Origin of the sequence: Arthrobacter oryzae (assembly GCF_037911235.1) — a bacterium.
Taxonomy (GTDB): domain Bacteria; phylum Actinomycetota; class Actinomycetes; order Actinomycetales; family Micrococcaceae; genus Arthrobacter; species Arthrobacter oryzae_E.
In genome coordinates this window covers 1-110,314 of the sequence record NZ_JBBLYW010000067.1, presented here as the reverse complement: position 1 = coordinate 110,314, position 110,314 = coordinate 1, and the positions used below count along the sequence as shown (strand labels likewise).

The following is a 110,314-nucleotide window of genomic DNA, read 5'->3' as shown; positions in this document are numbered from 1 at the left end:
GCTCAGACATCAGACCAAGTCTAGTGCCTCACCGCAGTGTGACGATCAGGGGTCAAATTCGCGGTGCTTCCACTGCGCAACTCGCGGCCTCTCGTGCTAGTTTCACAAGTGATGCATTTCGTCGATCCGTCCCGAGAAGTCCTGGCCGAAACCCTGCTGGCGGCCGGTCCTGACTCCCCCACGCTCTGCAGGGGCTGGCACACGCGCGACCTCGCCGCGCACCTCTACCTGCGCGAACGCAAGGCCGGTGTGGGGCTTGGCCTGATCATCAAGAGCCTGGCGAAGGCCTCTGACGAAGCCACCGCAAAGCTGGCCGCCAAACTCAAGACTCCCGAGGACTACGCCCGGCTGGTGAATACCTTCCGCGGCGGTCCCCCGGCGCTATCGCCGCTGAGGATCAAGGCCCTGGCCGAGAGTTCCAACCTCATCGAGTACTTCGTGCACACCGAGGACGTCCGCCGTGCCGTCGACCGCTGGGCACCGCGCGCCCTGGATGAGGAATACTCCGACGCCCTCTGGGACGAACTCATCAAGCGTGCGGCCATCCTGTACCGGGGAGTGGACCTGGGAATCGTGCTGGTGCGCCCCTCCGGTCCGCGCCATGTCGCCAAACGAGCGCCCGTATCGGTGGCCATCGTGGGCGAACCCGGCGAACTGCTGATGCACGCCCACGGGCGTACCCGCCATGCGCTGGTGACCTTCGAAGGCCAGCCGGACGCCGTCGCCCTCCTCCAGTCAGCCGAAGTCGGGCTCTAGACCAGCCGCAGGCCGGTCGGGAGCTCCGCTTAGCGGACTTCGAAGCCCGCCTCACGGATCGCCGTCTTGACCTGCGAAATCATGTCCAGCGGTCCAAAGTGGAAGATCGACGCCGCCAGGACGGCATCCGCCCCGGCCGCGACGGCGGGCGGAAAGTGTTCTGGCCTGCCGGCCCCGCCGGAGGCGATGATGGGCACCTTGACGGCGGCGCGGACCAGGCGGATCAGTTCGATGTCGAAACCGTCCTTGGTACCGTCGGCATCAATGGAGTTGAGAAGAATCTCGCCGACGCCGCGGTCCGCGGCTTCGCGTGCCCACTCGATGGCGTCAATCCCGGTCCCCTGCCGGCCGCCGTGCGTGGTGACTTCAAAACCTGAGGCCGTGGGCTCGGAACCGGGCCGGGTGCGCCGGGCATCAACGGACAGTACCAGGACCTGGGAACCGAAGTGCCGGGTGATTTCGTCGATGACGTCGGGCCGGGCCACGGCCGCCGTGTTGATGGAAGCCTTATCCGCCCCGTAACGCAGCAGCTTGTCCACCTCGGCCACGCCGCGCACGCCGCCGCCGACGGTGAGCGGAATGAAGACTTCCTCGGCGGTGCGGCGGACCACGTCGAAGGTGGTCTCCCGGTTGCCCGAGGACGCCGTCACATCCAGGAAGGTCAGTTCGTCTGCCCCGCCGTTGTCGTAGCGGTGCGCCAGTTCCACGGGGTCTCCGGCGTCCCGGAGGCCTTCGAAGTTGATGCCCTTGACCACGCGGCCGGCGTCAACGTCCAGGCACGGAATGACGCGCACTGCTACAGCCATGATTTCTCCTGAGGATTCGCTGGTGGGAGATTCGGCGGGGTCCGCTGACGCGGGCCGCGCTCATACGGGCCCGGGTCAGATCCGGCAGGCGTGGATGCTGCTGACCAGGATGGCGCGGGCGCCCAGATCGTACAACTCGTCCATGATCCGGTTGGTTTCCCTCTTGGGCACCATCGACCGGACGGCAACCCACTCCGAGTCGCGCAGCGGCGAGACCGTGGGTGATTCCAGGCCGGGCGTCAGCGCCGCGGCCTGCTCCACCAGTTCCTTGCGGATGTCATAGTCCATCAGGACGTACTGCCGGGCAACGAGGACGCCCTGCAGGCGGCGGATCAGGACCTCGATTTCCTTGGCCGTGCCGTTCGCAGCGCCTTCCTGGCCAACACGGCGGATCAGCACCGCTTCCGACTTCAGGATCGGCTCGCCGAAGATTTCCATCCCGGCCGCCTTGAGCGTGTTCCCGGTTTCGACGACGTCGGCAATCGCGTCCGCGACGCCGAGCCGCACCGACGATTCAACGGCGCCGTCCAGGCGGACCACCTTGGCGTTGATGCCGCGTTCGGCCAAGTAGCCCCGCAGGAGGCCGTCATAGCTGGTGGCAAGGCGCTTGCCTTCGAGCTCTTCCACTTTGGTAAAGTCACCCACCGGCCCGGCGAAACGGAACGTCGAGGCAGCAAAGCCCAGCGGCAGGAGTTCCTCGGCCTCCACCTCGGCGTCGAGGAGCAGGTCGCGGCCGGTGATGCCGACGTCGAGCGTTCCCCGGCCGACGTAAACGGCGATGTCGCGCGGGCGGAGGAAGAAGAATTCAATGTCGTTGTCCGGGTCCACCATGACCAGTTCGCGGGTATCGCGGCGCTGGCGGTAGCCGGCTTCGGACAGCATGGCCGAAGCCGCTTCGGACAGGGATCCCTTGTTGGGGACGGCAACTCGCAGCATGAGGGGTCTTTCTGGGTTAGGAAGTCTTGGTTACAGGCAATCGGCCACGCTCAGCATGGCTACAGATGCTTGTAGACGTCTTTCAGGGTCAGGCCTTTGGCGAGCATCAGAACCTGCAGGTGGTACAGGAGCTGGGAGATTTCCTCGGCTGCGGCCTCATCGGATTCGTATTCGGCGGCCATCCACACTTCGGCGGCTTCCTCCACGACCTTCTTGCCGATGCCGTGGACTCCGGACTCCAATTCTGCGACGGTGCGGGAGCCGGCCGGACGGGTGGCTGCCTTCTCACTCAGTTCTGCGAACAGCGTCTCGAAATTCTTCACGCCCTCCAGCCTACTTGCTCCGGGCCTGACCCCGCCTGTCGGGCAGTTCCATGACGGCGCCGATGTGAGGCAATACACAGCAAACACGGCACCGGAGCAAGCAAGGGACGGGCTACCGGTACTGCTTCAGGGTCACCGCGGTGGCCAGCGCAGCCGTGACGGCCTCGTGGCCCTTGTCCTCCTTGGAGCCGGGCAGGCCCGCTCGGTCCAGTCCCTGCTGCTCGGTGTCGCACGTGAGCACGCCGAAGCCGACGGGAACGCCCGTGTTGACGCTGACGTCCGTCAGTCCCATGGTGGCCGCCTCGCAGACGTAGTCGAAGTGCGGCGTCCCGCCGCGGATCACGACGCCGAGCGCCACCACGGCATCGAAGTGCTTGGCTAGCCGGGCGGCCGCCACGGGGAGCTCGAAGCTGCCCGGCACCCGGAGTACGGTCGGTTCGCTGATGCCGGCGTCCTTCGCGGCGCGGAGGGCTCCGTCCAGGAGCCCGTCCATGATCTGGGTGTGCCAGCTGGCGGCCACAATGGCCAGCTTCAGCTGCGACGTCTCCGCCGGGTTGAGGGTTGTGAGGTCAATCTCCGGTGCGCCGTGTCCACTCATCTAAAAGTCTCCTGGTTCGTTCCTGTTGGGGGTCAGTCTTGTTCGTGCTGGAAGGGGCCCTGGCCGGCGGCCGGCAGTGCCGTCACCGGTTCCCCGCCCTGGAGGTCCAGGGTGAGCCGGTGGTCCATCCGGTCCTTCTTGGTCTGCAGGTAACGGATGTTCTGTTCGCGCGAGGGAACTTCGGTGGGAACCATTTCGACGACCGTGACGCCGGCCTCCGCCAGCCGGTTCTGCTTGTCCGGATTGTTGCTCAGCAGGCGTACTTCGTGCAGTCCGAGCTCGGCCAGGATCTGCGCGGCGGCGTTGTAGCAGCGGGCATCCACGGGAAGGCCTAGCTGCTCGTTGGCTTCGACGGTGTCGAAGCCGGCTTCCTGCAGGGCGTAGGCCTTGATCTTGTTGGCCAGGCCAATGCCGCGGCCCTCCTGTCCGCGCAGGTACAGCAGCGTGCCGCCTTCCTCGCTGATCTTTTCCAGGGCGTAGGCCAGCTGTTCGCCGCAGTCGCACCGATAAGACCCGAAAACGTCGCCTGTCAGGCACTCCGAGTGCAGCCGCACCAGCGGAGCCTGGCCGTCCACGGGGGGAATCGGGGAGCTGACCGCGAGGTGCTCGGCACCCGTCACCAGGTCGGTCCAGGCCTGGGCCACAAAAGTCCCGAATTCACTGGGCAGCTGTACGACGGGTCCGCCGCTGACCGGGTGCGGCCGGGGTCCGGCCGTCATGTCTTTTTGTGCCTTTGAAGCCGTCATCACATCTCCTCATTCCCCGCCGGGACCGGCGCCTGTCCACCGGGCCGTGCTGCGTCCAGGTATGCCACCAGATCCTCGATCGAGATCAGCGGGCATCCATGTTCGGCAGCGAAGCCGCGAAGTCCGTCCAGGCGCATCATCTCTCCGTTGTCGTACACCACCTCGGCGATCACGCCCACGGGTTCCAGTCCGGCAAGCCGGCACAGGTCCACGGCCGCTTCGGTGTGGCCCGGACGTTCACGCACTCCACCGTTAACGGCCCGCAGCGGAAAAACATGCCCGGGACGGGTGATCGATTCCGGGCGGCTTGCCGGATCAGCCAGCACCCGGGCGGTGAGGGCCCGGTCCGTCGCGGAAATCCCCGTACTGACGCCGACTGCCGCATCGCAGGAGACCGTGTAGGCGGTGCCCTTGGCGTCTTCGTTGACCTGTACCATCGGCGGCAGCAGCAGGGCGTCCGCCCGGTCCCCGTCGAGCGGCACACAAATCACGCCGGAGCTGTAACGGACGGTCCAGCCCATCAGCTCGGGGGTGGCGTGCTGGGCGGCGAAAATGATGTCGCCTTCGTTTTCACGGTCCTCGTTGTCCACTACCAGGACGGGACGGCCGGCAGCCATGGCCCGGACGGCGTCTTCGATCGGGTCCAGGACCCGGTCTGCAGCCACCCGCAGCGCGGGCGTGTTCTTGACCTGACTCACTTGGATTCCCCCGTTCCGGCTGCGACACTGCCGGCGCCTTCGGCGGTGGAGGCGCCGCCGGCAAAGGCGAGCAGGCGTTCGGTGTACTTGGCCAGCACATCAACTTCAAGGTTCACCCGGCTGCCGAGGTTCTTGGCACCCAGGCCGGTTTCGGCCAGCGTCGTGGGGATAAGGCCCACTTCGAACCACGGGGCCGCTTCTGAGGAGTCGCTGACTGCCGTGACAGTGAGGGAGACGCCGTCGACGGCGATGGAGCCCTTTTCAGCGATGTAGCGGGCGAGCCGGAGTGGCACTCCGAACCGCAGGCGGTCCCAGTTGCCCAGCGCCTCGCGCTCGAGGAGTTCCCCCACGCCGTCCACGTGCCCCTGGACAACATGCCCGTCCAGGCGTCCGCCGGCAGGAACGCAGCGTTCCAGGTTCACGGTGTCGCCCGCGTCGAGCTCGCCGATGGTGCTGCGGACCAGCGTCTCGCCCATGACGTCGACGCTGAAGTCCTTGCCGTCAATGGCGGTGGCGGTCAGGCATACGCCGTTGACGGCCACAGAGCCGCCCAGGGCCAGCCCCTCGGTACTGCCGGGTGCATGGAGTCGGACCGTGGCACTGACGTCGCCATTGCGTTCGACGGACAGGACCTTGCCCTGTTCGGCAATAATTCCGGTAAACATCAGTTGCCTCCTGTGGCGGTGCCCGCGCCGGTGCGGTGCGGTAAGGATTCGGGTGAGCTGGTGAGGGATGAAAAGAGTTCGGGAAGGGCCGCATCGGCATGCCCCGGGAAGAGGTGGAGCCTCAGGTCCCGGCCGAGGGTCTGCACGGATCCCCCGGATGCCTGGTCCCAGTCCCAGGCCTGCGCATCGGCCAGGGTCGTGATGCCGAGGTCGCCGAGGGCTGCCGTCCCGGCGCCAAGCAGGGTGGGCGCCAGATAGACAATGAGCTCGTCCACAAGACCGGCGGCGAGGAAGGCGCTCAGGATGCTGGAACCGCCTTCCACCATGACGTGGCGGACACCGGCCGTGAAGAGCTGTACCAGCGCCTCGTGCGGATCCCGGGTGGCCAAGTGCAGCACACGGCCGTCGTCCCCGTGGATGGCGGCGTCGTCGGGAATTCCCCGGAGCCCCATGACCGCCCGCAGCGGCTGGGTGCCGGCCGCCTTGCCCGACGAATCCCGTGCGGTGAGCCGCGGATTGTCCACCAGGAGCGTTTGCGTGCCCACCAGGATGGCGTCGACCCGGCCGCGGAGCCCGTGATTGTCAGCGAGCGATTCCGGGCTGGAAATCCACTGGCTGGTGCCGTCAGCCGCGGCGATGCGGCTGTCCAGGGTCTGGGCGATGTGAAGGGTGACGAAGGGGCGCTGGCCGAGAACGGCTTCAAACCAGCGGCGGTTCAGCTCGAATGCGGCGCGGGCGGCCAACCCTGAACGTACACTGACGCCTGCGGCCCGCAGCGTCGCGGCTCCGCCGGCAGCGGGATCATGGGGATCATCCACGGCGTACACCACTGACGTGATGCCGGCGTCGATGATGGCCTGGGCACAGGGTCCGGTCCGTCCGCAGTGGTTGCATGGTTCAAGCGTGACCACCATGGTGGAGCCGGCCAGATCGATGCCCTTCATGCCGGCCTGGGCGATGGCGTCAGCTTCTGCGTGTGCCGTCCCTGCGCCGCGGTGGTACCCCGTCACCAGTTGCCGGCCGTCGGGTCCGACGACGACGGCGCCCACCAGCGGGTTTGCCCCGCGGGGGCCGAGGAGTGCAGAATCGAGGGCTGCCTCCATGGCATCGATCTCGGCTGCACTGAACATGGCTGTTGTCTGCGGCGTCAAAGCGTTCGTCGTTCCTTCCCTCGAGAACCGCGTTGGCTCCGGGGGTATACGACAGCGCAATACCGCACCGCCCAAGGGGCAGTGCAGTAACAGCTGTACGTGCTTCTCTCATCCAGACTTTAACTGTCGGTACCGGAATTTCACCGGTTCAACCGTCCGCCGGACCAGCTCCTGGAGAGGATCTGTGCCGGCTCGCGGGTCGCGGACTGTCACCGCCGGTTCGGACTTACACCGACCCCGGAGCACGTAGTGTGTGTTGTTATTCTGTCACAACTGACTGGTTGGTCCTGCTATTCCCGTCAGACGCCGTCATGATTCCGAAACAGAGCCCGTTCCGGCTGAAACGGGGCGGGACCCGGCTGCCCGGAGGCGGTCGATCGCCGTCGCCGGGTCCTCCGCGCCATAGACGGCGGAGCCGGCAACAAAGACGTTGGCTCCCGCTTCTGCCGCCCGGACAATGGTCTCCTCGGTGATGCCGCCGTCCACCTGGAGCGCCACCCCGGTGCCGGAACCGTCGATCGCTGCCCGGGCGCGCCTGATCTTGGGGAGCGTCAGGTCGAGGAACGACTGGCCGCCGAAGCCGGGTTCCACGGTCATGATCAGCAGGAGGTCCAGTTCCGACAACATGTCCAGGTAGGGCTCCACCGGGGTGCCGGGGCGCAGTGCCATTCCGGCTTTGGCCCCGCGTGCGCGGAGTTCCCGTGCCAGTTTGATGGGCGCGATCGAGGCTTCAACATGGAACGTCACGGAGGCGAGGCCCGCGTCGGCGTAGGCAGGGGCCCAGCGGTCGGCGTCGGCGATCATGAGGTGCGCGTCCAGCGGCACCGGGCTCACGGCCTGGATGCGCTGGACCACGGGCAGGCCGAGGGTCAGGTTCGGCACAAAGTGGTTGTCCATGACGTCAACGTGGACGGCATCGGCGTTGCTGATTCTGCGCAGCTCCGCCTCCAAATTGACGAAGTCTGCGGAGAGGATGCTGGGGTTGATGCAGCACTGAGCCATGTGGGCTCCTTTCACGTAAGGCCGGGCGATCAGGGTTTCTTGTGGATGAGGGCCAGGAACATGGCGTCCGTCCGGTGGACGTGGGGCCACAGCTGGGCCGTCAGTTCATGACCGGCGTCAAGGTGTCCGGGCAGGCTGACTTTGTCCAGGGCCGCGCCGGCGTCGAGCAGTTCGAGGTCGTCGCGCTTGCGCAGCGCATCAGTGACGACGGCGGTGGTCTCGGCCGGGTGCGGCGAGCAGGTCACATAAGCCACCACACCGCCGGGCCGGACAGCGTCCAGCGCCGACTTAAGCAGTTCGCGCTGGAGCGGGCCGAGGTCCGCAAGGTCCTTGGGCGTCCGCCGCCACCTGGATTCCGGCCTGCGCCGCAGTGCACCGAGTCCGCTGCAGGGGACGTCGACGAGCACGCGGTCGAAGGTCCCCGCCATCTCAGTACCTACATCGCGGCCGTCCCCGGTCCGGACATGCCAGACCTCATGCGGGACGGCGGACAGTGCCTGCCGCACCAGCTTGGCGCGGTGCGGTGCGGGTTCATTGGCCAGGAGGGTGGCGCCCTGCTGGCGGGCAAGGGCGCCCAGCAGGGCAGCCTTGCCGCCCGGTCCGGCGCACAGGTCCAGCCATTTCTCGCCGCCCCGGCCTGCGGACTGCGCATCCGCGTTGTCCCGCTCCCCCGGGACCCGCTCCCCCGGGTCCGCGCCGGCCAGGACCGCACGGTTGAGGTCCACAGCGGCCATGGCACGGGCCACCAGTTGGGAGCCGACATCCTGCACCCTGGTGCTGCCTTCACGCACTGACGCCAGGCGGCCCAGGTCTCCTCCGCTGGAGAGGGCCGAGCCTTCCACGAGCTCACCGGCGGTGGCGCCGCTTTCCAGGGCGTCGTCCAGGGTCCCCAGCCCGGGGAGTGCCACGAGGTTGACCACGGGTGCGGCGTTGTCCGCCTCGAGGAGTTCGTTGATTTCGGTGACCGGGCGGCCGTGGGCCACGAGTGACTGCCGTAGGGCGCGGACAATCCATTCGGGGTGGGCGTAGCGGATGGAGGCGACGCGCGTTTCGTCGTGCTCATCGCTGAGGAGCAGCTCCAGCCACTCCTCAAGGGTGTGGGCGGAGACTTTCCGCAGGACCGCATTGATCAGGGCGGACGGCCCGGCGCCAATGACGGCCCGGGCAAGTCCCACGGTCTGGTCCAGTGCCGCGTGGGCGGGTACGCGCATGGCCAGCAGCTGGTGGGCGCCGATCCGCAGGGCATCGAGGATGGCGGGATCCAGCTGGTCCAGCGGCCGGTCAACGCAGCGGGCCAGAACGGCGTCATAGGTCCCCTGGCCGCGCAGCGCCCCGTAGCTCAGCTCGGTGGCGAACCCGGCGTCCCGCTTGTCCAGCCCGTGGTGGCGGATCCGGGCCGGCAGGACCAGGTTTGCGTAGGCGTCTTCCGATGCGACCGCTCGCAGCACCTCAAAAGCCACCAGGCGGGCGGGATCGGCGCGCCGCGTGCGCTGGGAAGGGGCGTTCTCGCTGAAGTTCCGCTTCGGGCCGCGGTTACGCTCCCGGCCCTGGGCGTCCCGCTGGCTGCCACTGCCTCGCTGGGGATTGTTGCCGCGGCCCCTGCCGCTTGTGCCGGACTCACTCATTCGAATACCACGCCTTCCAGTGCTGCCTGTCCGCGCGCCCAGTCGGCGGCGGCCATCATCTTCTTGCCCGAGGGCTGTATCCGCGTCAGCTCAACGGCGTGGGATCCCGTACCCACAAACACTTTCTTCCCGTCGAGCAGGACCTGTCCCGGCGGCAGTGCCGGGGCGTCGGTCCTGAGCACAACAGGTTCGAGCTTCACCCGTTGTCCGTCCAGTGTGGTCCACGCGCCGGGTTCGGGTGTGACGCCGCGCGCCCGTCGCCCGATGGCGAGGGCCGGTTCGTGCCAGTTGATCCGGCCGTCGTCGATGCCCAGCTTGGGCGCCAGGGAGACGTCCCCCGACTGCGGAACAGTGACCGCGCGACCTGCCTCGATTGCCGAGAGTGTCTGGGCGAGCAGCACCGCGCCGCTGTGCGACAGGCGCTCCAGGAGTTCACCGGATGTGTCGTCCGGACGGACTGCCTCGGTGAGGGTGCCGAACACAGGACCGGTATCCAGCCCTTCTTCGAGGAGGAACGTCACGGCTCCGGTGATGTCGTCGCCGGCGATGACGGCGCGCTGCACGGGTGCGGCACCGCGCCAGGCAGGCAGCAGGGAGAAATGCAGGTTGATCCAGCCGTGCCGGGGAATGTCCAGCGCCGCGCGCGGAATGAGGCCCCCGTAGGCCACAATGGCCGCGGCATCCGGCGCGGCGGCCGCGATCCTCGCCGTGACGTCCGCGTCCACCTTGGCGGCATGGATCACCTCAATGCCCAGTTCAGCGGCGCGGGCGGCAACGGGCGACGGCGTGAGCACGCGTTTGCGTCCGATCGGCGCGTCCGGCCGGGTCAGGACTGCGACGACGTCAAAGCCTGCCTGCACCAATGCATCCAGGGAGGGCACTGCGACAGCGGGAGTGCCGGCAAAGAGAACCCTCACTCGGCAGCGCCAAAGCTGCCGGCGCCGAAGCTGCCGCCCCCGAAACTGGACCCCACAGTCTTTGCCCGCTTCGACGTCGTCCGTTCGGTGATGGCGTCATAGTTGGCGTTGCGGATGGAACGCAGGGCGGCCTTGCGGTCTTCGCCGTCGAGCCTGTCGGTGAAGAGAATGCCGTCGAGGTGGTCTGTTTCGTGCTGGAAGCAGCGGGCCAGCATGCCCTCGCCGTCCACGGTGACGGGATTTCCGTGCAGGTCCACGCCGGTGACCCGGGTGGCCCGGCGCCGGCGGACGGGGAAGCCAAGGCCCGGGATGGAAAGGCAGCCCTCCACTTCATCGGGCTGGAAGTCCTCGCTGTTTTCGAGCACGGGGTTAATGATGTGGCCTTCCACTCCGCCGATGCGGTACGTGAAGACCCTCTTGCTGACGCCGACCTGGGGCGCGGCCAGGCCTGCGCCGTCCACATCCTCCATGGTCTCGGTCATGTCTGCAACGAGTTTCGCGAGTTCCGGCCCGAATTCCGTCACGGGATCGGCAACTGTGCGGAGCACAGGGTCGCCGATGATGCGGATATTCAAAATGGCCATGTGCAATCTGTCCTTCGGTGAGCTCTACGGAATAGGCGGGACGGGGGTCCAGTCCAGTTTAGTTGGCCGGCTACCTGCCGGGCACAGCCTGAAGTGCGGGCGCCGGTGCAAAGCCCGACGATGCAGGCATCGGTGGCGGCGCCACCGGGAGCAGCGCTGTTCCTGCACTGACGGTGTCGGCTGACATTTCCCAGACCCGCCGGAGGGCGCAGAACTTCCACCAGTGGTGCTTGAGCACCTCCGGGTTGGCCCGCATCGGCCGGACCTCTGTCTGCCCGATGGCGACCGCCAGCAGGATGGGTGATTCCCCGTGCTGCCAGGGCTCCCACTCCCCCGCGACGGGATCCACCAGGCTTTCTTCGGCCTTCATCCCCGCCACCAGCTGCATCACCACTTTGTCGTCCAGCGGTTTGACGGTCCCGTCCCGGGTGGTGCCCTTGGTCTTGTAGTCGATGATGCAGGTCCTGCCGTTGATCCTGGCAACAAGGTCAAGGGTGCCCGCGTAGCCTACTGTCTTGTTCCAGACAGTGACTTCCGGAGCCACGGGCTCCACGCCAAAAAGTTCCCACCACTCATCGAAGCGCGCCGCGAAGGCTTCCTCGCCGTTGGCTGCCAGCGCCTCCCGCATTTCCTTCATCTGATGGGGGCGGCCGAGTGCCCTGAGCGCAACCTGTTCGCAGTAGCTGTGCACCCGGTCGCCGCGCTTGGCGGCGTCGTCGCGGTACGCCTCCGCGGCTTTGGCTGCACGGCTGACCGCCTGCCGCACCTTGGCAGGGCTTCCCAGGATTCCGGGGAGCAGCGGATCGCTGGCCAGGCTGTTGGCCCCCATGTACCCGAACCAGCCATCGAGGCCGTGCGGCTGCTGGCCGATCACCGTGGTGATGGACGGAACGGAAAATGACTCGGATGTTGAACGTGCATACATCCGCCCGTATTCCGTGGCGTGGGCAAGGAGTGGATCAGTCATGCAAACACTCTTTCATGAAGGGCTGACAGGATTGCGGCCTGCGCTGAGACGGCCGGAAAAGCGAAATGGCCCGTCCCGCTGAGTCAGCGGAACGGGCCATTCATTGGTGGGCGATACTGGGTTCGAACCAGTGACCTCTTCGGTGTGAACGAAGCGCGCTACCACTGCGCCAATCGCCCCAATGCCATTGAATGCTAGCCCACCCTGGCGCCATTTGGAAATCGAAGGACCCGGCACCGAAACGAACCGCCGAATTACAGCCCTGTAATTAGAAAATTCCCCTAGATCTCAAGGAAGCACGGCCATGGGGGGCCCGTGACGACCCCCCGATTTGTAAGTTACCGGAACCTCCTATAGAGTTCTTACTCGTTGGAACGCGAGGAAATGCCGAATACGGCACGGAAATGCTGACAATAATGCGGACGTAGCTCAGCTGGTAGAGCACCACCTTGCCAAGGTGGATGTCGCGAGTTCGAATCTCGTCGTCCGCTCGCAGGACACTGTCATGGCAAAGGTTCCCAGGAACCTGGCTTACACGGTGGGTTGGCCGAGAGGCGAGGCAGCGGCCTGCAAAGCCGTATACACGGGTTCGAATCCCGTACCCACCTCGGTGAAAACCTTGGTATCCGGTTCATCCCGGAGAACATTTGGGCGATTGGCGCAGCGGTAGCGCGCTTCCCTGACACGGAAGAGGTCACTGGTTCGATCCCAGTATCGCCCACCAGAGCAAGGAAACTTGCTTGTTGTTGAACGGCCGGTCCCGCCGGTACGTGCTTCATGTGCGGACGTAGCTCAGCTGGTAGAGCACCACCTTGCCAAGGTGGATGTCGCGAGTTCGAATCTCGTCGTCCGCTCTCTTTTCTTTAATCCCGCAATCCCGGCTACGCCGGACAGTTCCCGCCGGATGGTTCCCGGATCCGGGCGATTGGCGCAGCGGTAGCGCGCTTCCCTGACACGGAAGAGGTCACTGGTTCGATCCCAGTATCGCCCACCACAAAGCAGCTCTCCGGAGCTGCTTTTTTGTTGCCCCGATCCGGTGCATTCACCCGCAATAGGGCATCAGGACCCTAGACAACTCCCGGTGCGTGCCCTTGGCACGCCCAGGCACTCGGGCTAGGATCGATAGCGGAGGAGCGATCTGGCTCCGCGACAGAAGGGAGGTGCCCGTGGGTATTCTTGACGATCTAAAGGGCAAGGCTCAGCGACTGGTTGGTGGCAACGAACAGGCCATCAAGGACGGCATCGGCAAAGCCGGTGATTTCATCGACTCGAAGACCGGCGGAAAGTACGCCGGAAAGATCGATACCGTCCAGAAAGGCGCAGCCGGCCTCGTGGACAAGGTCGACAACAGGCCGAAAACGGCACCCGTCGAAGAACCTCCCGTCGCCGGAGAGCCCCCTGTAACCGGTGAACCCCGGCAGCAGGGCCTCTAACCCAGGAACGTCAGCGAGGTGCCGGTCCCGCCGTGAGGCGGCGCCGGCACCTTTGGCGTTTAAGGGCGGTGCTCAAAGACTACGACGGCTCGTGGTTCTGCCCTTCGCGGGCGAGCGCCGTCAGCCGGGACACCGCCCGGTAGTACTTCTTGGTGTAGCCGCCCGTCATCATTTCATCGGTGAAGAGCTGGTCGAACGGAACGCCGCTGGCGAGGATGGGCACGTCCTTGTCATACAGCCGGTCTGCCAGCACCACGAACCGGAGCGCCACTGCCTGCTCGGTGATGGTTTCAACATCACGCCACACCACGCCTTCGATGCCGGCCAGGAGTTGCCGGTACCGGCTGGGGTGGACGCCTGCGAGGTGGTTGATGAGGGTCTTGAAATCATCCCGGGCCACCGTTTTGCCGTGGAACTCCGCCTGCATGTGGTGCGTCAGCTCGTCATTCTTCAGCGGGGCCGGCGCTGCCGGGAGTCCGCGGTGGCGGAAATCCTCGCCGTCGATCCTCACCACGTCGAACTGGTCTGCCAGCACCTGGATCTCACGCTGGAAGTCGACGGCGGCGAACCGCCCGTCGCCCAGCGAACCCGGGAGGGTGTTGGAGGTGGCAGCCAGCTTGACCCCTGCGTCGGCCAGTTCCCGCATCAGCCGGGACATCAGCACCGTGTCGCCCGGGTCATCGAGTTCGAACTCGTCTATGCACACGAGCTTGTAGCTGCTCAGCGCCTCCACGGTCTTGCGGAAGGAGAGCGCACCCACCAGGTTGGTGTACTCGACGAAGGTGCCGAACGCCTTGGGACCGGGGGCCGCGTGCCACAGCGAGGCCAGCAGGTGGGTCTTTCCCACGCCGAAGCCGCCGTCCAGATAAATGCCGGCCCGCGAATCGTCCTTCTTCGCAAACAGCTTCTTGAACAGTCCGGAGCTTCCATTGGATCCCACGCCGGTCGCGAACGATTCAAGCGCGGTCACCGCGCCCGACTGACTCGGCTGTGAAGGATCGGGCCGGTAGCTGGAAAAGGACACCCCACCGAAGCGCGGTGAGGGATAAAAACCCTTGAGGAGTTCATCCACGGATACCGAGGGTGTCCGCGCGGAGAGCTGTTCGATCTGTACCAAGGTGGTCCGTTCTGCTGGTCTCGTGTCCCCAGAAAGGATACCGGCAATGCGGCATCGGCCTATTAACGCGGTGATTGCACGTGACCAAGCCCATATTTCCCCCTGTGAACGCAGTGGCGCATTACCGCCGCGGCGTGGCTAGTGTTGGAACTGGCCCGGCCGCAGCGATGCTCCCCCGGCGGCAAGGCGCCCCTGACCGTTTCAGTTTGACCGTTTCAGTGAAAGGCCATTCCCATGTCCTACCCAGTTGAAGAGAACGAAAAGTTCGCAGCGTACGCGCACCCGGAACGCCTCGTTTCCACCGAATGGCTCGCAGAGGCCATTGAAAACGGCGACCTCGCCGACGGCAAACTCGTGGTGGTGGAGTCGGATGAAGATGTCCTCCTCTACGAAACCGGCCACATCCCGGGCGCCGTCAAGATCGACTGGCATACCGACCTGAACGACGAGGTCACCCGCGACTACGTTGACGGCAAGGCATTCGCGGCACTCGCCGCAGCCAAGGGGATCTCCCGCGACTCCACCGTGGTCATCTACGGCGACAAGTCCAACTGGTGGGCAGCGTACGCCCTGTGGGTCTTCACCCTCTTCGGGCACGAAGACGTCCGCCTGCTTGACGGCGGCCGCGACAAGTGGATCGCCGAGGGCCACAAGCTGACCACCGACGTCACCGTCCCGTCCCCCGCCGAATACCCGGAGGTGGAGCGCAACGATGCCCCCATCCGTGCGTTCAAGGAAGACGTGCTGGCGCACTTCGGCAAGCCGCTGATCGACGTCCGCTCCCCCGAGGAATACACCGGCCAGCGCACCCACATGCCCGCCTACCCTGAGGAAGGCGCCCTGCGCGGCGGCCACATCCCGACGGCTGCCTCGATCCCCTGGGCACGCGCGGCGGCAGGCGACGGCACCTACCGCAACCGCGCAGAGCTCGAGGCCCTCTACCTGGGCGAGGCCGGTCTCACCGAGGGCGACGACGTGGTGGCCTACTGCCGCATCGGCGAGCGTTCCAGCCACACCTGGTTCGCCCTCAAGTACCTCCTGGGCTTCGAGACCGTGCGCAACTACGACGGTTCCTGGACCGAGTGGGGCAACGCCGTCCGCGTGCCCATCACCAAGGGCGCCGAGCGCGGCACGGTACCGGCGTAAACTGGACGTGATGAATACCCAAGCCCTTCCCACCGCGCTGGCGGAAATAGTTGACGACTTCCAGGCCCTGACCGAACCCGAGCGGCTGCAACTGCTGCTGGAGTTCTCCCAGGGGCTCCCCGAGCTTCCGGACCGGTTGAAGGACCACCCGGAACTCCTTGAGCAGGTCGTCGAGTGCCAGTCGCCGCTGTTCCTGACCATCGAGACGGAAAAGCACGACGCCGGTTCGCCGGACAGCGTGCGGCTCTACTTCAAGGCGCCGGCTGAAGCACCCACCACCCGGGGATTCGCAGGTGTCCTGCACGAGGGTCTCGACGGCCTGACGGCACCGGAGATTCTTGCCGTCCCGGATGACATGCCCGAACTCCTGGGCCTCACGCGGGCCATCACTCCCCTGCGCATGCGGGGCATGACTGCCATGCTGGGGCGCATCAAGCGCAAGGTCGCCGCCTCCGCCGCAGTGCAGGCCTAGGGCCCGAAGGTCCGGGCAATCCATGGCGCGCAAGCAGGCTTCCCAGGGAACGCCGGCCACAGCAGCACTCGCTGCGGCCGGCGTTCCTTTTGTGTTGCATCCGTACAGCCACGATCCCACGGCTGCCAGCTTCGGCATGGAAGCCGCCGAAGTATTGGGAGTGGATCCGGCGAGGGTCTTCAAGACCCTCATGGTGGATGTCGACGGCAGGCTCGCGGTGGGGATTGTCCCCGTCCACGGAAACCTCGACCTGAAAGCAATCGCGGCTGCGCTGGGTGCCAAGAAGGCCGCCATGGCGGATCCCGCCGCGGCCCAGCGCAGGACCGGGTATGTCCTCGGCGGAATATCACCGCTGGGGCAGCGCCAGCCGTCCCCCACAGTCCTGGATGAGAGTGCTCTGGGCCAGGAAAGCATCCTGGTCTCCGGCGGCAGGCGGGGCCTCGACATCGAGCTGGCGCCGGGCCACCTGGTCCGGCTTACCGGCGCCATCACCGCCCGCATCGGGACCGGCCCGAGGGCTACTCCGGAGCGTTAGCCGCAGGACCGGTGGCGGCGCGTTTCCGGGACCGGGCGCCCGGCTTGAACCGCGGCGCAAGCTGCCGCCGCAGCCATGCGGTGACCAGCGCCTCCCAGCGCTCCGGGTCGACGTTCCACTCCTTGGTGTGCCGGGCCCCCTGGAAGGTCTCGAAGGTGACCACCTCGGGGTTTTTCTCGGCGATGCTGGCCGAAGGCCCGTACGGCACGTATTCGTCGTCGACGCTGTGCAGGATCAGGGTCGGAGTCCTGAGTTCAACGGCCCGGGAGACCCAGTCCATTGACTTCAGGTCAACGGGCGCCGCCAGCCCCGTCAGGCGCCGGCCCACAGGGTGTCCCATCATCAGCTGCCCGTAGCGTCCCACGGCGGACGGGATGCGGTTGAGCTGGGCGTGGTGCGCCAGCACGTTCACCCAGTCGATGACCGGCGCGTCCAGCACCATCGCGCGGATCAGGTTGTGGTGCCGTGAAAGATCCGCCGTCTGCAGGCAGATCGCCCCGCCCATGGACCAGCCGAACAACACGACTTCCTTGGCGCCGTGGGCGACGGCGTAACTAATGGCTGCTTCGACGTCGCGCCATTCAGTGGAGCCGAGGCCGTAGCGTCCGTCGGGCGCCGAGGGTGCCAGCCCGTCATTGCGGTAGGAAATCACCAGGCTGGTCATTCCGAGCTCCTGTGCCGGCCGCAGGGCCCGCAGGCATTCCTGCCGGCTCGCGCCGCGGCCGTGGACCATGATGGCCCAGATCTTAGAGCGCCCCGGAGTCCGTACCAGCCACGCCGGCGCGACCCCGCCCTCAACTTCAATGTCCACGTCCTCGGCTGACAGGCCGATGGAGGCCGCGTCCGGATGGGTGGCTCCGCTCCAGTAGCCGCGGCGGGCCGTGGTGAGGTCGCCCGAATAGACGGCTTCCACCTCACGAAGGACAGTGCGTTCCGCGGGTGAGTAGGAAATGATCCGGCCGATCCGCGCGTGGCCCCGGCCGCCGTCGAAGAACAGCCCGTAAGTACCTTCGACAGTGGCGTCGTCGGTGGCGGCCAGGATGACCTGGAGACCGCCCGCGGAACGGATCACGGCCAGTACTTCCTGGTTCTCGTCCCGGACCCGCACCGGCGTGATGACCCGCCGGGCAAAATAGAGGGCGAGGGCTGACGATCCTGCGCCCAGCAGGCCGGCGGCGGCCCCTCCGGCAATGACGCCCCCGACAGCCCACTTGGCGCTGGAGGACATGCCGGCGTCTGTGGTGCCTTGGATCCCGTCCAGGGCACGGTGCGGATTCGTTGTGGTGGCCGGGCGCAGCCCCGGAATTAATGCCATGGGTCCATTCTTACTGCTGCGTGCCGTCCCGGACGAAATCCGTGCGGGACAGTCGGCCCGGGACTAGGCTGGGGGCATGAGCGATCCAATCGTCATTCTGACAGAAGAGCCGCTGGGTGCGGACGACCGCGTTAACATCGAACGCCTGGTGGACGGGGGTGACGCGCCCCTCGTTGTGCTGGTTCCGGCCAACACGGAACGGCATCTGCTGGTGGACTTCCTCGAAAACCTGTCCCTCCTCGACGTCGCCAAGGCATTCCGTGAACTGACGTCCCACGCTCCGGACCCTGCCTCCGAGCGCGCCGCCGCCGCCGAAACGCTTGCGGTGTCGCTCAACGCGCTGGCCGGAATCGGCGGCGGAGTCACCGGCGAGGTGGTGGACGGCGGCGCCGTGCAGGGCCTCGTGGCCAAGGTCAAGGAACTCGGCGCCGGCCAGGCGGTGGTCATTACCCGCCCCCACGCCATTGCCGACACGTTCCATACCGACTGGGCCAACAAGGCACAGGACCAGTTGGGGCTTCCGGTGCTGCACCTGTACGCGGGCTCGGGATTTATCGGGGACTCCTGAGCGTTGATCATGCTATGAACCTCTTTAGCAACAAGCCCAAGGTCACGCCTGTCCAGGCCCCGGAGGACGGATATGCCGGGGAAGCCGCCACCCCGCGGGTCGAAAAGACCGACGAGCAATGGAGGCAGGAACTGACGCCCGCGGAGTACCGGGTGCTCCGGCAGGCCGGGACCGAGCGGCCGTACACCGGCGAATACTGGGATACCCACACGGCGGGCGTGTACAAGTGCCGCGCCTGTGGTGCGGAACTGTTCACCAGCAAGGAAAAGTTTGATTCCCACTGCGGCTGGCCGTCATTCTGGGCGCCGCTGGCCGACGGCACCGTCCGGTACATCCATGACCGCACCATGGGCATGGACCGGGTGGAGGTCCGGTGCGGAAGCTGCGATTCCCACCTTGGCCATGTGTTTGAGGGCGAAGGCTATGGCACCCCCACGGACCAGCGCTTCTGTATCAACTCCGTCTCGCTGACCCTGGTTTCAGCGGACGACGCCGGATAGTCCCCCTCCCCTTCCCACCCGGCGAACGCCTGGCAGCTGCTGCACAGCCCCGCCCCAGCTATGGCTGGGGCGGTTTGGCCGATCCACTTGCACAAGTCTTTCTTATGCTCAGGCTTATTTTGCATTAGGAAATCTGATTGCTTGCTACGCTCACCGTAGAAGCTCCAAGCAACCAGAAAGGCGATCGCCGACGATGACTACGACCGCTCTCACCGCACCCGCCCAGCTCACCGGCAACCACCCGGAGTGGCTGCGGCTCAAGGCTGCCGCCACGGCAATCCAGGCCCTCCAGGCCCAGGACGGCTCCGTACCCGCTGCCAGTGACCACGACGCCGCCGCCGCGCATGTCCGCGCCATCTGCGAGGCTGTGGAAGCACTCGCCCCGGCGTTCCCGCACGATGCCCGGTACCTCGAACTCCTGGTCAGCGACTTCGGCCGGTGGGCCGACGGAGGCTTCGGCGTTCCGGATTTCCTGGACTCCCTGCTCGCGTTCCAGCCGCAGCAGCACCGCATCAACGGACTGCAGCACCTGGTGGTCTTCCCCATGTACACCCAGAACGGCAGCAGCAACCGCTTCGTGGAGGCCGTCCTGATCGAGGTCATCTGGCCGGAGTTCATTGCCGGCCTGGAGGAGGGCGAGTACTCCAACAAGCTCTTCGTGCCCATCCGCTTCCTCGACTTCACCCCCGGCTACAACACCAACTCAGCCGTCCTGTTCCCGGAAACCGTCGCGGTCCGTGAGACGCCGACCTTCACGTGGGGTGCCATCTTCGCCGACCGGGAAGCCGCCCGCTTCCGCCGGGTCCTCGGAGCCGCGGCCGGGATCACCCGCCTGGAGCTCCCCGCCGAAGCCGCGGAGTTCCTGAAGAACCAGGAACTCACGCAGGAAACATTCGTGATGTGGGACCTGATCCATGACCGCACCCACATGCGCGGGGACCTGCCCTTTGATCCCTTCATGATCAAACAGCGCATGCCGTTCTTCCTGTATTCGCTGGAGGAACTCCGCTGCGACCTGACGGCCTTCCGCGAATCCGTGAAGATCGAAAAGGACGAAGAGGCCGACCCCCAGGCACGCCGGCATGCCAAGCTGGTCCAGTACGCCGTCATCTTCGACCGGATCTTCCGCTTCGCCATCACCGGAAGCCGCGTCCGCAACTACGACGGCCTCGGCGGACAGCTGCTCTTCGCCTGGATGCACCAGCACCGGGTCCTGCACTGGACCGACAGCAAGCTCAGCATTGACTGGGACGAAGTTGCCGACGTCGTGGTTGAACTCGGCGCCCGGATCGAGGAGCTCTACTGGCGCTCGATCGACCGGCCCAAGGCAGCCCACTGGCTGGCCGCGTACCAGCTGATCTCCGGGACCGTCACCCCCAACCCGGCATCCGTCTGGGCCAAGGGTCCGGACGCGCTGCCGCTCGCCGGACCGCCGCGCGGCCTGACCGACCAGGTGCTCGACGACGAATTCCCGCTGTCCATGTTCTATGAAGCCCTCGAGAAGAAGATGCGTCCCGTCATCGAGTCCACGGCCGGCATCACCGGGTCGTCGGACCTCTCGGCAGGCGGCACCGCCGTCAATACGACGGCCCTGAACGCCGGATGAGCGCCGGACGCCCACTGAACGTAGTGGTCGCAGGCGGCAGTAGTCCGTCCGGGATTGCCACGGCCCGCGCGCTGCGCGAAGCGGGTCACAAGGTATTCACAGTCGGCTCGGACGGTTCCCGGATCAAAGCCGCCGCGGCGGAAGCGGGCGACGGCGTCACTCCGCTCGTCTGCGACCTCGCCAGCCTCGCCGGTGTCCGGGCGCTGCACGCCGCCATTTCCGGCACAGCCGGAAGGGTCGACGGAGTCATCCACCTGGTGGGTGGCTGGCGCGGCGCCAAAGGCATCACGGACCAGAGCGACGAGGACTGGGACTTCCTGGAACGGGGCGCCATCACCACTCTGAGGAACGTGACGCGGGTGTTCTATGACGACCTCGCGGCGTCGGAGACCGGCCGTTTCGCCATGGTGACCTCCACCGCGGCCGGAACCCCGACAGCGGCCGGCGCAAGTTACGTGGCGGCCAAGGCAGCCGCTGAAGCGTGGACCCTCGCAGTTGCCGAGGGCTTCAGCCAGGGGTCCCACAGCGCGGCGGTCATCTTCGTGGTGAAGGGCCTCGTGGATGCCGGGATGCGCGAGCGGTCTCCCGGCCGCAGCTTTCCCGGCTTCACCGACGTTGAGGACCTGGCGGCTGCCGCCGTCGGACTTTTCACCGCCCCCGCAGCGGAACTGAACGGCCGGCGGCTGCTCCTTACCCGTTAATCGCGGACATCCCTAGACTGAAAGCGTGACCAAAGCGATGACAACCACAGTTGAAACTGCCCCTGCCGCCACCGCGGCCCGGCTCCACGACCCCGCCGTCCGGGGGTTTGCCTCCGACAACTACTCAGGCGTCCACCCGGAAGTCCTTGCCGCCCTGGCAGCGGCCAACGAGGGCCACCAGGTGTCCTATGGCGAAGACGATTACACCGCGCGCCTGCAAGTACTCATGGAGGAGCACTTCGGCCCCGGCATCGAATGCTTCCCCGTTTTCAACGGGACCGGGGCCAACGTCCTTTCGCTGCAGTCCCTGCTCCCCCGCTGGGGCGCAGTGATCTGTGCCTCAACGGCACACATCAACATGGATGAGAACGGCGCCCCCGAGCGGATCGGCGGCATCAAACTGCTCCAGGTCCCCACCACCGACGGCAAGCTCACTCCGGAACTGATCGACAGGGAAGCGTGGGGCTGGGGCGACGAACACCGCGCCCAGCCGCTGGCCGTGTCCATCACCCAGACCACCGAGCTGGGCACGTGCTACACCCCGGGCGAGGTGCGCGCCATCGCCGAGCACGTCCACGCCAAAGGCATGAAGCTCCACATGGACGGCGCCCGGCTGGCCAACGCCGCAGCCCACCTTGACGTGCCGCTCCGGGCATTTACGCGCGACGCCGGCGTGGACATCCTCTCCTTCGGCGGCACCAAGAACGGACTCCTGTTCGGCGAGGTGGTGGTGGCACTGAACCCCGCGGCAGCGCACGGCCTGGTGTACCTCCGCAAAATGAACATGCAACTTGCTTCCAAGATGAGGTTCATGTCCGCGCAGTTCATCGCCCTGCTCGAGGGCGACCTGTGGCTGCGGTCGGCCAGGCACGCCAACGCGATGGCGTCCCGGTTGCGCGCAGCCGTTGAGGGGATCGACGGCGTGGAGCCCACCCAGAAGACGGAATCCAACGGAGTGTTCGCCATCCTGCCCGAAGGTGTTGCGGACCGACTGCGGGAATCCTTCCGCTTCTATGACTGGGACGAAGCCTCCAGGGAGGTCCGCTGGATGTGCTCCTTCGACACGAGCGAAGAAGACGTGGATTCGTTCGTCGCCGCCATCAAGCGGGAGCTGGCGGCACGGTGAGCGGGCGCACGGGGCGGCGAGCCTGCCGGGATCGGCGCCATCCTTTGCGTAACCTGCGAATGTGAACGCACTCGCCCAGGTTCCCGCGGAGTTCCTTGCCGCTTTGGGATCCCTTCGAAAAGCACGGTGCCGCAGTGAGCTGCACCTGGACGAGATCCCCGCGCCCTCCCGGCTGGCGCCCTTCGCAGTAGCCCTCGGCGCGGAGGTCATCGGCCCGGTCCCGGGACCGGCCCCCGCCGCTGTGCACGGACCCGTTTCCGCCGCGCTGGTCCGGGCCTCGGGAACTGTTGACGACGACGCCGAGGAACTCGCCACGGGCCGGTTCATCCTGCTCTACGACCCCGACGGCTCGGCGGTGTGGGACGGGGAGTTCCGGATCGTCACCTATATCCGCGCCCAGTTGGAGGCGGAGATGGGCAACGACGAAATGCTGGGCTCGGTGGCGTGGACCTGGCTCGTTGAGGCGCTGGAAAACCACAAGGCACCGTACCGCGCCGCGGGCGGAACAGCCACCAGGATCCTGTCCGAGAGCTTCGGGACCCTCGCTGACCGGCCGGGTTCCATCGACATCGAACTGCGGGCGTCCTGGACGCCTGAGGGGCCGGATATCAGGACCCACCTGGAGGCGTGGTCGGACATGGTCTGCACCTTCGCCGGGCTCCCTCCGCTGCCGGAGGGCGTCTCCGCACTCCCCCGCAGGCGGCGCAACTGACCATGGCTGGCCACGGCGGGACGCCCTCCAGCGCGATGTCGGTAAACTGAAGGCATCATGACCCCTCAAAATCCGGAACACACCACAGCCGGCGTCCCGGCTGCTGACATAACTCCCCACATCACGGTGGAAGGCTTCGACAGCCTGGTCCCCGAGGTCATCGACCTTGACTCCCCGCGTGACGGAGTACCGCTAGTCATTGAAACTCCCGCAGGACTGGAACGCTGCGCCGCCGCCATTGCCGCCGGGACGGGTCCGGCCGGGGTGGACGCGGAGCGCGCTTCGGGTTTCCGCTACGGGCAACGGGCCTTCCTGGTCCAGATCCGGCGCGAGGGCTCGGGAACATGGCTCATCGACCCGGAACCCTTCGGGGACCTGCAGATCATCAACGACGCCTTGGAAGGCGTTGAATGGATCCTGCACGCGGCGAGCCAGGACCTTCCCTGCCTGTCCGAGCTGGGTATGTGGCCGCACAAGCTGTTCGACACCGAACTGGCCGCGCGGCTGGCCGGGCTGCCGCGGGTGGGGCTGGCCGCCGTCATCGAGCAGTTGCTCGGATTCGGCCTGGCGAAGGAACATTCCGCTGCCGACTGGTCCACCCGCCCGCTGCCTGAACCCTGGCTCCGGTATGCGGCCCTGGACGTCGAGGTCCTCACCGAGCTCCGCGAAGAACTCATCGAGCTGCTCCAGGCCGACGGAAAGCTTGAGTACGCCGAGCAGGAATTCGCTGCCATCCTTGCAGCCGGGCTCGCCCCGCCCCGTGTGGATCCCTGGCGCAAGACCTCCGGCCTGCACCAGATCCGGGACCGCCGCCAGCTCGCCGCGGTCCGGGAACTGTGGCTGGAACGCGATTCCCTGGCCCGGAAGCGCGATGTCGCCCCGGGCCGGCTCATCCCCGACTCTTCCCTGGTGGCGGCCGCCAAGGCCATGCCCTCCACCGTGCCGCAACTGCTGGGCACCAAAGGTTTTCACGGCCGTGCCGCGCAGCGCGAGGCTCCGCGCTGGCTGCGGTGCATCGCGACCGCCCGGACCATGGAGGAACTCCCGCCGCTGCACCTGCCCACCAACGCGCCTCCGCCGCCGCGCGTCTGGGCGGACCGGGACCCTGCTGCAGCCGAGCGGCTTGCGACTGCGAGGCCGCTGCTCCAGAACAAAGCAGACGAACTGAACCTTCCGGTCGAAAACCTGCTCACGCCCGACTTCCTCCGCCGGGTGGCTTGGCGTCCGCCCGCGGAGCTCAGCGAGGAAGCGATCGGCGAAGAGCTCAGCGAACTCGGCGCCCGGCCGTGGCAGATTGAGCTCACGGCGCCCCTGATCACCGCAGCGTTCCTCAATCCACAGCCCCTGCCCCCCAAGGAATCCAAAGAGCCCAAGGCCGTTCCCGCTACGGAGGGCTAAGCTTCCCGCAACCGGTTCCACAATGCCCGCAGGGTCCTTGCCAGCTAAGTTACTCACGAGTAACATTGGGATTAATGCCGCCCGGATCGCCGCCGCCACTGGCGTGCGTCCGGCACCCATGTCTCGATGAGGAGTATCACGTGAGCCAACCCCGTTCCAGCGGAAAGAACAGCACCGGCCGCGACGTCGTTTTTGTGGACGGTGTCCGCACCCCGTTCGGCCGGGCAGGTGAGAAGGGCATTTACGCCGGAACCCGTGCCGATGACCTCGTGGTCAAGTGCATCCGTGAACTGATGCGCCGCAACCCCACGCTCCCCGCGGACCGCATTGACGAGGTGGCTGTTGCCGCCACCACCCAGACCGGCGACCAGGGCCTCACCATCGGCCGAACCGCCGCCCTGCTGGCCGGGCTCCCCCGCACCGTCCCCGGCTTTGCCGTAGACCGCATGTGCGCCGGCGCCATGACCGCCGTGACCACCACCGCCAGCGGCATTGCCTTCGGGGCCTACGACGTGGTCATCGCCGGCGGAGTGGAGCACATGGGCAACCACCCGATGGGCGAGGGCGCGGACCCCAATCCGCGGTTCATGTCCGAGCGGCTGGTGGACCCGGCCGCGCTGAACATGGGCAATACCGCGGAGAACCTGCACGACCGGTTCCCTGCCATCACGAAGGACCGCACGGACGCCTACGCCGTGGCGTCCCAGGACAAGCTGGCAGCAGCCTACGGCAAGGGCCAGATCCAGCCGGACCTCGTGCCGGTGGCCACCATGAAGCCGGGGCAGGGCTGGACGGTCAACACCGTTGACGAACCGCCCCGCCCGGGCACCTCCCTCGAGGACCTCGCCGCGCTCCGCACACCTTTCCGACCCCATGGCCGCGTGACTGCCGGCAATGCCGCCGGCCTGAACGACGGCGCGACGGCGGCCCTGCTCGCCTCGTCGGAGGCGGCCGCTGAACTCGGGCTGCCGGTGAAAATGCGCCTGGTCAGCTACGCCTTTGCCGGCGTGGAGCCCGAGGTCATGGGCATCGGGCCGGTCCCCGCAACGGAGAAGGCGTTGAAGAACGCCGGACTCGAGATCACGGACATCGGGCTGTTCGAGATCAATGAGGCGTTCGCCGTCCAGGTGTTGAGCTTCCTGGACCACTTCGGCATTTCCGACGACGATCCCCGCGTCAACCGCTACGGCGGCGCGATCGCAGTCGGGCATCCGCTGGCCTCGTCCGGAGTACGGCTGATGAACCAGCTGGCCCGCCAGTTCCAGGAAGACCCTTCGGTCCGCTACGGCATGACCACCATGTGCATCGGCCTGGGCATGGGGGCCACCGTCATCTGGGAAAACCCGCGTCACTCGGAATACACAGGCTACAGCGGCACCGTTGCGTCGCTGCAGGATTCCGACACCACCGAGACTGCACCCACCACCGAGACTGAAGGAGCCGCAGCATGAGCGCCGCAGATTTCCGCAAGCTTGCCGATCTCTTCCCCGATGAGACGGTCACGCATTCCTACGTGCAGGACATCCAGCTCCCGGCTACAGGCGGGAAGCCCAGCGCAGGAACCTTCGCGCTGATCACCTTGGACAACGGCCTGGACCATTCCAAGCCCACCACCCTGGGCCCGAACACCCTGGTGGAACTGGGCACCGTCCTCGAGGGGCTCAAAGAGCGTGCTGCCCGCGGCGAAATCGTGGGCGTCGGCGTGACGGGCAAACCCTACTTCCTGGTGGCGGGCGCGGACCTGTCCGCCGTCAAGTCCCTCAACAACCGGGACCACGGCCTGTGGATGGCGCAGCTCGGCCACGAGGTGTACGCCACCCTGGCCAACCTGGGAGTACCCAGTTTCGCCTTCATCAACGGTGTGGCGTTGGGCGGGGGGCTGGAAATCGCCCTGCAGTCCACCTACCGCACAGTCTCCACCGGTGCCGGTGCGCTGGCTCTTCCCGAAGCCTTTATCGGGCTGGTGCCCGGCTGGGGCGGCGTCTACATCCTGCCACGGCTGGTCGGACCCGAGAATGCCGTCAAGGTCATGATCGAGAATCCGCTCAGCAACAACCGGACGCTCACAGGTCCGCAGGCCTTCGGCCTGGGCATTGCCGATGCCATGTTTGAACCGGCCGACTTCGTGGAACAGTCCCTTGCCTGGGCCGCAGGCGTCATCTCCGGCGAGACGGCCCCGGAACGCCGCAACGCCGTCGACCCGTCCGACCCCGCGGTTGCCGAACGCTGGGCGGCGGCCGTTGCCGCCGGGCGGACCTTCGTGGAGTCCAAGACGTCCAACGCTTCCCCCGCCCCGGCCAAGGTGCTGGACATCATGGAGGCCAACCGGACCATGACCCAGGCAGAGTCGGCGGAGCTCGAGTGCGAGACGCTGGCCGGGCTCATGCAGACCGACGAGTTCCGCTCCACGGTATACGCGTTCCTGGACCTCGTGCAGAAGCGCTCCAAGCGTCCGGCCGGCGCACCGGACCGCAAGCTGGCACGGCCCGTCACCAAGATCGGTGTGGTTGGAGCGGGTCTCATGGCCAGCCAGCTGGCACTGCTCTTCGCCCGGCAGCTCAAGGTGCCGGTCGTGATGACGGACATCGACCAGGCCCGCGTGGACAAGGGTGTGGGCTACGTCCACGCCGAGGTGGACAAGATGCTGGCGAAGAAGCGGATCAGCGCCGACGCCGCCAACCGGACGAAGGCGCTGGTGACAGGCTCCGTGTCCAAGGAAGCGTTCGCCGACGCGGATTTCGTCATCGAGGCCGTGTTCGAGGAACTGAACGTCAAGAAGCAGGTGTTCGCTGAGGTGGAGGCGATTGTCTCCCCCGAGTGCATCCTTGCAACGAACACGTCCTCGCTGTCCGTGACTGCCATGGCTGAGGACCTGGAACACCCGGAGCGCCTGGTGGGCTTCCACTTCTTCAACCCGGTGGCCGTGATGCCGCTGCTGGAGATCGTCCGGGCGCCCAGGACCGACGACGCCGTGCTGGCCACCGCATTCGAGCTTGCCAAGGGACTAAAGAAGACTGCGGTCCTGGTCAAGGATGCAGCCGCATTTGTGGTCAACCGCATCCTGCTTCGCTTGATGGGCGAAGTGACGGCCGCCTTCGATGAGGGCACTCCGGCCGAGGTGGCGGACAACGCCCTGCGGCCCATGGGACTGCCCATGACGCCGTTCACGCTCGGCGCGATGGTGGGGCTGCCGGTGGCGCAGCATGTCCAGGAATCCCTGCATGCTGCGTTCGGGGACCGGTTCACCGTCTCGCAAAACCTGCAGAAATTGATCGACAACGGCATCAAGTCCCTGTGGGCTGTGCAGAACGGCACTCCGGAGAAGGGCCCGGACGGCACACCGTTCATTCCGGCTGAGACCCTGGCGCTCCTCTCCTTCGGCACTTCCCCGTCCACGGCCGAGGAGGTGCTGCGGCGCACGCAGGACGCACTGGCTGAGGAGATCGGGCTCATGCTGGACGAGGGCGTGGTGGCCGGACCCGAGGACATCGACCTGTGCATGATCCTCGGCGCAGGCTGGCCGATGTTCCTGGGCGGCATCACGCCGTACCTGGACCGCGTGGGGGCCTCCGAACGGGTCAACGGCAAGAAGTTCCTGGCACCGGGAGTAGCCTCCGCGGCGGTTCCCGCCTAGGGCCGCCCGGCCGCACCCTGGCCGCCCGCACCCCTGCGCCGCCGCCTGCACCGTCATTCGGTGCGGACGGCGGCGCAGCTGCGTCCGTGCCCCGGTAGCGGTCAGGCTTCCCGCAGCCGGCCGTCCTTCAGCTCCAGGACCCGGTGGGCCATGGCCTTGGCGTAGGCCAGATCGTGGGTGACCATGACGACGGCAGCGCCGCGCTCCACTGCGGCACCAATGGCGTCGTCGAGACGGTCGAGGCCGTGGCGGTCCAGCCCCACCGTCGGCTCGTCCAGGGCGATGAGGTCCGGTTGGCGTGCCAGTACCGTGGCGAGGGCCAGCAGCCGCTGCCGGGAAGCCGGAAGCTCCTGCGGATGGATGTGCAACTGGTCCGCGAACCCCACGGCGTCCAGCGCTGCCCGTGCCTTGGCCTCCGCCGACGGCCCGAACGTCCGTTCCAGGCCAAAAAGCACTTCGCGCAGCACGGTCCGCTCAAAAAGCTGGTCCCTCGGATGCTGGAAAAGCAGGCCCACCCGGTCCGCCACGCGGCCCGTGGGAATGCCGGCGATATCCGCGCCGCGGATCCGTACGGCCCCCTCGTCCGGGCGCAGCAGGCCGTTGAAATGCCGGAGCAGGGTGGACTTGCCAGCACCGTTCGGGCCGGTCAGGGCTACGATCTCTCCCGCTCCCACCGTGAGGCTAACGTCGCCAAGGACCGTCGGCCTCGTTTTCCGGCGTCCGGCCGGATAGCCGAAGCTGATGCGCTCCAGCTCCAGGACAGTTTCCGCAGTGGCAGTTCCCGCCCGGCGGGGCGGGCTGACACTATGGCCCGCCCCGCCGGGAAACACGACGCCGGTGTGCAGCAGCCCGGGGCTGCCCGCCAGCCCGGCCGGGGTGCCGCGGACCGTGACGGTTCCGCCGTCGAGCACCAGCCACCGGGCAGCTGAGAGGGCCAGCTCATCGGCGGCCTGGCTCAGGACGATGACGGCGGTGCCGGAGTCCAGGAGACGGCTGACCAGCCTGCGGACCGAGGCGGCGCCGGCGTCATCCAGCGACCCGAGCGGCTCATCCAGTATCAGCACACTTGGCCGCGTTATGGCAGAACTGGCCACGGCCAGGCGCCGCAGTTCACCCCCGGAGAGGGTGGCGGGGTCACGTTCCAGCAGGTCTGTCAGGCCCGCCGCCTCGGCCGCGTGCGCCACCTCCGTTCGCATCAAGTGCCTTTCCATGCCCCGGTTCTCGAGGCCGAACGCCAGTTCCTCGGCCACCGTGGACGCCACAGTGGACAAGAGCGACGCCGCATCCTGCGGAACGAAGCCCACGTGCTCCGACCACAGGGCGGGATTGATGCGGGGGTCGTCCGGAGTGCCGCGGAACTCGAGGGGTGCGCTGTCTTCCGGCGCCGCTCCTCCGGACGCGGCGCGCAGGTGCAGGCTGCCGGTGAACCTGCCCGCGTGGCCGCCGGACAACCAGCCGGCCAGCAGCCTGCCGAGGGTGGACTTGCCACTGCCTGAACCGCCGAGCACGGCAGTCAGTGTGCCTGGCGCCGCGGCAATTTGGACGTCGTCGAGGACGGCGCCGTCCTCACCGTGGTAGCTGAAAGACGCAATCCGGGCGTCCAGCACAGGCGCAGTCCTCATGCCGGTGCTCCCCACAGCATGTCGGGCCACTGTCCTTCGGGCCACTGTGCTTCGGGCCACTGCCCGGAGATCCGCAGCGCCACGGCGGCCGCGGCCAGCAGCAGGGCAACGGCCCGGAACACCCGCTGGGCCGCACTATCCGTCACTTCCCGGTAGCTGGTGCGGGCCCCGGCATCGCTGAACCCCCGGGAGTCAAGGGCCTGCGCCCTTTCACCGGCATCCTGGATGAGCGAGAGCACCAGCGGAATCATCTGCAGCCGTGCCGCCGCCAGCCGTGCCAGCGGCCCGCCGCCGAGCACAAGTCCCCGGGATTCCTGGGCATTCCGGATCCGCGCCAGCCGGCCGCTGATGGCCGGGGCCAGGGTCAGGGTGGATGCCAGGACATAGCCGAACTGCGGAGGCACCCGCCGGGCTGACATGACAGCCACCAGGTCCGGCACACGGACCGTGAACGAAAAGAGCAGGAACACCATGACGTAGGCGGCTGTCCGGGCACCCATGTCCAGCGCGAAACCAAGACCCTCCGCGGTGACCCGGGCCGCACCCCACTGCGCCAGCACCGTCCGGCCCTCGGGAAAGAACAGTCCGTGCATGATCAGCAGCGACAGCCAAAAGGGCGCCAGGATCACGGCGGCGGCCGGCACCAGCCGGCCGGCCACGCCAGCCCGCCCTGCCAGCACGGCGCAGCCGAGGGCAACGGCGAGGGAAAAAGCCCAACCGGACACCGCCGTCGTCATCGCCGCAGCCGCTACGGCCGCAGCCAGGGCGGTCAGGGGGTTCAGCGCGGCAGGCATGTTCAGGCGGGCAGGCACGGAATCAGGCGTCCGGCGATTCCCGTTTCTGGCCGGCAAGCACGTTGAAGCGCCGCACGAAGGCGAACTGCAGCGTGGTCCGGCGCGGCAGGGCGTAGACCAGCATGGCGACTATGGCGAAGACGATGGCCTTGTCCATGGGGTCCGAAATGAGTGCCTGCTTGGTGATGGCGGCCAGGAGGGTATCGCCCATGGCCCGGAAGGCACCGACAATTGCGCCGGTACCGACGCCGGATGTGCCGCCGAAAACGAAGGCAGCAATGGGAGCGGAGACGACTCCGGCCAGGATGCCCGTTACGAAACCCGCCACCGGGGCCAGGTAGAAGCGGCGGAACAGTCCGGAGCGGGCAGCCAGGCCCGCGAGGAAGCCGATGAGCGCCGCCCCGGCTGCGAAGGGCAGCACCGTGGGGTTGATGAAGGACCAGACGACGCTGCTGAGGGCGCCCGTTGCGGCCCCGGCCGCCGGACCCGCAAGAACCGCAATGAGTACGGTGCCGATCGCGTCAAAGTAGAACGGCAGGCCGGTGGATCCCATGATCTGCCCGAGTGCAATATTGAGGACGAGGGCCACCGGGATCAGCACCAGCGTGGACGTGGGAAGGGTGGGCAGCACTCCGACGATCAGGAGGATGGCTCCCAGCAGGAACCCGCCAAGCGCCACCAGTGTGGAACCGCTCGCCAGTCCGTTGGTGATGTCGGCGGGCTGCGTCAGGACGAGGAAAACGAAGGTGGCCGCAATGGATACCGCGCCGAGGACTTCGAGCAGGCGACGGCTGCGGACCGCCGCCTGTCCAGGGGCGGCAAGGGTCCGGGATTGCTGTGACATGGCTGTTCCTTTTGGCTGTGGCTGCGGGTGCGTTCCGTGGGTACACGGACTGCGTTCCACGGGTACACGGACTTGGGTACGCCGGTACCGGGGTCGGCAAACGTGCGCCTATGTCACCTCGGCGCAGCTACCATCTTAGGCCAGCTGCCTGGCCAGCGCCCCCACCGAACCGATGAGCTCATCAAAGCACTCTTTCGGGTTGTTTGACGTGACAATACGGGCGTTCGGCGGCAGGCCCCACAGTCCGCGGTAGTCGGCCACAGTGGTGCCCATCAGCAGCGGAGAACGGGTTTCGACATCCACCGTTGCCAGTGCCGTGGCCACATCCGTGCGCCCCACGGCCACACAGGCAGCGAAGGCGTCGTGAACGTGGGCCACGAAGCCCTGGTCATAGAGCCGGTGAAACTCCATGTAGAAGCGGATGGCGTCGGACAGGCACGCCACCAGCTTGTTGCCGGACCGGCTGCGAAGACCCTCGGGCTGCTCCGGAAGCACAAGTTCCGGTCCGGAGCCCGCCGCTTCAGCCAGGCGCTGCAGGTGTTCGGGGCGCATCTCAATCAGCTCGGTGGTCTCCAGCGCGCACACCACCGGCAGCTTGTCCTCCGGGAGGCCCCGGTAGGCAGCAAACACTTCCTTGGCTGCATGCGGGTCAACCGAGACGTTCCATTCCGCCGTCGGGGTGGTGTTGCCCTGGTAGTAGAAACAGCCGCCCATGATCACCAGGCCCTTGAGCATGCGGGGAAGTTCCGGTTCCCGGCGCAGGGCTAGGGCGAAGTTGGTCAGCGGTCCGGTGATGAGACCGGTAATCTCGCCTGGGCGCTTTCGGACCTCGTCCACCCACACATCCACGGCGTGCCGATGCGAAATTTCTTGCGCTGGCGGCGGAAGTTCGGCGTAGCCGATTCCCTGCGGCCCGTGGGTTTCCTCCGTGGTGACCAGCGGGATCTCCAGCGGCACCTCGGCTCCGATGGCCACCTCGATTCCGGGTTTGCCGCACAGCTCCAGGAGGGCAAGGTTGTTCAGCGCCACCTGCCGCGCGCCCACATTTCCGGCGGTGCAGGTGATCGCCTGCACCCGCGCATCGGGGCGGGACAGGAGGTACACCAGGGCCAGCGCGTCGTCGATCCCGGTGTCGACGTCCATCAGGACCGAATGCATCAGAAGAGTGCCACCTTGGGCGTGCGGGGGAAGATCGCGTCCAGCTCGGCACGTTCTTCAGCGCTGGGCACCCAGGCCGCAGCGGCGGCGTTTTCGCGGACCTGTTCGGGCCTCGTGGCGCCGGCGATGACACTGCTGACGGACGGCTGGGCCGCCAGCCAGGAGAACGCCACCTGGATTTCGCTGAGGTTGCGCTCCGCGGCGAACGCACTGAACTTGTCCAGCTGGTCCCAGTCGGCGTCGTTGACCAGGTTGGTCCGGGTGTGGCTGAGGCGGGAGCCCGCCGGAGCCTTGCCCGGCGCGTACTTGCCGGTCAGCAGGCCGTTGGCCAGCGGGAAATACGGCAGCACGCCCAGGCCGTAGGCTTCGGCGGCGGGCGTGACTTCGAGCTCGGCACGCCGGTCCAGCAGGTTGTAGTGGTTCTGGGTGGAGATAAAGCGCGACCCGCCACGGGCGCGGGCCACGAATTCGGCCTCGGCAATCTGCCAGCCGGCCCGGTTGGAGTGGCCGAGGTAGCGGACCTTCCCGCTGGTCACAAGATCATCCAGGGCGGCCAGGGTCTCGTCGATGGGGGTCAGCGGATCCGGAGTGTGGAACTGGTAGAGGTCGATCCAGTCAGTTCCGAGCCGCCGCAGGGAAGCCTCGGCGGCCTGAACGATGTAGCGGCGTGATCCGCGGGCGCCGAAGTCGTTGCCGTTGGCTCCGTGCATGTCCATGCCGAACTTCGTGGCGACGATGGCGTCCCCGCGCCGGCCGCCAAGGGCCCTGCCCAGCATGGTTTCGCTGAGTCCGGGTTCCCTGCCGTAGGTGTCCGCGACGTCAAAAAGCGTAATGCCCGCGTCCAGGGCGGCATGCACGACGGCGTCGGTCCCCTCCTGCGACTCCGTCACCGTATTGGCCCGGCCCAGGTTGTTGCAGCCGAGTCCCACAACGGAGACAGTCAATCCGGAATTTCCCACACGGCGGTATTCAGTCATGAATTCAGCCTATAACGGCCGCGCCTACGGCCCGGACGCGGCCCCTTCGGACAGCGTCAGGGCCTGCGTACGGGCCTGCGCTCGGTCCGAGACCTGAGTCTCCGGAGCGCCTGTCAGGTCGCGGGGAACTCGAGTCCGTTCTCGTCCATGGCATCCTCGAGCTGGGCCATGGTTTTGACGCCCATTCCGTGCAACTTAAGCAGTTCCCGCTTACCGAACTGGACCACCTGTTCCAGGGTTTCCAATCCTGCGTGGGCCATGGCCCGGCGGGCAGGCGCGCCGATTCCGCGGGGAATCGGGGTGTGGCCTGGTTGAACGGATTTACGCGTCATAGCGGATGCCTCCCAGAAAGTCGGTTTCCCCCTCTTAGAGGGTAAAGCCCGAAGCAGGTTTCGGCGAGTGCTTGAGCTTAAACGCCTCCGGGTCTCCGAACGGCGCCGCCGCGATGCTGAGTTTGGTGAAGTCCAGGTCCTCGCCGCGGATGCAGACTTTTATGGCATTGACGGCTTTGTTGACGTCCGGGCAAAGGCAGAAGATGTTGAGCTTGGCGTCGCCGAATTCCGACCGTTCCACGGTGCCCAGTCCGCGCCAGGCAAGATGGCTGATGAGGGCGTCCTTGGCTTTTTCCTCCAGGTAGCGGTCACGGTCCGTGCCGTCTTTGGTTTTCAGGGCGTATTGGGCCACCACCCAGAACTGTTCCTCGTCGGGAATCTCCGCATAGCCGTCCTCCGCGCACTGCACCGCGAAGGCGTCCATCAGGCCCTCGGCGGCCGCGGCGTCGGCGACGTCGGTTTCGTCCGTCTTGCTCTGGTGCCCCACGGCGCCATGGTTCATCACGAACTGGCTGTAGTCCTCATCGAACCAGGCTTCCCGAAAGAGCAGGACCCCTTCGTCGTCGCGTTTGTAGACCCTGATAATTCCGCTCATGCCCGTCCTCTCCTGAACCACTCGGCGTCTGTGCCGTCGAACGGTGCGTGCTGTGCCTTGACGGCCTGATAAAGCTGTTCTGTTTCCTCGAGCATGCGGTCCACGAGGTCCCGCGGATACTCCATGCTCACCTGGTGATCGGCGAACTCGTCTTCGTCGTCGATGTAGACGCCCCGGGTTACGGACCGGATCACGTCCAGGTCCATGTCGATCACGTGGAACTCCAGCGTGCCGGGCCGGATGCCGTTCCAGCCGTGGCCAACGGCGAGGTCCACGTACACCCGGAAGTCCCCGGGGTAGGTGTCGTCATAGAACGTGGCCACGTAGTCGCCGATCCGCGGGACGAGCAGGACGGCATCCGACCTGGCATGGAAAGCAGCGCCGGGCCGTGAGATGAATGATCCCTGCGGCTGGAAGATCCACCAGCCGTGGCGGTCCTCGCCGAGGTAGTTGCCTGGCACCACCCAGTGGGCGCCGCCGTCCCATTTCCGGTTCCGCGCCACCACCAGGTCTCCCGGTTTGAGGCTCTCGGGAGGTGTGGCCTCGTGCGGAATCACAGTTTCGGCAGGCTGCCCGTAGTCGGGTGCTCCTGGCCGGGCAGGGGACGCGCGAAAGGCACCTTGGTCCCCAAAACCTGCGCAACGACGTCGTGCGTGATCTGGCGGGCCGTCAATCCGACACGTTCCAGCACCTGCGCGCGCGTGCCGTGGTCCAGGAACTCCACCGGAAGCCCCACCTCGTTGAGTGCGGTGTCCACCCCGGCGGCGCGCATTTCCTGGCGGATGCGTGAGCCCACGCCGCCGGCGCGGACGCCGTCTTCGATGCAGATGACCAGGCGGTGGCGGGCTGCCAGCGCGATGATGGACTTCCGGACCGGCAGCAGCCAGCGGGGGTCCACCACGGTGGAGCTGATGCCCTGCGCGCCGAGGCGGTTCGAGACGTCCAGGGCGAGTTCGGACATGGCGCCGACGCTCACGATCAGGACGTCGTTTTCGCTGGAGCCTGACGGGCGGCGGGCCAGGACATCGACGCCGTCGCCCAGCCGTTCCAGGGCTTCCACTTCGGCGCCCACGTTCCCCTTGGAATATCTGACAACACTGGGGGCGTCCTTGATGGCCACGGCCTCGCGGAGTTCCTCCCGAAGCCTGGTGGCGTCGCGGGGCGCTGCAAGATGGAGGCCCGGCACGATCTGCACCATCGCCATGTCCCACATGCCGTGATGGCTGGCGCCGTCGGGGCCGGTGACGCCGGCACGGTCCAGCACAATGGTGACCCCTGCCTTGTGCAGGGCAACGTCCATCAGCAACTGGTCGAAGGCACGGTTCAGGAAGGTTGCATACACGGCAACCACGGGGTGGAGCCCGCCGAAGGCCATGCCGGCCGCCGAGGTCAGTGCGTGCTGCTCGGCAATCCCGACGTCGAAGACACGTTCCGGGTGCCGCGCGGCAAACTTGTGCAGGCCCACGGGAATGAGCATGGCACCGGTAATGCCCACGATGTCCTTGCGCTCATCGGCAATCGCTGCGATTTCATCGGCGAAGACCGAAGTCCAGGACTTGGCGCCTCCCACCTCGGTGGGCTCCCCGGTCTCAGGATCGATAATGCCGACTGCGTGGAACTGGTCGGCCTCGTGGGCGCGCGCCGGCGCATAGCCGTGGCCCTTCTCGGTCATCGCGTGCACAATCACCGGGCCGGCGTAGTTCTTGGCAGTCGAGAGGGCGTGCTCCATGGCCTGGAGGTTGTGGCCGTCCACGGGGCCGATGTACTTCATGCCGAGGTCCTCGAACATGCCCTGCGGCGCCCACCAGTCCTTGATGCCCTTCTTCATGGCATGCAGGCTCCGGTAGGTGAACTGGCCCACGGGACCGCCGTTTTGAAGCTTCCGTTTCCACCAGTCCAGGGTGCCCTCGTATGCCGGTGCGGCCCGGAAGGAATCGATGGTGGGACGCAATGACGCGAGGTAGTCGGCGAAGCCGCCCACCGTGGCTGCATAGGAACGGCCGTTGTCGTTGACGACGATGACCACGCGTCGGCGCTTGTCCGCCGCTATGTTGTTGATCGCTTCCCAGGCCATGCCGCCAGTCAGGGCGCCGTCGCCCACCACGGCAATCACGTAGCGGTCGCCGTCGCCGGTCAGCTGCCGGGCGCGGGAGATGCCGTCTGCCCAAGACAGTGAGGAGGAGGCGTGGGAGCTTTCCACGATGTCGTGCTCGGATTCGGCCCGGTCCGGGTAGCCGGACATGCCGCCTTCCTGGCGGAGGGTGCTGAAGTCCTGGCGTCCGGTGAGGAGTTTGTGGACGTACGACTGGTGCCCGGTGTCAAAGACGATGCTGTCCCGGGGGGAATCGAAAATACGGTGTACGGCCATGGTCAGTTCCACGACGCCGAGGTTCGGTCCGAGGTGGCCACCCGTTTGCGACACGTTGCCGATCAGGAAACTCCTGACCTCCGCAGCCAGCTGGGACAGCTGTTCTTCGGTCAACTTGCTCAGGTCCTGTGGATTCCGGATGGTGTCCAAGATTCCCAACGGGGCCTCCTTCGGGTGGTAGACATGCCTTTTAACTCTAACGCCTCCGGGCAGGTGCGGACGCAGGGGCTGGCCGGGGCACTTGCACCGCCGCAACGCAAAAGCCCCGGCCCGTCAGTGACGGACCGGGGCATTCGCTTGTGCCGGTGTGGAGCCCTGCCGTTAGTTGGCGGAGATCTGGCGCAGCACGTACTGCAGGATGCCGCCGTTGCGGTAGTAGTCCGCTTCGCCCGGGGTATCGATGCGGAGGACCGCATCGAAGGACTTGGCGGAGCCGTCTTCAGCCGTAGCGGTGACCTTGAGGGTCTTCGGGGTAGTGCCTTCATTGAGGGCGGTAACGCCCTCAACCGCGAAGGTTTCCGTGCCGGTCAGGCCCAGGGTTGCGGCTGATTCGCCGGCCGGGAACTGCAGCGGCAGGACGCCCATGCCGATCAGGTTGGAGCGGTGGATGCGCTCGTAGCTTTCGGCCACGACTGCCTTGACGCCCAGGAGCGCGGTGCCCTTGGCGGCCCAGTCACGGGACGAGCCCGAGCCGTATTCCTTGCCTGCCAGGACAACCAGCGGGGTGCCGGCTGCCTGGTAGTTCTGGGCGGCATCGTAGACGTACGCCTGGGGACCGTCCGCCTGCGTGAAGTCGCGGGTGAAGCCGCCCTCGACGCCGTCGAGCAGCTGGTTCTTGATGCGGATGTTCGCGAACGTGCCGCGGATCATCACTTCGTGGTTGCCACGGCGCGAGCCGTAGGAGTTGAAGTCCTTACGCTCCACACCGTTGGCCAGCAGGTACTGGCCGGCAGGGGTGTCCGACTTGAAGGAACCGGCCGGGGAGATGTGGTCGGTGGTGACGGAATCGCCGAGCTTGAGCAGCACGCGGGCGCCGGTGATGTCCGTGACGGGCTCCGGCTTTGCCTTCATGCCTTCGAAGTACGGGGGCTTCCGGACGTACGTGGACTTCTCATCCCAGGCGAAGGTGTCGCCCGCCGGGGTGTCGAGGGCCTTCCAGCGGTCGTCGCCGTCGAAGACGCCCTCGTAGCCGCGGGCGAACATTTCCTTGTCGATCGAGGAATCGATGACCTGCTGGACCTCGACCGGGTTCGGCCAGATGTCCTTCAGGAAGACGTCGTTTCCGGCCTTGTCCTGTCCGAGGGCGTCGGTGTCGAAGTCGAAGTCCATGGTTCCGGCCAGGGCGTAGGCGATGACCAGCGGCGGGGAGGCCAGGTAGTTCATCTTCACGTCCGGGTTGATGCGGCCTTCGAAGTTGCGGTTACCGGAGAGCACTGCGGTGACGGAAAGGTCGTTGGCCTGGATGGCCTCGGAGATTTCGGCGTCGAGCGGACCGGAGTTGCCGATGCAGGTGGCGCAGCCGTAGCCCACGATGTAGAAGCCGAGCTTCTCCAGGTACGGGGTGAGGCCCGACTTCTCGTAGTAGTCGGTGACCACCTTGGAGCCGGGCGCCACGGAGGTCTTGACCCACGGCTTTGAGGCCAGGCCCTTGTCCACGGCGTTGCGGGCCAGCAGTGCGGCAGCCAGCATCACGGACGGGTTGGACGTGTTGGTGCAGGACGTGATCGAGGCGATGGACACCGCACCGTGGTCCAGCTCGAACTCGCGGCCGTCCGCGGTGACAACGTGCACCGGGACCGACGGACGTCCCTCGGCCCCGTTGGCCGCAGATTCAACGCGCGCGGTTTCCGTGGTGTGGGAATCAGCGTGCGTGAAGGAGGGCGGATCGGAGGCCGGGAAGGACTCTTCCAGGGACTCGTCCACGCTGCCGTCTTCGATGCTCACGTAGTTGTGGATGTCCTTGCGGAACTGCTCCTTGGCATCCGTGAGCTCGATGCGGTCCTGGGGACGCTTCGGGCCGGAGATGGAGGGAACAACCGTGGACAGGTCCAGCTCGAGGTACTCGGAGAACTTGATCTCCTTGGAAGGATCGTGCCAGAGGCCCTGTTCCTTCGCGTAGGACTCCACGAGGGCCACGTTCTCTTCGGACCGGCCGGTGAGGCGCAGGTAGTCGAGGGTGACGTCGTCGATCGGGAACATGGCGGCCGTGGAGCCGAACTCCGGGCTCATGTTGCCGATGGTGGCGCGGTTGGCCAGCGGCACTGCTGCCACACCTTCGCCGTAGAATTCCACGAACTTGCCCACCACACCGTGCTTGCGCAGCTGCTCGGTGATGGTGAGGACGACGTCGGTGGCGGTGGCGCCGGCCGGGATGGACCCGGTCAGCTTGAAGCCCACGACGCGCGGGATCAGCATGGACACGGGCTGGCCCAGCATTGCAGCCTCGGCTTCAATGCCGCCAACGCCCCAGCCCAGCACGCCCAGGCCGTTGACCATGGTGGTGTGCGAGTCGGTGCCGACGCAGGTGTCCGGGTAAGCCCGGACCACTCCGTCAACTTCGCGGGTCATCACGGTGCGGGCCAAGTACTCGATGTTGACCTGGTGCACGATGCCGGTTCCCGGCGGGACAACCTTGAAGTCGTCAAACGCGGTCTGGCCCCAGCGGAGGAACTGGTAACGCTCCCCGTTCCGCTGGTATTCGATCTCCATGTTGCGCTCCAGTGCGCCGGAGTTGCCGAATGCGTCGATCTGCACCGAGTGGTCGATCACCATTTCAGCGGCTGCCAGCGGGTTGACCCGCTTGGGGTCTCCGCCGAGCTCCTTGACGGCCTCACGCATGGTGGCGAGGTCCACAACGCAGGGCACGCCAGTGAAGTCCTGCATGATCACGCGCGCCGGCGTGAACTGGATTTCAGTGTCGGGCTGGGCGTTGGGATCCCAGCCGGCCAGTGCTCGGACGTGATCGGCCGTGATGTTCGCGCCGTCCTCGGTCCTCAATAGGTTTTCAAGCAATACCTTGAGGCTGAACGGAAGGTTTTCTGCACCTTCAACGGAGTTCAACCGGAAAATTTCGTATTCGGTACCGGCTACATTAAGTTTGCCTTTTGAACCGAAGCTGTCCACAATGCTCATCGCAGGACTCCTCTCGCAACAGTTTCATCTTTGTCGCGCGGTAGACCGCTTGCTAGTTAGGTCATCCTAATTAGTACAAGGTCATACAAAAGAGCATGGGGTCAGCCGGGAATTCGGCGCGCGACGTGGGACTACTACGCCCATCCTAGTCACATCAGGCCGGGGGCGTCAGCAACGCCACCGTCTCCATGTGGTGCGTGTGCGGGTACAGATCAAACGCCCGGAGCCCCGAGAGCGACCAGCCGCCCTCCCGGAAGTACCCCACGTCCCTGGCGAACGACGCCGGATCGCAGGAAACGTAGGCAATGGCGCGGGGGCCTGCTGCCATCAGCTGGCTGACCACCGCCTTGCCCGCCCCTGCACGCGGCGGATCAAGCACCACTGCATCGAAGTTGCGGGGTTTCTGCCGCAGGACGCGCTCCACCCGCCCCTGCATGATCTCCACCTGTGACGCCCCGTGCAGGTTCTTCCGCGCGTCCCTGCTGGCGCCCGGAGCACCCTCAACGGACAGTACGGAGCCGGTCACACCGACGGCGTCAGCGAGTGCGGCGGTAAACAGGCCCGCCCCGGCGTACAGGTCGGCCACCACAGCGCCCGGTTCCAGGTACCCGCCGTCGTGCAGGAAACCTTTGACCGCCCCGACAAGGGTGTCCGGCGCGTCACGGTGGATCTGCCAAAAGCCCTCCCCCGTGACCCGGTACTCGTGTCCGGCGGCGGACTCCTGGACCCACGTCCGGCCCCGCAGCTGCAGGACCTCGCCCTTGAGCGGATCGAAGCTGGCCACCGAGACCTCTTCGGGCAGCTGCGCGAGGATCGCGCCGAGTCGCTTGGCCCGGGTGCCCGCGGCCGGAGCCAGCAGTACCAGCGGGCGCGATCCGTTGGCGGGGGCCGCCACTTCCACGCGCTCAATGCCCTGCAGGTCGATGTCCCACAGCCTGAGCTCATTGATGCCGGCCACAGCCAGCGGCATTTCGCGGATGGCGATGACGTGGTCGGAGCGGTGTGCGTGCATGCCCAGCCCGCCGGCGGGCGTCACGGCGAAGCTTGCCCGCGTGCGCCAGCCCAGTCCTGCGTCCCTGCCGGTGGCGGCGGCGCCGGCGGCGCTTCCCCCCACGGTTTCCACCCCGGTGACGCGTTCGACGCCGGCGAGCCGCTTCAGCTGTTCCGCCAGGACGTCAGCCTTGAGGCTTCGCTGGCGTTTCAGTGACACGTGGCCCAGTTCCGCACCGCCCACGGGAGGGTGGCCGTGGGACCACGCCCGCAGGGAGTCCGCCAGGTGCCAGAAATGGGGCACGCGGTCCGGAGACGCTTCAAGCACTTCCACCACGTCGGCACGCCAGAACTTGGATCCCTCGCCGGCATCGGTCAGGCGGATCCGGACCTTCTCGCCGGGAATGGCGTGGCGGACAAACACCACGCGGCCTTCGTGGCGGGCAACGCAGTGCCCGCCGTGGGCGATGGGCCCGACATCCACCACGAGCTCGGCGTCCGTGCGGGTCTGGGTCTCGGGGTTCATTGGATATCCTGCATTTTCTTGGCTTCTTCGGACGATTTGAGCTGCCACGGCACGCTGGCCACCATGACTCCCGGCTCGAAATGGAGACGGGTCTTAATTCGCAGCGCGGTCTGGTTGTGGACCAGTTGTTCCCACCATTTGCCCACCACGTACTCGGGGATGTAGACCACGATGAGGTCACGGGGCGAGTCCCGACGCATGTTCTTCACGTATTCCATGATGGGAGTCACGGTTTCCCGGTAGGGGCTGGCGAGGACGGTCAGCGGCACCGGAATTTCCAGTTTCTCCCAGTCGGCCAGGGTGTGCGCGGTTTCCTCGGAGTTGATGTCCACGGTGATGGCGTCGAGCCGCGAGGGCCTCGACGCGCGGGCGTACGCCAGTGCCCTCAGTACGGGCTTGCGGACATGGGAAACCAGCAGCACTGCGTGCACCCGGGACGGAAGGGCCCGGGGCGAGGAGTCCTCGTCCACAGCCAGCTCTTTGGCCACGTTGTCGTAGTGGGCGTGGATGCTCCACATGATGAGGTAGAGCACGAACATCGCCAGCAGGGCGATCCAGGCGCCCTGCTCGAACTTGGTGATCAGCACAATGGTCAGCACCAGTGCGGTCATCCCGAAGCCGATCATGTTGATGCTGCGTGACTTGAGCATCCGGAGGCGAACGGCCTTGTCCCGTGCCAGCTTCAGTTCGCGGCCCCAGTGCCTCACCATTCCCAGCTGGCTGGCGGTGAAGGAAATGAAGACGCCAACGATGTACAGCTGGATGAGCTTGGTGACGTCGGCGTTGAACGACAGGATGAGCACCAGGGCGCCCGCGGCGAGGGCCAGCACTCCGTTGCTGAAGGCCAGGCGGTCGCCGCGCGTACGGAGCTGGCGCGGAAGATAGCCGTCCTGCGCCAGGATGGATCCGAGGACCGGGAAGCCGTTGAAGGCCGTGTTGGAGGCAAAGACCAGGATGACGCCGGTTGCTGCAACCACGATGTAGAACAGCACCGAGCCGGGACCGAAGATGGTCTGGGCGATCTGGCTGATGGCCGGGCTTTGGATGTAGTCTTCCGGTAGCGGCTGCCCGTTGACCAGGAACTCCGTGGCTGGGTCCAGGACGATGTGCACTTTGGTGGCGTTGGCCAGGTAGATGATGCCGGCAAGCATGGAGGACGCGATCAGCCCCAGCAGGAGGAGCGTGGTTGCCGCGTTCTTGCTCTTGGGCTTCCGGAAGTTGGGCACGCCGTTGCTGATTGCTTCCACACCGGTCAGGGCCGCTGCGCCGGAGGAGAACGCCCGGAGCAGCAGGAAGGCGCCGGCCAGACCGACCAGCCCTTCATCGAACCCGGCCGCCGGAACAATCGTGAAGTTCGCGGACGGGGCCTCGCCCAGCTGTCCCGTCACCGCCTGGAAGATGCCGACGGCAGTCATGCCGAGGATGGACGCCATGAAGATGTACGTGGGAACGGCGAAAACGCTGCCGGCCTCCTTGATGCCGCGAAGGTTCACCAGCGCGAGGATGACCACGCCCACGGTAGCTATCATGGCCTGCTGGCCGTGCAGCGCGGGCACAGCGGCGGTGAGGTATGTTGCTGCCGAGGACATCGAGACGGCGACTGTGAGCACGTAGTCCACCAGCAGCGCCGACGCGACCGTCAGTCCCGCATGCTTGCCGAGGTTGACGTTGGCTATTTCGTAGTCGCCGCCGCCGGACGGGTAGGCGTGCACGTTCTGGCGGTAGGATGCCACCACTGTGAGCAACACCACCATGACGGCGAGGCCCACCCAGGGGGAAAACGCCACCGCACTCACACCCGCCAGTGCCAGGGTCAGGAGGATTTCATCGGGCGCATACGCCACTGAGGACAGGGCGTCCGAGGCGAAGACCGGAAGCGCGATCCGCTTTGGCAACAGGGTGTGGGCCAGCCGGTCGTTCCGGAAGGGCCTCCCCACCAGCACCCGCTTCGCGGCATTCAATATAGTCAGCACTCCACAAAGCTAGTCTGATTCGGACGCGATGTCATGACGGCTTGTTGCTGTTCCCTCCGGGGCCCCTACGCTGTGCCCGGACGGCCGGTAGAGTCTTACGGAGCAACAGGAAAAAGACTGAGGAGGCACGGGTGGCGCACTTCGTGATCATGGGTTGTGGACGCGTGGGAGCCACGCTGGCGCACACCCTCGAGGATGCGGGCCATTCGGTGGCCATCATCGACCAGGACGACCGTGCCTTCCGCAGGCTCCGCACCGGTTTTTCGGGCCGCAAGGTCACGGGAGTCGGGTTCGACCGGGAAACCCTTAAACAGGCCGGCGTCAGTGAGGCCTATGCCTTCGCCGCCGTGTCCAGCGGCGACAACTCCAACATCCTGGCCACACGGGTTGCCCGCGAAACCTTCCACGTCCCCCACGTCGTGGCCAGGATCTATGACCCCGGCCGCGCCGAGATCTACCAGCGCCTGGGCATTCCCACGGTGGCCGCCGTGCGCTGGAGCGCGGACCAGGTACTCCGCCGGATCCTGCCCGAACAACACCTTGCAGGTGACTTTCGTGAACCGTCCGGACGGCTGGTCCTGGCCGAAATCGACCTCGACCCGTCCTGGATCGGCCACTCCGTGGCTGAGATCGAGAAGGCGGCCGGAATCCGGATTGCCTACCTGACCAGGTTCGGTGAAGGGATGCTGCCCGCCGCCGCCACGTCGTACCAGGAAGGCGACACCGTCCACGCCATGCTGCGCGTGGACCGCAGCGCCGAAGTAGGCCACATTCTTGCCAAAGAACCCCCCAAGGAGCAGTAAGTGAAAGTCGTCATCGTCGGGGCGGGCAGCGTCGGTTCCTCGATTGCCCGTGAGCTCCTTGCCCACAAACACGAGATCCTGCTCATCGACCTGAAGCCGGAAGTCATTGGCCGCAGCGGGCTACGGGGCGCGCACTGGCTGGTAGGTGACGCCTGCGAGCTGAGCACTCTCCAGGACGCCAAGCTCGAAGACGCCGAGGTGGTGGTTTCAGCCACGGGAGACGACAAGGTCAACCTTGTGGTCTCGCTGCTGGCGAAGACGGAGTTTGGCGTCGGCCGCACCGTGGGCCGGGTGAACAACCCCAAGAATGACTGGATGTTCAACGACTCCTGGGGGGTCGACGTCGCCGTGAACACCCCGCAGCTCATGACCGCCCTGGTCGAGGAAGCGGTGGAAATCGGCGACCTTGTCCGGCTGCTCACCCTGCAGACCGGTGTCTCGTCCCTGGTCGAGTTCACCGTGCCGCATGACTCGCACGTCATCGGCCTCACCGTGGGCGGCATTGACTGGCCCGAGGACTCCACGCTGGTTGCGATCCTCCGGGACCAGGCCCCCATCACGCCCAGCCGGGACGACGTGCTCGACGGCGGGGACGAACTGTTTTTCGTCACCACCATTGCTGCCGAAGACGAACTCAGGGCGCTGCTCTCTCCTGAACAGCAGCCGGACCGGGACACGGAGCACCAGGAACCTCAGGACGGCGGACGGCAGGACGAATCCCGGCAACCGGAGCAGCAGGCTCCCGAGGACGACGGCTTCGACGGCTAGCGCCGAAGCACCCCGGGCAGCGGCGGCTAAGGCTGCGACGGACCCCCGGACTGCGACGGAGCCGGCCGCCCGGCCGCGGGCACAGCAGGCCTGGTGATCAGCCAGGCCACCCACACACCCAGGATGTACAGCGGAGTACCCATGAGGAGCCGCGTGGTGGCGAGGGCGGCCAGGCCTTGCTCACCCATGAAGTACAACGGCACCTGGACCAGCAGCCGCAGCGCCAGGACGCCCACGATCACCCAGGTCCCCAGTCGGTAGGCCCTGACGCGGGCCGGGTCCTTTCGCCAGTCCAGGCCCTCGTTCCTGATGAAGCCGAACAGCAGGCCCGCGATGGGCCAGCGGAGCGCTATGGACAGCACCATCCCGGCAATGTACGCCGCATTGGTGAAGAATCCCGGGACGTAGAAGTCCTCCGCCTTTCCGGTGGTATGCGCCAGCCAAGCTGAAATTCCGACGCCGACAATTCCGGCCAGCGCCTGGGTCAGGGGCCGCCGCTGGACCAGCCGGACCACCGTGAAGGCGGCAGCCGCAGTCAGGGCGCCCACCAGGGACAGGGTGAGCTCGCGGGTGATGGTGAAGGTCACGAGGAACACGAGTCCGGGGACGATGGTCTCCGCGATGCCTTGGACGCCGCCGGCACTCTTCAGCACGTCGATGTTGCCGTCCTTCGACCGGTGCAGGCCGGCCTTCGCAGCGTAGCCTTCCGCGAGGTTGGCCACTGACGGCGTTTCCGGCGTGGGCGGTGCTTTGCCCGGTTCGGACGCGGCCGGTCCGGCAGCGTGATCCGGGTTCTCGGACGGCGTCATTCGTTCTCCTGGCGGGACAGTATTTCGTAGCGGGGATTGAACATGGTGGGAAGGCCGTCGCGCAACGTCAGCATGCCTTGGAGCCTGAGTTCACTTCCCGGTTCCACGCCGGGAACCCGCCACCGGCCGAGCCACACGACCCGCAGCCGGTCCCGCCGGCCCGGTCCCCCGGGCCTCCGGGCCGATGCCGGTTCCGCGGCGACCGGGGCAGAGCCGGCCTTCTTGCGCGGGAGGTCGTGGTCGGTGACGATGGCGGTGAAGGTGGCAATCTGGGTGGCCGGCACGTAGGTTACGGACTCGATAAAGCCACGGCACAGCACGCGTCCACGGTCCGGCAATCCACTGATGGAAAGTTCGGGCTGCGGATACTCGCCGGCCGGATCAGCCAATCTGGGTGATCTCCGGTCCGCGCTCCGGCTGCTCGAATTCGGGTGCGCCCTGCTGCGGCGCCGGAGCGGAATCCTTCGGCAGGCGAAGCTGCAGCAGGTCACGCGGCGGCATCGGGCTTTCGCCCCGGACCACCACGATCTGGCGGAACAGGGATTCAAGGTTCGCGGCGGCATCGCGGTCCAGGGCAGCCTCGCCGCCCAGGACGCCGCGCAGGAACCAGCGGGGACCGTCGACGCCGATGAAGCGCGCCACCCGGTAGCCGCCCGAGCCGTCGGCCGTTCCGGCCGGAAGCTTAGCGATCAGTTCGGTGCCGAAGACTCCGGGGACCTCTTCGACCTGGCCGCCCTGGCTTCCCACGGACTGCCCGATCTGTTCCCGGATCTCGTCCCAAAGTCCCTCGGTGCGCGGCGCGGCGAAGGCCTGGAGCTGGAGGCTTGACCCTTCGAGGTCCATGGTGACCGCCACAACCCGCTGCGTGGCTTCCTCAATCTCGAGCCGAAGCTGGAGACCTTCACGGGGTGCAATCAGGAGCGCGCCGAGGTCCACGTAACCGTCGGTGCTGTCGATTTCCGAGACGTCAAAGGGCCCGGTGGCTTTCCGGCCGGTATCTTCCCCGGCAGCGGAGTCCGCAGTCTCCGGGGTTTCCCCGGGCTCTACTGCCTGGTCCTTCTTGGCCTTCTTGCCACGCCCAAAAACCATCGGGTTGTCTCCTTAGTTGTGATCTTGTCCGCCGTGCCGCCTGGACCGCGGTAAATCCGGCAGAGCCGGGCAGCGCCCGGGGCTAGGCCTGCGGTATCGCGAAACCGCCGGTGGAACCGAATCCGCCGTCACCGCGGACTGAGTCGCTCAATTCCGCAACGGCCACGAACTGCGCGTACTCCACGCGCTGAATGACCATCTGTGCAATTCTATCGCCGCGCCGCAGTTCAATGGCTTTCTCCCGGTCCGTGTTCAGCAGGGTCACGGCGATCTCGCCGCGGTATCCCGCGTCGACCGTTCCCGGGGCGTTGACGACGGTCAGTCCGTGCTTGGTGGCCAGTCCCGAACGCGGGTGGATGAGGGCCACGTAGCCGTTCGGCAAGGCGATCGAGACTCCGGTAGGCACCAACCGGCGTTCACCCGGCTCGAGGACGACGTCCTCGCGGGCACGGAGGTCTGCCCCGGCGTCGCCGGGGTGGGCATAGGACGGGGCTTCGAGTCCGGCGTCGAGCATTTTCAGCTGGACCGACAGGGTGGGCGATCCGTAGGCCGCGGCGGTGCCTTCCGGGGAGGTCGGCGGCAAAGTACTCACGGCTGCAGTTTCTTCAGTCACAGTCATTCACTCTAACGGCAGCGGCGCATCCGGGCCTAGCCGCCGAGGAAGCCCGACGGTGCCGGGCCAAGGTGAAATACCCCGGGAAAGGTGGAAAGCTGGGGTTATGCCGGAATCTAGTGCAGCTGTGCCTGCCTCCAACAGCACGCCCCGCGGAACCACCGTCCTTTACAGCGAGAAGCTGCACCCGAACCTGTGGATCTGGCTGGTGGCGGCAGGGCTCTCCGGCGCCGGCATCCTCGTTTTTGCCCCGATCAGCCTGGCGGCCGGCATCACGGCGGCACTGGTGCTTTTCACCATCATTGCGGTGCTGCTGGTCCTGTCCACACCCTCCATCACGGTGACCACAGACACCCTCCAGGTGGGGCGGGCCACCATCGAGCGGCGCTATATAGGAACCGTGACACCGTTCAGCGGCAAGGAGGCGACGGCGGAACGCGGCCCGCGGCTGAACGGGCTGGCCTACCTCTGCATCCGCGGCTGGGTGGACCCGGTGGTCAGGATCGACATCACGGATCCGTCCGATCCCACGCCGTACTGGCTCACTTCCACGCGGCACCCGGCACAACTGACGGCTGCCCTCTCCGGCGACTAGAAGCGCCGGGCCGCAAGCCGCCTGCAAGCGCGTGGTCAGCCTTCGCAGTCCTTGCAGAACAGCAACCCGTTCTTTTCACGGGCGATCTGCGAGCGGTGACGGACCAGGAAGCAGGACGAGCAGGTGAATTCATCCGCCTGGGCCGGCAGGACCCGGACCAGGAGTTCCTCACCGGACAGATCGGCACCCGGGAGTTCATAGCCTTCGGCAAGGTCGGACTCGTCCTCATCCACCACTGCCGTGGGCTTGTCCGCGCGCCGGGTCTTCAGTTCCTCGATGGAATCTTCGTTCAGTTCCTCTGCTGATTTCCGCGGCGCATCGTAGTCTGTCGCCATTATGTGCTGGTCACACTCCGCTTTCTTCGGTTGGATCGCCGGATCCCCGGTTCACCGATGTAAACGCAGATAGGCCTGGTTTTGTGCCCGGCCCGGGCGCCCGTTTTTGGCCTGGGACGCAGCGGCGCCCGGAAAGTCGTGGAATATCGCGGCGCGCCCTCTCCCCTCCCCGGAAATGTGACTGCCGGGTGGCAGAGTTTCGAATGTCAGTAATGCCAGGGTGGAGGATTTGTATGCAGGATCTACGGCTTGTAGGCGTCCACGACGACGGGGAGCATCTCCTGTTGAGCGGCACCGGCGGCGAGATGTTCCAGCTGCCGATCGACGAAGCTCTCCGGCTCGCGGCCAGCCGCTCTCCGGCGAAGGTTGCCGCTAAAGCCGCGCCCGTTGCCATGTCCCCGCGGGACATCCAGGCGCGCATCAGAAGCGGGGCCACGGCCGCCGAAGTATCAGAACTCTCCGGGATTCCCCTCGCCAAAGTCCAGCGCTATGAGGGACCCGTACTCGCGGAACGCGACTACGTGGCACAGCAGGCCCGCAAAATCGAGGTGGCATCCCCTGCGCCGGGCCATGATGTTTACCGCTCCGCCTTCGGGGACAACCCGGCCACCCTGGGTGACATGGTGGCCCACCGGCTCAACGCCCACGGCATCGAATCCTCAACGGTGGAATGGGACTCCTGGCGGCGCCCGGACGGCACCTGGACCGTGGTTGCCCGCTTCGAGACCAATCCCGGCGGCCATGCCAGCATCGGCGAGGAACCGCCTGCCATGTGGACCTTCAGTCCGGCCCGGAAATCGCTGCAGAACGCCAACCGCTGGGCGCAGCAGCTGAGCGAACTGGAACCGCTCGACGGTCCCATACCGGCACGACGCCTTGCGGCAGTCTCCGACCGCCCGTTTGACTTCGAGACAGATGCGGACGCGGCCGCCGCCCGGACGGCATCCGGCCAACCCGGCAAGGATGCGGACGGGCTGCTCGACATGCTGCGGTCACGCCGCGGCCAGCGGCTCGGCGTGGACGAGGACGCGGACGACGCCTTGGCGCTGCTGCTCACCAACGGTGTTCCCGCGGCCCACCCCCGCCCCTCCGAGGTGGTGGCCGAGCCCGAGCCCGACGGCGGCGGAACGGGTGCTGAGAACGGCGAAGAAGACGCTGCACCGGCTGCCAAGGGAGATTCGTTCACCCGCAAGCGCGAGGGCCGGGCTTCCATGCTTTCGCGCCTAAGCCTCGCTCCGCGGCACACCGGCGATGAAGACCAACGACTAAAACTTCACGACGGCGTCAGCACGGAAACCCGGGAAATCACCATTGTGGCGTCCCCGCTGCGCCCGGTAACCGAGCCGGAGGAAGCACCGCCGGAAGAGTCCGGCAGTTCGACGGCGGCTCTCGACGCCGGCCCGCATCGCGATGCCGCTGCCGGCGTGGAATCAGCTCCCGCCAAAGAGACGGCCCCCGGCCGGCAGTCCGGCTGGAACCGCGAATCCGCACCGAACGTCGGCCTGGATGAACTGCTGGGCGGCGGGAGCCCGCGCCGAAAGCGGGACGATGCTCCGGCGGGTTCGAGGAGCGAGCGGGAAACCGAGCAGCCCGAACGGCAGCCGTCCAAACCCAAGCGGTCCAGCGTCCCCAGCTGGGATGAAATAGTCTTCGGCCCCCGCGGCGACTGAGGCCCCGCCCCAAGCCAGGGCCAGCAGGCCGCGGCTTAGCCGCGCCGGGTTTCCCCGGAACCGTGCCACAGGCAGGCGTCCACCTCGAACGGCAGCAACTGGTCCTGCTGGGCCATGACGTTGGCGCCGTGGGCCGTGACCCTCCGCATGAAGTGCCGCCGGCACAACGTCTCGTAGCCCACCACGGGTTCGTGCTCCGCAGCGCCGGCGGAGGACGGGTCCCCGGCCATGTCGACGTCGCCCACCACCACCTGCGCACCTTCGGTCACCATGACGCCGTCAATCGTGCGGGCATTGTGGGTGGCCCGGCGGCCGCACCAGCACAGCGCCTCGACCTGCAGGACCTGGACGCGGTCCGCGAGTTCGATGAGCCGCTGCGATCCCGGGAAGAGCCGTGTGCGGAAGTCCGCGCTGATGCCAAACGCAAACACGTCGACGTCGATCTCGTCAACAATCCGGGCCAGCTGTTCCACCTGCAATGGCGAGTAGAACTGCGCTTCGTCACAGATGAGGTAGTCCACCCGCAGGCCGCGTGTGCGGCGCTCAATGACCTCGTCCCAGAAGTCCGTATTGTCCAGGACCTCCACGCAGTCGGTCTCCAGTCCGAGCCGGCTGGAGATCCTGGCACCGCCGGCGCGGTCGTTGCGGCTGAACCGGACGCCGCCGCGTCCCCGGGCCCGGTGGTTATGGTCCATCTGCAGGGCAAGGGTGGATTTTCCGCAGTCCATGGTCCCTGAGAAGAACACGAGTTCAGCCACGCGCTCCCTTTCTGCCTTGAGCCGTGAAACAGAGCAGCGGAACTTCGCGTTCCGCTTTGGTCAGCGATCCGTGCTGCCCGACGACCTCCAGGGCCGCGGGGCGTACGCGGCGTGTGTCGTAGAACGCCAGGGCGTCCCTCGCGGCCACCAGAACGTCCCCGATGCGCGGGACGACCTCCGGCCTGACGTCGCCGAACAGTCCGGCGGTCACGGCCTCGTCGCGGCTGAATGCCCAGATCCTGTCGCCGAAGCGTTCCCGCCACGATCCAATCAGCCTGGCGCGGTCCTGTTCCCCCGCGCCGGGCTCAAGGTACAGGTGGACCATGCGGGGCTCCCCCGCCGTGTGCCGGACACCGGCGATCAGGGCAGGTTCCGCCGAGTAGTCGAAGCGCTGTGATTCAGGGACGTCCAGCATGCCGTGGTCCGCCGTCAACAGGATCGTGGTTCCGGGCGGAAGGGTGGCGTTGAGCCGCCGGACTGTGGCGTCGAGCTCCTCCAGCTGGTGCTCCCACTGGGCAGACTGGCAGCCGTAACGGTGGCCGGCCTTGTCCAGGTCGTTCACGTAGAAGTACATCAGCGAGCTTTCCGCGGCAAGCATGGCGTCCGCCGCGGCGGCCGTCCTGGCGTGCGGGGTGCCTGCGGCGATGAAACGTCCGCCCCGCAACGCCGCCTGCGTCATAGGCGAGTCGCCGAATTGCGGGAGGCTGATGGTGGTGACGTCCGTGTGGGCGGAGGCGCGCTCGAACACCGTGGGAAACGGCTGCCACTCACGGGGGTCCACACCGGCATCCCAGTTGCCCAGCATGTTGACCACTTTGTCCTGCCGTGGATCGAGGACGTCGTAGCCCACCAATCCGTGCTGGCCGGCCGGGAGCCCCGTGCCGAAGCTGGCGAGGGAGGACGCGGTGGTGGAGGGGAAAGCCGAGTCCAGGGCCACCGGCACCGCTCCCTGGCCCTGCTGCATCACGGACCGCAGGAAGGGGGTATGCGCGGACTTTTGCTTCAGCAGGCTACGGCCCAGGCCATCGGCGAGGACAACGCACACCCGCCGGGCCGCCGGCAAGTTCAGCCGGTTCTCGAAGCCCTCGATTCCGAGGCTGGCTGCGGCGCTGGTGAGGACTTCCGCGATGGAGCGCTGGCCGTAGGCCGGCGCCGGGGGCATCGGCGAAGGTGCGGGGGCACCCTCGGCGACGGCGACGGCGGACGGTTCAGATTTGTTCCCTGGCGTCATCTCAGCGCTGGTGCCCGCGGCTGAGGCGGTTTCCAAAGACGCCCGTGCGGGGGCGCGGCGCGGACACAGGGCTGTGCGGCACGGGCGCGGGCGAACCCGTGTTCACAGCCCGCAGCGCCCGGGCGAACAGCTTGGCGTCCTGGACCGCCTGCAGGCCGTCAGCTTCCGCGCTGATGCGGAGCACGATGTCCTCCTGGGCGATCGTGCCGCTGTAGCCGTGGTCCGCCTCGCACTGCGGATCACCGCAGCTGGCCGGGCCCATGTCCAGCCGCTGGCCGCCGGACCAGGCGATGGAAAGGGTGAGTTCCCGGACGGGGTCGGAGGGCTTGTAGTTTTGCGGCTGGGCGTACATGTAGCTCAGCACCACGGAACGGATCTGCGCTACGGGCACGGACTCCGTGGAGATCTGGGCGACGATCTGCTCTCCGGCCTCGTCCAGCTGCTGGTCGTCCACGTGGGCGATCACCAGCATGTCGTCCGTCAGCACCAGGACGGTGATGTGCCGGCGTACCTCGGCGCGGTCGAAGTGGGTCTCAAGGTGCACCAGGTGCGCCATGCAGTCGCGGCCGTCCAGTGCGTCGTCAACAACGTCGGCTACCAGCCGGGGATAGAAGCCTGCCTGCTGGAGGGCACCTTCAAGGCTTTGGCCCTGGGCACCGTGGTCGTGCGCGCCGTGGCTGTGTGAGGCCTGGTGACCGGATCGGTGTGCTTGTGGCTTCGACGTGGGAGGCTGGGGGCTCATTCCCCCATTTTCACAGATCGACTGGGCACTTGCTAACTGTGAGCCCGGGTCCGCTAGCTCCGCATGGCCCGGCGCGCGCTGTCTGTCCGCTGGGCGGCGTTCGCTATCCGGACATCGGCGGCCAGGATTGATACCCCCCGGGGGCCGGCCAGCACGGGGTTGAACTGGACCAGCGCTATCTCGGGGTGGTTGTCCTTCAGCCAGGTCAGCCGCGCGGCCAGGTCCTCCAGCGCTGCCACATCCACCGCCGGCAGCCCCTGGTAGCCGAACAGTTTCCGGGCCGCCCGCGGTGCCCGGATGAAGTCGTGCACATCGGCTCCGGACAGCGGCGGAACCCGGTGCGCCCAGTCCTCCAGCAGGTTCACCGCGTCGCCGGCCAGTCCGAAGGAAATCACCGGACCCAGCAGGGGGTCCTCGATAGCCCGGAACGTGCAGGCCTGCCCCACCGGCGCCATGGTCTGGACTTCCATGGACGGTGATCCGTACGGTGCCAGGGCGCGGCGCATTTCGACGATGTTCCGCCGCAGCGAATCCGCGTCCTGGATGTCCAGCCGCACGCCGCCAAGGTCCAGCCGGTGGCGCAGGGCGGGATCGGTGGTCTTGAGCACCACCGGCCAGCCCAGCCGTTCTGCGGCCGCGACGGCCTCGTCCGGCGTGTCGAAACCCGCGGAGGGCACCACGTGGATGCCGTAGTGGGACAGCAGCGTGGCCGCCTTCACCGGGTCGAGCTGCACCAGCTGCTCACCGGGGACGTCATGGAGCAGTTCCTCCAGCTCGGTCCTGACACTTTCCGGGTCGCAGCCATCAGGTTCCACGAACAGGCCCTTGTCGCGGTCCACCCATTCGGCGTACTTGACCACGGCGGCGAGCGCAGCGACCGCGGCGCCGGGGTTGGAGTAGCACGGCACTGATCCGCTTGCGGGTTCATCCTCTACGGAGTGGACCGACACAGACTCCGCCCCCACCATGCCCTCGACATAGACGGACGGGTCCAGGATCCCGGTGAAGGCGGCGACTACCGGCTTCCCGGCCGCTGCGGAGCACTCCGCCAGGACACCGGCAATTTTCTCCACGGTGAGGCCGCGTGCCGGCAGCAGCGCAACCACCACGGCATGGATGGTGTCAGCGGCGAGTATCCCGGTCAGGCTCTGGCGGAGGGCAGGCAGCGCCAGTGACATCCCGGCGTCGAGATCCACGTCGGTGACGATCCGCTCAACGCCCAGCCCGTTGGCGGCGGCACTGTCCGCCACCACTTTGCCGAGCGCGCGGGAGTTGCTGAAAACGGCGATGTCCGCCCCGGCAGGGAGCGGCTGGCGGGCCACGATCTGTGCCACGTCCATGAGCTGTTCAATGGTCTCCACGCGGATCACGCCGGACTGGCGCATCATCGCGTCCAGGGCACCCGGCGGCGCCTGCGTCGTCCGTACCGCATGTCCCGGGGGGAGCTGGAGGCCCATCGAGTCCGATTTCGCCACAATGACGGGCTTGGTGCGGGCAAGGCGCCGCGCCAGCCGGGAAAACTTGCGCGGGTTGCCGATGGATTCGAGGTAGAGCCCCACCGCGGCGGTGTCCGCGTCGTCTTCCCAGAACTGCATCATGTCGTTGCCGGAGACGTCCGCACGGTTGCCGGCCGAAAGGAAGGTGGAGAGGCCCAGCCGGCGCCGGCTGGAAGCGGCATACAAAGCCACTCCGATGGCGGCGGACTGGCTGAACAGGCCAAGGCCGCCCCGGCGCGGCAGGCTCGGCGCCATGGACGCGTTCAGGGACACGGCCGGGTTGGTGTTGACGATTCCCAGGGATGCGGGCCCGATCACACGCATGCCGTTGGACCGTGCCTGGCGGACCAGCTCGCGCTGCCGGGCCAGCCCTCGTTCGCCGTCGTCGGCGTACCCGGCCGTCGCCACCACGACGCCCTTGACTCCTGCGGCCGCACAGTCCGCCACTACCTTGGGGACTTCCTCATACGGGACGGCGATAATGGCCAGCCGGACGGGGTCCGGAACGTCGGAGAGCCTGGCGAAGGACAGCATTCCCGCGAGTTCGAGCGCCTCGGGGTTGATTGCGTAGACCGGCCCGGTGAAGCCCCCCTCAATGATGTGCTCCAGCAACTGGTAGCCGACGGTGCCCCATTTACGGCTGGCACCGATCACCGCCACCGACGACGGCGCCAGCAGCTCCTGGATGCTGCGCGCCTCCGCGCGGTGCTCACGGGATTCCATCACAGCCCGCGACTTTTCCGTGGGGTCGATGTTGAACTCCAGGCTCACCACGCCGTCGTCGAAATGCCTCTTGACGTCATAGCCGGCATCGGAGAAAACCATCAGCATCTTGCGGTTTTCCGGCAGCACTTCGGCGCTGAATTTGCGGATGCCGTTCTCGCGGGCGGCGGCCGCCAGATGCTCCAGCAGGATCGACCCGATGCCGCGCCCCTGGTGGGCGTCGGCTATATTGAAGGCAACCTCGGCTTCTTCGGGATCGGCCAGCCGGTCGTAGCGGCCGATGCCCAGGATTTCGCCGCCGATGGTGATCACCAGCGCCACCCGGTCCTTGTAGTCCACTTCCGTGAAGCGCTTCAGCTCCTTGCTGGAGAGCCGCGCCTTGAAGGCGAAGAACCGCATGTAAATGGACTTCTGCGACTGGCCGGTATGGAAAGCCTGCACGGCGTCGGAATCTGAGGGGTGGATAGGACGCACATGAGCCGTCCCGCCGTCCCGCAAAACGACATCGGCTTCCCAATATTCCGGATATACGCCGTCCCCGGGCTGATCCACCATAGGGTTAGCCTAGCTAAAATTCGCCAGTAAACCGTTAAGGATCCACCAGCCCCATGGCCCGCCGCCAAAGTTCCGCCCCGGCAGGGGACGCCGTCCAGGACTACACCGAGAACATCGTTGACATCGACGTCACGTCGGAAATGGAAGGCTCGTTCCTCGAATACGCCTATTCGGTCATCTATTCTCGGGCCCTCCCGGACGCCCGTGACGGCCTGAAACCGGTGCAACGGCGCATTCTCTACATGATGAGCGAGATGGGACTGCGCCCGGACCGCGGCCATGTAAAGAGCGCCCGCGTGGTGGGCGAGGTCATGGGCAAGCTGCACCCGCACGGCGATACTGCGATCTACGACGCCATGGTCCGCATGGCGCAGGACTTCTCGCTGCGGCTGCCGCTGATCGACGGCCACGGCAACTTCGGCTCGCTCGACGACGGCCCGGCGGCCCCGCGGTACACCGAGGCCCGCCTCGCGGCGGCGGCGCTCACCCTCACCGACCACCTCGACGAAGACGTCGTGGATTTCGTCCCCAACTACGACAACCAGCTCACCCAGCCGGACGTCCTCCCGGCGGCGTTCCCCAACCTGCTGGTCAACGGCGCCACCGGCATCGCCGTCGGAATGGCCACCAACATGGCCCCGCACAACCTGGTGGAAGTCATCTCCGCAGCCAGGCACCTGATCGCGAACCCGGAGGCCACCCTGGAGGACCTCATGCGGTTCGTCCCCGGACCGGACCTGCCCACCGGCGGGCGGATCGTGGGGCTGGACGGCATCCGGGACGCCTACGCCACCGGCCGCGGCTCGTTCAAGACCCGCGCCAAGGTGGAAGTGGAGCAGCTCTCCGCCCGCCGCACCGGCCTGGTGGTCACCGAACTCCCCTACATGGTGGGCCCGGAAAAGGTGATCGAGAAGATCAAGGACGCCGTCAACGGCAAGAAGCTGACCGGCATCAGCGACATCGTGGACCTCACCGACCGCAAGCACGGGCTGCGCCTGGTCATCGAGCTGAAGAACGGCTTCAACCCGAACGCCGTGCTCCAGCAGCTTTACCGCTACTCGCCGATGGAAGATTCCTTCGGCATCAACAACGTGACGCTCGTGGACGGCCAGCCGCAGACGCTGGGGCTGGTGCAGCTCCTCTCCGTCTACGTGGACCACCGCATCACCGTGGTGCGGCGGCGCACGGCCTTCCGGCTGGCAAAGAAAAAGGACCGCCTCCACCTGGTGGAGGGCCTCCTGATCGCCATCGTGGACATCGATGAGGTCATCCAGATCATCCGGTCCTCCGACGAGGTGTCCGCCGCCCGTGAACGCCTCATGTCCATTTACGACCTCACCGAAATCCAGGCGAACTACATCCTGGAACTCCGGCTCCGGCAGCTGACCAAGTACTCGCGGATCGAGCTTGAAAAGGAGCAGGACCAGCTCAAGCGTGAAATCGCCGAACTGGAGGCCATCCTCGGCTCCGACCAGCTGCTGCGCGAACTGGTGTCCGACGAACTCGCTGAGATCGCCGAAAAATACGGCACCCCCCGCCGGACCGTCCTGCTCGAATCCGAAGCAGTCTCCCCCACCGTCGCCGCGCTGGCCGCTGCACCGGGAGGCAAGGGAAAAGCTGCACCCCTCGCACTGGAGATCGCCGACGACCCCTGCTGGGCCATCCTCACCGCCAGCGGACAGATCGCCCGGACCTCCAACCAGGAGCCCCTCGCCGAGTCCGGGCCGCGGTCAAAGCACGACGTCTTCCGGTCTGTGGTGAAAACCTCCGCGCGCGGCGAGATCGCCGCCGTCACGTCCTTGGGCAGGATGCTGCGGCTCCAGGTCATGGACATGCCCGTCCTGCCGCCGATGTCCGGGCTCCCCAACCTGACCGGCGGAGTGCCTGCCAAGGACTTCATTACGCTGCTGAAGGGCGAAGCGCTCGTTGCGTTTGTGCCGCTGGATACGGTGCTGGCGATCGGGACTGCGCACGGCATCGTCAAACGTGTGCAACCCGATTACCCCCTCAACCGCGAGGACTGGGAAGTCATCAGCCTCAAGGACAAGGACACAGTGGTGGGCGTTGAACCTGCCGCGGCGGACGACGTCGACCTCGTGTTCCTCACCCGGCAGGCACAGCTGCTGCGCTTCAGCGCATCGAATGTCCGGCCGCAGGGCCGCACCGCGGGAGGCATGGCCGGCATCAAGCTGGCCGCCGGGGACCAGGTGCTGTTCTTCGGAACTGTAGCCCCCGACGACGGGGACGCCGTCGTGGTGACCGTTTCCGGGACCGACGGCGCCCTGCCGGGTACGGCTCCGGGGGCCGGGAAGGTGACGGCGTTCGAGGAGTACCCCGCCAAGGGCCGGGCCACTGCCGGAGTGCGGGCCCACCGGTTCCTCAAGGGCGAAGATACGCTGCTTATCGCCTGGGCGGGCCACGGGCCGGCAAAGGCGTCGTCACTTGCGGGCGTGGCGCGTTCACTGCCGCAGGAGCACGGCCGCAGGGACGGCTCGGGCATCCCGCTGTCGCAGGCGGTGGAAGCCATTGGGCCCAGCATGACCTGGGCCTAGACTACTGGCATGCCTATCATCCCTGACGAAAAGGACTGGACCTGGGTACTGACCCGGGCCTGCCCGGAATGCGGCTTCGACGCCTCAACAGTCACTCCGGCCACAGTTGCCGGGAGCGTGTCCAACATGCTTCCGCGCTGGAGGGCGGCGCTCCGGCGGCCGGACGTTGCGGAACGCCCGGACGACGCAACCTGGTCCGTACTGGAGTACGCATCGCATGTCCGGGACGTCTTCAGCCTTTTCGACTACCGCCTGAACCTGATGCTGGGCGAGGACAACGCCCGCTTCGAGGACTGGGACCAGGACAAGACCGCGGTGGAGCAGGACTACGCCAATGCGGACCCCGCCGTGGTGAGCGCTGAACTGACCGCCGAGGGTGAACAGGTGGCCGGATCATTTGCCGGCGTGCACGAGGACGAATGGGGCCGGAAGGGTTTCCGGAGCAACGGTTCGGAATTCACGGTGATGACCCTTGCGCAGTATTTCCTGCACGACGTCGTCCATCACCTGCACGACGTCGACGCCTGACGCGCGCGGCAAAAGGACGGTTTGCTGCCGGCGGCGGTCAGCTGTGTCCGGCAAGTTCCTTGTCCCAGGCCAGGCTCCTGTTGACGGCGGTGTAGCCCATCTTTTCGTAGAGGGCGAGCGCGCCGGTGGGATTCTCTGAATCAACGTCAAGCGAGGCGCGGTCCATCCCGGCCTCCGCAAAGCGGCGCATCGCATCGGCGAGCAGGGCCTGGCCGATGCCCCGGCCACGGTACTCGCGGCGCACGCCCAGCAGGTCCGTGTAGCCCTCGCTGTAGCCCCTGGACGCCGCACTGTCGGGGTCGTGGCTGGCGAGTTGGTAGCCCGCGACGATTCCTGACGCGCGGTCCACGACCACTGCACTCAGGTCCGGCCTCGCCTGCGGATCATTGACGGTAAAACCCCAGGATTCCTCATCCCGCGGCTCGCTGCCCCAATGGTCGCTGAAGGCCGCGTTGTGTGCCTGCCGGACGCCTTCGCTGAGCTCCGGGCGCATGGTCACGAGGTCCAGCCCGTCATCGAGCCGCACCTCGGGAAGCGGAACGCCGTCCAGGTGCCGGTGCATTTCGTTGAAGTAGCGCACCACCTGGAATCCGGCTTTGCGGAGGAGCTGCTGCTGGTGCTCATGCTGCTGCTCCATGTGGATACGCAGCCGCGGCACGGGGCGGTGCCGTTCCGGCCTGCTGTCTGATGTCCCGCCGTCTGACGTCCTGCTGTCTTCGGTTTCGCTGTCTTCGGCGAAGCGCTGGATGGTCCGCTCGCTGAGCCATCCCAGCAGCGCCGTGCCGATCCCGCGGCGCTGCCAGGCGGGGTCGACGCAGCCGAAGCCGTAGGACTTGTCGCCGTCCTTGTTCTTGGTGATGCGGGCATAGGCGCGGGGAACCGCGCCGCCGTCCAGCACCAGGAGGGTGTTGTCTGCAGGATGGTTCTTTTTCGACTGCAGGATCTGGTCGAGGTCGGCCGCGCGCTCGAACCACACCGGCTTTTCCACCTCGGCTGTCCGGGCGATCAGTGCCGCCCATGCCTCGGTGTCCTGCTCAGTCGCAGGACGCCAGTCCAGGCCGTAGTCCGCGAGGGATTTCCGCCAGGATCCGGGCGTCGGAGCGTCGTCGTTCAGCATGGCAACAGGCTAGCTGCCGGCACCGCCCCGCGCCAGAACCGGTCCGGCTCCGGCAGCAGGACCGACGCCGGCGGCCGCGGCCGCACCAGCCGCCGCATCCAGGTCCAGCCGGCCGTCGGCCGGGTCAATGTCGTCAGGATTGTGCGTCACCAGGACCACGGTCCGCCCGGCCAGCCCCTGGCGGAGGTCAGCCAGCATTTCCCGGCCAGCCTCGGCGTCGAGGTGTGCGGTGGGCTCATCCAGCAGGATGACGTCGGCCCCGGTCATCAGCGTCCTGGCCACAGCCAGCCGCTGGCGTTCCCCGCCACTCAGGAATGCGCCGCCGGGTCCGATCCGGGTGTCGGAGCCGTCCTCCAGCCGGCGCAGCAGCGGTTCCAGCCCCACGGCGGCCAGGGCGTCAGCCATCTCCTGTTCAGCGTCGCCGGCTTTGCCTTCCGGCCGGCCGAGCAGGAGGTTGCCGCGGATGGTGGAATCGAACAGATGCGCCTCCTGGGGGCACCACGCGGCGCGTCCGCTGACGGCGATCCGGCCGGAGTGCGGCGGCAGGAACCCGAGCATCACGGCCAGCAAGGTGGATTTGCCGGATCCCGACGCTCCTGTCACGGCCAGCCAGCGGCCGGGTACCGCCGTCGCAGAAACACCGGTAAAGACCTCGGGTCCGGACGGCCAGGCCGCGGACAGGTCGTCAAGCTCCAAGCCGGGCTGCGCGCCGGCGCGGGGCGCAACGGGCTCCAGCCCGCCGGCAGTGTGGCCGGACGCGCCTCCGGCATGGGGACCGGATGCCTCAGCGTCCTGCGCGCCGGAAGCGTCCAGCACACCGGCCTCGCTGATCCGGTCAAGGACCAGGCGGAGCGCCGGGTACTGGCGCACCGCCGTCGTCATGGCGGCGTACGGATCCACCAGCGCCAGCTGCAGCAGGACCACGACGGCGGCCGTTGCGGGCGCCACGGATCCGTCCGTGACCTGGGGGCCGGCCAGCACTGCCGTGGCCAGCGCGGCGGCGCCGCAGGCGAGAACAGTCAGCGCCTGGCCCAGCCCTTCCGCCCAGGCGGAGCGTTGCGAGGCAGCCGTGGCCTCCTTGTCGGCGTCGCCGATGGCGGACAGCACCGGTGCGGCAACACCGTTGGCGTGCAGTTCGGCCCGGGCGTCCAGCGCTGCGGCGACGTCGCGCAGGACCCCGGAGCGGAGCCGCTGCTCGGCCTGCGCGGACATCCTGTCCGCCAGCAGGGCCGCGGCCGGCGCTGCCACGAGGGACACCAGCGCTGCGGCGATCACTGCGGGCAGGGCCACGGGCAGCAGGAGTGAGGTGGCCACCACAGCGCATACGCCCACCGCCACTGCGGTGACGGGCGGCAGGACCACCCGTGGCAGCAGGTCACGGACCGTGTCGACGTCGTCAATCACCGTTCCCAGGACGTTGCCGCCCTGCAGAAGCCGCCGCAGCGACAGGGCGCGACGGCTCAGGGAATCCCACAGCCGGCCGCGAAGCCTGGTGAGCGAGGCGAACACGGCGTCGTGGAGCAGGAGCCGCTCGGTGTAGCGCAGGACTGCCCTGCCGATGCCGAAGAACCGGACTCCCACAATGGCGGTGAGCAGGTAGAGGATGGGCGGCTGCTCGCTGGCCCGGATGATCAGCCACCCGGAGAGTCCTGCCAACGCCACGGCGAACAGGGCCGCCAGGACGCCCACCACACCTGCCGAGCCAAATTTGAGGAACTCCGGCCGCAGGAGCCTGAAAATCCGGGCGGGGGTGCTGGCTACTTCGGCGGCAGCGTCGACGGCCGGGGCCGCCGCAGTTGCCGTGGCCGCCGCCGTTGCCGGGGGCGGCGCCGTTGACGGGGGCGCCGTTGGGCCAGCTGCCGGCAGAACAGTGGCATGCCGGGCCGGCGGAGCATGCCCGGCCGCAGCGGCGTGTTCCCCTGCCCGCCCGGCCGTGGCACCTGCGGCAACAGCCACCACGTGGTCAGCGATCTCCCGGGTGGCCCGGTCGTGGGCCACCAGCAGGACGGTCGCCCGGCCGCGGAGCTTCAGGATGGATTCGTTGACCACGTTGGCGGAGTCACGGTCCAGGTGTGCGGTGGGTTCGTCCAGCAGCAGCAGCGTGGCTCCTGCCTCAATCCGTGCAAGCCCGCGCGCCAGGGCAACCCTGCGCAGCTCCCCCGGACTGAGCTCGGCAGGATGTTTCGCTGCCAGGTGTCCGGCTCCGGCCGCCTCGAGGCAGCGCTGTGCCTTCCCGGCTGTTGCGACTTTGGAAGTGCCGTCCTCCAGGTAGAGCTGCACCTCGGCCAGCACGCTTTTCTCCACCATGACCGGATGCTGCGGCACCCACGCGACATCCGACGGCGAGAACCCGGCAATGGTTCCGCTCACCGTTGTCCCGCCGCCTGTGCCCACAATTCCCGCCAGGACACCAAGGATGGTGCTCTTGCCCGCCCCGCTGGCACCGTCGAGGGCAGTGATCCGCCCGGCAGGCGCGTCGAAGGTAAGCGGTCCGACGGCGGGCTCCCGCCGTCCGCCGTACGCCACCACAAGGTTCCTGGCAGCTACCGACGGAAGGCCCGCACCGCCGTCGGACGCCTTCTCCCCCGGCTGCCGGTTGCCCAGCGGCTCCCTGCCGGCCTGCGGCCGAAGGGGCTGTACTTCGGGTGCTTCCATGACCGCGGTGACCTCGGCCAGGGCGGCACGTCCGTCGTCGCTGGCGTGATGGGCGGTGCCCAGTTCGCGCAGCGGCAGGTAGCAGTCCGGCGCCAGGATCAGGGCAAGCAGCCCGGCCTCGAGCGCCATGTCCCCGTGCACCAGGCGCACGCCGATGAAGACTGCCACCACGGCCACCGAGATCGTGGCGATGAGTTCCAGGGCCAGGGCGGAGAGGAAGGCCGTCCGGAGCGTGTCCATGGTCCGGGACCGGTACTGCTCCGAAATGTCCTCGAGCGCCTTGCGCTGGGCGGTGGCACGGCCCAGGCCCACCAGCACAGGCAGCCCTTTCGCCAGTTCCAGCATGTGGCCCGACAACCGTGCGAGGGCCGACTGCGCTTCCCGCACGCGGTCTTCGGTGTAGCGCCCGATCAGCACCATGAACAGCGGCACCAGCGGCACGGTCAGCACCACGACCACCGCACTGACCCAGTCAGCGAACAGGATCCGGGCGCCCAGCAGGAGCGGGATGGCGGCACAGTTGACGAGGGCCGGCAGGAACTGGGTGTAGTAGCTGTCCAGTGCGTCCAGGCCCCTGGTGGCGAGGATGGCCAGGCCGCCGTCGGACGGGCCGGCCGCCCGCGTGCCGTTCCGCAGTGCCCGCGCCAGCAGCGTCGCGCGGAGCTCCTCCTTGACCCCGAGTGCGGCCCGGCGCGAGGCCACGCCCTGGGCCCACACAGTCAGGGACCGGAGCACAACGCCGGCCAGTCCCCAGCCTAGCTGATCCGCCCAGGCCGGGCTCCCTGCGACCAGCCCGGCCAGCAGGGATGCCACGGCCTGTGCCATCAGAACCAGCGACAAAGCCTTGAGGGCAGCGAGGAGGCCCAGCCAATAGAGCGCTAGCCGGTTTGCGGGGCCGGCCGGGAACTGCGGTCTCATGTGGTCCTAGTCTTTGGGTGCCAGTGCCCGGGCGGCGATGGCAGGCAGGAAACTGTGGGCTTCCGGAATGTGGGCTGCGCTGACCCTGCGACGGAACACCCAGTAGGTCCACGCCTGGTAGGCCAGCACCAGGGGCAGGCCCACGCAGGCGACGATGGTCATGAGCCCCAGCGTGTAGTCCGAGGACGACGCATTGGAAATGGTCAGGTTGAAGTCCGGGTTGAGGGTGGAGGGCAGCACCACCGGGAAGGCCGCGCCGAAGATTGAGGCGCTGCCGAGCAGCAGGAACACCCCGAGCGACAGGAACGCCTTTCCCTCCAGGCCGCTACGACCGAATCGCCAGGCCAACACCGCCGCCGCGACCGCCGCGGCAACCGCCGCGATGGTCCAGGCCTCACCGCTGAGGAGCTGGACGCTGATGGCCCAGCCTGCGATGGGAAGCAACAGTACGGGAAGGAACCGGACAAACCAGTTGCGGGCGCGGTGCCGGACTTCACCGTCGGTTTTGAGTGCAAGGAACGCCAGTGCGTGCAGCAGCGAGAAGCACACCACGGCCAGGCCGCCCAGGACGGCGTAACCGCTGAACCAGGCGAAGGGTCCCCCTTCGCGGTCACCGTTCGCGTTCAGCGGCAGCCCGGTGGTGGTCAGCGCCAAAGCAGCGCCGACACCGAACGCAGCCACGAGGGAACCTGCCGCAATGGCCCAGTCCCACATCGCGCGCCACCGGTCCGTGTCCACTTTGCCGCGGTACTCGAAAGCCACGGCACGGAAGATCAGCGCCACGAGGACCAACAGCAAGGGAAGGTAGAGGGCGGAGAACAGCGAGGCGTACCAGAGCGGGAAGGCGGCGAAGGTGGCGCCGCCGGCGGTCAGCAGCCAGACCTCGTTGCCGTCCCAGACGGGTCCGATCGTGTTGAGCAGGACGCGGCGTTCGGTGTTGTTGCGGGCGAAGAGCTTCATCAGCATGCCGACGCCGAGGTCGAAACCTTCGAGAAAGAGGTATCCCGTCCACAGCACCGCGATGGCGATGAACCAGATGGTGGGCAGCAGTTCCATTGTCGAATTTCCTCTGCGCTTAGTAGGCGAATGCCAGGACGTCGTCGGAGCCGCCGGGCTTGCCGGTGCCGGGACCCGGTGTGGCATCCTCGTTCTCATCGACCGCGGCGTAGGCGAGTTCGGGCATGGCGGACACGACGCCGCCGCGGATGTACTTCACCAGCAGCTTCACCTCCACCACCAGCAGCACGGCGTAGACGGCCGTCAGGACCACGAGGGAGGTCAGCAGTTCTCCCGCGGAAACCCCCGGTGATACCGCGGCCGCGGTGAACATGAAGACCTGGTCGATGCCGCTGGGGTCCGGGTTGGGTGCCACGACGAACGGCTGGCGGCCCATCTCCGTGAAGATCCAACCGGCGGCGTTTGCGCCAAACGGCGCCATGATGCCGACGACGGCGAGCCGCATCAGTCCGCGGGACGCCGGCACGGTGCCCTTGCGGGTCAGCCAGAGGGCCACGAGTGCTGCCAGGGCAGCCAGTCCGCCGAAGCCGATCATCATCCGGAAGCCCCAGTAGGTCACTTCCATGACCGGGACATACTCGATTTCCTGCCCGGCGCGGTCACCGTAGATGGGGTTGTCCGGGAGGTGGGTTCCGTAGTCGGCCTTGTACTGGTCCAGCAGGCTGTTGACACCCTGCACTTCCGTGGTGAAGTCACCCTTGGCGAGGAAGGACAGGATCCCCGGAACTTCGATGAGCGCCACGATTTCGTCGCAGTTCTTGGAGCCGAGGTTGCCGACGCTGAGGATGGAGAAGCCGGTGCCGTCGTGGCAGGCGGCCTCGGCCGCGGCCATCTTCATGGGCTGCTGTTCGAACATGAGCTTGCCCTGGAGGTCACCGGTAAGGGCGGTACCGGCGAAGGAAATCATGGCGACGACGGCGCCGATCCGCAGGGAGCGGATCCAGACCTTGTAGTCAGCCTTGTCGCGGCCCGGGATGTCTGCTTCTCCCGGAACGACCTTGCCGTCGGGACCCACGGTGTCAATGCCGTCATGGCGGCGGCGCCACAGGTGGTACCAGGCGATGCCCAGCAGGAAGCCGCCAGCAACGGCCAGGGCTCCGAAGAGGGTATGCGGCACCGCGACGAGCGCGGTGTTGTTGGTGAAGACAGCCCAGGCGTCGGTCATCACCGGGCGGCCGTCGATCATTTCCACGCCCACGGGATGCTGCATCCAGCTGTTGGCCACGATGATGAAGTACGCCGAGAATACGGAGCCCACCACGGCAATCCAGAGGCAGGCCAGGTGAACGCCCCTCTTCAGCTGTTTCCAGCCGAAGATCCAGAGCCCCAGGAAGGTGGACTCGACGAAGAAGGCCAGGAGTGCCTCCAGCGCCAGCGGAGCCCCGAAGACGTCCCCGACGAACCGGCTGTACTCACTCCACGCCATCCCGAACTGGAACTCCTGCACGATGCCGGTGGCCACGCCCATGATGAAGTTGATGAGGAACAGCTTCCCCCAGAACTTGGTCATGCGCAGGTATTCCGGCTTGCCGGTGCGGTACCAGACCGTCTGCATGACTGCCACCACGAGGCCCAGCCCGATGGTCAGCGGGACCATCATGAAGTGGTACACGGTGGTGATACCGAACTGCCAGCGTGCGATTTCCAAAGCGTCCAAGGGAGTCCCTACTTTTGGCTAGGCTTTCATCAGTCCAAGTCTTCTACGCTTCGTAGAAAACTAACTTCTACAGAGTGTAGAACATTTTAGGGTGTGCAGTGTAACCAACAGTTCCACCGGCCGGAGCCAGTGGCAAGGGTGCGACGCGCCGATTGTTCTACCTCATGTAGAAAGAAATTCCAAAAAGAGGTAAATTTAGAACCTAAGTATTCGTAACCACGTTCCGCGACGGCCTTTCGGCCCCGCGGATCGGAACTTTAAGAAGGATGTAGGAATGGCAAGTCTTGGTGAACTGGAACGGGCAGTGATGGACCTGCTCTGGGCAGGCCAGGAAGCGGCCACCGCCAACACCCTGCGGGACCTGCTGGCGCAGAGCACCCAGGCCCAGGGCGGCGCCGCCGGCCACGAGGGCAAGGATCTCGCTGTGACCACCGTCCTGACCGTGCTCTCCCGCCTGGAGAAGAAGGGGCTCGTGGAACGCGAACGGGGAACCCGCCCGCACCGCTACCAGGCTGTCTCCAGCCGGGCTGACCACACCGCGGAACTCATGCACGAGGTTCTGGGATCAGCGCCGGACCGTGAAGCCGTGCTCGCCCGGTTCATTGGCTCCGTCACCGAAAGTGAAGCCGAAACACTGCGCAAACTGCTTGGCCACATCTAGCAGCGTATGTTCTGGACCTCATATTTGCTGGCGGTCCTGGCGATAGTCCTGGCGTGGCCGGTGCCTATCCTTCTCTCGCGTGCGCAATGGCCGGCCCGGTCACCATTCACCGCCATGCTGCTCTGGCAGGCAATCGCCCTTGCCGGCGGCCTGTCCATGATTGGCGCCATGCTGGTCTACGGCCTCGAGCCGATCGGTGACAACCTCCTGGCCGGCCTGCGGGGACTGGCCGGCATGGTCCTCTTCAACGCACCCACTACTGCGCTGGGCTTTTGGCATCTTTTCGCCCTGTCAGCGGCGGCCCTGCTGACGGCGCACCTTGTCTTTACGCTCCTGCTGACCTATTACCGGATCGAACGGCAGCGCAGGCGCCACCGCGAACTCCTGGCCCTCCTGGCGTCACCGTCCACCGACGGACCCGGAACCGTGGTCATCAACCACAATTCCCCCGTGGCCTACTGCCTTCCCGGCGGTGCCCGGTCAGTCACGGTGCTGAGCGACGGCCTGATGGCCGCCCTGGAGCCTGCGGAACTGCGGGCGGTCCTCATTCACGAAAACGCCCACCTCAGCCAGCGCCACCACCTCCTCCTGTGGGCCTTCGCGGCCTGGCGCCAGGCCCTCCCCTGGCTTCCCACCACGCGCCTCGCCCAGGAAGCCGTGAGCTCACTGATTGAAATGCTCGCCGACGACGTGGCCCTGAAGACCGAAAGCAAAGCCACGCTGATCAAAGCCATCGCCATCGTTGCCAGCGGACCGGGCGGCGCCCCCGGCGGCCGCGTGGACTTCAACGGCGACGGGCTGGCGCCTGCAGCAGACGAGATTGTCGACGCCGGCATCCACGGCGCGTCCGGCGGCGCCGGATCGGCCAGGACCACGGCCTCCCGGGTCAGCCGCCTGCTATCCCCGAAGGAGCCCTTGCCGGCGTCGCTGCGGGCACTTGTCCTGGCGGGCTGCCTGCTGCTCCTGGCGGTCCCCACGGCCCTGCTGATTGTCCCGGGGCTGCTCGGGTAGCTGTTCCCGGCCGGCAGCTCTCAGGCGTCGATCCGTTCCCGGTCCAGGCTCGCAGCTCCGGCAATGATGAAGTCCTTGCGGGGCGCGACGTCCGAGCCCATCAGCAGGTCAAACGTTTCCTCGGCATGCTTGGCGTTTTCGATTCCCACCTTGCGCAGCGTCCGGTGGCGGGGATCCATGGTGGTCTCCGCCAGCTGTTCGGCGTCCATCTCCCCGAGGCCCTTGTAACGCTGGATGGGTTCCTTGTAGCGCTTGCCTTCCTTGGCCAGCCGGGCCAGCAGGACATGGAGTTCAGCCTCGGAATAGGTGTAGATCATCTCGTTGGCCTTCTGCCCGGCATTGATCACCTCCACGCGGTGCAGCGGGGGCACAGCGGCAAACACCCGGCCCTCATCGATCATCGGCCGCATGTAGCGGAAGAAGAGGGTGAGCAGCAGCGTGCGGATGTGGGCGCCGTCCACGTCAGCGTCCGTCATGAGGATCACTTTTCCGTAGCGGGCGGCGCCGATATCGAAGCTGCGCCCTGACCCTGCGCCCACGACCTGGATGAGCGCTGCGCACTCCGCATTGGAGAGCATGTCCCCCACTGAGGCCTTCTGCACGTTCAGGATCTTTCCCCGGATCGGCAGCAGCGCCTGGAAGTCCGAGGAGCGGGCCAGCTTCGCGGTACCCAGCGCGGAGTCTCCCTCCACGATGAACAGTTCCGAGCGGGCAACGTCGTCGGTGCGGCAGTCCGCAAGTTTGGTGGGCATCGACGACGTCTCCAGCGCGTTCTTCCGGCGCTGCGTCTCTTTGTGGACGCGTGCCGAAATACGGGACTTCATCTCGCTGACGATTTTTTCCAGGAGCAGCGCGGACTGCGCTTTGTCATTGCGGTTGGCGGAGCTCAGTTTGGCGTTGATTTCCTTTTCCACCACGCGGGCCACGATGGCCCGGACGGCGGACGTGCCCAGGATCTCCTTGGTCTGGCCCTCGAACTGCGGCTCCGCCAGGCGTACGGTCAGCACCGCGGTCAGCCCTGCGAAGATGTCGTCCTTTTCAATCTTGTCGTTGCCGGCCTTGAGCTTGCGGGCATTTGTTTCCACGGCCTTGCGGAAGGTCTTGACCAGGGCCTGCTCGAACCCGGACTGGTGCGTCCCGCCCTTGGGGGTGGAGATGATGTTGACGAAGCTGCGGACTGTGCTGTCATAGCCGATGCCCCAGCGCAGGGCCACGTCCACTTCACAGTCGCGTTCCACTTCGGCCAGCTGGCTATGGCCCCGCTCGTCCAGGACCGGAACGGTTTCCTTGAACTTGCCTGAGCCGTGCAGCCGCCAGGTGTCCGTGACGGCAGGATCCGCGGCGAGGAAGTCCACGAACTCGGAGATGCCGCCGTCGTGGTGGAAAACTTCCTCGTGGCCGGCCAGCTCGCCGGGAGTGCCCGGAAGCCTCCGCTGGTCGCGGACGGTCAGCTTCAGGCCCGGGATCAGGAACGATGTCTGCCGGGCCCGGGCGGCCAGTTCGTCGTATGAGAATTTGGCGTCCGGGGTGAAGATCTGGCGGTCAGCCCAGTAGCGGATCCGGGTGCCGGTCACGCCGCGCTTGGCTTTGCCCACAACGTCAAGGACAGAGTCATTGACGAACGGTTCGAACGCCGACGCCGGATCAGGCTTGGTCCCGGGATCCTTGAACCGTCCGGGTTCGCCCCGCCGGAAGGACATCCGGTATGTCTTCCCGCCGCGGTCCACTTCGACGTCCAGCCGTGAGGACAGTGCGTTGACCACGGATGCACCCACGCCGTGCAGACCGCCCGACGCTGTATAGGAGCCGCCGCCGAATTTTCCACCCGCGTGCAGTTTGGTAAAGACGACCTCGACGCCGGTCAGTCCGGTCTTGGGTTCAACGTCGATGGGGATGCCGCGTCCGTCGTCATGGATCTCCACGGAGTTGTCGGCGTGCAGGATGATCTGGATGTCGTGGCCGAAACCCGCCAGGGCCTCGTCGACTGAGTTGTCGATGATCTCCCAGAGGCAGTGCATCAGGCCGCGGGAGTCGGTGGAACCGATGTACATGCCCGGGCGCTTGCGGACGGCCTCGAGGCCTTCCAGTACAGACAGGTGCCGGGCAGTGTAATCAGAACTTGGTGCCACGGGTTGTGAACTCCTTCAGTGACGGGACAGCTAAGGCTTTTGACGCTCTTCCTAGGTTAGTCGGCCCGCGCCGGGACGCCGGCCAGCCACTCCCTCATCGACCTCGTCCGGCCTTAGCCGTTACGGAACGGTGATACGCGCACAGCGAAAGTGATCCATCCTTGTCATGGTTTTGCTACGAATGCTGGTTATATAGATATACAGATCTACTAAGGAGGCCGAAAATGACAACAGCAGTTGCGGACCGCACGCTCAACGCACTGGACCGGTGCGATCGTTGCGGAGCACAGGCGTACGTCCGGGTTGTTCTTGAGACCTCCGGCGGGGAGCTGCTCTTCTGCGGCCACCACGCGCGGGCAGTCGAGGCGACGCTCAAGCCGCTGAGCTCCGACTGGCACGACGAGACGGGCCGGCTTCACGAGAAGCCGCCGGTATCAGTGGACTAGGCAACTCTCTGATTGACACAGGGCCCCTCCGTTTCGGAGGGGCCCTGTTTTATGTGCCGGGTTTTCCGCCCATGGGAAAGGCCCCGCCAGCCGGCGGGGCCTTTCCCATGGGTGAATGCAGCCTAGTCCAGGTAGTCGCGCAGGACCTGTGACCGGGACGGGTGCCGCAGTTTGGACATCGTCTTTGATTCGATCTGGCGAATACGCTCGCGCGTGACTCCATAGACCTTGCCGATTTCGTCTAAAGTCTTCGGCTGTCCGTCGGTCAGGCCGAAGCGCATGGCGACAACACCGGCTTCGCGCTCGGACAGGGTGTCGAGCACCGAGTGCAGCTGCTCCTGCAGCAACGTGAAGCTGACCGCGTCGGCGGGAACAACGGCTTCGGAGTCCTCGATAAGGTCACCGAACTCGGAGTCGCCGTCCTCGCCCAGGGGCGTGTGCAGCGAGATGGGCTCGCGGCCGTACTTCTGGACTTCGACGACCTTCTCGGGGGTCATGTCCAGTTCAAGGGCCAGTTCCTCGGGCGTAGGTTCGCGCCCAAGATCCTGAAGCATCTGGCGCTGGACACGAGCCAGCTTGTTGATGACTTCCACCATGTGCACCGGGATGCGGATGGTGCGGGCCTGGTCGGCCATGGCACGGGTAATGGCCTGGCGGATCCACCAGGTGGCGTACGTGGAGAACTTGAAGCCCTTGGTGTAGTCGAACTTCTCGACCGCACGGATCAGGCCCAGGTTGCCTTCCTGGATCAGGTCAAGGAACAGCATGCCGCGGCCGGTGTAGCGCTTTGCGAGCGACACAACGAGGCGGAGGTTGGCCTCCAGCAGGTGGTTCTTGGCACGCTTGCCGTCGTGGATGACGAACTCGAGCTCGCGCTTGAGCTTAGGATCCATGGAGCCGTCGTCAGCCGCGATCTTTTCCTCGGCAAACAGGCCGGCCTCGATGCGCAGGGCAAGGTCAACTTCCTGCTCTGCGTTCAGCAGGGCAACCTTGCCGATTTGCTTAAGGTAGTCCTTGACGGGGTCGGCCGTGGCGCCGGCCGACATGACCTGCTGGACCGGGGCGTCGTCGTCGTCCGCATCGGAGTAGACGAAGCCTGAGCCGGTGGCTGCAGCGCCTGTCTTGCTGGCGGCTTCCTCCTCGCTCAGCTCCGACGGATCCGGAACGACGTCGTCCAGATCTTCATCCAGCTCAACGTCCTCTGCATCGTCGTCGGACTTGCCGGCAGCCTCAGCAGCAGCCTTGGCGCCGGGCTTGGGTCCGCGCTTCTTGGGTTCGGGTTTTGCGGGGGCGCCGCCCTCGGCTGCAGCAGCCTTATTGGCTGCACGCGTGGCGGCACGCTTGGCGCTCGTCGCCGCCTTCTTCTCCTCAGGGGACAATTCGGCCTGGTCGGCGGGTTCCTTCTTCGCGGAAGACGGGGTCACAGAAAACCTTTCTAGCGGCGGTCTGTGGAATCACCATACGGGCAACACCACTATGACCCTGTCAAGTCCGTGATTCACATCAGATGCGATCGCGGCCGGCAGAGTCATTAAGTAGAACTGCCGGAGCGGCCGTAATGTTCCCGTTTCCGGGCACCACTACACGCACCTGATTCACGGACCCAACCGGGTCTCGGCATCCATTGTCTCATGATTTTCCCAATCGGCGCCGCAGCGCAGTCCGCGGGCCCGAATGTTTCGACCGGGCAGCAGTCTGTCCGGCGTTACCCCGTCCGGCTCCGATTCCTCCGCGCCCCGCCGCTAGGCCGCATCCGTTTCGAACTTCTGCCACGCCGCATCACGGCGCCCGGCCCACCCGCACAATGTCCCCCGGCTGACGACTTCTGACAGGAGTTCAGCGAGCCGGTATCCGGGATGCTCAGCGGCGGCCCGTTCCAGCAGGGCATGCGCAAACGAACCCCGGCCGCGGCACCACTCAATCCAGCCCCGTCCCGTCAGCGCCGCCGCGCCGCCCTCTCCGCCGCCGGCCGCACCGAGCTGCTGCAACACCCGCTCCAGGGCCCGCATCCGCTCCCAGCGCGGCGACCGCGGCGCCAGCCCCAGCAGCACTTCCCCGTAACCTGGAACCGGGTAGGCGGCATCGTCTTCCGGGCCCGCCGCCGGCAGTCCGTCAAGTAGCGGCGACACCACGGGCAGGCCTGCGTCCGGCTCGAAGATGCCGAACTCCTCAGCGCCCTGCTCCGCTGCCGTCCGGCCCGCCGCACTCATCACCAGCACCGCGTCCCGCCAATGGGGTATGCGCAGGGAGGCCCGGAGGTACCCGGCCAGCCCGGCCGGCAGGGTCCCTTCCGGTTCGGCCGCCAGCACACAATCCCAGACATCCATGATCCTGGCGAACTGGGAGCGGCTCCCCCGAAGTGCGGCAAATTCGCCGGCCCATCGATGCTCCGATGCCAGTACCGCAGCATCGGCCGGTGCCGTGACTGGCGAGGCATTGGCGGCGGACGAGGGGTCCTCGCCCACACTGCTCCCCCTGAACACCATCTCGGCGTTGAGCCTGCTGTCCCGGATTTCATCCACGGAGCGGCCGGGAAGCGGGCAGCAGGACTGATCAAAACAGTAGGCATTCCGCCAAAAGTCGTCGCCGACGAACCAGGCATCACGGACCGGCCTCCCGGAGGATTCCAGTTCGATCTCCAGGGCTGCCAGAAGCCGTCCAAGAGGTCCTGCCGCTGCGGCTGCAGCGGGGACGGATCCCGGAGCGGGGCCCGTCCGGTCAATCCACCCGTCGTTGCTGAAAAGCACCAGGAGCGTTCCGTCCGCGTCGTGGTCCGCCTCAAGGTAGTCCCGAACGGTGCTGGAAAACCGGCTGAGCCCGGCTTCAGTGTCGAGCACGGGCAGGTCGACGCGGAGGGTGGCGCCCAGCCGCTTGCCCTGCATGGTCATCGCCACCAGGCTGTCGGCGGGCCAGTAGCCAAGGGAGTGGGGAATGAAGCCCAGGATGTCCTCAGGGCCGGTAACGGTCAGTCGTTCCGGGGTCGGTGGTTCCGGGGTCGGTAGTTCCGGGGTCGGTAGATCGGGAGATGTCATGCATCCAGACTGGAACGGCCGGCGCTTCGGGGTAAGAACCAACCTTTGCTATGTGGAAAGCCGGATCCGCTACTCCCCGCGGCGGCGCTCCAGGTTGCGTCGGCGCTGCTGCGCGAGGGCTGTCAGCAGCGGCGGCACCACGACGCCCTGGGCAGCCATCTGGCGCCGTACCTTCCGGCGGGTGGCGATGATTGCGGCGGCGCCCATTCCGATCAGCACAAACTGGACGCTCAGCGCGATCCGGAAGGGGTCGAGGCCGTACAGCTCGCCCCGGGAAAACCCGGTGGCATGGAGGACGTCGAGCACCACGCCCACGAGGTAGATGGCCACGAGCGCCGCAATGAATCCGCCCACGTTGACGATTCCCGTGGCCGTTCCAATCCGGTGGGCAGGATTGAAGGTGCGCGCAAAGTCGAAGCCGATCATGGATCCCGGCCCGCCGATGGCCAGCACCACAACGAGCCCGGCAAGCATCCACAGCGGCGAGCGGCCCGGCATGAGCAAGACGGCTGCCCAGGCAGCGGCCGTGGTGGCTGCGATCAGGAGCACCATCGTGGAGCGTCGGAGGGGGTGCCGGGAAACGAACCTGCCGATCAGCGGACCGGCCGCGATGGCTGCGGCAACGTAGATGGACATCAGGCCGGAGACTGCGCCGGCATCGAGTCCCTGGGCGGAAATCAGGAACGGGTATCCCCACGTCATGGCGAACACCGTGCCGCTGAACTGGATGGTGAAGTGGCTCCAAAGCCCGAGCCTTGTGCCGGGCTGCCGCCAAGCGGTGGAGAGTGAGATGCCGGTGGCCCTGAGTCCCTGGCCGGGTCCGGGACTGGCGTGGCCCGGCGGGTGGTCTTTCAGCACGGCCAGCACCAGGACGACGGCGAGCGCGGACATCGCCGCAAGGGTCAGGAAGGCGGGGGTCCAGCCGGCCGAATGGAGGATCAGTGCAAACGGGACCACGCTGAAGAGCTGCCCGAGCTGGCCGGACATTCCGGTCAGCTGCGTGATGAGAGGCACCCTGGCCGGGGCGAACCACAGCGGAACCAGCCGGATGACGGATATGAACGTCATTGCGTCCCCGGCGCCGACCAATACCCGGCCGAGCACGCCGCCGGGTATGTTGTCCGCAAACGCCAGCTGGAGCTGGCCCAGGCCCATGAGCACGGCTCCCCCGGCGATCATGGTCCGCGATCCCAGGCGGTCAACGAGGACTCCCACCGGGATCTGCAGGCCTGCATAGACCAACAGCTGAAGAACCGTAAAGAAGGAGATCTCCGCTGCCGTGGCGTGGAACCGCTCGGTCGCTTCAAGGCCCACGACGCCAAAGGACGTGCGCTGGCTGACTGCTACAAGATACGCGAATATACCGACGGTCCAGATGAGCCAGGCGCGCGGTGCAGTCACCTCTCCATTATGCCCGCTGGCGGGATAAGTCCTATTTATTGACGGGGCTACTGGCCGGGCTCTTCGCGGGCGAGATAGGCCTCCACCGCCGCGCCGAGCGCATCAGCGTTGGGCAGTTCATCGTTTTCATCCGCCAGCAGGGAACGCCGCACCGTCCCCTCAGCCTTCTCGTCATAGCGGGTCTCGAGGCGTGAAACCACCTGCTGCACTTCTTCCGAAGCCTCAAGCTGCTCGGCGATCTGCCGGCCGACTTCGCGGCCGGACTCCCGCAGCCGGTCAGTCGGCAGCACCAGCGAGGCGGCCGCCCCAAGATACTCAAGCCCGGCCACGGCCGCGTTGGGGTATTCGGCTTCGGCGAGGTAATGCGGGACGTGGATGACGTATCCGGCGATGTTGCGGCCTGCTTCGGTGAGGCGCAGTTCGAGGATGTGGCCCACCGCGGCGGGGACCTCCACTGTAGGTTTCCAGACCGAAATGCCTTCGATGAGCTCGGGGCGGTTGCCGTGGACAGTGACGCCCACCGGCCGGGTGTGGGGAACGGGCATCGGGATCGAGTGGATCCACGTCACGAGGTTCACGTCGAGGTGCTCCACGATCCGGACGACGGCGCGCGCGAACCGCTCCCACTGGAGGTCGGGCTCAAAGCCGGCCAGGAAGAGGAACGGCTTGCCCAGCCCGTCGACCAGCCGGTACAGGGCAAGGGTAGGGGCCTGGTAGTCCTGGAGGTGGTCCTCCACAAACGTGACGTGCGGACGGCGCGAGCGGTAGTCCATCAGCTGGTCGGCGTCGAAGACTGCTACGACCTCCGAGTCGAGCGTGTCCAGCAGTTCGGCAGTAATCTGCTTGACCACATGGCCGGCGTCCGCAAATCCCGTGAAGCCCATCACGAGATTGAGCCCGCGGAGGGCCGGGTCGTCGAACAGCTCGGCATTGCTCACATAAAGAGCATCGGGGTCCAGCAGGGAGCCGGAAATCCGTTCTAGCACGGCATGTTCCTTTCGAAGTGGCGGCGGAGGCGGGATCGGCAGCGCTATGGGCGGGGTGATCCGGGCAGATCCGCCGGATATGTCGTACAACGCACCGGCCGTCCGAAGCATTCCGGCAGCGAACCGCATGAGGACGATGTGCTGCAGGTCTCATAAGATTCAGCGCCGCAGGTGCGGAGAGACTACGATCGAAACTGGCCCTACGGACGGCCTTGCAGACACCGGGTTGCGTCTCAAGCCGACGACGGCCCGTTCCCGGGGCGGGGCGCCCAACATGCGCTTCCTGCCGAAAATCACAGAGAATTGAGGACTGATCCTCGTGGTCAAGAATACTGAAATCAAACTTAGCGTCATTGCCCGTGACGTTAAGAAGTCGCCCACGGACGCCCTGGTCATTGGAGTGGCGCAGGGTCCCGACGGTCCCGTGCTGCTGGACAACCCGCTGTCGGCCAAGTCCGCCGAGGCTGTCGCGGAGTCCTTGAAGGTTCTTGGCCTCACCGGCGCAGCCGACCAGGTCCACAGGCTGCCGGGCCTTCCGGAAGCCGGCGCCTCCGTCCTGGTACTCGCCGGAGTCGGCAAGCCCGGCGCCGGACGCAAACTCACCGAAGAGTCGCTGCGCCGCGCCGCCGGCTCCGCTGTCCGCCAACTGGCAGGACTCACCACGGTGACACTGGCCCTTCCGACGGCGTCCCTCGCCGACGTCGCCGCCATCGCCGAAGGCGCCGCCATGGGCTCGTACTCGTTCAGCGAGTACCGGTCAGCAGCCAACGGCCGCAAGGACCCGGTCAAGAACGTGGTGATTTTCACCGATTTCGCCGCCGACAAGGACCTGCAGCCGGTTCTTAACCGGTCGGCCCTGATCGGCAAGGCCGTCAACGCCACCCGCTCCCTGGTCAACCAGCCGCCGAGCCACCTGTTCCCTGAGTCCTTTGCCGATGCCGCCAAGGAACTCTCCAAGGGCCTGCCGGTCAAGGTCACCGTCTGGGACGAGAAGCGCCTCGAGAAGGAGGGCTTCGGCGGGATCATGGGTGTCGGCAAGGGATCCACTAGGCAGCCGCGCCTGGTCAAGGTGGAGTACGCGCCCGCGAAGGCCACCGCCAAGATCGCGCTTGTGGGCAAGGGCATCACCTTCGACACCGGCGGCATCTCGATCAAGCCCGCCCTCGGCATGGGTGACATGAAGAGCGATATGGCGGGCGCCGCCGTCGTACTTAACACCGTGCTGGCGATCGCAGGCCTTGGCCTTCCCGTTAAGGCGACCGCGTGGCTGTGCATTGCCGAAAACATGCCTTCCGGTGCCGCGCAGCGCCCGGCCGACGTCCTCACCATGTTCGGCGGCAAAACCGTCGAGGTGCTTAATACGGATGCCGAGGGCCGGCTGGTCATGGCCGACGGCATCGTGGCCGCCAGCCAGGAGTACCCGGACGCCATCATCGACGTCGCCACCCTCACGGGTGCACAGCTGATCGCGCTCGGCAACCGCACGGCCGGCGTCATGGGCTCGGACAGCGTGACCGGACCGCTCAAGGCCGCGGCGGACCGCGCCGGCGAGCTCGTGTGGCCGATGCCCCTGCCGGAAGAGCTCCGCGCGAGCATTGATTCCGAGGTTGCGGATCTGGCCAACATCGGCGAACGCCACGGCGGCATGATGACCGCTGCGGTGTTCCTGCGTGAGTTCGTCGGCAAGGGCAAGGACGGCGAGCAGATCCCGTGGGCCCACATCGACATCGCCGGCCCGTCGTTCAATAACGGCAGCCCTTACGGCTACACCCCCAAGCAGGGCACCGGCTGCACTGTCCGCACCCTGGTGGCTTACGTCGAAGACGTACTGGCGGCTTCTGCGTAACTGCTTCCGCCTCACCGGCTATCAGCAGGGCCGGTGAGGCCGTCCGCGGCTTTGTGGCGGGTCCGTGATTCCTCCGCCACAAAGCCGCGTGACACTGGACACAAGCGCTCCACAAACACCGTGACAAGGTGGAGCATGGATAAGTGGTTCGCTAAGGTGAACTGCGGTAGTCACAAATGCAAGAGAACCGGCCTGCTGGCATAATCACGGGCAGAGCAAGTTCCAAGACCAGATGATGCGTACTCTCGTGTCATCGTTCACGCGAGGGAGCGTCTAAGTGGCCGATCAGGCAACTGCGCAAGAATTCGACATCCTGGTACTCGGCGGTGGCAGCGGCGGATACGCCACGGCCCTCCGCGCCGTTCAGCTTGGCCTCACTGTTGGCCTCGTGGAGAAGGGGAAGCTCGGCGGCACCTGCCTGCACAACGGCTGCATCCCCACCAAGGCGCTCCTGCACTCTGCGGAGCTCGCCGACCACGCCCGCGATTCCGCAAAGTACGGCGTCAACGTCACGCTGGACAGCATCGACATGAGCGCTGTCAATGCTTACAAAGACGGCATCGTCGCCGGCAAGTTCAAGGGCCTCCAGGGCCTGATCAAGTCCAAGGGCATCACCGTCATTGAAGGTGAGGGCAAGCTGCAGGGCACCGACACCGTCGTCGTGAACGGCACTGCCTACAAGGGCAAGAACATTGTCCTCGCCACGGGTTCCTACTCCCGCACCCTGCCGGGCCTGGAAATCGGCGGCAAGGTCATCACCTCCGACGAAGCCCTCGTCATGGACACCATCCCCAAGAGCGCCATCATCCTGGGCGGCGGCGTGATCGGCGTCGAGTTCGCTTCAGTCTGGAAGTCCTTCGGCGTGGACGTCACCATCGTTGAAGGCCTGCCGTCGCTGGTCCCGAACGAGGACGCTGCGATCGTCAAGAACTTCGAGCGCGCATTCAAGAAGCGCGGCATCAAGTTCTCCACCGGCGTCTTCTTCCAGGGCGTTGAGCAGAACAACGACGGCGTCAAGGTCACCCTCGTCGACGGCAAGACCTTCGAAGCCGACCTGCTCCTCGTGGCTGTCGGCCGCGGACCGGTCACCGCCAACCTCGGCTACGAAGAGGCCGGCATCACCATCGACCGCGGCTTCGTCATCACCAACGAACGCCTGCACACCGGCGTCGGCAATGTCTACGCCGTGGGCGACATCGTCCCCGGCGTCCAGCTGGCGCACCGCGGCTACCAGCAGGGCATTTTCGTGGCCGAGGAGATCGCGGGCCTGAAGCCGGTCATCGTTGAGGACGTCAACATCCCCAAGGTCACCTACTCCGAGCCTGAGATCGCCACTGTTGGCTACACCGAAAAGGCCGCCAAGGAGAAGTTCGGCGACGACCAGGTGGAAACCCAGGAATACAACCTCGCCGGCAACGGCAAGAGCTCCATCCTCGGCACCGGCGGCATCGTCAAGCTGGTCCGGCAGAAGGACGGCCCCGTGGTGGGCGTCCACATGATCGGATCCCGCATGGGCGAGCAGATCGGCGAAGCACAGCTCATCGTGAACTGGGAAGCATACCCGGAGGACGTGGCACAGCTGCTGCACGCCCACCCGACCCAGAACGAGGCCCTCGGCGAGGCCCACCTTGCCCTCGCGGGCAAAGCCCTCCACGGCTAGAAATCCCCCGTACCACCGCAAGAACCCTGAGCTTAGTGCACCCGGCCTGATCCGCAGGGTGCACTAAGCTCGAACACGGCAGCAATCATCCGCACTAAAGATCAATAAGGAGAACGGGGACGACATGTCTGAATCCGTTAACTTGCCCGCCCTCGGTGAGAGTGTCACCGAAGGAACCGTCACCCGCTGGCTCAAGCAGGTAGGTGACCGGGTAGAGGTGGACGAGCCGCTGCTCGAGGTTTCCACCGACAAAGTAGACACCGAAATCCCCTCTCCGATTGCTGGCGTGATTGAGGAAATCCTCGTCGCCGAAGATGAGACCGCCGAAGTCGGCGCTCCGCTCGTCCGCATTGGTGACGGCTCCGGTTCCGCCGGCGCTTCCGAAGAGGCTGCGCCCGCCGCCGAAGAAGCACCGGCCGAAGAAGCACCCGCCGAGGAGGCCCCCTCCACCGAGGCTCCCGCACCGGCTGAAGCCCCGGCCGCCGAAGCAACCCCCGCAGCTTCCGGCGAAAGCCACGAAGTAACCCTTCCCGCCCTCGGCGAATCCGTCACCGAAGGCACCGTGACCCGCTGGCTCAAGGCCGTCGGCGACTCCGTCGAGGTTGACGAGCCCCTCCTCGAGGTGTCCACCGACAAGGTGGACACCGAGATCCCGTCGCCGGTTGCCGGCACGCTGCAGGAAATCCGCGTCAACGAAGACGAGACCGCCGAAGTCGGGTCCGTCCTTGCCGTCATCGGTTCCGGCGCCGCCGCACCCGCCGCAGCACCGGCAGCCCCGGCTCCCAAGCAGGAAGCGCCCGCTGCCGAGGCCCCCAAGCAGGAGGCTCCTGCTGCTGCACCCGCAGCTCCGGCCGCAGCGCCCGCCAAGGAAGAAGCACCGGCTGCTCCCAAGCAGGAAGCCCCGGCAGCAGAATCCGCCGCTCCGGCCGAGTCCGGCTATGTCACTCCCCTGGTGCGCAAGCTCGCCAACCAGCAGGGCGTGGACATCTCCTCACTGACCGGCACCGGCGTGGGCGGCCGTATCCGCAAGCAGGACGTGCTGGCCGCCGCTGAGGCCAAGGCCGCGCCGGCTGCAGCCGCACCGGCACCGGCTGCGTCCGCAGGGGCAGCACCGGCAAGTGCAGCCGCCTCGTCCCTGCGCGGCACCGTGCAGAAGGCACCGCGCATCCGCCAGGTCATCGCCCGCCGCATGCGTGAGTCCCTGGACATCTCCACGCAGCTGACGCAGGTCCACGAAGTGGACATGACCAAGATCGCCAAGCTGCGCGTCAAGGCCAAGAACTCCTTCCAGGCGCAGAACGGCGTGAAGCTGACCTTCCTGCCATTCATCGCCAAGGCGGTCGCGGAAGCGCTGAAGCAGCACCCGAAGGTGAACGCTGCCTACGACGAAGACAAGCAGGAAATCACCTACCACAACGCCGAGCACCTGGCCATCGCCGTGGACACGGACAAGGGCCTGCTGGTTCCGGTCATCTCCGACGCCGGCAGCCTGAACCTGGCCGGTCTGGCAGGCAAGATCGCAGACGTGGCAAGCCGCACCCGCGACGGCAAGATCGGCCCGGATGAGCTGTCCGGCGGAACGTTCAGCATCACCAACATCGGTTCGGTCGGTGCACTGTTCGACACCCCGATCATCAACCAGCCGCAGGTTGGCATCCTCGGCACCGGTGCGATCGTCAAGCGCCCCGTGGTGGTCACCGACGAAAACGGCGACGACTCGATCGCCATCCGCTCCATGATGTACCTCTCCCTGACGTACGACCACCGCCTGGTGGACGGCGCCGACGCAGGACGTTTCCTGCAGACCCTCAAGGCACGCCTTGAGGCCGGCGCCTTCGAGGCGGACCTGGGACTGTAGTCTCCCGGCAGGGAACAAACAGCAGGGACAACAGCTTCAACAACGACGGCGGCGCAGGCACCGGTGGTTATCACCGGAAGGCCTGCGCCGCCGTCGTTTGGTTACCAAATCGTCGCCTTCCCGTCCCGCGGGGCTTACTACGAAGCGTAGAACCGTCTGGCTAGACTGGGCCCATGGACATCGTTTACAACATCATGGTCTTCCTGCACATCGTCGGCGCAGCCATGATTGTCGGCATCTGGATCGGCAACATGAAAAAGCCCACCGTGCATCCGCGCCAATTCGACGGCGCAGCCCTGCAGCTCATCACAGGCATCGTGATGATGGGGCTCATCCCGGCACTGGACATGGAAGCGAACTACTTCAAGCTAGGCATCAAATTCGCCATCGCGCTGGCCGTCGCGGTCCTGGCCTTCATGGGCCGCCGGAAATACAAGAAGGACGAGCCGGTCAGCAAGGGCCTGGCGCACAGCGTTGGCGGTCTTGCGCTGCTCAACGTGGCCATCGCCACCCTCTGGCAGTAAGCAAAGTACCCTCACGACGACGGCGACGCTCCCCGGCCGGGGAGCGTCGCCGTCGTCGTTCCCGCCGGTCGTTCCCGCCGGGCATGCACAGCAAGTCCCCCGTCAGTCACGGGCAATGCAGAATTCGTTCCCTTCAGGATCATGCATGACGTCCCAGTGGAAATCACCGATGTCATGTCCTTCCACAAACACGGCGCCCAGCGCTTCAGCATGGGCGCGGAGGCTGTCGGGGTCCGGGCCATGCACATCAAGGTGCAGCCGCCGCCGTCCCGGAGTGGCATCGGGCACCTCCTGGAATGCCAGCTGCGGCGCTCCGGGAGATGCGGGCTTGAGCCAGACGAACTGGTCAAAGCGCGCGGAAACGGTGGTTCCCAGCAGCGCCGCCCAGAAGGTCGCAAGTTTGTCGGCGTTTCCGGCATTGACCATGATGGCGGCGATCCTCGCCTGCGGTGAAGTGCCGGCGGCCCGATCCCTGCGGCGTTGAGTTCCCATTGAGCCAGTGTAGACAGTCATAATCCTCTGACAGCGGACAGCCCGTGCGCGGCGGCTCCTGAATCCCTAGGATTGATCCGGAAGGTTCGGGCGGAAGCCCGGACCGGATCGAATCTAAGCTGAGGAGTGGATATGGCAGCAACACGCACCGCGCACACCGTATGGAACGGCGACCTGTTCGAGGGGTCCGGCAACACCACGCTGGACAGCTCCGGACTGGGCACCTACGCCGTTACGTGGAAGGCCCGCACCGAACAGGCCGAAGGCAAGACCAGCCCCGAGGAACTGATTGCAGCAGCGCACTCGGCCTGCTTCTCCATGGCCTTCAGCAACATGCTGGCGCAGGCCGGCCACACTCCGGAAGAGGTCCACACCAAGGCGGACGTGACCTTCAAGCCGGGCACCGGCATCACGGGCAGCCACCTGACGGTGAACGCCAGGATCCCGGGCATCTCGGAAGACGAATTCCAGAAGATCGCAGCGGAAGCCAAGGTCGGCTGCCCCGTCTCCGGCGCCCTGGCAAGCATCGACATCACCCTGGACGCCACGCTCGCGGCTTCCTAGCCCGGACCGGCCGGGCACAGGCTGCCCGGTCGCAGGCGCAGCGCGGCCGCTCCCGAGTGATGCCGCACCGCCGCACGGCAAAGGCCCCGCTCGTTCCCCTGGTTATGGGGGAAAGAGCGGGGCCTTTGTTTGTCCGGGAGCCCGCCGGCTCAGTCCTTGCGGGTGCGGGCCGGCAGTGGTGCCGGCAGCAGCCGCCGGTAGCCTTCACGTAGCGGGGGCCGGTCCGTGGGAAGCTCCTGGATCATTTCCTTGAGGGCGCCGATGCCGTACTCGAGCTGGGGGTCCCTGCCGGCGGCATAGGCGTGCGGCGGGAATGTCACCTCAATGTCCGGCGTCACGCCATAGTTTTCGACACCCCAGCCCACGCCGCCGCCGAACCAGGTGGCGTAGCGCGGCTGCGTCACTCCGGTGCCGTCCGCGAGGGAGAAGCGGTTGTCGATGCCCACCACGCCGCCCCAAGTCCGGGTGCCGATGACCGGCCCGATCCCGCGCAGCTTGGACACCTGGGTGATGATGTCCCCGTCCGAGCCGGCAAATTCGTCAGTCAGGATGACCACCGGTCCGCGGGGCGCGTGGTGGGGGTACGTCCGGGGCCTCTCCCCGCGGGGCATGCTCCAGCCGGTCACCTTGCGGCCAATAAGTTCGGCAACAAGCTGGGACGTGTGCCCGCCCCGGTTGCGCCGGACGTCCACGATCAGTCCGTCCAGTGCAGTTTCCGTGTCCAGGTCGCGGTGGAGCTGGGCCCAGCCGTTGGCCAGCATGTCCGGGATGTGGAGGTAGCCGTACGTTCCGCCGGAAGCCTCACGAACTGTCCTGCGGTTGCCCGCAACCCACTCCTGGTACCGCAGGCGTTCCTCGTCCTTGGCCGGCACCACGGCAATGCGGCGCTGCCTGCCCGCAGCCTCGCCGTGCGCGGCACCGTTGCGCAGGGTCAGCTCCACGGCCTTCCCGGCGGCACCGACAAGCTGCATGGCGGGCGTCAGCGTTTCGGACAGTTCCACGCCGTCGATGGCCAGCAGGATGTCCCCCGCCTTGGCGTCTGCCCCCGGCCTGGTCAGCGGCGAGGTTGCGAGCGGGTCCGAAGACTCCCCCGCCAGGATACGGGTGATTTCCCAGCCCGCCCCGGTGAACGCCAGATCCGCGCCCAGGCGGCCCTGCCCGTTGCTGCCGTTTTCGGTGACAGCGGCCGGACGGACATAGGCGTGGGACGTACCCAGTTCGCCGTGAAGCTCCCACAGCAGGTCCACGAGGTCGTCATGCGAGCCCAGCCTGTCCACGAGGGGACGGTAGCGGCGGTGCACTGATTCCCAGTCCTGCCCGGCCATGTCCTCGGTCCAGAAGAAGTCACGCTGGAGCCGCCATGCCTCGTCAAATGCCTGGCCCCACACGCTCAGCGGGTGCAGGAGCACACGGATCCGGCTGACGTCCACCTTCACCAGCTGGCCGGAAACTTCGTCGCCTTTCGCATCGGCGGGCGTCACGCGGATCTGCTTGTCCTGCAGGAAGACCACTTTCCGTCCGTCACCGGAGACCCGGTAGCTGTCCAGCGCGTCCACGATGGTGGCTGTTTTGCGCTTGGCCATGTCGAAGCGCACGAGGCTGGGTGCTGCGTCCTTATCGTCCGTACTGGCCCGCCCGTCGCCGGTGACACCGGCCAGGGCGTTGTCCAGCCAGAGCAAGGCGCCCGGGGTGGCCTCGAGTGCGGAGTAGTTTCCCTGCGGCACCGGTACGCCGATCACGCGGTGGGCCAGCCCGTCAGGGTCCACCCGGACGGCGGGCACGCCGGAGCGCGCGGCACTCGGCGCGTTTCCGCTTCCGGCATCCGCGGCGTCCCCGTCAGAGCCGTCCGTTTCGTCGTTTGGCACGTCAGCAAGGTCCACCGAGGGGCCAAACGGCGACGGCGTGTCCGCAGCAAGGGCCACCAGATATGGCTTGATGGGGCTCGGGAAGGACAAGTCAAAGGAGTGTCCGTCGTACACGGGGTCAAAGCTCCGGTTCGACAGGAACGCGATGAACTTGCCGTCCGGAGTGAACGACGGCGACGCGTCGCGGAAGCGTCCGTCCGTGACGTCCACGATCCGGAACTCCGGATCGTGGACCTTAACAATCCGAAGCCGGCTCCGTGAGCCAAAGGAAGTGACCGGTTCGGACCAGCCGAGCCAGGCCGAGTCCGGGGACCAGCACAGCCCGTCGATGGTGCCCTCGCCGATGCTGGTGACAAGCCTGATGGTCCCGGTCCGCGTGTCGGCCAGGTAGACCTCGCCGAAGGATGTCCCGATCGCAAGGGTGCGGCCGTCCGGGCTGGCCTCCATGGCACTCGCCCGCGTGGCCTTGGGGAAATTGATCTTCTGCAGCCGCGCGTTACCGGCGCCGCCGGCCGGGACGGCCGCGTCCTCCGGGGCACCTCCCGCTACGTCGCTTCCGCCTACGGGGCTGTGCTCGGCGCCGTGCTCCGCGGCGCGTGTGGTCCCCGATGCCGGCACGGGCTTTGGCAGGGAGGCTCCTGATTCCTGCCCGACGGCCTGCCGGGGTTGCGGGGCCGGTGCCGCCTGCGCGCCGGCCAGTTGCGGAGCGATTTCGTTGATGTACAGGGCCTCCGCGCCATCGTGGTCGGCAACATAGGCAATACGGCCATCATTCAGCGGCCGCGGCAGGCGGGCGCGAACGCCGGGTGTGGCTTCCACAATCCGCGACGGTCCGTCCTTGTGGCGGAGCCAGTGGATGGTGCCGTGCGCCTCCACCGCACTGGAGGAGCCGGTGCGGTCCGGAATCACACCGCCAAGGTGGCGGGTGGTCTTCAGGAGCGCCGGCCTCCGCCCCTGGGAGGCCGATCCCAGCGAAATGTCCAGTTTTATTGGTTCCGATTCCAGGTCGGGGACCAGCCACAGCTCGCCGGCGGATTCGAACACCACCCGCTTGCCGTCAGTGGCGGCATGGCGCACGTAGAAGTCTTCGTGATCGGTGTGGCGGCGCAGCCCCGTGCCGTTCGGAAGCACCGAATACAGGTTCCCGTAGCCCTCATGGTCGGAAAGGAAAGCAACCCGCCCCTCAACCCACATGGGATCCGCGAGGTTGCCGTCCAGTTCGGGGACAAGGCGTTCGAACTCCCCGTTGCCGTCGGCGTCGATCCAGAGCTTGCCGGCGGTTCCGCCGCGGTACCGCTTCCACCAGGCCGGCTCGCGCGAGAGCACACTGGACACGATCACCGGGCGTTCATCGCCGTTCTCCGGGCCGAACGCCACGGACTCAACCGGCCCGAAGGCCAGTTCCTCGGACCAGCCGCCCTCCAGCGGAACACTGTAGGCGTGCGTGTGGCGGCTTTCGGCCTGCCGGAAGGCGCTGGTGACCAGCACATCGCCACCAGCGGTGAAGCCTTTGACCCGGGTGGACGCATGGCCGAAGTAGGTCAGCTGGCGGTACCCTCCGCCGTCGACATCCGCGGTGACAACCTCGGGCGCTGTCCCCTGCACTACCGTCCACACCAGCCGCTTGCCGTCGGGCGTGAAGCGGGGGTTCCTGGCGGGTAGCTGAAGGGACGAAACCCGCCACGCGCGGCCTCCGTCCAGGGGCGCTATCCAGACGTCGTCCTCGGCCACGAAGGTGACCAGATCGCCGTGCAGATGCGGGAAACGAAAGTAGCTCGAAGAGGTCATCGTTAGATCATAGTCAAAGTCGGTAGGCCGGACGGGAGGTTCCGCCGCCGTGCCGGGCATGGTGAGATGGATCATGCGAATCATCATGGCCGGCGCCTCCGGCCTCATCGGCAGCCACATGTCCGCCCACCTTCGGTCGGACGGCCATGATGTGATCCGCCTGGTGCGACGGGTGCCGGCAGGTGCAGACGAACTACGCTGGGATCCGGCATCCGGACAGCTTGATCCCGGCCATCTTGAGGGCGCGGACGCCGTGATCAACCTGGCAGGGGCCGGCATCGGAGACCGGCCGTGGACCCGGGCCCGCATCGACGAGCTGTTCCGCTCGCGGCTGGACCCCACCCGGACCCTGGCGGCCGCCATGGCGGTAGTGGACCAGCCGCCCAAGGTCTTCGTCAGCCAGTCAGGATCCAACTACTACGGCGACCGCGGCGCCGCGGTACTGAACGAGCATTCCCCGAACGGCTCGGGAATCATGGCCCGGATCTGCCGGGAGTGGGAAGCCGCCGCGCAAGAGGCTCCCGCCGGTGTTCGTGTTGTGACTCCCCGGACGGGCGTTGTCCTCAGCAGGTCGGGAGGCGCACTGGGACGCCTGCTGCCATTGCTTCGGCTGGGCATTGGGGGGCCGCTGGGGAATGGCAGGCAGTGCTGGCCCTGGATTACGTTGCCGGACGTGTCCTCGGCTTTCACCTTCCTGCTTGCCGCCCCCTTGTCAGGGCCGGTCAACGTCTGCGCCCCTGAGACTGCGGACGTCAACGCCCTTGTGGCCCGCCTCGCGGCAGCGCTCCACCGCCCGGCCCTCTTCCGGGTACCAGCGCCGGTGCTGCGGTTGGTCATGGGCAAGCTGGCCGACGAGCTCCTGCTGGGCAGCCAGCGCATGGAGCCCGCGCGGCTCGCCGGGGCCGGATTCGAGTGGAAGCATCCCTCGCTGGAACAGGCCACTGCCTGGGTCACCGGCAAGGACCAGTAACAGGAGCGGCTAGGCCGCCGGGAGGATCTCCTGGATCCGCCAACGACCGCCGTCACTGACCAGGACAAGGCGCAGCCGTTGCTCCGGACCAGCCGGTTCCACGGCCACGATATTGCCTCCGGCGTCCGTCTCCCGGTATGCCGAAGTGGCCGCGGTGATTGCTACAACTGTCCGTGAATCCGAACCTCCCGGCTCTTCCTCCGCATATGTGAGGGTGGTGCCGAAGCCTGCCAGGACATGGCCCGTTTCCCTGAGCCTTCCGCCGATTCTGGCGTCGGCAACGGCTGCCGGAGAGTTCTCCAGATTGACTTCGTCCAGCATCTCGAGTTCCCCTGAGCTCAGCGCGGCCGACCGTATCCCCGCCAAGCCCCGAACAGCCAGTTCGGGCTCTGCGGAGAGCGCCAGTTCCCGGACCTCCGCCGGAACCGACGTAATGGCGGGCCCCGAGAGGACGTCTGTCACCGGCACCGACGGCGCGGAGACCGATCCGGACGCAGCCTCTTTCCGTGCGTCCAGCTCCGGCCCCGCCAGGAACCCCACTGACGCGATCCCCGCGCAGGCGAGGGCAGCGACCGCGGCACCAATCCACCGACGGTTTCGCCCGGCGTGCCGCCCCGGCGTACGGCGCACGCACCGGACGCGGCCTCCCGAGCTGACCAGCCGGCGGCGCCAAACGCGGAGCTTGGCTGCCATTTTCGCCGCCCTTCTGGAACCGCGTGACAGAGGAACGTTCCGGCGTGTCAGCAGCCGGGGAAGCACCGTGGGGTGGACCGCGCCGGACAGGTCCACCGGGGCTGCGTCCGCACTGCGATAAACAGCCGCTGCGAACTCCAGGGCTGTCGGCCGCTCCCGCCGGTCCTCTTTAAGGCCTGCCTCCAACGCCGCGGCAAGGGCCGCTGGCACGCCCGGAACCAGAAGCGACAGCGGCGGACGGTCCGGGCCGCGCTCAGGCGCCTTCCCGGTCAGGCAGTACCACCCGATGGCGGCCGCCGAATAGACATCCCGCTCAGGCTGGAGCCCTGCCCGTAGCGCGTCCACGGGTGCCGGGTCCATAAAGCCGTCGGTGCCGGCCGGAGAAGCATCCGCTGCGTCGCCAACCATGCGCGTGACGCCGAGGTCCCCCAGCAGGGGCTTGCCGTGGGCAGTGAACAGCACGTTGCCCGGGGCAACATCCGAGTGCATGAAGCCCTTGCCATGCAGGTAGCCCAGCACCTGGGCGATGGGCGTCAGGACGGTCACGGTTTCACCCACGCTCAACGGGCCGCGGCAGCTGACCAGCTGGGCCAAGGATCCGCCGGCCGCATAATCCATAACCAGCCCCAGGCTGCCGTCCGCTGCACCTCGGAGCCTGACGACATCGTGCGCTTTCACCAGGTGGTCGTGGTCCAGTGCGGAAAGAATCCGCAGTTCGCGGCGAACGGCGTCTTCGGTGTCCCCGTGCTCCCTGCCGGGAACACCGACGTCGGACCCGGACGGCGGACGGTTCTCCACCGGGTCAAAGCACTTCAGCGCAAACTCCCGCAGACTGCCCGCCTCCCGAACCAGCCACACGCTCGCGCTTCCCCCGCGGCCAAGTTCACGCCCGACCTCATAGCCGGAAACCTCCGGAGCCCCGCCGCCATGCTCGAATTTCTCCATACCCAAGGAATAGCGGAATCGGCAAAATCCCGCAGAAGTTATCCACAGGCTACGCAGTGAGAGGTTAAGCACAGAATCAGGCACGACGGCGGACGGGGTCTAAGCTGGATGCCATGACTCTTGAGTTTTCCACGCTGGGTCTTGCTCCGGATTTCGTTGATTACATGAAGGGCTGGGAGATCCAGCGCGAACTCCATGACAAAGTCGTCGCAGCTGAAGCGCCCAGCACAGTCCTGCTCCTTGAGCATGCCGCCGTCTACACGGCCGGCAAGCTCACAGAAGACCACGAACGGCCGTTCGACGGAACCCCCGTCGTCGCCGTGGACCGCGGCGGCAAACTGACCTGGCACGGGCCCGGCCAGCTGATCGCCTATCCGATCCTCAAGCTGAAAAACCGGTCCGGCATCCGCGACTACGTTGAGCGGCTCGAAGCCGTCATGATCGCGGTCATGGCGGACTACGGCATCAAAGCTGAGCGGATCAAGGGACGCGCAGGCGTCTGGATCAAAGCTGACAGCAAGGGGCCGGACCGCAAGATCGCCGCAATCGGCATCCGGGTCCTGGACGGGGTCACAATGCATGGCATCGCCATCAACTGCAGCAATGACCTTTCACCCTATGCGCAGATCATTGCCTGCGGCATCACGGACGCGGGCGTCACCACGATGTCGCTCGAGGCCGGCACGACCATCGCCCCCGCGGACATCGCGGACCGGGTCGTGGAGGAATTCCGCAAGCACGAAGAAGCACTCGTTTCAAACCCCGAAGGAGCTCTACTGTGACACTGGCACCAGAAGGCCGGAAGATGCTGCGCATTGAGCAGCGCAATGCGGCCACACCGGTGGAGCGCAAGCCGGAGTGGATCAAGGCCAAGGTCCAGATGGGCCCGGAGTTCGTCCAGCTCAAGAACCTGGTCAAAAAGGAAGGCCTCCACACTGTGTGTGAGGAGGCAGGCTGCCCGAACATCTTCGAGTGCTGGGAAGACAAGGAAGCCACCTTCCTGATCGGCGGCTCCGAGTGCACCCGGCGCTGCGACTTCTGCCAGATCGACACCGGCAAGCCCTCCCCGGTGGACATGTTCGAACCCACCAAGGTGGCCCGCTCGGTCCAGGCCATGCAGCTGCGCTACGCCACCGTCACCGGCGTGGCCCGGGACGACCTCGCCGACGAGGGCGTCTGGCTCTACGCCGAAACGGTCCGCAAGATCCACGAACTGAACCCGGGCACCGGCGTCGAACTCCTGATCCCGGACTTCTCCGGCAAACCCGGGCACATCGAGGCGATCTGCGACTCCAAGCCCGAGGTGTTCGCGCACAACGTCGAGACCGTGCCGCGGATCTTCAAGCGCATCCGCCCCGCGTTCCGGTACGAGCGGTCACTTGACGTCATCACGCAGGGCCGGAACCTGGGCATGGTCACCAAGTCCAACCTGATCCTGGGCATGGGCGAAACCCGCGAGGAAATCTCCGAGGCCCTCCGCGACCTGCACGAGGCCGGCTGCGACCTGATCACCATCACCCAGTACCTGCGCCCGTCCGAACGGCACCTGCCGGTGGACCGCTGGGTCAAGCCGCAGGAATTCGTAGACCTGCAGCAGGAAGCGGACGAGATCGGCTTCCTCGGGGTCATGAGTGGCCCGCTGGTCCGCTCCTCCTACCGTGCCGGCCGGCTCTGGGCCACCGCGATGCGCAAGAAGGGCTGGGAAATCCCGGCCGAACTCGCGCACATCGAAAGCTCCGGCAGCACCCGCCAGGAAGCCAGCTCCCTCATCGCAGCACACCATTAGGACCTTTCGTAACATTTATGCCTGAGGGCCGGCACCGGAGCATTCCGGCGTCCGGCCCTCAGGCATAAATCACGTAGAATTAAGGCACTATGGCGAATTCCCCTGATTCCAGCAAACCGACTCCGGCAGCCTCTGACGCTCCGAAGCGTGGCCTCTTCTCTCGCAAGCCGAAGGAAGCCAAGGTCAAGAAGCCCAGCAGGCTGAAGCAGATCAACGAAGTCTTCCAGATGACGCGCCGCCACGATCCCATGGTGGTCTGGTTGATGCTGCTTGCCTTCCTTGGAGTCGTAGCAGTCAGCTTCCTGGTGGGCTTCCTCCTCGAAAACTGGATCACGGGCCTGATCATCGGCATCCCCCTCGGTCTGCTTGCCGCCACCCTTATCCTTTCGCGCCGCGCTGAGCGCGCCGCTTTCGCCCAGATCGAGAACCATCCCGGCGCCTCCGGCGCTGTCCTGGGCACGCTCAAGCGCGGCTGGATCACCGAAGACCAGCCGGTTGCCGTCAACCCGCGCACCCAGGACGCAGTATTCCGCGCCATCGGCCGTCCCGGCGTCGTCCTTGTCAGTGAAGGCCCCACCCACCGTGTTCGGCCCCTCGTCGACGCTGAACGCAAGCGCCTGGCACGCATCCTGCCCAACGTTACGGTCCACTGGATCGAGAGCGGCCGCGGTGAGGGCCAGGTTCCCATCAGCCAGGTCGCCAAAAAGATGAACAAGCTGGACAAGGAACTCACCAAGCTTGAGGTGAACGCCGTATCGAAGCGCATTTCGTCGCTGGGTAACCGCCTCCCCATCCCCAAGGGAATCGATCCCTACAAGGCCCGGCCGGACCGCAAAGCAGCGCGCGGCCGCTAACAGCACAGGCAACGCCCCGGACATCGGCCATCTGGCCGGCAACCGGGGCGTTTGCTTTGGGCCGCCCGCCAGCACCGCCGAAGTGCCGTCAGAAGAAGCCTCAGAAGAAACCGGAGTACCGTGAAACTTCCCTCGAAATCAACCGTCATCCGCGTCTTCCGGATTCTCGCCGTCGCCGAAGCCTTCAGCTGGGCGGCTCTCCTGACCGGAATGTACTTCAAATGGGTGGCCAGGACCTCGGAGTTGGGGGTGGAGATTGCCGGCCCGATTCACGGGGCGTTGTTCATCGCTTACGGCGTAACGGCACTGGCCCTGTGGCGGCTGCAGCGGTGGCCCTTTCGCGTCGCCTTCTTCGCCGGATTCTCCGCGGTATTTCCCTTTGCCACGGTCCTGTTCGAGCGCTGGGCAGGCAGGCGCGGTTACCTGACGGCGGCGGGCGCCGACCAGCAGGCAGCCAAGGAGCACCAGACCGCGGGCGTCTAAGCCAATCCAGGCAGGCCCTGCCGGCGGACTGCCAGCGGAGCTATGATTCCCGGGCAGGGTTAGCGGTCGCGGTCGATCGCGGCGTCAAGGCCTGCCGAGAGCGGTGCACCGACAAGGTCGAAGGCGGCGAGTGCTTCGTCAATTCGCCGGAGGTCGTGCGCGGTGAGTTCGAGATCGGCCGCCGGAAGGTTATCGTCCAAGTGCGCGATCCGGGTGCCACCGGGGATCGGCACTACCCACGGTTTCTGGGCCAGCAGCCAGGCCAGTGCGATTTGAGCCGGGGATGCACCCTTTTCGGCGCCGAATTGCTTGAGGAAGTCGATGAGGGCGAAGTTCGCCTCGATCGCTTCGGGAGTGAAGCGCGGGAAGTCGGCCCGGAGGTCGTCCGGGTTATCAAACCGCATGCCTCTGGTAATGCCGCCGGTGAGGAATCCCTGACCGAGGGGTCCCCAGGCGACAAGTCCGATCCCGAGCTCCTCGCAAACCTCGAACTTCGTGGTTTCGGGCTCCCGCATCCACAGTGAGTAGTGGTCCTGGATGACGGCGATTGGTTGGACGGCGTGGGCGCGGCGGATGCTTGTTTCGCTCGCCTCCGAGAGTCCGAAGTGCCGTACTTTGCCCTCGTCGATGAGTTCCTTAACGGTGCCCGCGACGTCCTCCATCGGGACGCTCGGGTCGACTCGGTGCTGGTAGAGCACGTCGATGTGGTCGGTCCGCAGCCGGCGCAGAGAGGCGTCGACGACATCCCGGATGTGTCCGGGGCGGCTGTTGAGTCCGACCGTTTCGCCGTTGTCGTTGATGTCGAACCCGAACTTGGTGGCTACCAGAACGTTGTCGCGGATCGGCTGCAGCGCTTCGCCGACGAGTTCCTCATTGACATAGGGGCCGTATCCTTCTGCGGTGTCGAAGAGGCTGACGCCGCGTTCGGCGGCGGACCGGATGACGGCAAGTGCTTCGGTTCGGTCGGTGGCGGGGCCGAGGCCGAAACTCAGGCCCATGCAGCCAAGGCCGATGGCTGATGTCTCAAGGCCACCGCCGAGCTTGCGTGTTTTCATGGGAGTTTTCCTTTGTGTTGTTGAATGCGTGGGTCGAAGGGGGAATGAAGGCTTGTCCTTCAGGACGCGGAAGGAGTGGGTCCAGGTGTCCGGAGGACCTGGGGACCAGGCTCTCCAACAGCTCAGCGGACGCGCTCGGCCTCCGGTACGGGCACGGCCTCCGGTACGGGCACGGCCGTCCGGAGTACCCTGGTGCGGCGGGCAGCCAAGTCCGCGGGCAGAATGAGGGCTACGGTGACGGCCAGGGCAAGGAGCAGGAGGACACTCCCTGTCGTGAGGGCGACGCTGACCTGCGAGGCCAGTTGCGCTATGGCAGAACTCGTGGTCGGGACGGTCGCTGCGGCAGCGACGGCGATACCAAGCCCGAGGCAGGTTCCCGCCTGATGAAAGGTGTTCACCAGGCCCGATGCCGCGCCGGCATCTGCCGCGGGAGCGCTGATGATGCCGAACGAGGTCAGCGGCGCGAAAGCGAGGCCCTGACCGGCGCCGATGAGGATCATAGGCAGAGCCACACCAGTCAGGTATGGGGAGTCGACTCCGACTCGGCTGAGCCAGAACATCCCGGCAAGAGTGGTCAGGATGCCTGCCACGAGTGGAATGGAACCCGGCATCCGCCCTGCCAGCCGCGGGATGCTCATCGCGACGGCGAAGTTGACCGCCGTCATGGGGAGGAATCCGATGCCGGCCTGCAGCGGGTCGAAGCCCAGCACTTCCTGCAGGAACTGGGTGGTGAAGAAGAAGAACCCGATCATCGCGCCCAGGTACAGGAACCGGGCAAGGTAGGCGCCGGTGCGACGGCGGCTCGCGAACAGCCGCAGCGGCATGATCGGCTGTGCCGCCCTGCGCTCGATCAGGACGAACGCGATCAGGAGCACGACGCCGGCACTCATGGCCGTGACCGTGACCGGGGAAGTCCATCCCGCTTCGACGGTGTTGATGATGCCGAACACGAGGGCGCCGACACCCAGTGTGGCGCTGAGCGCGCCGAATACGTCCAAGCGGCCGCGTGCCCGGCCTGTTTCCGGGATGAACCGCGGTGCGAGTGCGATCATCGCCGCGCCAATGGGCACGTTGACGAAGAACCCGGCCCGCCAGGAGATCCAGTGGGCCAGCGCCCCGCCGATGACCAGCCCCAGGCTGGCGCCAATCCCGGCGGTCGCACCGTACAAAGCGACGGCCCGGGTGCGCTCACGGCCTTCCGGGAAGCTCGCGGTGAGCAGGGACAGCGAGGCGGGTGCCACGATTGCCGCCCCGATACCCTGGATCGCGCGGCCGGCGATCGCCCACCAACCTGCCGGGGCCATTCCGATCAGCAGGGACGCGATCGAGAACACCACCAGCCCGAACACGAAGACCCGCCGGCGTCCGAACAGGTCTCCTGCCCGGGCGCCGAGGAGCAGCAGGCCGCCGAAGACCAGCGTGTAGGCATTCTGAACCCAGGAAAGCTCCCCGGTGCTCAGCATCAGGTCTTCCTGCAGGCTCGGCAGGGCAGTGAAGATGACTGAGTTGTCCAGCAGGATCACGAAGTAGCTGACGAGGATGATCGCCAGGATCGCTGCCTGGCGGGGAGCGGTTGCGGGTTCAGGTTTCATGCTTTCAATGCAACCTTGATTCCTTGCGGGCGGGGAGTCACGGCCGTTCCGGGTAACGCCAGTGCCTCCCTCGTTCCGGGGCGGCGGCGTAGCGTGGAAGCCATGACACACAGTGACGACGTGCGGAAGTTCCTGACTTCCCGCCGCGCAAGGATCACGCCTGAGGAGGCCGGGCTGCCGGTCTATGGCGGCAACCGGCGCGTTACCGGGCTGCGCCGCGAGGAAGTCGCCATGCTCGCCGGGATGAGCATCGACTACTACATACGCCTTGAGCGGGGAAACCTCTCCGGCGCCTCGGACAGCGTCCTTGAAGCCCTCGGGCGTGCCCTGAAGCTCGACGACGCCGAAACGGCCCATCTTTTTGACCTTGCCCGCGCCGCCACCGCCTCCCCGCGGGTGCGGCGCAAACGCAGCCCTCTGACGGTGCGGCCGAGCGTGCAACGCGTCATCGATGCGATCACGGCGGCGCCGGCCTGGGTCCGCAACGACCGAGGGGATGTCCTCGCATCCAACGAACTGGGCCGTGCCCTGTATCTGGACATGATGACGGAGGGGCCCACTCCGCCGAACAGCGCACGCTTCACCTTCCTGAATCCGAAAGCGCGGGAGTTCTTCTCCGATTGGGAACGCGCAGCGGACGACGTCGTCGCAGTCCTGCGCTCCACGGCCGGGAAAAACCCGTACGACAAGGACCTCACGGACCTGATCGGTGAACTCTCAACCCGCAGCGAGGAGTTCCGCACCCGGTGGGCCCGTCACGACGTGAAGTACCACCGCGCCGGACGCAAACGGCTCCACCACCCGATCGTGGGCGATTTGGACTTGGGCTTTGAAGCGCTGGAATTCCCCGCAGACCCGGGACTGCGCATCAACGTGTACACAGCAGATCCCCAGACACCATCCGAGGACGCACTTAAACTCCTCGCCAGTTGGGCCGCCACCCAGCGTGAAACGACCAAGGCCGCGGTCAAGGAGAAAAAATGAGCCACCGTCCTCCACTCTCCTGGTCGTCGGTGCCACCGGCAGCATCGGCCGCTACGCCGTGGCTGAGGCGCGGAACATTGTCATGCTCCAAGGCGACAGGCGACAGGCCGGCTCACCGCGCGACGGCGTTATCGCCAGGGACCAGATCGCGCGCGTCCTCATCGACAGTCTTCACATTGATGCCCCGAAATGTTTCGTGACGATCTCGCCGAAATCAGAGCGGGACGCGTCAAAGCCGGGGACGGAAACGGGGCTACATACGCACGAGGATGGTGTTCATCGCCTTGTCGTGCAGGCCGCGGTGATCCGGATCGAAGATGACCGCGGGGATCACCAGGCACAGCAACAGGGTGCGGACCAGGGCGGCCAGCGGCCCTGCCGGGGCGCCGCCTAGTCGGACCACGTGGATTCCCAGGAGCCGGTGGCCAATACTGTAGCCGAGGGTTCCAATGAGCAGGATCTGCTCCGCTGCGAACACGGCCAGCGTCGCCCAAGAGTCTCCGCCGAAGGCATAGTTGCTGATCAGGAGCGCGAGTCCCCAGTCGATGCAGATGGCCAGGATCCGGCGGCCCGCCCGTGCCAAGGAACCGGGGCCCGCCTCGGGCAAGCCGAGGCGCTCGCCGGGGTATTTGGAAATGCCGGACGTGTCCGGCCCGCTGAGCCAGGAACCTATGTCTTTGCGATCAACCACGCCTTAAGCCTATCCGCTGCGCGGCTCCCCCTACGAAGTTCACAGTATGGATGCGGATGGACCACAGTGTGGACACCGTATAGCGTTTACATATCAGGCGGTTACGTAACCTGCCGGAAACATAGCGGACACGGACGGGAAATCCCGTGTCCCTAGGGTGGTAACAGTTGCTAGCGAGCTGGGAGCGGGGACACTTTTGTGTTTTCGCGCCGTCGGATTGCGCTGGACCACATGGCTTTCCAGCCAGTTATTACTTATGCGTAAGGAGCATAGATGTTCAAGACTGCGGACGAAGTCCTCAAGTTCATCAAGGACGAAGATATTAAATTCGTCGATATCCGCTTCACCGATCTTCCCGGCGTGCAGCAGCACTTCAACGTCCCGGCCAAGAGCGTTGATGCAGACTTCTTCATCAACGGCCAGCTCTTCGACGGATCTTCCATCCGCGGTTTCCAGGGCATCGCCGAGTCCGACATGCAGCTCATCCCGGACGTCACCACCGCATTCCTGGATACCTTCCGCATGGAGAAGACGCTTGCGCTGAACTTCTCCATCGTGAACCCCCGCACGGGTGACCCTTACCACCGCGACCCCCGCGGCGTGGCCGAGAAGGCTGAGGCCTACCTCGCTTCCACCGGCATCGCCGACACCGCTTTCTTCGCCCCCGAAGCCGAGTTCTTCGTCTTCGACAACGTCCAGTACCAGTCCTCCCCGCAGGGCAGCTTCTACAAGATTGACTCCGAAGAAGCCCACTGGAACACGGGCCGCGAAGAAGAAGGCGGAAACCTCGGCTACAAGACCCCCGTCAAGGGCGGCTACTTCCCGGTCTCCCCCACCGACAAGCAGGCCGACCTGCGTGACGCCATGTGTGTCGCCCTGGACGAGGCCGGCCTTGAGGTCGAGCGCAGCCACCACGAAGTCGGTTCCGCCGGCCAGGCTGAAATCAACTACAAGTTCACCACGCTGACCCACGCGGCTGATGACCTGCAGAAGTTCAAGTACGTCATCAAGAACACCGCTGACGCCTGGGGCAAGTCGGTCACCTTCATGCCGAAGCCCGTCTTCGGTGACAACGGCTCGGGCATGCACTGCCACCAGTCGCTGTGGACCGGTGGCGAGCCGCTGTTCTACGACGAGAAGGGCTACGCCGGCCTGTCCGACACCGCCCGCTGGTACATCGGCGGCCTGCTGAAGCACTCCTCCGCTGTGCTCGCCTTCACCAACCCGACGGTCAACTCCTACCGCCGCCTGGTCAAGGGCTTCGAAGCTCCGGTCAACATGGTTTACTCGCAGGGCAACCGCTCCGCAGGAATCCGCATCCCCATCACGGGTTCCAACCCGAAGGCCAAGCGCATCGAATTCCGCGCTCCGGACCCCTCCTCCAACCCGTACCTGGCATTCGCTGCCCAGCTGATGGCCGGCATTGACGGCATCCGCAACCGCATCGAACCGCCGGCTCCCATCGACAAGGACCTCTACGAGCTCCCCGCTGAGGAAGCCAAGGACATCCCCAAGGCACCGGGCACGCTCGAGGAAGCCCTGGACGCACTGGCCGAGGACAACGAGTTCCTGCAGGCCGGCGGCGTGTTCACCCAGGACCTGATTGACACCTGGATCGAGTACAAGTACGAGAACGAGATCCGCCCGCTGTCCCTGCGCCCGAACCCGTACGAGTTCGAGCTCTACTACGGCGTCTAGTCAGACCCCGCGACTGAGCTCCGCTTAGTCCACGAAGAAGTCCGCACGTGCTGCCCCGGCAGCACCTGCGGACTTTTTTGTCGTGCGGAACGCCTCGTCGATGGCCGCCCGGGCAATGCGAAGGCGGTCACAGGTTCACCTGTGACCGCCTTCGGTCGTCACCTTTCGCCCATGGGGGGCGTATCAGGCCACGCACCCGCCATTGGCTGCCACGTAACCGTCGAGACGGTAGATGAAAGCGGCCATCTGCTCACGGGTCACGGCGTCGGCCGGCCGGTAGGTGCCGTCGGCCCAGCCGGTGGAGATGCGGGCGTACTTCATCCAGGAAATCTCCCGATAGAAGCCGCTCCCGGGCGTCATGTCGACGAAAGGAGAAACGACGGGGGCAGCGACCTCCGCGTCTGAAATGCGGCAGAGCTTCCCCGCGTAGCGGTTGAGGAAGGCTGACATCGCTTCGCGGGTGATCGATTCATAAGGCCGGTAGGTCCTATCCGCCCAGCCCGTGGAAAGTTCGGTGAATTTCATCCATGCAATCGGACGGTAGAAATCGTGGGAGGTCGGAACGTCGGCAAACGGCGACACGGCCGGCGGAGTGAAGTCCGGGTTACCCGCAAGCCGGTACATGAACGCAGCCATTGCCTCCCGGGACATCGTGGTGAACGGCCGGAAGGTACCGTCGGCCCAGCCGGTGGACAACTTTTGGTAGTACATCCAGTCGATCTGGCTCTGGAACGCGGACTGATACGCGTCAACGAACGGTGAGGCGTTGATGGTGACGCCCGCTGACGTGCTCGTCACGTAGTCGATCGTCACCCTCGTGCCTGTATAGGTGGTGAAGGTCTGGCCTGCCTGCCAGGTCTGGTTGGGCGCGTAGTAGCCCGAGAAAGGGAGAGTAGATGGCATGAGAATCAGTGAACTGACGGCGGTGGCTCCTCCTGACTGGACAATCTTGACGCCCCGGTTGCCACTGACGGCCGTCGATGTGTCGTAGCCGACAGGCAGGCGCAGTTCCAGGTAGTAGACCTCCTTGCTCTTCGGATCGGTGAACTTCACTGCGCGGTTGGCGTCGCTTCCGGCCCAGGCCTTCAGCGTGTATTTCGTGATTCCCGAAACCAGGCCGGCATTGAAGACCTCGTCCCCGCGGCCGAATCCCCCGCGATCCCAGAAGCTGGAGCTGATGGCCGGAATGCTGTACTGCGCGGCGCCCATCAGGTCGGTGGTGTCGCCATATTCACGGATGCTGCAGGACGAGTCCGCGAATCCGCCCGTGGTGGCAGGGCCGACGTCGGCGATCCCGCTGCCGCATTGCAGGCTGTCGGCGTGCATGAGGCCAAGAACGTGCCCGAACTCGTGCGCGACAACGTTGTTGGTGAACTTGCTGGGCTGGGGCATCAGGATACGACCGCTCGTGCCATCACTGCTGGCCCCGAAGCCCAGGGCGCCCCAGGAGAGGGTGGGAACGGGAATGAAAATGACCAGGGCGGTGTACGGGCTGCTGACCCATCCCAGTTCGCGGGTCACCGTGTTGGTGATGGTGTAGTAGTCCTGGCCTGACGTCGCCGAGGATTTGAATCCCGTCCGAACGGAGGCCACCGACATGGACAGCCTGTTGTTGGACATAGCCTTCCAATAGCTGCTGGAAGCCGTAATTCCGTTCTTGGCCGCGTCCAGGGAAATGGCGCTGGTTTCCGCCGAGCTCTTGTCCGCCAATTGCACTGTCACTAGCGCCACCTTGATATCGCCGGTCCTTGTGAGGCCGGCAGCGCTTTGACTTTCCAGGGATTCGGTGGCGAATTCCTGGCCCTTCGGCAGTTGGGCAACGCCCGCCTCCGAAGCGTGCGCAGCGTGGGGTGTACCGTCCACCTGCTCCACGGGGATGGTATCGGGAGAAGGGGCCGTGGCGGCCAGTGCGGGTGAAGCCGGCAGGTAGGCCAGCGCGGCTGACGATAGAAACAACGCGGCGAAGAGGGCAGCGGTTCGCTGAGGAAGAGGCATGGTGGCTTTCGTGCTGAAGGGCTGGGGAGACCTGGGAGGACCGCCTTGCAGGGGGCTTCCCACTTCCGGTGCGGTCCGTGCCGTTGCCGAAATCCCGGAATCGATCTGGCATCGCCAGCCGGCCTAAACGGGCTGGATTCACGGACCCCTGGAGGCTAGGTGCCGGCGCCCCGCCTCTTGGCGAACCGGATCCTGGGAAGAAGTGGAGCGCTGCTGGCGCAGATAAGGCCGCGCAGGCTGTATGTCACTGAGGCACTGATGAAGGGGCGCGGTTCAACCAACACCGACGGGTCGGGAAAAGGCCTCGCTCCGCTTTGTACTGCGTGGCATTCACCGGCCCCCAGTATCACAGATGCACTCAGGATGCACTAAAGATACATGTGTCACTCCAGTCACAGCAACCCCAAGGAGCACACACGTCCGGCCGGCCGGGAGCGGCCCCACGGCTGAAGCCGGAGCCGGAGCGAGCGCCTAGAAGGCGCAGTACATTGTCCGCTGCGGACCGGCGTCGCCGCCCAGGTACTGTCCCCGGTCCTCAAAACCCGCCTTGCGGTAAGCGGCCACGCCGGCGGGGTTGCGTTCGTTGACGGAAAGTACGACGCCGGCCTCTCCCCCGCCCAGCCGGGCCGTCAGTTTTGCGGCCTCCCGGACGGCAGCAGCAGCGGCCTGGGTGCCCAGACCGTGGCCCTGGTGCGTGCGGTCGATCAGAAAGCCCCGCAACAGCCACACCGAGCCGTCGTCCGCCCAGCCGGCCAGCGATGCCGCGTCGCGTTGCAGCGTCAGGACGCCAACTGCCTTTCCGCCCGAGTCCACCACATAGGGAACGCGCGAATCCTCTTCGAGCGCCACGAGCATCATGCGCAGCGGATCGCCGGCGAAGTCCTGCTGGCCTTCGGCGAGTTCAAGTTCCGCAACTTCGCCGAGCTTGATGGCCCGTGCGTCGTCGTCAAGGCTCTTCAGGGCAATGAGCCACACGGAATCAGGCATGGACCGAGCCTACCCACAAACCACGACGCCGGCCGTCACCGGTGGTGGTGACGGCCGGCGCCGTAATCCACAGCGGACCTGAAACCTGGAAGTGCAGTGCGGCGGGCCTTAGGGGGCCTGCGCGTCGGGCGGCGGTCCGGCCGGGTCCATCCAGAAGACCTCCCAGAGGTGGCCGTCCGGGTCCTGGAAGCTGTGGTTGTACATGAAGCCGTAGTCCTGGACTTCCTGCGCGGGAGCGCCGCCTGCAGCCAAGGCCTTGCGGACCGCTTCGTCCACGGCTTCCCGGCTGTCCACGGAGAATGCAACGATCGCTTCGGCCTTGCTGCCGGTGTCCGCTATGCCCTTGGAAATGAACGTCTTGAAGTAGCTTTCCACCAGCAACATGACGTAGGCGCCGTCATTAATAATCATGCAAGTGGCATTCTCATCGGTGAAATCCGGGTTGAAGGAAAAGCCGAGCGCTGTGAAGAACTCGACCGACCTGTTGAGGTCCTTGACGGGTAGGTTCAGAAAGAGTTGCGTGGCCATGCGGTCAAACTAGCACCGGGCCCGCCGCGTGTCAGCACCCGGTGCTGCTGCGCAGCCTGCCGCGGACCGGGTTACTGGCCGTAAAAGACGCGTTCGAAAACGGCGCGGGCGCGCCTGCTGAGCCGCAGGTAGTCCTCTTCGAGGGCTGCGGCGTTGCCTGGGTCGTAGCCGCACCAGCGGGCCACGGCTTCGAGGTCCCTGCGGGAGGACGGAAGGAGATCGGACGCCCGGCCTGTCCAGATGACGTTGGCCGACCTGATGCGGCTGGCCAGCCGCCAGGCGCTGAGCAGGATCTCCGCCTCATCCTGCCCCAGGAGGCCCAGGGAGGCAGCGGCTTCCAGGGCCGGCACGGTGGACGTGGTCCGCAGCTCCGCGTGCTTGCCCGCATGCTGCAGCTGCAGCAGCTGAACGAGCCATTCGACGTCGCTCAGGCCGCCGCGCCCCAGCTTAAGGTGCCGCGCGGGATCGGCGCCGCGGGGCAGCCGCTCTGCTTCAACCCGGGCCTTGACCCGGCGGATTTCCCGGATGTCCTTGTCCGACAGCTCCGCAGGATAGCGAATGGGGTCGATCAGCTCCACGAAGTCAGCGGCAAGGTCGTCATCCCCTGCGATGGGCAAGGCCCGAAGCAGCGCCTGGGCTTCCCAGACCAGCGACCACCGCCTGTAATACTCGGCGTAGGAATCCAGGGACCGGACCATGGCGCCGCTCTTGCCTTCCGGCCGCAGGTCGGCGTCCACCATCAGCACCCGCTCGGCCAGGATGGCGGGCTTCAGCGGCTGGGTCAGCAGGTTCGAAATGTGGCCCACGATCTGGGCGGCCTGGTTCTGCGCCTCTTCCTCGGGAACCCCCGGAAGGCCGCGGTGCACATACATGACATCCGCATCCGAGCCGTAGCCGATTTCACGTCCGCCCTGCCGGCCCATGGCCACCACCAGGACCCGGGTCTTCAGCGGACCGGACGCAGCGACGATTCCTTCAGCGACGCGGAGTGCGCCCAGTACGGCTGCCCGGTCCGTGTCCGCGAGGGCGGCGCCCACCTGGTCCTGGTCCAGCCGTCCGGCGCTGTCCGCGATGGCGACCCTGAGGATCTCCCGGCGCCGGATCAGGCGGATGAGGCGCATGGCGCTTTCCGGATCCTCGTGCCGCGACATTTTTGAGGTGATTTCCAGCCACTGGGCCTCGAATCCCAGCGGCGCCAGGTCCTTGTCGGTCCCCAGCCACGCCACCGATTCAGGGGACACCTCGAGCAGGTCGGTGATCAGGCGGGAGTTGGAAAGCACATGGCACAGCCGTTCGGCGGCCGCGGTCGAATCCCGCAGCATCCCCAGGTACCAGTGCGTTGTACCCAGAGCCTCGCTGACACGGCGGAAACCCAGCAGCCCGGCGTCGGGGTCCACCCCGTCGGCCAGCCAGCCGAGCAGGATGGGCAGGAGCTGGCGCTGCAGTGCGGCACGCCGGCTGACTCCGGCGGTGAGCGCCTCGATATGGCGCATGGCGCCCGGCGGATCCAGATACCCCAGTGCGGCCAGGCGGCCCTGGGCCGCCTCCGGCGTCAGCCGCGCGTCTTCACTGCTCAGCTTGGCGGCGGTGTTCAGCAGCGGCCGGTAGAAAATGCGCTCGTGCAATTCGCGGACGGAACGCTTGGTCTTCTGCCACGCAGCAAGCAGGGCATCGGGGTGCGGGCGTTCACGCGCGAACGGGCCCAACACGGCCTTGGCGAGGGCACGCAGGGCCTCTTCACGCTCCGGCATCAGGTGTGTACGGCGCAGCTGGAAGAGCTGGATCCGGTGTTCCAGCAGGCGCAGGTACCGGTAGGCGTGGTCGAATTCAGCGGCGTCCGTGCGTCCGATATAGCCGCCGGCGGAGAGCGCGGCGATGGCCGAGGTGGTGTCCCGGCGGCGGAGGGATTCGTCGGCCTTACCGTGCACCAGCTGCAGCAATTGCACGGTGAACTCGACGTCCCGCAGGCCGCCGCGGCCCAGTTTGATCTGGCGCTGTTCCTCATCCGCGGGAATGTTGTCCGTGACCCGGCGGCGCATGGCCTGCACGGATTCCACGAATCCTTCCCGGTTCGCCGAACCCCAGATCAGCGGAAGGACCGCGGCCTCGTACCGGGCGCCCAGCTCCGCGTCGCCGGCGATCGTTCGCGCTTTCAGAAGGGCCTGGAATTCCCAGCTTTCGGCCCAGCGGGCATAGTAGCTCTCATGGGATGCCAGCGTCCGCACCAGCGGTCCCGATTTGCCCTCGGGCCGCAGGTTGGCATCCACTTCCCACAGGCCTGGTTCGCGGCCGATGGACATGATGGCCCGGGAGATCCCGGTGGCAAGGGCTGTCCCGATGGTGTTGGCACGGGCGTCGTCCAGGCCGTCCGCTTCGATCACGTAGATGACGTCGACGTCGGAGATGTAGTTAAGTTCGCGGGCACCGCATTTGCCCATGCCGATGACCGCCAGCCCGACGTCGGCGATCTCCGCCGGGTCGAACTGTTCGCAGGCTTCAGCCCGGGATACCGCCAGGGCCGCCTCGATGGCTGCGCCCGCAAGGTCTGCCAGCTCGGCACCCGCGGCGGGCATGAAGTCCAGAGGGTCGGCGGCGCACAGGTCCTTGACCGCCAGGTCCACCACACCCCTGCGGTACGCAGTGCGAAGCGCCACATAGGCCTCTGCCCCGGACAGCCCGGCCACGGGCCTGCGTACCTTCGGATCGGCCTGCACGGACCGCAGGAGCCTCGACCTCAGTTCACCCGCATCTGCGGCGACCGGCTCCGGGCTCGCCACCACATCGAAAGCGTCAAGGTGCTCCGGGTGGCGGATCAGGAACTCGCCCAGGGCTTCCGAGGCACCCAGGACCCGGTACAGCGGCTCGCTCGTGTCAATGTCCGCGGCAGCAAGTTTCCGAAGGTCGGGATGCTTTTCGATCAGGCGGACCAGCGACTGCAGCGCGGTGTCCGGGCTGGCCGCCAGGTGGAGGCCTGCGAAGAGCGCCTTCTGGTCGATCCCCTCAAGTTCCCGGGCAGCCAAGAACCGCTCCCCCTTTTCCAGGTCACTGAAACCGGCGGAGATCAGGCGACGGGCAAGGCTCACCGGAGCCGCCTACAGGATGCCGAGGTTGCGTTGCAGCTCGTAGGGCGTCACCTGGAGACGGTAGTCCTGCCATTCGGCGCGCTTGTTCCGCAGGAAGTACTCGAAGACCTGCTCGCCGAGGATCTGCGGCATGAGTTCGGAATCCTCCATGGTCCTGATCGCATCGTGCAGGCTCGCGGGCAGCGGATCGTGCCCCATGGCACGGCGTTCTGCCGAGCTCAGCGACCAGATGTCGTCCTCGGCGGCGGCGGGAATGTCGTAGCCCTCTTCGATGCCCTTTAGTCCTGCGCCGAGCAGGACGGCGTACGCCAGGTAGGGGTTGGCCGCGGAGTCGATGCCGCGGTACTCGATGCGCGCGGACTGGCCCTTGCCCGGCTTGTACAGCGGAACGCGCACCAGCGCGGAGCGGTTGTTGTGGCCCCAGCTCAGGTAGCTGGGCGCTTCACCGCCGCCCCAGAGCCGCTTGTACGAGTTCACGAACTGGTTGGTCACAGCGGTGAACTCTGGGGCGTGCTTGAGGATGCCGGCGATGAACTGTTTGGCGGTCTTTGACAGCTGGAATTCCGCACCGGCTTCGTAGAAGGCGTTGGTGTCGCCTTCGAACAGCGAGAAGTGCGTGTGCATGCCCGAACCCGGGTGGGCGGTGAACGGTTTGGGCATAAAGGTGGCGTACGTGCCCTGCTGGAGGGCGACTTCCTTGATGACGGTGCGGAAGGTCATGATGTTGTCCGCAGTCTGCAGGGCGTCCGCGTAACGGAGATCGATCTCGTTCTGCCCGGGGCCGGCTTCGTGGTGGCTGAACTCGACGGAAATTCCCACGGATTCGAGCATGGTGACGGCGGTACGGCGGAAATCCTGCGCGACGCCGCCCGGGACGTGGTCGAAGTACCCGCCCTCGTCCACAGGAACAGGCGACCCGTCCGGCCCGGGCTCCTGGGACTTCAGCAGGTAGAACTCGATCTCGGGGTGCGTGTAGCAGGTGAAGCCCATGTCCGCGGCCTTCGCGAGGGTGCGCTTGAGGACGTTGCGGGGATCCGCCGCGGAGGGCTCGCCGTCGGGCGTCAGGATGTCGCAGTACATGCGCGAAGTTTGTTCGGTTTCCCCGCGCCACGGCAGGATCTGGAACGTGGAGGGGTCCGGCTGCGCCAGCATGTCCGATTCGAACACGCGGGCCAGCCCCTCGATCGCGGAGCCGTCGAAGCCCAGGCCCTCTTCGAAGGCGCCCTCGACTTCGGCGGGGGCAAGCGCAACAGACTTGAGTGAACCCACGACATCCGTGAACCACAGACGCACGAACCGTACGTCGCGTTCTTCGATTGTCCGCAGGACAAACTCTTGCTGGCGGTCCATGATGGCCTCTTCTCCGGATCAACGTTTTTGATGCCCCGGGTCCGTACTCTCTATGGCCGGCGGCAGCTCACGATTCACTTTACTAAGCATTCCCGCTGAATGTTGGAGCCGGAGGTCTGCGTAACACACCGTTAACATGCATGCCTGACCCTGGCGCCGGGCAGGAGGGCCCGCGCAAGGCCCTGGAGACGCCGGTTTGTGACGCGATTCACCGGCAGGGGCATGGCGTTCGGTAGCTAGGACTTGCAGTATCGCACTACGCTCTAGCCATGGCCACAAGCAACAGTTCGGATTCCAGCATGTCCACTGAAGTACCTGCTCCCTACGGCAACGGGCCCGCCGGGGCCGCCGAAACGCCTGCGGGGAGTGCACCGGGGCCGGACACTGCGAGGAAGCCCGTGGCACGAATCCGGACCCACCACCTGCAGCAGGCCAAGGCCAACGGCGAACACTTTGCCATGCTCACGGCCTACGAGCAGTACACTGCCGAGATTTTCGACGAAGCCGGCATCGAGGTGCTTCTCGTTGGCGACTCCGCGTCCAACAACGTCTTCGGAAACGAGACCAGCCTCCCGGTGACCGTCGAGGAACTGCTGCCGCTGTGCCGCGCCGTGGCGCGGTCGGCCAAACGGGCCCTCGTGGTGGCGGACCTCCCCTTCGGAAGCTATGAGGTCTCAGCCGAACAGGCGGTGGCCACCGGCGTCCGATTCCTGAAGGAAGGACTTGCCCATGCCGTGAAGATTGAAGGCGGCAAGTTCTACGCCGAAACCGTCCGCGCCATGGTCCAGGCCGGCATTCCGGTCATGGCGCACATCGGATTCACTCCGCAAAGCGAGCATTCCCTGGGCGGCTACCGGGTCCAGGGCCGCGGTGATGACGCACAACGGCTCATCGACGATGCTGTGGCCCTCGCCGACGCCGGAGCCTTCAGTGTCCTGATGGAAATGGTTCCTGCCGCCACCGCAGCGGCCGTCGATGCCGCGATAGCTGTTCCGACCGTCGGCATCGGTGCCGGCAACACGACGACCGGCCAGGTCCTGGTGTGGCAGGACATGGCCGGACTTCGCGGCGGAAAAATGGCCAAATTCGTCAAGCAGTATGCTGATCTGCGTACGTCGCTGAGCAACGCAGCAAAGGCCTACGGCGACGATGTGCGGACGGGCCAGTTCCCCGGCCCCGAGCACTCGTTCTAAGGAAGCACCGGCCGGGGCTCCCCCTACGCTTCGGCGCGTGTGGCGCCGTCACCGACCTTGATGGCGGACACTTCAAACTCCAGCGTGATCTTGTCCGACACGAGCACGCCGCCGGAGTCCAGGGCCGTATTCCATTTGAGCCCGAAATCCTGGCGGTCGATGCGACGGGAACCTTCGAAGCCGGCCCGGAGGTTGCCCATCGGGTCCCGTTCGACGCCGATAAAGTCGATCGGGATCGAAATCTCCTTGGTGATGCCCCGAATAGTCACGTCGCCGCTGACAATGAAGTGGCCCTCGTCTACCTGATCCACCCGGTTGCTCACGAAGGTGATCTCCGGGAACCGGGGGGCGTCGAAGAAATCGTTGGTCCGCAAGTGCTGATCGCGGTCAGCATTTCGGGTGTCAATGCTCGCGACCTTGACGGTCAGTTCAACCTTTGAGCGGTCGGGCTGCTCCGCGTCGACAACTATCGAGCCTTCGAGGTCGTTGAAAGCTCCGCGAACCTTGGTGACCATTGCGTGGCGGGTCGAAAAGCCGATGCGTGTATGCGTCGGATCGAACCGCCACTCTCCTGTGTATTCTGGCTTGATTTCGGCCATGACTCTCCTCTTCGCGATACCGGCCTGTCCGGTACTCGGATGTGTGCTTACTCTTGCAGACGGACGTCCCGCTGGAGTGGCCGCGGCACCCGGAACCCGACGGCGGCACTGCCGGTTCCTCGAAACGCGTCAGTCTTCCTCGCCCTTTTCCCACGATTCGTTGCGTGCCTTGACCTTCTCCAGCGCGTGTTCGGCTTCGGCGCGCGTCTTGTATGGCCCGATCAGCTGCGTCCAATCGGACATGGCGTCCTCTTCCACCTCATGGGTTTTGACGTTGTACCAGTACTCGGTCATCGCTGCTCCTCGCATCCTACGGACTTCCTGCGGCTGAAAGTGATCCACGTAACGTAGCGCTTCATCGTGTGCCGATCCGGCTGTCCGTTACATGGGCTTCTACGCCTGCTTATATGATCAATCTATGCCTTCTCTTGCTTCGACTGCACCCACCGGAACTCTTGTCCCCGGAACGGTGAGCCCGCAGCTGCCCGTCCCGGCGTCAATTCCCCGCCCCGAGTATGTTGGCAAGCCCGGCCCGGAGAAGTTCACCGGCTCGGAGGTGAAATCCGCCGAGACCATTGAGAAGATCAGGATCGCCAGCCGGATCGCGGCCCGGGCCATCGTGGAGGTCGGCAAGCACATCGAGCCCGGCGTCACGACTGATCAGCTGGACAAGATCGGCCATGAATTCCTGCTGGACCATCATGCCTATCCGTCGACGCTGGGTTACCGGGGCTTCCCCAAGTCGCTGTGCTCATCGCTGAACGAGGTGATCTGCCACGGAATACCGGACAGCACTGTGGTGCAGGACGGCGACATCCTGAACATCGACATCACCGCCTTCATCGGCGGCGTGCACGGCGACACAAACTTCACTTTCCTGGTGGGAGACGTGGATGAGGAATCCCGACTCCTGGTGGAACGCACCAAGGAGTCCCTCAACCGCGCCATCAAGGCAGTGGCCCCCGGACGGGAAATCAACGTCATCGGCCGCGCCATCCAGTCCTACGCCAAGCGTTTCGGCTACGGTGTCGTCCGGGACTTCACCGGCCACGGCGTTGGCGAAGCCTTCCACACCGGCCTGATCATTCCGCATTATGATGCTGCTCCCGCCTACAACACAGTCATGGAAACGGGCATGGTGTTCACCATCGAACCTATGCTGACACTGGGTACGGTTGAGTGGGACATGTGGGCCGATGAGTGGACAGTGGTGACGCGCGACCGCAAGCGCACGGCCCAGTTCGAGCACACCCTGCTCGTCACCGAATCCGGCGCCGAGATCCTCACCCTTCCCTGATTTTCCTGCCGGCCCCGCCGGTTTCTTATCCGCTCCCCCCATTGCCCGACACCAGCCACGAACGGAATCACATTGGCCAAGAAGGACGACAAGTCAACCAAGAACGCCCCGCTGATCGGAATTGACATCGGCGGCACCGGAATCAAGGGCGGCATAGTCGACCTCAAGAAGGGCAAGCTCGTAGGCGACCGCTTCCGGGTCCCCACGCCGCAGCCCGCCACCCCGGAGTCCGTTGCCGAAACAGTGGCCGCGGTGGTCGAGGAGCTCAACGCACGGCCGGACGCCCCTGCCGTGGATTCCCCCATCGGTGTGACCTTCCCGGGCATCATCCAGCACGGTGTGGTGCACTCGGCAGCCAACGTCGACAAGTCCTGGCTCAACACGGACATCGATGCGCTGCTGACGAAGCGCCTGGGGCGCCCGGTCGAGGTCATCAACGACGCCGACGCCGCCGGCCTCGCCGAAGCCCGTTATGGTGCCGGTGAAGGCGTTTCGGGCACAGTGCTCGTGATTACGCTCGGGACGGGTATCGGCTCCGCCTTCATCTTCAACGGCAAGCTGGTCCCGAACGCCGAACTCGGACACCTGGAAATTGACGGTTTTGACGCCGAAAGCAAGGCGTCAGCCGTGGCCCGCGAGCGGGACGGCCTGAGCTGGACCGAATACAGCGTCCTCCTCCAGCGATACTTCTCCCACGTCGAGTTCCTCTTCTCCCCCGAACTTTTCATCGTCGGCGGCGGCATCTCCAAGCGCGCCGACGAGTACCTGCCGCATATGAAGCTCCGTACGCCGATTGTCCCGGCCGAGCTCAAAAACGACGCCGGGATTGTGGGCGCCGCGATCGAGGTCGCGCTGACCCATAAACTGGCTAAATAGGCAGCACGCCGTTTCCGTGGCTGCCACAGGCAGGGACGTAGCCATTGTCACCGGCGCCAGCCGCGGAATCGGCGCTGCCATCGCCCTCCGCGCGGCACGTGCCGGGTACACGGTCCTGGTCAACTACTCCGCGGACGCCGCTGGTGCCGCGTCCGTTGTGCGGGAGATCCGTGACTCCGGCGGGGAAGCGCTCGCCAGGCAGGCAGACGTCAGCGATCCCGAGGCAGTGGAATCCATGTTTGACGCGGCAGCCACCCTGGGCCCGGTCACGGCCGTCATCAATAATGCCGGTATCACCGGCAACCTGATCGGGAATCTCGCGGACGTGCCTGCGGCCACCATCCGCCGCGTCATGGAAGTCAACGTGTCCGGGCTGATCTACGTCTGCCAGGAAGCAGTGCGGAGGCTCAGCA

97 protein-coding genes, 6 tRNA genes and 1 riboswitch are annotated in these 110,314 nt (G+C 66.3%); of the genes, 44 read left to right on the top strand and 59 right to left on the bottom strand.

The genetic code is table 11. The features are described 5' to 3' along the window. The first annotated feature begins 111 nt into the window (after nucleotides 1-111). Nucleotides 112-756 (top strand): TIGR03085 family metal-binding protein, encoded by a 645-nt coding sequence (locus tag WMN78_RS19870; protein ID WP_340535475.1) that lies wholly within the window; start codon nucleotides 112-114, stop codon nucleotides 754-756. A gap of 29 nt (nucleotides 757-785) precedes the next feature. Here WMN78_RS19870 and hisF read toward each other — a convergent pair whose 3' ends face one another. From hisF to WMN78_RS19800, 14 genes are all read right to left on the bottom strand, one after another. Next, the gene (gene hisF / locus WMN78_RS19865) at nucleotides 786-1,562 is read right to left on the bottom strand and encodes an imidazole glycerol phosphate synthase subunit HisF (protein WP_340535474.1); all 777 of its coding nucleotides are present in this window, start codon (nucleotides 1,560-1,562) and stop codon (nucleotides 786-788) included. Nucleotides 1,563-1,637: 75 nt separating this feature from the next. Continuing rightward, nucleotides 1,638-2,498 (bottom strand): ATP phosphoribosyltransferase, encoded by an 861-nt coding sequence (gene hisG, locus WMN78_RS19860; RefSeq protein WP_317781983.1) that lies wholly within the window; start codon nucleotides 2,496-2,498, stop codon nucleotides 1,638-1,640. 59 nt (nucleotides 2,499-2,557) lie between these two features. Next, nucleotides 2,558-2,821: a phosphoribosyl-ATP diphosphatase gene (locus tag WMN78_RS19855; protein ID WP_340535473.1), complete on the bottom strand. Its 264-nt coding sequence runs from the start codon at nucleotides 2,819-2,821 to the stop codon at nucleotides 2,558-2,560. Between the two features lie 112 nt (nucleotides 2,822-2,933). Continuing rightward, nucleotides 2,934-3,419, bottom strand: a complete 486-nt coding sequence (gene ribH, locus WMN78_RS19850; RefSeq protein ID WP_340535472.1) for a 6,7-dimethyl-8-ribityllumazine synthase — start codon at nucleotides 3,417-3,419, stop codon at nucleotides 2,934-2,936. 32 nt (nucleotides 3,420-3,451) lie between these two features. Next, nucleotides 3,452-4,165 carry a GTP cyclohydrolase II gene (gene ribA, locus WMN78_RS19845; RefSeq protein WP_340535471.1) on the bottom strand — a complete coding sequence of 238 codons (714 nt, stop codon included), beginning with the start codon at nucleotides 4,163-4,165 and terminating at the stop codon, nucleotides 3,452-3,454. Continuing rightward, a complete protein-coding gene (gene ribB / locus WMN78_RS19840; protein WP_340535470.1) occupies nucleotides 4,165-4,863 on the bottom strand; it encodes a 3,4-dihydroxy-2-butanone-4-phosphate synthase in 699 nt (232 codons plus the stop codon). Before ribB ends, ribA begins: the two co-directional genes overlap by 1 nt. Continuing rightward, entirely contained in the window at nucleotides 4,860-5,528 is a 669-nt protein-coding gene (locus WMN78_RS19835) for a riboflavin synthase (protein WP_340535469.1), read from the bottom strand. The genes ribB and WMN78_RS19835 overlap by 4 nt, the downstream gene beginning before the upstream one ends. Next, complete coding sequence (ribD, locus tag WMN78_RS19830; RefSeq protein WP_340535480.1) at nucleotides 5,528-6,658, bottom strand: bifunctional diaminohydroxyphosphoribosylaminopyrimidine deaminase/5-amino-6-(5-phosphoribosylamino)uracil reductase RibD; 1,131 nt, start codon at nucleotides 6,656-6,658, stop codon at nucleotides 5,528-5,530. The genes WMN78_RS19835 and ribD overlap by 1 nt, the downstream gene beginning before the upstream one ends. A gap of 117 nt (nucleotides 6,659-6,775) precedes the next feature. Beyond that, nucleotides 6,776-6,928: riboswitch (FMN riboswitch) on the bottom strand. A 60-nt stretch (nucleotides 6,929-6,988) separates the two neighbouring features. Further along, complete coding sequence (gene rpe / locus WMN78_RS19825) at nucleotides 6,989-7,681, bottom strand: ribulose-phosphate 3-epimerase (protein WP_340535468.1); 693 nt, start codon at nucleotides 7,679-7,681, stop codon at nucleotides 6,989-6,991. Nucleotides 7,682-7,710: 29 nt separating this feature from the next. After that, complete coding sequence (locus WMN78_RS19820; RefSeq protein WP_340535467.1) at nucleotides 7,711-9,306, bottom strand: RsmB/NOP family class I SAM-dependent RNA methyltransferase; 1,596 nt, start codon at nucleotides 9,304-9,306, stop codon at nucleotides 7,711-7,713. After that, a complete protein-coding gene (gene fmt / locus WMN78_RS19815; RefSeq protein WP_340535466.1) occupies nucleotides 9,303-10,223 on the bottom strand; it encodes a methionyl-tRNA formyltransferase in 921 nt (306 codons plus the stop codon). Before fmt ends, WMN78_RS19820 begins: the two co-directional genes overlap by 4 nt. Further along, nucleotides 10,220-10,807 carry a peptide deformylase gene (gene def, locus WMN78_RS19810; RefSeq protein ID WP_340535465.1) on the bottom strand — a complete coding sequence of 196 codons (588 nt, stop codon included), beginning with the start codon at nucleotides 10,805-10,807 and terminating at the stop codon, nucleotides 10,220-10,222. The genes fmt and def overlap by 4 nt, the downstream gene beginning before the upstream one ends. Before the next feature lie 70 nt (nucleotides 10,808-10,877). Next, a complete protein-coding gene (locus WMN78_RS19805) occupies nucleotides 10,878-11,774 on the bottom strand; it encodes a PD-(D/E)XK nuclease family protein (RefSeq protein ID WP_340535464.1) in 897 nt (298 codons plus the stop codon). A gap of 104 nt (nucleotides 11,775-11,878) precedes the next feature. Then, nucleotides 11,879-11,953 (bottom strand) — tRNA-Val (locus tag WMN78_RS19800). A 239-nt stretch (nucleotides 11,954-12,192) separates the two neighbouring features. Here WMN78_RS19800 and WMN78_RS19795 point away from each other — a divergent pair. The 6 genes from WMN78_RS19795 (at nucleotide 12,193) to WMN78_RS19770 (ending at nucleotide 13,207) form a co-directional block, all read left to right on the top strand. After that, nucleotides 12,193-12,265, top strand: a tRNA-Gly gene (locus tag WMN78_RS19795). Between the two features lie 46 nt (nucleotides 12,266-12,311). Next, nucleotides 12,312-12,382, top strand: a tRNA-Cys gene (locus WMN78_RS19790). Nucleotides 12,383-12,423: 41 nt separating this feature from the next. Beyond that, nucleotides 12,424-12,498, top strand: a tRNA-Val gene (locus tag WMN78_RS19785). A 57-nt stretch (nucleotides 12,499-12,555) separates the two neighbouring features. Then, nucleotides 12,556-12,628: transfer RNA gene (locus WMN78_RS19780), tRNA-Gly, on the top strand. A gap of 65 nt (nucleotides 12,629-12,693) precedes the next feature. Beyond that, a tRNA-Val gene (locus tag WMN78_RS19775) sits at nucleotides 12,694-12,768 on the top strand. Between the two features lie 172 nt (nucleotides 12,769-12,940). Next, nucleotides 12,941-13,207 carry an antitoxin gene (locus WMN78_RS19770; protein ID WP_340535463.1) on the top strand — a complete coding sequence of 89 codons (267 nt, stop codon included), beginning with the start codon at nucleotides 12,941-12,943 and terminating at the stop codon, nucleotides 13,205-13,207. Nucleotides 13,208-13,286: 79 nt separating this feature from the next. Here WMN78_RS19770 and zapE read toward each other — a convergent pair whose 3' ends face one another. After that, nucleotides 13,287-14,324 carry a cell division protein ZapE gene (gene zapE, locus WMN78_RS19765; RefSeq protein WP_340535462.1) on the bottom strand — a complete coding sequence of 346 codons (1,038 nt, stop codon included), beginning with the start codon at nucleotides 14,322-14,324 and terminating at the stop codon, nucleotides 13,287-13,289. A 234-nt stretch (nucleotides 14,325-14,558) separates the two neighbouring features. Here zapE and WMN78_RS19760 point away from each other — a divergent pair, with 234 nt between their 5' ends. Genes WMN78_RS19760 through ybaK form a run of 3 tightly spaced genes read left to right on the top strand, consistent with a single transcriptional unit; the run spans nucleotide 14,559 to nucleotide 16,477 of the window. Beyond that, the gene (locus tag WMN78_RS19760) at nucleotides 14,559-15,470 is read left to right on the top strand and encodes a sulfurtransferase (RefSeq protein WP_340535461.1); all 912 of its coding nucleotides are present in this window, start codon (nucleotides 14,559-14,561) and stop codon (nucleotides 15,468-15,470) included. A gap of 10 nt (nucleotides 15,471-15,480) precedes the next feature. Next, nucleotides 15,481-15,942: a SufE family protein gene (locus WMN78_RS19755; RefSeq protein ID WP_340535460.1), complete on the top strand. Its 462-nt coding sequence runs from the start codon at nucleotides 15,481-15,483 to the stop codon at nucleotides 15,940-15,942. Between the two features lie 22 nt (nucleotides 15,943-15,964). Beyond that, a complete protein-coding gene (ybaK, locus tag WMN78_RS19750; protein ID WP_340535459.1) occupies nucleotides 15,965-16,477 on the top strand; it encodes a Cys-tRNA(Pro) deacylase in 513 nt (170 codons plus the stop codon). Here ybaK and WMN78_RS19745 read toward each other — a convergent pair. Further along, nucleotides 16,461-17,792: an alpha/beta hydrolase family protein gene (locus tag WMN78_RS19745; RefSeq protein ID WP_425341183.1), complete on the bottom strand. Its 1,332-nt coding sequence runs from the start codon at nucleotides 17,790-17,792 to the stop codon at nucleotides 16,461-16,463. The genes ybaK and WMN78_RS19745 overlap by 17 nt on opposite strands. Before the next feature lie 76 nt (nucleotides 17,793-17,868). On the opposite strand from WMN78_RS19745, the gene WMN78_RS19740 reads away from it, so the two are divergent. The 9 genes from WMN78_RS19740 to WMN78_RS19700 all read left to right on the top strand — a co-directional run bounded on the left by WMN78_RS19740 (nucleotide 17,869) and on the right by WMN78_RS19700 (nucleotide 28,037). Then, nucleotides 17,869-18,360, top strand: a complete 492-nt coding sequence (locus tag WMN78_RS19740; RefSeq protein WP_305940590.1) for a hypothetical protein — start codon at nucleotides 17,869-17,871, stop codon at nucleotides 18,358-18,360. A gap of 14 nt (nucleotides 18,361-18,374) precedes the next feature. After that, nucleotides 18,375-18,860 carry a peptide-methionine (R)-S-oxide reductase MsrB gene (gene msrB, locus WMN78_RS19735; RefSeq protein ID WP_340535458.1) on the top strand — a complete coding sequence of 162 codons (486 nt, stop codon included), beginning with the start codon at nucleotides 18,375-18,377 and terminating at the stop codon, nucleotides 18,858-18,860. Between the two features lie 193 nt (nucleotides 18,861-19,053). Continuing rightward, a complete protein-coding gene (locus tag WMN78_RS19730; RefSeq protein ID WP_340535457.1) occupies nucleotides 19,054-20,466 on the top strand; it encodes a DUF6421 family protein in 1,413 nt (470 codons plus the stop codon). After that, nucleotides 20,463-21,167, top strand: a complete 705-nt coding sequence (locus WMN78_RS19725; protein WP_340535456.1) for an SDR family oxidoreductase — start codon at nucleotides 20,463-20,465, stop codon at nucleotides 21,165-21,167. The genes WMN78_RS19730 and WMN78_RS19725 overlap by 4 nt, the downstream gene beginning before the upstream one ends. 37 nt (nucleotides 21,168-21,204) lie before the next feature. Next, nucleotides 21,205-22,293: a low specificity L-threonine aldolase gene (locus WMN78_RS19720; protein WP_340535478.1), complete on the top strand. Its 1,089-nt coding sequence runs from the start codon at nucleotides 21,205-21,207 to the stop codon at nucleotides 22,291-22,293. 61 nt (nucleotides 22,294-22,354) lie between these two features. Continuing rightward, nucleotides 22,355-23,005 carry a DUF3000 domain-containing protein gene (locus WMN78_RS19715; protein ID WP_340535455.1) on the top strand — a complete coding sequence of 217 codons (651 nt, stop codon included), beginning with the start codon at nucleotides 22,355-22,357 and terminating at the stop codon, nucleotides 23,003-23,005. 57 nt (nucleotides 23,006-23,062) lie between these two features. Then, nucleotides 23,063-24,403 (top strand): HRDC domain-containing protein, encoded by a 1,341-nt coding sequence (locus tag WMN78_RS19710; protein ID WP_340535454.1) that lies wholly within the window; start codon nucleotides 23,063-23,065, stop codon nucleotides 24,401-24,403. A 140-nt stretch (nucleotides 24,404-24,543) separates the two neighbouring features. After that, entirely contained in the window at nucleotides 24,544-25,854 is a 1,311-nt protein-coding gene (locus tag WMN78_RS19705; RefSeq protein WP_340535453.1) for an acetyl-CoA C-acyltransferase, read from the top strand. Then, entirely contained in the window at nucleotides 25,851-28,037 is a 2,187-nt protein-coding gene (locus WMN78_RS19700; RefSeq protein WP_340535452.1) for a 3-hydroxyacyl-CoA dehydrogenase NAD-binding domain-containing protein, read from the top strand. The genes WMN78_RS19705 and WMN78_RS19700 overlap by 4 nt, the downstream gene beginning before the upstream one ends. Nucleotides 28,038-28,138: 101 nt before the next feature. Here WMN78_RS19700 and WMN78_RS19695 read toward each other — a convergent pair whose 3' ends face one another. The 12 genes from WMN78_RS19695 to WMN78_RS19640 all read right to left on the bottom strand — a co-directional run bounded on the left by WMN78_RS19695 (nucleotide 28,139) and on the right by WMN78_RS19640 (nucleotide 43,348). Continuing rightward, on the bottom strand, nucleotides 28,139-29,659 hold the full coding sequence (locus tag WMN78_RS19695; protein WP_340535451.1) for an ABC transporter ATP-binding protein: 1,521 nt from the start codon (nucleotides 29,657-29,659) through the stop codon (nucleotides 28,139-28,141). Next, complete coding sequence (locus tag WMN78_RS19690; protein WP_340535450.1) at nucleotides 29,656-30,471, bottom strand: energy-coupling factor transporter transmembrane component T; 816 nt, start codon at nucleotides 30,469-30,471, stop codon at nucleotides 29,656-29,658. The genes WMN78_RS19695 and WMN78_RS19690 overlap by 4 nt, the downstream gene beginning before the upstream one ends. A 4-nt stretch (nucleotides 30,472-30,475) precedes the next feature. Further along, nucleotides 30,476-31,297 carry an ECF transporter S component gene (locus WMN78_RS19685; RefSeq protein WP_340535449.1) on the bottom strand — a complete coding sequence of 274 codons (822 nt, stop codon included), beginning with the start codon at nucleotides 31,295-31,297 and terminating at the stop codon, nucleotides 30,476-30,478. 135 nt (nucleotides 31,298-31,432) lie between these two features. Further along, on the bottom strand, nucleotides 31,433-32,455 hold the full coding sequence (locus WMN78_RS19680) for a nucleoside hydrolase (RefSeq protein WP_340535448.1): 1,023 nt from the start codon (nucleotides 32,453-32,455) through the stop codon (nucleotides 31,433-31,435). Continuing rightward, the gene (locus WMN78_RS19675; protein WP_340535447.1) at nucleotides 32,455-33,432 is read right to left on the bottom strand and encodes an aldo/keto reductase; all 978 of its coding nucleotides are present in this window, start codon (nucleotides 33,430-33,432) and stop codon (nucleotides 32,455-32,457) included. Before WMN78_RS19675 ends, WMN78_RS19680 begins: the two co-directional genes overlap by 1 nt. A gap of 113 nt (nucleotides 33,433-33,545) precedes the next feature. After that, a complete protein-coding gene (locus WMN78_RS19670; protein ID WP_340535446.1) occupies nucleotides 33,546-33,764 on the bottom strand; it encodes a hypothetical protein in 219 nt (72 codons plus the stop codon). Between the two features lie 34 nt (nucleotides 33,765-33,798). Then, complete coding sequence (locus WMN78_RS19665) at nucleotides 33,799-34,359, bottom strand: hypothetical protein (protein ID WP_340535445.1); 561 nt, start codon at nucleotides 34,357-34,359, stop codon at nucleotides 33,799-33,801. Beyond that, nucleotides 34,356-34,916, bottom strand: a complete 561-nt coding sequence (locus WMN78_RS19660) for a DUF402 domain-containing protein (protein ID WP_340535444.1) — start codon at nucleotides 34,914-34,916, stop codon at nucleotides 34,356-34,358. The genes WMN78_RS19665 and WMN78_RS19660 overlap by 4 nt, the downstream gene beginning before the upstream one ends. Next, nucleotides 34,913-36,886 (bottom strand): 1-deoxy-D-xylulose-5-phosphate synthase, encoded by a 1,974-nt coding sequence (dxs, locus tag WMN78_RS19655; RefSeq protein ID WP_340535443.1) that lies wholly within the window; start codon nucleotides 36,884-36,886, stop codon nucleotides 34,913-34,915. Before dxs ends, WMN78_RS19660 begins: the two co-directional genes overlap by 4 nt. A gap of 162 nt (nucleotides 36,887-37,048) precedes the next feature. Next, nucleotides 37,049-39,859: an aconitate hydratase AcnA gene (gene acnA / locus WMN78_RS19650; RefSeq protein WP_340535442.1), complete on the bottom strand. Its 2,811-nt coding sequence runs from the start codon at nucleotides 39,857-39,859 to the stop codon at nucleotides 37,049-37,051. Between the two features lie 154 nt (nucleotides 39,860-40,013). Then, nucleotides 40,014-41,375 carry a class I SAM-dependent RNA methyltransferase gene (locus WMN78_RS19645; RefSeq protein ID WP_340535441.1) on the bottom strand — a complete coding sequence of 454 codons (1,362 nt, stop codon included), beginning with the start codon at nucleotides 41,373-41,375 and terminating at the stop codon, nucleotides 40,014-40,016. Next, nucleotides 41,372-43,348, bottom strand: a complete 1,977-nt coding sequence (locus WMN78_RS19640; protein ID WP_340535440.1) for an APC family permease — start codon at nucleotides 43,346-43,348, stop codon at nucleotides 41,372-41,374. The genes WMN78_RS19645 and WMN78_RS19640 overlap by 4 nt, the downstream gene beginning before the upstream one ends. 131 nt (nucleotides 43,349-43,479) lie before the next feature. On the opposite strand from WMN78_RS19640, the gene WMN78_RS19635 reads away from it, so the two are divergent. Further along, nucleotides 43,480-44,151, top strand: coding sequence for a potassium channel family protein (locus WMN78_RS19635; RefSeq protein WP_340535439.1), 672 nt, complete (start codon nucleotides 43,480-43,482; stop codon nucleotides 44,149-44,151). Continuing rightward, nucleotides 44,152-44,919, top strand: a complete 768-nt coding sequence (locus tag WMN78_RS19630) for a TrkA family potassium uptake protein (protein ID WP_340535438.1) — start codon at nucleotides 44,152-44,154, stop codon at nucleotides 44,917-44,919. 26 nt (nucleotides 44,920-44,945) lie between these two features. Here the strand turns inward: WMN78_RS19630 and WMN78_RS19625 are convergent, their stop codons facing one another. From WMN78_RS19625 to dut, 4 genes are all read right to left on the bottom strand, one after another. After that, nucleotides 44,946-45,728 carry a DUF3159 domain-containing protein gene (locus WMN78_RS19625; RefSeq protein WP_340535437.1) on the bottom strand — a complete coding sequence of 261 codons (783 nt, stop codon included), beginning with the start codon at nucleotides 45,726-45,728 and terminating at the stop codon, nucleotides 44,946-44,948. Then, nucleotides 45,725-46,117 carry a hypothetical protein gene (locus WMN78_RS19620; RefSeq protein ID WP_340535436.1) on the bottom strand — a complete coding sequence of 131 codons (393 nt, stop codon included), beginning with the start codon at nucleotides 46,115-46,117 and terminating at the stop codon, nucleotides 45,725-45,727. Before WMN78_RS19620 ends, WMN78_RS19625 begins: the two co-directional genes overlap by 4 nt. Further along, nucleotides 46,110-46,817 (bottom strand): DUF3710 domain-containing protein, encoded by a 708-nt coding sequence (locus tag WMN78_RS19615; protein WP_340535435.1) that lies wholly within the window; start codon nucleotides 46,815-46,817, stop codon nucleotides 46,110-46,112. Before WMN78_RS19615 ends, WMN78_RS19620 begins: the two co-directional genes overlap by 8 nt. Before the next feature lie 82 nt (nucleotides 46,818-46,899). Continuing rightward, a complete protein-coding gene (gene dut, locus WMN78_RS19610) occupies nucleotides 46,900-47,430 on the bottom strand; it encodes a dUTP diphosphatase (RefSeq protein ID WP_340535434.1) in 531 nt (176 codons plus the stop codon). 106 nt (nucleotides 47,431-47,536) lie between these two features. Here dut and WMN78_RS19605 point away from each other — a divergent pair, with 106 nt between their 5' ends. Beyond that, nucleotides 47,537-48,025 carry a DUF3093 domain-containing protein gene (locus WMN78_RS19605; protein ID WP_340535433.1) on the top strand — a complete coding sequence of 163 codons (489 nt, stop codon included), beginning with the start codon at nucleotides 47,537-47,539 and terminating at the stop codon, nucleotides 48,023-48,025. A gap of 35 nt (nucleotides 48,026-48,060) precedes the next feature. On the opposite strand, the gene WMN78_RS19600 is transcribed toward WMN78_RS19605, so the two are convergent. Beyond that, nucleotides 48,061-48,360 carry a DUF4193 domain-containing protein gene (locus tag WMN78_RS19600; protein WP_340535432.1) on the bottom strand — a complete coding sequence of 100 codons (300 nt, stop codon included), beginning with the start codon at nucleotides 48,358-48,360 and terminating at the stop codon, nucleotides 48,061-48,063. Between the two features lie 233 nt (nucleotides 48,361-48,593). Here WMN78_RS19600 and sepH point away from each other — a divergent pair, with 233 nt between their 5' ends. Beyond that, on the top strand, nucleotides 48,594-50,030 hold the full coding sequence (gene sepH / locus WMN78_RS19595) for a septation protein SepH (protein ID WP_340535431.1): 1,437 nt from the start codon (nucleotides 48,594-48,596) through the stop codon (nucleotides 50,028-50,030). Nucleotides 50,031-50,065: 35 nt separating this feature from the next. Here the strand turns inward: sepH and WMN78_RS19590 are convergent, their stop codons facing one another. From WMN78_RS19590 to WMN78_RS19575, 4 genes are all read right to left on the bottom strand, one after another. Beyond that, the gene (locus WMN78_RS19590; RefSeq protein ID WP_340535430.1) at nucleotides 50,066-50,788 is read right to left on the bottom strand and encodes a thymidine kinase; all 723 of its coding nucleotides are present in this window, start codon (nucleotides 50,786-50,788) and stop codon (nucleotides 50,066-50,068) included. Then, nucleotides 50,781-51,950: a nucleotide pyrophosphatase/phosphodiesterase family protein gene (locus WMN78_RS19585; RefSeq protein WP_340535477.1), complete on the bottom strand. Its 1,170-nt coding sequence runs from the start codon at nucleotides 51,948-51,950 to the stop codon at nucleotides 50,781-50,783. Before WMN78_RS19585 ends, WMN78_RS19590 begins: the two co-directional genes overlap by 8 nt. A 70-nt stretch (nucleotides 51,951-52,020) precedes the next feature. Then, nucleotides 52,021-52,761 (bottom strand): DUF5998 family protein, encoded by a 741-nt coding sequence (locus WMN78_RS19580; protein ID WP_340535429.1) that lies wholly within the window; start codon nucleotides 52,759-52,761, stop codon nucleotides 52,021-52,023. 53 nt (nucleotides 52,762-52,814) lie between these two features. Then, nucleotides 52,815-55,535, bottom strand: coding sequence for a GNAT family N-acetyltransferase (locus WMN78_RS19575; RefSeq protein ID WP_340535428.1), 2,721 nt, complete (start codon nucleotides 55,533-55,535; stop codon nucleotides 52,815-52,817). Between the two features lie 53 nt (nucleotides 55,536-55,588). Here WMN78_RS19575 and WMN78_RS19570 point away from each other — a divergent pair, with 53 nt between their 5' ends. Together WMN78_RS19570 and WMN78_RS19565 are read left to right on the top strand one after the other, a co-directional pair. Next, entirely contained in the window at nucleotides 55,589-58,087 is a 2,499-nt protein-coding gene (locus tag WMN78_RS19570; protein ID WP_340535427.1) for a DNA topoisomerase IV subunit A, read from the top strand. 9 nt (nucleotides 58,088-58,096) lie between these two features. After that, nucleotides 58,097-58,615 carry a DinB family protein gene (locus WMN78_RS19565; RefSeq protein WP_340535426.1) on the top strand — a complete coding sequence of 173 codons (519 nt, stop codon included), beginning with the start codon at nucleotides 58,097-58,099 and terminating at the stop codon, nucleotides 58,613-58,615. A 37-nt stretch (nucleotides 58,616-58,652) separates the two neighbouring features. On the opposite strand, the gene WMN78_RS19560 is transcribed toward WMN78_RS19565, so the two are convergent. From WMN78_RS19560 to WMN78_RS19545, 4 genes are read right to left on the bottom strand one after another with little or no spacing between them, the layout of a single operon-like run. Further along, nucleotides 58,653-59,732: a GNAT family N-acetyltransferase gene (locus WMN78_RS19560; RefSeq protein WP_340535425.1), complete on the bottom strand. Its 1,080-nt coding sequence runs from the start codon at nucleotides 59,730-59,732 to the stop codon at nucleotides 58,653-58,655. A 9-nt stretch (nucleotides 59,733-59,741) separates the two neighbouring features. Further along, nucleotides 59,742-63,305 carry a thiol reductant ABC exporter subunit CydD gene (gene cydD / locus WMN78_RS19555; protein ID WP_340535424.1) on the bottom strand — a complete coding sequence of 1,188 codons (3,564 nt, stop codon included), beginning with the start codon at nucleotides 63,303-63,305 and terminating at the stop codon, nucleotides 59,742-59,744. A gap of 6 nt (nucleotides 63,306-63,311) precedes the next feature. After that, nucleotides 63,312-64,361, bottom strand: a complete 1,050-nt coding sequence (gene cydB, locus WMN78_RS19550) for a cytochrome d ubiquinol oxidase subunit II (protein WP_340535423.1) — start codon at nucleotides 64,359-64,361, stop codon at nucleotides 63,312-63,314. Between the two features lie 19 nt (nucleotides 64,362-64,380). Next, nucleotides 64,381-65,979, bottom strand: coding sequence for a cytochrome ubiquinol oxidase subunit I (locus WMN78_RS19545; RefSeq protein ID WP_340535422.1), 1,599 nt, complete (start codon nucleotides 65,977-65,979; stop codon nucleotides 64,381-64,383). A 274-nt stretch (nucleotides 65,980-66,253) separates the two neighbouring features. Between WMN78_RS19545 and WMN78_RS19540 the strand changes: the two genes are divergently transcribed. Both WMN78_RS19540 and WMN78_RS19535 read left to right on the top strand, forming a co-directional pair. Beyond that, complete coding sequence (locus WMN78_RS19540; protein WP_340535421.1) at nucleotides 66,254-66,640, top strand: BlaI/MecI/CopY family transcriptional regulator; 387 nt, start codon at nucleotides 66,254-66,256, stop codon at nucleotides 66,638-66,640. A gap of 6 nt (nucleotides 66,641-66,646) precedes the next feature. Then, complete coding sequence (locus tag WMN78_RS19535) at nucleotides 66,647-67,651, top strand: M56 family metallopeptidase (protein ID WP_340535420.1); 1,005 nt, start codon at nucleotides 66,647-66,649, stop codon at nucleotides 67,649-67,651. Nucleotides 67,652-67,671: 20 nt separating this feature from the next. Here WMN78_RS19535 and WMN78_RS19530 read toward each other — a convergent pair whose 3' ends face one another. Further along, complete coding sequence (locus tag WMN78_RS19530; RefSeq protein WP_340535419.1) at nucleotides 67,672-69,780, bottom strand: DNA topoisomerase IV subunit B; 2,109 nt, start codon at nucleotides 69,778-69,780, stop codon at nucleotides 67,672-67,674. A 224-nt stretch (nucleotides 69,781-70,004) separates the two neighbouring features. Between WMN78_RS19530 and WMN78_RS19525 the strand changes: the two genes are divergently transcribed. Beyond that, complete coding sequence (locus WMN78_RS19525; RefSeq protein WP_305940551.1) at nucleotides 70,005-70,226, top strand: DUF7455 domain-containing protein; 222 nt, start codon at nucleotides 70,005-70,007, stop codon at nucleotides 70,224-70,226. 122 nt (nucleotides 70,227-70,348) lie between these two features. On the opposite strand, the gene WMN78_RS19520 is transcribed toward WMN78_RS19525, so the two are convergent. From WMN78_RS19520 to WMN78_RS19505, 4 genes are all read right to left on the bottom strand, one after another. Then, entirely contained in the window at nucleotides 70,349-71,650 is a 1,302-nt protein-coding gene (locus WMN78_RS19520; RefSeq protein WP_340535418.1) for an RNA polymerase sigma factor, read from the bottom strand. Nucleotides 71,651-71,968: 318 nt separating this feature from the next. Beyond that, nucleotides 71,969-73,258 (bottom strand): DUF4192 family protein, encoded by a 1,290-nt coding sequence (locus WMN78_RS19515; protein ID WP_340535417.1) that lies wholly within the window; start codon nucleotides 73,256-73,258, stop codon nucleotides 71,969-71,971. A gap of 69 nt (nucleotides 73,259-73,327) precedes the next feature. After that, nucleotides 73,328-74,659 carry an MFS transporter gene (locus tag WMN78_RS19510; RefSeq protein WP_340535416.1) on the bottom strand — a complete coding sequence of 444 codons (1,332 nt, stop codon included), beginning with the start codon at nucleotides 74,657-74,659 and terminating at the stop codon, nucleotides 73,328-73,330. A 47-nt stretch (nucleotides 74,660-74,706) separates the two neighbouring features. Beyond that, nucleotides 74,707-75,645: a PAC2 family protein gene (locus tag WMN78_RS19505; RefSeq protein WP_340535415.1), complete on the bottom strand. Its 939-nt coding sequence runs from the start codon at nucleotides 75,643-75,645 to the stop codon at nucleotides 74,707-74,709. A 319-nt stretch (nucleotides 75,646-75,964) separates the two neighbouring features. On the opposite strand from WMN78_RS19505, the gene WMN78_RS19500 reads away from it, so the two are divergent. The 4 genes from WMN78_RS19500 (at nucleotide 75,965) to WMN78_RS19485 (ending at nucleotide 81,533) form a co-directional block, all read left to right on the top strand. Then, a complete protein-coding gene (locus WMN78_RS19500; protein WP_340535414.1) occupies nucleotides 75,965-77,491 on the top strand; it encodes a leucyl aminopeptidase in 1,527 nt (508 codons plus the stop codon). Nucleotides 77,492-77,768: 277 nt separating this feature from the next. Beyond that, on the top strand, nucleotides 77,769-79,151 hold the full coding sequence (gene lpdA / locus WMN78_RS19495; RefSeq protein ID WP_340535413.1) for a dihydrolipoyl dehydrogenase: 1,383 nt from the start codon (nucleotides 77,769-77,771) through the stop codon (nucleotides 79,149-79,151). A gap of 124 nt (nucleotides 79,152-79,275) precedes the next feature. Further along, nucleotides 79,276-81,009, top strand: a complete 1,734-nt coding sequence (sucB, locus tag WMN78_RS19490; protein WP_340535412.1) for a 2-oxoglutarate dehydrogenase, E2 component, dihydrolipoamide succinyltransferase — start codon at nucleotides 79,276-79,278, stop codon at nucleotides 81,007-81,009. Between the two features lie 173 nt (nucleotides 81,010-81,182). Further along, nucleotides 81,183-81,533, top strand: coding sequence for a hypothetical protein (locus tag WMN78_RS19485; RefSeq protein WP_340535411.1), 351 nt, complete (start codon nucleotides 81,183-81,185; stop codon nucleotides 81,531-81,533). A gap of 102 nt (nucleotides 81,534-81,635) precedes the next feature. Here WMN78_RS19485 and WMN78_RS19480 read toward each other — a convergent pair whose 3' ends face one another. Beyond that, nucleotides 81,636-82,025 carry a VOC family protein gene (locus WMN78_RS19480; protein WP_340535410.1) on the bottom strand — a complete coding sequence of 130 codons (390 nt, stop codon included), beginning with the start codon at nucleotides 82,023-82,025 and terminating at the stop codon, nucleotides 81,636-81,638. 132 nt (nucleotides 82,026-82,157) lie between these two features. Between WMN78_RS19480 and WMN78_RS19475 the strand changes: the two genes are divergently transcribed. Continuing rightward, nucleotides 82,158-82,589: an OsmC family protein gene (locus WMN78_RS19475; protein ID WP_340535409.1), complete on the top strand. Its 432-nt coding sequence runs from the start codon at nucleotides 82,158-82,160 to the stop codon at nucleotides 82,587-82,589. A 149-nt stretch (nucleotides 82,590-82,738) separates the two neighbouring features. Here the strand turns inward: WMN78_RS19475 and WMN78_RS19470 are convergent, their stop codons facing one another. Next, nucleotides 82,739-86,242: a S41 family peptidase gene (locus WMN78_RS19470; protein WP_340535408.1), complete on the bottom strand. Its 3,504-nt coding sequence runs from the start codon at nucleotides 86,240-86,242 to the stop codon at nucleotides 82,739-82,741. A gap of 73 nt (nucleotides 86,243-86,315) precedes the next feature. Between WMN78_RS19470 and WMN78_RS19465 the strand changes: the two genes are divergently transcribed. Continuing rightward, nucleotides 86,316-87,212 carry a TIGR01777 family oxidoreductase gene (locus tag WMN78_RS19465; protein ID WP_340535407.1) on the top strand — a complete coding sequence of 299 codons (897 nt, stop codon included), beginning with the start codon at nucleotides 86,316-86,318 and terminating at the stop codon, nucleotides 87,210-87,212. A 9-nt stretch (nucleotides 87,213-87,221) separates the two neighbouring features. Here the strand turns inward: WMN78_RS19465 and WMN78_RS19460 are convergent, their stop codons facing one another. Next, nucleotides 87,222-88,850, bottom strand: coding sequence for a serine/threonine-protein kinase (locus WMN78_RS19460; RefSeq protein WP_340535406.1), 1,629 nt, complete (start codon nucleotides 88,848-88,850; stop codon nucleotides 87,222-87,224). A 104-nt stretch (nucleotides 88,851-88,954) separates the two neighbouring features. On the opposite strand from WMN78_RS19460, the gene lipB reads away from it, so the two are divergent. From lipB to WMN78_RS19440, 4 genes are all read left to right on the top strand, one after another. Next, nucleotides 88,955-89,632: a lipoyl(octanoyl) transferase LipB gene (lipB, locus tag WMN78_RS19455; RefSeq protein WP_340535476.1), complete on the top strand. Its 678-nt coding sequence runs from the start codon at nucleotides 88,955-88,957 to the stop codon at nucleotides 89,630-89,632. Next, on the top strand, nucleotides 89,629-90,636 hold the full coding sequence (lipA, locus tag WMN78_RS19450; protein ID WP_340535405.1) for a lipoyl synthase: 1,008 nt from the start codon (nucleotides 89,629-89,631) through the stop codon (nucleotides 90,634-90,636). The genes lipB and lipA overlap by 4 nt, the downstream gene beginning before the upstream one ends. Nucleotides 90,637-90,725: 89 nt before the next feature. Next, nucleotides 90,726-91,490: a DUF4191 domain-containing protein gene (locus WMN78_RS19445; protein WP_340535404.1), complete on the top strand. Its 765-nt coding sequence runs from the start codon at nucleotides 90,726-90,728 to the stop codon at nucleotides 91,488-91,490. Nucleotides 91,491-91,610: 120 nt separating this feature from the next. Continuing rightward, on the top strand, nucleotides 91,611-91,973 hold the full coding sequence (locus WMN78_RS19440) for a DUF3817 domain-containing protein (protein WP_340535403.1): 363 nt from the start codon (nucleotides 91,611-91,613) through the stop codon (nucleotides 91,971-91,973). Nucleotides 91,974-92,032: 59 nt separating this feature from the next. Here WMN78_RS19440 and WMN78_RS19435 read toward each other — a convergent pair whose 3' ends face one another. Both WMN78_RS19435 and WMN78_RS19430 read right to left on the bottom strand, forming a co-directional pair. Beyond that, the gene (locus tag WMN78_RS19435) at nucleotides 92,033-93,028 is read right to left on the bottom strand and encodes an aldo/keto reductase (RefSeq protein WP_340535402.1); all 996 of its coding nucleotides are present in this window, start codon (nucleotides 93,026-93,028) and stop codon (nucleotides 92,033-92,035) included. Between the two features lie 122 nt (nucleotides 93,029-93,150). Next, on the bottom strand, nucleotides 93,151-94,620 hold the full coding sequence (locus WMN78_RS19430) for an MFS transporter (protein ID WP_340535401.1): 1,470 nt from the start codon (nucleotides 94,618-94,620) through the stop codon (nucleotides 93,151-93,153). A gap of 102 nt (nucleotides 94,621-94,722) precedes the next feature. On the opposite strand from WMN78_RS19430, the gene WMN78_RS19425 reads away from it, so the two are divergent. Continuing rightward, nucleotides 94,723-95,604, top strand: coding sequence for a helix-turn-helix transcriptional regulator (locus WMN78_RS19425; RefSeq protein ID WP_340535400.1), 882 nt, complete (start codon nucleotides 94,723-94,725; stop codon nucleotides 95,602-95,604). Between the two features lie 253 nt (nucleotides 95,605-95,857). Here the strand turns inward: WMN78_RS19425 and WMN78_RS19420 are convergent, their stop codons facing one another. Next, complete coding sequence (locus tag WMN78_RS19420; RefSeq protein ID WP_340535399.1) at nucleotides 95,858-96,295, bottom strand: RDD family protein; 438 nt, start codon at nucleotides 96,293-96,295, stop codon at nucleotides 95,858-95,860. Between the two features lie 273 nt (nucleotides 96,296-96,568). Here WMN78_RS19420 and glnA (WMN78_RS19415) point away from each other — a divergent pair, with 273 nt between their 5' ends. Further along, a complete protein-coding gene (glnA, locus tag WMN78_RS19415; RefSeq protein ID WP_340535398.1) occupies nucleotides 96,569-97,993 on the top strand; it encodes a type I glutamate--ammonia ligase in 1,425 nt (474 codons plus the stop codon). A 183-nt stretch (nucleotides 97,994-98,176) separates the two neighbouring features. Here glnA (WMN78_RS19415) and WMN78_RS19410 read toward each other — a convergent pair whose 3' ends face one another. From WMN78_RS19410 to glnA (WMN78_RS19390), 5 genes are all read right to left on the bottom strand, one after another. Next, nucleotides 98,177-99,988, bottom strand: a complete 1,812-nt coding sequence (locus WMN78_RS19410; RefSeq protein WP_340535397.1) for an S-layer homology domain-containing protein — start codon at nucleotides 99,986-99,988, stop codon at nucleotides 98,177-98,179. 471 nt (nucleotides 99,989-100,459) lie between these two features. Next, nucleotides 100,460-100,975 (bottom strand): GNAT family N-acetyltransferase, encoded by a 516-nt coding sequence (locus tag WMN78_RS19405; RefSeq protein ID WP_340535396.1) that lies wholly within the window; start codon nucleotides 100,973-100,975, stop codon nucleotides 100,460-100,462. 108 nt (nucleotides 100,976-101,083) lie between these two features. Beyond that, nucleotides 101,084-101,503, bottom strand: a complete 420-nt coding sequence (locus WMN78_RS19400; protein ID WP_340535395.1) for a VOC family protein — start codon at nucleotides 101,501-101,503, stop codon at nucleotides 101,084-101,086. A 71-nt stretch (nucleotides 101,504-101,574) separates the two neighbouring features. Further along, entirely contained in the window at nucleotides 101,575-104,586 is a 3,012-nt protein-coding gene (locus tag WMN78_RS19395) for a bifunctional [glutamine synthetase] adenylyltransferase/[glutamine synthetase]-adenylyl-L-tyrosine phosphorylase (protein ID WP_340535394.1), read from the bottom strand. Between the two features lie 9 nt (nucleotides 104,587-104,595). Further along, entirely contained in the window at nucleotides 104,596-105,936 is a 1,341-nt protein-coding gene (gene glnA / locus WMN78_RS19390; RefSeq protein WP_340535393.1) for a type I glutamate--ammonia ligase, read from the bottom strand. Nucleotides 105,937-106,205: 269 nt separating this feature from the next. On the opposite strand from glnA (WMN78_RS19390), the gene panB reads away from it, so the two are divergent. Further along, nucleotides 106,206-107,129 (top strand): 3-methyl-2-oxobutanoate hydroxymethyltransferase, encoded by a 924-nt coding sequence (panB, locus tag WMN78_RS19385; RefSeq protein ID WP_340535392.1) that lies wholly within the window; start codon nucleotides 106,206-106,208, stop codon nucleotides 107,127-107,129. 23 nt (nucleotides 107,130-107,152) lie between these two features. Here panB and WMN78_RS19380 read toward each other — a convergent pair whose 3' ends face one another. Both WMN78_RS19380 and WMN78_RS19375 read right to left on the bottom strand, forming a co-directional pair. After that, the gene (locus WMN78_RS19380; protein WP_340535391.1) at nucleotides 107,153-107,728 is read right to left on the bottom strand and encodes a YceI family protein; all 576 of its coding nucleotides are present in this window, start codon (nucleotides 107,726-107,728) and stop codon (nucleotides 107,153-107,155) included. Between the two features lie 129 nt (nucleotides 107,729-107,857). After that, nucleotides 107,858-108,022, bottom strand: coding sequence for an SPOR domain-containing protein (locus tag WMN78_RS19375; protein WP_340535390.1), 165 nt, complete (start codon nucleotides 108,020-108,022; stop codon nucleotides 107,858-107,860). A gap of 124 nt (nucleotides 108,023-108,146) precedes the next feature. On the opposite strand from WMN78_RS19375, the gene map reads away from it, so the two are divergent. The 3 genes from map to WMN78_RS19360 form a co-directional block, all read left to right on the top strand. Further along, complete coding sequence (map, locus tag WMN78_RS19370; protein WP_340535389.1) at nucleotides 108,147-109,025, top strand: type I methionyl aminopeptidase; 879 nt, start codon at nucleotides 108,147-108,149, stop codon at nucleotides 109,023-109,025. Nucleotides 109,026-109,097: 72 nt separating this feature from the next. Continuing rightward, nucleotides 109,098-109,901 (top strand): polyphosphate--glucose phosphotransferase, encoded by an 804-nt coding sequence (gene ppgK, locus WMN78_RS19365; protein WP_340535388.1) that lies wholly within the window; start codon nucleotides 109,098-109,100, stop codon nucleotides 109,899-109,901. Between the two features lie 16 nt (nucleotides 109,902-109,917). After that, a partial coding sequence (locus WMN78_RS19360; RefSeq protein ID WP_340535387.1) for an SDR family NAD(P)-dependent oxidoreductase occupies nucleotides 109,918-110,314 on the top strand: 397 nt, incomplete at its 3' end.

Excerpts from the sequence above, each read along its gene's own strand:
- WMN78_RS19870 (WP_340535475.1), top strand. The coding sequence starts at position 112 with ATGCATTTCGTCGATCCGTCCCGAGAAGTCCTGGCCGAAACCCTGCTG.
- hisF (WP_340535474.1), bottom strand. The coding sequence starts at position 1,562 with ATGGCTGTAGCAGTGCGCGTCATTCCGTGCCTGGACGTTGACGCCGGC.
- hisG (WP_317781983.1), bottom strand. The coding sequence starts at position 2,498 with ATGCTGCGAGTTGCCGTCCCCAACAAGGGATCCCTGTCCGAAGCGGCT.
- ribH (WP_340535472.1), bottom strand. The coding sequence starts at position 3,419 with ATGAGTGGACACGGCGCACCGGAGATTGACCTCACAACCCTCAACCCG.
- ribA (WP_340535471.1), bottom strand. The coding sequence starts at position 4,165 with ATGACGGCTTCAAAGGCACAAAAAGACATGACGGCCGGACCCCGGCCG.
- WMN78_RS19835 (WP_340535469.1), bottom strand. The coding sequence starts at position 5,528 with ATGTTTACCGGAATTATTGCCGAACAGGGCAAGGTCCTGTCCGTCGAA.
- ribD (WP_340535480.1), bottom strand. The coding sequence starts at position 6,658 with ATGTTCAGTGCAGCCGAGATCGATGCCATGGAGGCAGCCCTCGATTCT.
- rpe (WP_340535468.1), bottom strand. The coding sequence starts at position 7,681 with ATGGCTCAGTGCTGCATCAACCCCAGCATCCTCTCCGCAGACTTCGTC.
- WMN78_RS19820 (WP_340535467.1), bottom strand. The coding sequence starts at position 9,306 with ATGAGTGAGTCCGGCACAAGCGGCAGGGGCCGCGGCAACAATCCCCAG.
- def (WP_340535465.1), bottom strand. The coding sequence starts at position 10,807 with ATGGCCATTTTGAATATCCGCATCATCGGCGACCCTGTGCTCCGCACA.
- WMN78_RS19805 (WP_340535464.1), bottom strand. The coding sequence starts at position 11,774 with ATGACTGATCCACTCCTTGCCCACGCCACGGAATACGGGCGGATGTAT.
- WMN78_RS19760 (WP_340535461.1), top strand. The coding sequence starts at position 14,559 with ATGTCCTACCCAGTTGAAGAGAACGAAAAGTTCGCAGCGTACGCGCAC.
- WMN78_RS19755 (WP_340535460.1), top strand. The coding sequence starts at position 15,481 with ATGAATACCCAAGCCCTTCCCACCGCGCTGGCGGAAATAGTTGACGAC.
- ybaK (WP_340535459.1), top strand. The coding sequence starts at position 15,965 with ATGGCGCGCAAGCAGGCTTCCCAGGGAACGCCGGCCACAGCAGCACTC.
- WMN78_RS19745 (WP_425341183.1), bottom strand. The coding sequence starts at position 17,792 with ATGGCATTAATTCCGGGGCTGCGCCCGGCCACCACAACGAATCCGCAC.
- WMN78_RS19740 (WP_305940590.1), top strand. The coding sequence starts at position 17,869 with ATGAGCGATCCAATCGTCATTCTGACAGAAGAGCCGCTGGGTGCGGAC.
- msrB (WP_340535458.1), top strand. The coding sequence starts at position 18,375 with ATGAACCTCTTTAGCAACAAGCCCAAGGTCACGCCTGTCCAGGCCCCG.
- WMN78_RS19730 (WP_340535457.1), top strand. The coding sequence starts at position 19,054 with ATGACTACGACCGCTCTCACCGCACCCGCCCAGCTCACCGGCAACCAC.
- WMN78_RS19725 (WP_340535456.1), top strand. The coding sequence starts at position 20,463 with ATGAGCGCCGGACGCCCACTGAACGTAGTGGTCGCAGGCGGCAGTAGT.
- WMN78_RS19720 (WP_340535478.1), top strand. The coding sequence starts at position 21,205 with ATGACAACCACAGTTGAAACTGCCCCTGCCGCCACCGCGGCCCGGCTC.
- WMN78_RS19710 (WP_340535454.1), top strand. The coding sequence starts at position 23,063 with ATGACCCCTCAAAATCCGGAACACACCACAGCCGGCGTCCCGGCTGCT.
- WMN78_RS19700 (WP_340535452.1), top strand. The coding sequence starts at position 25,851 with ATGAGCGCCGCAGATTTCCGCAAGCTTGCCGATCTCTTCCCCGATGAG.
- WMN78_RS19695 (WP_340535451.1), bottom strand. The coding sequence starts at position 29,659 with ATGAGGACTGCGCCTGTGCTGGACGCCCGGATTGCGTCTTTCAGCTAC.
- WMN78_RS19685 (WP_340535449.1), bottom strand. The coding sequence starts at position 31,297 with ATGTCACAGCAATCCCGGACCCTTGCCGCCCCTGGACAGGCGGCGGTC.
- WMN78_RS19680 (WP_340535448.1), bottom strand. The coding sequence starts at position 32,455 with ATGCATTCGGTCCTGATGGACGTCGACACCGGGATCGACGACGCGCTG.
- WMN78_RS19675 (WP_340535447.1), bottom strand. The coding sequence starts at position 33,432 with ATGACTGAATACCGCCGTGTGGGAAATTCCGGATTGACTGTCTCCGTT.
- WMN78_RS19670 (WP_340535446.1), bottom strand. The coding sequence starts at position 33,764 with ATGACGCGTAAATCCGTTCAACCAGGCCACACCCCGATTCCCCGCGGA.
- WMN78_RS19665 (WP_340535445.1), bottom strand. The coding sequence starts at position 34,359 with ATGAGCGGAATTATCAGGGTCTACAAACGCGACGACGAAGGGGTCCTG.
- acnA (WP_340535442.1), bottom strand. The coding sequence starts at position 39,859 with ATGAGCATTGTGGACAGCTTCGGTTCAAAAGGCAAACTTAATGTAGCC.
- WMN78_RS19645 (WP_340535441.1), bottom strand. The coding sequence starts at position 41,375 with ATGAACCCCGAGACCCAGACCCGCACGGACGCCGAGCTCGTGGTGGAT.
- WMN78_RS19625 (WP_340535437.1), bottom strand. The coding sequence starts at position 45,728 with ATGACGCCGTCCGAGAACCCGGATCACGCTGCCGGACCGGCCGCGTCC.
- WMN78_RS19615 (WP_340535435.1), bottom strand. The coding sequence starts at position 46,817 with ATGGTTTTTGGGCGTGGCAAGAAGGCCAAGAAGGACCAGGCAGTAGAG.
- WMN78_RS19605 (WP_340535433.1), top strand. The coding sequence starts at position 47,537 with ATGCCGGAATCTAGTGCAGCTGTGCCTGCCTCCAACAGCACGCCCCGC.
- WMN78_RS19600 (WP_340535432.1), bottom strand. The coding sequence starts at position 48,360 with ATGGCGACAGACTACGATGCGCCGCGGAAATCAGCAGAGGAACTGAAC.
- sepH (WP_340535431.1), top strand. The coding sequence starts at position 48,594 with ATGCAGGATCTACGGCTTGTAGGCGTCCACGACGACGGGGAGCATCTC.
- WMN78_RS19585 (WP_340535477.1), bottom strand. The coding sequence starts at position 51,950 with ATGCCCCCGGCGCCGGCCTACGGCCAGCGCTCCATCGCGGAAGTCCTC.
- WMN78_RS19580 (WP_340535429.1), bottom strand. The coding sequence starts at position 52,761 with ATGAGCCCCCAGCCTCCCACGTCGAAGCCACAAGCACACCGATCCGGT.
- WMN78_RS19575 (WP_340535428.1), bottom strand. The coding sequence starts at position 55,535 with ATGGTGGATCAGCCCGGGGACGGCGTATATCCGGAATATTGGGAAGCC.
- WMN78_RS19570 (WP_340535427.1), top strand. The coding sequence starts at position 55,589 with ATGGCCCGCCGCCAAAGTTCCGCCCCGGCAGGGGACGCCGTCCAGGAC.
- WMN78_RS19565 (WP_340535426.1), top strand. The coding sequence starts at position 58,097 with ATGCCTATCATCCCTGACGAAAAGGACTGGACCTGGGTACTGACCCGG.
- WMN78_RS19560 (WP_340535425.1), bottom strand. The coding sequence starts at position 59,732 with ATGCTGAACGACGACGCTCCGACGCCCGGATCCTGGCGGAAATCCCTC.
- cydD (WP_340535424.1), bottom strand. The coding sequence starts at position 63,305 with ATGAGACCGCAGTTCCCGGCCGGCCCCGCAAACCGGCTAGCGCTCTAT.
- cydB (WP_340535423.1), bottom strand. The coding sequence starts at position 64,361 with ATGGAACTGCTGCCCACCATCTGGTTCATCGCCATCGCGGTGCTGTGG.
- WMN78_RS19540 (WP_340535421.1), top strand. The coding sequence starts at position 66,254 with ATGGCAAGTCTTGGTGAACTGGAACGGGCAGTGATGGACCTGCTCTGG.
- WMN78_RS19535 (WP_340535420.1), top strand. The coding sequence starts at position 66,647 with ATGTTCTGGACCTCATATTTGCTGGCGGTCCTGGCGATAGTCCTGGCG.
- WMN78_RS19525 (WP_305940551.1), top strand. The coding sequence starts at position 70,005 with ATGACAACAGCAGTTGCGGACCGCACGCTCAACGCACTGGACCGGTGC.
- WMN78_RS19515 (WP_340535417.1), bottom strand. The coding sequence starts at position 73,258 with ATGACATCTCCCGATCTACCGACCCCGGAACTACCGACCCCGGAACCA.
- sucB (WP_340535412.1), top strand. The coding sequence starts at position 79,276 with ATGTCTGAATCCGTTAACTTGCCCGCCCTCGGTGAGAGTGTCACCGAA.
- WMN78_RS19485 (WP_340535411.1), top strand. The coding sequence starts at position 81,183 with ATGGACATCGTTTACAACATCATGGTCTTCCTGCACATCGTCGGCGCA.
- WMN78_RS19480 (WP_340535410.1), bottom strand. The coding sequence starts at position 82,025 with ATGGGAACTCAACGCCGCAGGGATCGGGCCGCCGGCACTTCACCGCAG.
- WMN78_RS19475 (WP_340535409.1), top strand. The coding sequence starts at position 82,158 with ATGGCAGCAACACGCACCGCGCACACCGTATGGAACGGCGACCTGTTC.
- WMN78_RS19470 (WP_340535408.1), bottom strand. The coding sequence starts at position 86,242 with ATGACCTCTTCGAGCTACTTTCGTTTCCCGCATCTGCACGGCGATCTG.
- WMN78_RS19465 (WP_340535407.1), top strand. The coding sequence starts at position 86,316 with ATGCGAATCATCATGGCCGGCGCCTCCGGCCTCATCGGCAGCCACATG.
- WMN78_RS19460 (WP_340535406.1), bottom strand. The coding sequence starts at position 88,850 with ATGGAGAAATTCGAGCATGGCGGCGGGGCTCCGGAGGTTTCCGGCTAT.
- WMN78_RS19445 (WP_340535404.1), top strand. The coding sequence starts at position 90,726 with ATGGCGAATTCCCCTGATTCCAGCAAACCGACTCCGGCAGCCTCTGAC.
- WMN78_RS19435 (WP_340535402.1), bottom strand. The coding sequence starts at position 93,028 with ATGAAAACACGCAAGCTCGGCGGTGGCCTTGAGACATCAGCCATCGGC.
- WMN78_RS19430 (WP_340535401.1), bottom strand. The coding sequence starts at position 94,620 with ATGAAACCTGAACCCGCAACCGCTCCCCGCCAGGCAGCGATCCTGGCG.
- WMN78_RS19425 (WP_340535400.1), top strand. The coding sequence starts at position 94,723 with ATGACACACAGTGACGACGTGCGGAAGTTCCTGACTTCCCGCCGCGCA.
- glnA (WP_340535398.1), top strand. The coding sequence starts at position 96,569 with ATGTTCAAGACTGCGGACGAAGTCCTCAAGTTCATCAAGGACGAAGAT.
- WMN78_RS19410 (WP_340535397.1), bottom strand. The coding sequence starts at position 99,988 with ATGCCTCTTCCTCAGCGAACCGCTGCCCTCTTCGCCGCGTTGTTTCTA.
- WMN78_RS19405 (WP_340535396.1), bottom strand. The coding sequence starts at position 100,975 with ATGCCTGATTCCGTGTGGCTCATTGCCCTGAAGAGCCTTGACGACGAC.
- WMN78_RS19400 (WP_340535395.1), bottom strand. The coding sequence starts at position 101,503 with ATGGCCACGCAACTCTTTCTGAACCTACCCGTCAAGGACCTCAACAGG.
- glnA (WP_340535393.1), bottom strand. The coding sequence starts at position 105,936 with ATGGACCGCCAGCAAGAGTTTGTCCTGCGGACAATCGAAGAACGCGAC.
- panB (WP_340535392.1), top strand. The coding sequence starts at position 106,206 with ATGGCCACAAGCAACAGTTCGGATTCCAGCATGTCCACTGAAGTACCT.
- WMN78_RS19380 (WP_340535391.1), bottom strand. The coding sequence starts at position 107,728 with ATGGCCGAAATCAAGCCAGAATACACAGGAGAGTGGCGGTTCGATCCG.
- WMN78_RS19375 (WP_340535390.1), bottom strand. The coding sequence starts at position 108,022 with ATGACCGAGTACTGGTACAACGTCAAAACCCATGAGGTGGAAGAGGAC.
- map (WP_340535389.1), top strand. The coding sequence starts at position 108,147 with ATGCCTTCTCTTGCTTCGACTGCACCCACCGGAACTCTTGTCCCCGGA.